107 protein-coding genes (2 of these 107 running past the window's edge) are annotated in these 115,343 nt (G+C 35.4%); 56 read left to right on the plus strand and 51 right to left on the minus strand.

The window, feature by feature from the left end; all coding sequences use genetic code 11:
- The 4 genes from SMAR_RS00570 to sufC all read right to left on the minus strand — a co-directional run.
- Positions 1-48: the 5' end (the start) of an ABC transporter ATP-binding protein gene (locus SMAR_RS00570; RefSeq protein ID WP_011838418.1), read on the minus strand. Its footprint begins 858 nt before the window's first position; only the first 48 of its 906 coding nucleotides appear in the window; it begins with the start codon at positions 46-48; the stop codon falls past the left edge of the window.
- Positions 49-297: 249 nt separating this feature from the next.
- Positions 298-1,407 carry a SufB/SufD family protein gene (locus tag SMAR_RS00575; RefSeq protein ID WP_011838419.1) on the minus strand — a complete coding sequence of 370 codons (1,110 nt, stop codon included), beginning with the start codon at positions 1,405-1,407 and terminating at the stop codon, positions 298-300.
- Position 1,408: 1 nt separating this feature from the next.
- Entirely contained in the window at positions 1,409-2,824 is a 1,416-nt protein-coding gene (gene sufB / locus SMAR_RS00580) for a Fe-S cluster assembly protein SufB (protein WP_011838420.1), read from the minus strand.
- A gap of 2 nt (positions 2,825-2,826) precedes the next feature.
- Positions 2,827-3,567: a Fe-S cluster assembly ATPase SufC gene (gene sufC / locus SMAR_RS00585; RefSeq protein ID WP_011838421.1), complete on the minus strand. Its 741-nt coding sequence runs from the start codon at positions 3,565-3,567 to the stop codon at positions 2,827-2,829.
- 205 nt (positions 3,568-3,772) lie between these two features.
- On the opposite strand from sufC, the gene leuS reads away from it, so the two are divergent.
- Positions 3,773-6,682, plus strand: coding sequence for a leucine--tRNA ligase (gene leuS / locus SMAR_RS00590; RefSeq protein ID WP_011838422.1), 2,910 nt, complete (start codon positions 3,773-3,775; stop codon positions 6,680-6,682).
- Between the two features lie 2 nt (positions 6,683-6,684).
- Here leuS and SMAR_RS00595 read toward each other — a convergent pair whose 3' ends face one another.
- The 3 genes from SMAR_RS00595 to SMAR_RS00605 are packed head-to-tail and all read right to left on the minus strand — an operon-like array spanning position 6,685 to position 9,513.
- Entirely contained in the window at positions 6,685-7,017 is a 333-nt protein-coding gene (locus SMAR_RS00595; protein ID WP_011838423.1) for a carboxymuconolactone decarboxylase family protein, read from the minus strand.
- Between the two features lie 51 nt (positions 7,018-7,068).
- Entirely contained in the window at positions 7,069-8,388 is a 1,320-nt protein-coding gene (locus SMAR_RS00600) for a phosphohexomutase domain-containing protein (RefSeq protein ID WP_011838424.1), read from the minus strand.
- Between the two features lie 6 nt (positions 8,389-8,394).
- Positions 8,395-9,513 carry a sugar phosphate nucleotidyltransferase gene (locus tag SMAR_RS00605; RefSeq protein WP_011838425.1) on the minus strand — a complete coding sequence of 373 codons (1,119 nt, stop codon included), beginning with the start codon at positions 9,511-9,513 and terminating at the stop codon, positions 8,395-8,397.
- A gap of 233 nt (positions 9,514-9,746) precedes the next feature.
- On the opposite strand from SMAR_RS00605, the gene SMAR_RS00610 reads away from it, so the two are divergent.
- Entirely contained in the window at positions 9,747-10,142 is a 396-nt protein-coding gene (locus tag SMAR_RS00610) for a DUF4064 domain-containing protein (RefSeq protein WP_011838426.1), read from the plus strand.
- A 256-nt stretch (positions 10,143-10,398) separates the two neighbouring features.
- On the opposite strand, the gene SMAR_RS00615 is transcribed toward SMAR_RS00610, so the two are convergent.
- Positions 10,399-10,788 (minus strand): YjbQ family protein, encoded by a 390-nt coding sequence (locus tag SMAR_RS00615; protein WP_244372544.1) that lies wholly within the window; start codon positions 10,786-10,788, stop codon positions 10,399-10,401.
- Positions 10,775-11,149, minus strand: coding sequence for a YjbQ family protein (locus SMAR_RS00620; RefSeq protein ID WP_011838428.1), 375 nt, complete (start codon positions 11,147-11,149; stop codon positions 10,775-10,777). The genes SMAR_RS00615 and SMAR_RS00620 overlap by 14 nt, the downstream gene beginning before the upstream one ends.
- 258 nt (positions 11,150-11,407) lie before the next feature.
- On the opposite strand from SMAR_RS00620, the gene SMAR_RS00625 reads away from it, so the two are divergent.
- The 3 genes from SMAR_RS00625 to SMAR_RS00640 all read left to right on the plus strand — a co-directional run bounded on the left by SMAR_RS00625 (position 11,408) and on the right by SMAR_RS00640 (position 14,373).
- Positions 11,408-11,812, plus strand: a complete 405-nt coding sequence (locus SMAR_RS00625; protein ID WP_052833769.1) for a hypothetical protein — start codon at positions 11,408-11,410, stop codon at positions 11,810-11,812.
- Positions 11,813-12,378: 566 nt separating this feature from the next.
- A complete protein-coding gene (locus SMAR_RS00635) occupies positions 12,379-13,722 on the plus strand; it encodes a dihydroorotase (protein WP_011838430.1) in 1,344 nt (447 codons plus the stop codon).
- Positions 13,723-13,770: 48 nt separating this feature from the next.
- Positions 13,771-14,373, plus strand: coding sequence for a MarC family protein (locus SMAR_RS00640; protein WP_011838431.1), 603 nt, complete (start codon positions 13,771-13,773; stop codon positions 14,371-14,373).
- Here the strand turns inward: SMAR_RS00640 and SMAR_RS00645 are convergent.
- Both SMAR_RS00645 and SMAR_RS00650 read right to left on the minus strand, forming a co-directional pair.
- Complete coding sequence (locus SMAR_RS00645) at positions 14,345-15,199, minus strand: cation diffusion facilitator family transporter (protein ID WP_011838432.1); 855 nt, start codon at positions 15,197-15,199, stop codon at positions 14,345-14,347. The genes SMAR_RS00640 and SMAR_RS00645 overlap by 29 nt on opposite strands.
- A 38-nt stretch (positions 15,200-15,237) precedes the next feature.
- The gene (locus tag SMAR_RS00650) at positions 15,238-15,867 is read right to left on the minus strand and encodes a hypothetical protein (RefSeq protein ID WP_011838433.1); all 630 of its coding nucleotides are present in this window, start codon (positions 15,865-15,867) and stop codon (positions 15,238-15,240) included.
- 203 nt (positions 15,868-16,070) lie between these two features.
- On the opposite strand from SMAR_RS00650, the gene SMAR_RS00655 reads away from it, so the two are divergent.
- From SMAR_RS00655 to SMAR_RS00685, 7 genes are all read left to right on the plus strand, one after another.
- Positions 16,071-16,709 carry a DUF1122 family protein gene (locus SMAR_RS00655; RefSeq protein ID WP_011838434.1) on the plus strand — a complete coding sequence of 213 codons (639 nt, stop codon included), beginning with the start codon at positions 16,071-16,073 and terminating at the stop codon, positions 16,707-16,709.
- Between the two features lie 214 nt (positions 16,710-16,923).
- A complete protein-coding gene (locus SMAR_RS00660; protein WP_011838435.1) occupies positions 16,924-18,402 on the plus strand; it encodes a BMP family ABC transporter substrate-binding protein in 1,479 nt (492 codons plus the stop codon).
- 55 nt (positions 18,403-18,457) lie between these two features.
- Entirely contained in the window at positions 18,458-20,005 is a 1,548-nt protein-coding gene (locus tag SMAR_RS00665; RefSeq protein WP_011838436.1) for an ABC transporter ATP-binding protein, read from the plus strand.
- 3 nt (positions 20,006-20,008) lie between these two features.
- A complete protein-coding gene (locus SMAR_RS00670; protein WP_244372436.1) occupies positions 20,009-21,103 on the plus strand; it encodes an ABC transporter permease in 1,095 nt (364 codons plus the stop codon).
- 5 nt (positions 21,104-21,108) lie between these two features.
- The gene (locus SMAR_RS00675; RefSeq protein ID WP_011838438.1) at positions 21,109-22,017 is read left to right on the plus strand and encodes an ABC transporter permease; all 909 of its coding nucleotides are present in this window, start codon (positions 21,109-21,111) and stop codon (positions 22,015-22,017) included.
- A 167-nt stretch (positions 22,018-22,184) separates the two neighbouring features.
- On the plus strand, positions 22,185-23,084 hold the full coding sequence (locus SMAR_RS00680) for a hypothetical protein (RefSeq protein ID WP_011838439.1): 900 nt from the start codon (positions 22,185-22,187) through the stop codon (positions 23,082-23,084).
- A 161-nt stretch (positions 23,085-23,245) separates the two neighbouring features.
- A complete protein-coding gene (locus SMAR_RS00685) occupies positions 23,246-23,491 on the plus strand; it encodes a ferredoxin (RefSeq protein ID WP_011838440.1) in 246 nt (81 codons plus the stop codon).
- Positions 23,492-23,530: 39 nt separating this feature from the next.
- Here SMAR_RS00685 and SMAR_RS00690 read toward each other — a convergent pair whose 3' ends face one another.
- Entirely contained in the window at positions 23,531-24,754 is a 1,224-nt protein-coding gene (locus tag SMAR_RS00690) for a hypothetical protein (RefSeq protein ID WP_011838441.1), read from the minus strand.
- 199 nt (positions 24,755-24,953) lie between these two features.
- On the opposite strand from SMAR_RS00690, the gene SMAR_RS00695 reads away from it, so the two are divergent.
- From SMAR_RS00695 to SMAR_RS00715, 5 genes are all read left to right on the plus strand, one after another.
- A complete protein-coding gene (locus SMAR_RS00695; RefSeq protein ID WP_011838442.1) occupies positions 24,954-26,192 on the plus strand; it encodes a M20 family metallopeptidase in 1,239 nt (412 codons plus the stop codon).
- A 34-nt stretch (positions 26,193-26,226) separates the two neighbouring features.
- Positions 26,227-26,922 carry a hypothetical protein gene (locus SMAR_RS00700; protein WP_011838443.1) on the plus strand — a complete coding sequence of 232 codons (696 nt, stop codon included), beginning with the start codon at positions 26,227-26,229 and terminating at the stop codon, positions 26,920-26,922.
- A gap of 158 nt (positions 26,923-27,080) precedes the next feature.
- Positions 27,081-28,625: an acetyl-CoA carboxylase biotin carboxylase subunit gene (locus SMAR_RS00705; protein ID WP_011838444.1), complete on the plus strand. Its 1,545-nt coding sequence runs from the start codon at positions 27,081-27,083 to the stop codon at positions 28,623-28,625.
- 236 nt (positions 28,626-28,861) lie between these two features.
- Positions 28,862-31,366 (plus strand): phosphoenolpyruvate synthase, encoded by a 2,505-nt coding sequence (gene ppsA / locus SMAR_RS00710; protein ID WP_011838445.1) that lies wholly within the window; start codon positions 28,862-28,864, stop codon positions 31,364-31,366.
- Positions 31,367-31,545: 179 nt separating this feature from the next.
- The gene (locus tag SMAR_RS00715) at positions 31,546-32,877 is read left to right on the plus strand and encodes a cyclic 2,3-diphosphoglycerate synthase (RefSeq protein WP_011838446.1); all 1,332 of its coding nucleotides are present in this window, start codon (positions 31,546-31,548) and stop codon (positions 32,875-32,877) included.
- 6 nt (positions 32,878-32,883) lie between these two features.
- Here SMAR_RS00715 and SMAR_RS00720 read toward each other — a convergent pair whose 3' ends face one another.
- Positions 32,884-34,323 carry a metallophosphoesterase family protein gene (locus tag SMAR_RS00720; RefSeq protein WP_011838447.1) on the minus strand — a complete coding sequence of 480 codons (1,440 nt, stop codon included), beginning with the start codon at positions 34,321-34,323 and terminating at the stop codon, positions 32,884-32,886.
- 198 nt (positions 34,324-34,521) lie between these two features.
- Between SMAR_RS00720 and SMAR_RS00725 the strand changes: the two genes are divergently transcribed.
- The 5 genes from SMAR_RS00725 to SMAR_RS00745 all read left to right on the plus strand — a co-directional run bounded on the left by SMAR_RS00725 (position 34,522) and on the right by SMAR_RS00745 (position 40,110).
- The gene (locus tag SMAR_RS00725; RefSeq protein WP_011838448.1) at positions 34,522-36,090 is read left to right on the plus strand and encodes a PINc/VapC family ATPase; all 1,569 of its coding nucleotides are present in this window, start codon (positions 34,522-34,524) and stop codon (positions 36,088-36,090) included.
- Positions 36,091-36,221: 131 nt separating this feature from the next.
- Positions 36,222-38,105: a carbon starvation CstA family protein gene (locus tag SMAR_RS00730; RefSeq protein ID WP_244372546.1), complete on the plus strand. Its 1,884-nt coding sequence runs from the start codon at positions 36,222-36,224 to the stop codon at positions 38,103-38,105.
- Positions 38,106-38,187: 82 nt separating this feature from the next.
- Positions 38,188-38,466, plus strand: coding sequence for a DUF7990 family protein (locus SMAR_RS00735; RefSeq protein ID WP_011838450.1), 279 nt, complete (start codon positions 38,188-38,190; stop codon positions 38,464-38,466).
- 10 nt (positions 38,467-38,476) lie between these two features.
- A complete protein-coding gene (locus SMAR_RS00740) occupies positions 38,477-39,466 on the plus strand; it encodes an ArsA family ATPase (protein WP_011838451.1) in 990 nt (329 codons plus the stop codon).
- Complete coding sequence (locus SMAR_RS00745) at positions 39,466-40,110, plus strand: hypothetical protein (RefSeq protein WP_011838452.1); 645 nt, start codon at positions 39,466-39,468, stop codon at positions 40,108-40,110. Before SMAR_RS00740 ends, SMAR_RS00745 begins: the two co-directional genes overlap by 1 nt.
- Here SMAR_RS00745 and hjc read toward each other — a convergent pair.
- The gene (gene hjc / locus SMAR_RS00750; protein WP_011838453.1) at positions 40,107-40,547 is read right to left on the minus strand and encodes a Holliday junction resolvase Hjc; all 441 of its coding nucleotides are present in this window, start codon (positions 40,545-40,547) and stop codon (positions 40,107-40,109) included. The two genes, SMAR_RS00745 and hjc, sit on opposite strands and share 4 nt — an antisense overlap.
- Before the next feature lie 89 nt (positions 40,548-40,636).
- On the opposite strand from hjc, the gene SMAR_RS00755 reads away from it, so the two are divergent.
- The gene (locus tag SMAR_RS00755) at positions 40,637-42,808 is read left to right on the plus strand and encodes a metallophosphoesterase family protein (RefSeq protein ID WP_011838454.1); all 2,172 of its coding nucleotides are present in this window, start codon (positions 40,637-40,639) and stop codon (positions 42,806-42,808) included.
- 83 nt (positions 42,809-42,891) lie between these two features.
- On the opposite strand, the gene SMAR_RS00760 is transcribed toward SMAR_RS00755, so the two are convergent.
- The gene (locus SMAR_RS00760; protein WP_011838455.1) at positions 42,892-45,702 is read right to left on the minus strand and encodes a glucodextranase DOMON-like domain-containing protein; all 2,811 of its coding nucleotides are present in this window, start codon (positions 45,700-45,702) and stop codon (positions 42,892-42,894) included.
- 185 nt (positions 45,703-45,887) lie between these two features.
- On the opposite strand from SMAR_RS00760, the gene SMAR_RS00765 reads away from it, so the two are divergent.
- The 6 genes from SMAR_RS00765 to SMAR_RS00790 all read left to right on the plus strand — a co-directional run bounded on the left by SMAR_RS00765 (position 45,888) and on the right by SMAR_RS00790 (position 54,075).
- On the plus strand, positions 45,888-47,666 hold the full coding sequence (locus SMAR_RS00765; RefSeq protein WP_011838456.1) for an ABC transporter substrate-binding protein: 1,779 nt from the start codon (positions 45,888-45,890) through the stop codon (positions 47,664-47,666).
- Between the two features lie 202 nt (positions 47,667-47,868).
- Positions 47,869-50,076, plus strand: coding sequence for an ABC transporter permease (locus tag SMAR_RS00770; protein ID WP_011838457.1), 2,208 nt, complete (start codon positions 47,869-47,871; stop codon positions 50,074-50,076).
- Positions 50,077-50,106: 30 nt separating this feature from the next.
- Positions 50,107-51,189: an ABC transporter ATP-binding protein gene (locus SMAR_RS00775; protein ID WP_011838458.1), complete on the plus strand. Its 1,083-nt coding sequence runs from the start codon at positions 50,107-50,109 to the stop codon at positions 51,187-51,189.
- A gap of 3 nt (positions 51,190-51,192) precedes the next feature.
- The gene (locus SMAR_RS00780; protein WP_011838459.1) at positions 51,193-51,816 is read left to right on the plus strand and encodes an HD domain-containing protein; all 624 of its coding nucleotides are present in this window, start codon (positions 51,193-51,195) and stop codon (positions 51,814-51,816) included.
- Between the two features lie 130 nt (positions 51,817-51,946).
- Entirely contained in the window at positions 51,947-52,735 is a 789-nt protein-coding gene (locus SMAR_RS00785) for a slipin family protein (RefSeq protein ID WP_052833905.1), read from the plus strand.
- Positions 52,732-54,075: an NfeD family protein gene (locus SMAR_RS00790; RefSeq protein ID WP_244372438.1), complete on the plus strand. Its 1,344-nt coding sequence runs from the start codon at positions 52,732-52,734 to the stop codon at positions 54,073-54,075. The genes SMAR_RS00785 and SMAR_RS00790 overlap by 4 nt, the downstream gene beginning before the upstream one ends.
- A gap of 5 nt (positions 54,076-54,080) precedes the next feature.
- Here SMAR_RS00790 and SMAR_RS00795 read toward each other — a convergent pair whose 3' ends face one another.
- The 4 genes from SMAR_RS00795 to SMAR_RS00810 all read right to left on the minus strand — a co-directional run bounded on the left by SMAR_RS00795 (position 54,081) and on the right by SMAR_RS00810 (position 56,591).
- Positions 54,081-54,662 (minus strand): YfcE family phosphodiesterase, encoded by a 582-nt coding sequence (locus tag SMAR_RS00795; protein ID WP_011838462.1) that lies wholly within the window; start codon positions 54,660-54,662, stop codon positions 54,081-54,083.
- Positions 54,653-55,342, minus strand: a complete 690-nt coding sequence (locus tag SMAR_RS00800) for a hypothetical protein (RefSeq protein WP_011838463.1) — start codon at positions 55,340-55,342, stop codon at positions 54,653-54,655. The genes SMAR_RS00795 and SMAR_RS00800 overlap by 10 nt, the downstream gene beginning before the upstream one ends.
- A 199-nt stretch (positions 55,343-55,541) precedes the next feature.
- A complete protein-coding gene (locus SMAR_RS00805; protein WP_011838464.1) occupies positions 55,542-56,282 on the minus strand; it encodes a BUD32 family EKC/KEOPS complex subunit in 741 nt (246 codons plus the stop codon).
- Between the two features lie 18 nt (positions 56,283-56,300).
- On the minus strand, positions 56,301-56,591 hold the full coding sequence (locus SMAR_RS00810) for a DUF211 domain-containing protein (protein ID WP_011838465.1): 291 nt from the start codon (positions 56,589-56,591) through the stop codon (positions 56,301-56,303).
- A gap of 126 nt (positions 56,592-56,717) precedes the next feature.
- Here SMAR_RS00810 and SMAR_RS00815 point away from each other — a divergent pair, with 126 nt between their 5' ends.
- Positions 56,718-56,978, plus strand: a complete 261-nt coding sequence (locus tag SMAR_RS00815) for a 50S ribosomal protein L13e (RefSeq protein WP_011838466.1) — start codon at positions 56,718-56,720, stop codon at positions 56,976-56,978.
- 305 nt (positions 56,979-57,283) lie between these two features.
- Entirely contained in the window at positions 57,284-57,613 is a 330-nt protein-coding gene (locus SMAR_RS00820; protein ID WP_011838467.1) for a ribbon-helix-helix domain-containing protein, read from the plus strand.
- Between the two features lie 82 nt (positions 57,614-57,695).
- On the opposite strand, the gene SMAR_RS00825 is transcribed toward SMAR_RS00820, so the two are convergent.
- Positions 57,696-58,073 (minus strand): helix-turn-helix domain-containing protein, encoded by a 378-nt coding sequence (locus SMAR_RS00825; protein ID WP_011838468.1) that lies wholly within the window; start codon positions 58,071-58,073, stop codon positions 57,696-57,698.
- Between the two features lie 319 nt (positions 58,074-58,392).
- Between SMAR_RS00825 and SMAR_RS00830 the strand changes: the two genes are divergently transcribed.
- Complete coding sequence (locus tag SMAR_RS00830) at positions 58,393-59,058, plus strand: DUF47 domain-containing protein (RefSeq protein WP_011838469.1); 666 nt, start codon at positions 58,393-58,395, stop codon at positions 59,056-59,058.
- Positions 59,059-59,094: 36 nt separating this feature from the next.
- Here the strand turns inward: SMAR_RS00830 and SMAR_RS00835 are convergent, their stop codons facing one another.
- A complete protein-coding gene (locus tag SMAR_RS00835) occupies positions 59,095-60,600 on the minus strand; it encodes a leucyl aminopeptidase (RefSeq protein ID WP_011838470.1) in 1,506 nt (501 codons plus the stop codon).
- A 185-nt stretch (positions 60,601-60,785) separates the two neighbouring features.
- Between SMAR_RS00835 and SMAR_RS00840 the strand changes: the two genes are divergently transcribed.
- The gene (locus SMAR_RS00840) at positions 60,786-61,274 is read left to right on the plus strand and encodes a hypothetical protein (RefSeq protein WP_244372440.1); all 489 of its coding nucleotides are present in this window, start codon (positions 60,786-60,788) and stop codon (positions 61,272-61,274) included.
- Positions 61,275-61,301: 27 nt separating this feature from the next.
- Here the strand turns inward: SMAR_RS00840 and SMAR_RS00845 are convergent, their stop codons facing one another.
- A complete protein-coding gene (locus tag SMAR_RS00845; protein ID WP_011838472.1) occupies positions 61,302-62,594 on the minus strand; it encodes an ABC transporter permease in 1,293 nt (430 codons plus the stop codon).
- A complete protein-coding gene (locus tag SMAR_RS00850; protein WP_011838473.1) occupies positions 62,594-63,340 on the minus strand; it encodes an ABC transporter ATP-binding protein in 747 nt (248 codons plus the stop codon). The genes SMAR_RS00845 and SMAR_RS00850 overlap by 1 nt, the downstream gene beginning before the upstream one ends.
- 186 nt (positions 63,341-63,526) lie before the next feature.
- On the opposite strand from SMAR_RS00850, the gene SMAR_RS00855 reads away from it, so the two are divergent.
- Positions 63,527-64,156 (plus strand): nucleotidyltransferase family protein, encoded by a 630-nt coding sequence (locus SMAR_RS00855; protein WP_244372442.1) that lies wholly within the window; start codon positions 63,527-63,529, stop codon positions 64,154-64,156.
- Between the two features lie 5 nt (positions 64,157-64,161).
- Positions 64,162-65,301, plus strand: a complete 1,140-nt coding sequence (gene hypD / locus SMAR_RS00860) for a hydrogenase formation protein HypD (RefSeq protein WP_011838475.1) — start codon at positions 64,162-64,164, stop codon at positions 65,299-65,301.
- 3 nt (positions 65,302-65,304) lie between these two features.
- Here hypD and SMAR_RS00865 read toward each other — a convergent pair whose 3' ends face one another.
- The gene (locus tag SMAR_RS00865) at positions 65,305-66,135 is read right to left on the minus strand and encodes a universal stress protein (RefSeq protein WP_011838476.1); all 831 of its coding nucleotides are present in this window, start codon (positions 66,133-66,135) and stop codon (positions 65,305-65,307) included.
- A 20-nt stretch (positions 66,136-66,155) separates the two neighbouring features.
- Positions 66,156-67,448 (minus strand): ArsB/NhaD family transporter, encoded by a 1,293-nt coding sequence (locus SMAR_RS00870; protein ID WP_052833772.1) that lies wholly within the window; start codon positions 67,446-67,448, stop codon positions 66,156-66,158.
- Positions 67,449-67,569: 121 nt separating this feature from the next.
- Between SMAR_RS00870 and upp the strand changes: the two genes are divergently transcribed.
- Positions 67,570-68,226 (plus strand): uracil phosphoribosyltransferase, encoded by a 657-nt coding sequence (gene upp, locus SMAR_RS00875; RefSeq protein WP_011838478.1) that lies wholly within the window; start codon positions 67,570-67,572, stop codon positions 68,224-68,226.
- A gap of 63 nt (positions 68,227-68,289) precedes the next feature.
- Here the strand turns inward: upp and SMAR_RS00880 are convergent, their stop codons facing one another.
- From SMAR_RS00880 to hypA, 3 genes are all read right to left on the minus strand, one after another.
- Positions 68,290-69,246 (minus strand): hypothetical protein, encoded by a 957-nt coding sequence (locus SMAR_RS00880; RefSeq protein WP_011838479.1) that lies wholly within the window; start codon positions 69,244-69,246, stop codon positions 68,290-68,292.
- A gap of 87 nt (positions 69,247-69,333) precedes the next feature.
- Positions 69,334-70,074 carry a P-loop NTPase gene (locus tag SMAR_RS00885; RefSeq protein WP_011838480.1) on the minus strand — a complete coding sequence of 247 codons (741 nt, stop codon included), beginning with the start codon at positions 70,072-70,074 and terminating at the stop codon, positions 69,334-69,336.
- Complete coding sequence (gene hypA, locus SMAR_RS00890; RefSeq protein ID WP_011838481.1) at positions 70,071-70,481, minus strand: hydrogenase nickel incorporation protein HypA; 411 nt, start codon at positions 70,479-70,481, stop codon at positions 70,071-70,073. Before hypA ends, SMAR_RS00885 begins: the two co-directional genes overlap by 4 nt.
- A 216-nt stretch (positions 70,482-70,697) precedes the next feature.
- Between hypA and SMAR_RS00895 the strand changes: the two genes are divergently transcribed.
- Positions 70,698-71,987, plus strand: coding sequence for a hydroxymethylglutaryl-CoA reductase, degradative (locus tag SMAR_RS00895; RefSeq protein WP_011838482.1), 1,290 nt, complete (start codon positions 70,698-70,700; stop codon positions 71,985-71,987).
- Positions 71,988-72,083: 96 nt separating this feature from the next.
- On the opposite strand, the gene SMAR_RS00900 is transcribed toward SMAR_RS00895, so the two are convergent.
- Positions 72,084-75,584, minus strand: a complete 3,501-nt coding sequence (locus tag SMAR_RS00900; RefSeq protein WP_011838483.1) for a hypothetical protein — start codon at positions 75,582-75,584, stop codon at positions 72,084-72,086.
- A gap of 125 nt (positions 75,585-75,709) precedes the next feature.
- On the opposite strand from SMAR_RS00900, the gene SMAR_RS00905 reads away from it, so the two are divergent.
- Positions 75,710-76,411: a flavoprotein involved in thiazole biosynthesis-like protein gene (locus SMAR_RS00905; protein WP_011838484.1), complete on the plus strand. Its 702-nt coding sequence runs from the start codon at positions 75,710-75,712 to the stop codon at positions 76,409-76,411.
- Here SMAR_RS00905 and SMAR_RS00910 read toward each other — a convergent pair.
- The 3 genes from SMAR_RS00910 to glnA all read right to left on the minus strand — a co-directional run bounded on the left by SMAR_RS00910 (position 76,404) and on the right by glnA (position 79,620).
- Positions 76,404-77,435: an MraY family glycosyltransferase gene (locus tag SMAR_RS00910; RefSeq protein WP_011838485.1), complete on the minus strand. Its 1,032-nt coding sequence runs from the start codon at positions 77,433-77,435 to the stop codon at positions 76,404-76,406. The two genes, SMAR_RS00905 and SMAR_RS00910, sit on opposite strands and share 8 nt — an antisense overlap.
- Positions 77,432-78,139, minus strand: coding sequence for an ERCC4 domain-containing protein (locus tag SMAR_RS00915; protein WP_011838486.1), 708 nt, complete (start codon positions 78,137-78,139; stop codon positions 77,432-77,434). The genes SMAR_RS00910 and SMAR_RS00915 overlap by 4 nt, the downstream gene beginning before the upstream one ends.
- 137 nt (positions 78,140-78,276) lie before the next feature.
- Positions 78,277-79,620, minus strand: a complete 1,344-nt coding sequence (gene glnA, locus SMAR_RS00920) for a type I glutamate--ammonia ligase (protein ID WP_011838487.1) — start codon at positions 79,618-79,620, stop codon at positions 78,277-78,279.
- Between the two features lie 113 nt (positions 79,621-79,733).
- On the opposite strand from glnA, the gene SMAR_RS00925 reads away from it, so the two are divergent.
- From SMAR_RS00925 to SMAR_RS00945, 5 genes are all read left to right on the plus strand, one after another.
- Positions 79,734-80,198 (plus strand): Lrp/AsnC family transcriptional regulator, encoded by a 465-nt coding sequence (locus SMAR_RS00925; protein ID WP_011838488.1) that lies wholly within the window; start codon positions 79,734-79,736, stop codon positions 80,196-80,198.
- Between the two features lie 15 nt (positions 80,199-80,213).
- On the plus strand, positions 80,214-81,524 hold the full coding sequence (locus tag SMAR_RS00930) for a pyridoxal-phosphate dependent enzyme (protein ID WP_011838489.1): 1,311 nt from the start codon (positions 80,214-80,216) through the stop codon (positions 81,522-81,524).
- A gap of 152 nt (positions 81,525-81,676) precedes the next feature.
- On the plus strand, positions 81,677-82,438 hold the full coding sequence (locus SMAR_RS00935; RefSeq protein ID WP_052833773.1) for an ECF transporter S component: 762 nt from the start codon (positions 81,677-81,679) through the stop codon (positions 82,436-82,438).
- Complete coding sequence (locus tag SMAR_RS00940) at positions 82,416-83,735, plus strand: ATP-binding cassette domain-containing protein (protein ID WP_011838491.1); 1,320 nt, start codon at positions 82,416-82,418, stop codon at positions 83,733-83,735. Before SMAR_RS00935 ends, SMAR_RS00940 begins: the two co-directional genes overlap by 23 nt.
- On the plus strand, positions 83,726-84,445 hold the full coding sequence (locus SMAR_RS00945; RefSeq protein ID WP_011838492.1) for a hypothetical protein: 720 nt from the start codon (positions 83,726-83,728) through the stop codon (positions 84,443-84,445). The genes SMAR_RS00940 and SMAR_RS00945 overlap by 10 nt, the downstream gene beginning before the upstream one ends.
- A 120-nt stretch (positions 84,446-84,565) precedes the next feature.
- Here SMAR_RS00945 and lipS1 read toward each other — a convergent pair whose 3' ends face one another.
- Both lipS1 and SMAR_RS00955 read right to left on the minus strand, forming a co-directional pair.
- Positions 84,566-85,429 (minus strand): LipS1 family lipoyl synthase, encoded by an 864-nt coding sequence (gene lipS1 / locus SMAR_RS00950; RefSeq protein WP_011838493.1) that lies wholly within the window; start codon positions 85,427-85,429, stop codon positions 84,566-84,568.
- Positions 85,430-85,437: 8 nt separating this feature from the next.
- The gene (locus tag SMAR_RS00955; protein WP_011838494.1) at positions 85,438-86,412 is read right to left on the minus strand and encodes a radical SAM protein; all 975 of its coding nucleotides are present in this window, start codon (positions 86,410-86,412) and stop codon (positions 85,438-85,440) included.
- A 133-nt stretch (positions 86,413-86,545) separates the two neighbouring features.
- Here SMAR_RS00955 and SMAR_RS00960 point away from each other — a divergent pair, with 133 nt between their 5' ends.
- Genes SMAR_RS00960 through SMAR_RS00970 form a run of 3 tightly spaced genes read left to right on the plus strand, consistent with a single transcriptional unit; the run spans position 86,546 to position 88,406 of the window.
- On the plus strand, positions 86,546-87,301 hold the full coding sequence (locus tag SMAR_RS00960) for a lipoate--protein ligase family protein (RefSeq protein WP_011838495.1): 756 nt from the start codon (positions 86,546-86,548) through the stop codon (positions 87,299-87,301).
- A 4-nt stretch (positions 87,302-87,305) separates the two neighbouring features.
- A complete protein-coding gene (locus tag SMAR_RS00965; RefSeq protein ID WP_011838496.1) occupies positions 87,306-87,593 on the plus strand; it encodes a lipoate protein ligase C-terminal domain-containing protein in 288 nt (95 codons plus the stop codon).
- The gene (locus SMAR_RS00970; protein ID WP_011838497.1) at positions 87,594-88,406 is read left to right on the plus strand and encodes a hypothetical protein; all 813 of its coding nucleotides are present in this window, start codon (positions 87,594-87,596) and stop codon (positions 88,404-88,406) included.
- A gap of 6 nt (positions 88,407-88,412) precedes the next feature.
- Here SMAR_RS00970 and SMAR_RS00975 read toward each other — a convergent pair whose 3' ends face one another.
- Complete coding sequence (locus SMAR_RS00975) at positions 88,413-88,802, minus strand: metal-dependent transcriptional regulator (protein ID WP_011838498.1); 390 nt, start codon at positions 88,800-88,802, stop codon at positions 88,413-88,415.
- 14 nt (positions 88,803-88,816) lie between these two features.
- A complete protein-coding gene (locus SMAR_RS00980; protein WP_011838499.1) occupies positions 88,817-89,614 on the minus strand; it encodes a thioredoxin family protein in 798 nt (265 codons plus the stop codon).
- A 197-nt stretch (positions 89,615-89,811) separates the two neighbouring features.
- Here SMAR_RS00980 and SMAR_RS00985 point away from each other — a divergent pair, with 197 nt between their 5' ends.
- Positions 89,812-90,654, plus strand: a complete 843-nt coding sequence (locus SMAR_RS00985) for a winged helix-turn-helix domain-containing protein (protein ID WP_011838500.1) — start codon at positions 89,812-89,814, stop codon at positions 90,652-90,654.
- On the opposite strand, the gene SMAR_RS00990 is transcribed toward SMAR_RS00985, so the two are convergent.
- Positions 90,647-91,426, minus strand: coding sequence for a ParB/Srx family N-terminal domain-containing protein (locus SMAR_RS00990; protein ID WP_148676704.1), 780 nt, complete (start codon positions 91,424-91,426; stop codon positions 90,647-90,649). The two genes, SMAR_RS00985 and SMAR_RS00990, sit on opposite strands and share 8 nt — an antisense overlap.
- An 81-nt stretch (positions 91,427-91,507) precedes the next feature.
- On the minus strand, positions 91,508-92,602 hold the full coding sequence (twy1, locus tag SMAR_RS00995; RefSeq protein WP_011838502.1) for a 4-demethylwyosine synthase TYW1: 1,095 nt from the start codon (positions 92,600-92,602) through the stop codon (positions 91,508-91,510).
- A gap of 118 nt (positions 92,603-92,720) precedes the next feature.
- Between twy1 and SMAR_RS01000 the strand changes: the two genes are divergently transcribed.
- Positions 92,721-93,458 carry an HAD family hydrolase gene (locus SMAR_RS01000; protein WP_244372444.1) on the plus strand — a complete coding sequence of 246 codons (738 nt, stop codon included), beginning with the start codon at positions 92,721-92,723 and terminating at the stop codon, positions 93,456-93,458.
- On the opposite strand, the gene SMAR_RS01005 is transcribed toward SMAR_RS01000, so the two are convergent.
- Positions 93,446-93,964 (minus strand): YbhB/YbcL family Raf kinase inhibitor-like protein, encoded by a 519-nt coding sequence (locus tag SMAR_RS01005; protein ID WP_011838504.1) that lies wholly within the window; start codon positions 93,962-93,964, stop codon positions 93,446-93,448. The two genes, SMAR_RS01000 and SMAR_RS01005, sit on opposite strands and share 13 nt — an antisense overlap.
- A gap of 220 nt (positions 93,965-94,184) precedes the next feature.
- On the opposite strand from SMAR_RS01005, the gene SMAR_RS01010 reads away from it, so the two are divergent.
- Positions 94,185-96,707 (plus strand): mannose-1-phosphate guanyltransferase, encoded by a 2,523-nt coding sequence (locus SMAR_RS01010; protein ID WP_244372445.1) that lies wholly within the window; start codon positions 94,185-94,187, stop codon positions 96,705-96,707.
- 87 nt (positions 96,708-96,794) lie between these two features.
- Positions 96,795-97,526 carry a flavodoxin family protein gene (locus SMAR_RS01015; RefSeq protein ID WP_011838506.1) on the plus strand — a complete coding sequence of 244 codons (732 nt, stop codon included), beginning with the start codon at positions 96,795-96,797 and terminating at the stop codon, positions 97,524-97,526.
- A gap of 30 nt (positions 97,527-97,556) precedes the next feature.
- On the opposite strand, the gene SMAR_RS01020 is transcribed toward SMAR_RS01015, so the two are convergent.
- Complete coding sequence (locus SMAR_RS01020) at positions 97,557-98,267, minus strand: DUF357 domain-containing protein (protein WP_011838507.1); 711 nt, start codon at positions 98,265-98,267, stop codon at positions 97,557-97,559.
- A 148-nt stretch (positions 98,268-98,415) separates the two neighbouring features.
- Between SMAR_RS01020 and SMAR_RS01025 the strand changes: the two genes are divergently transcribed.
- A complete protein-coding gene (locus tag SMAR_RS01025; protein ID WP_011838508.1) occupies positions 98,416-100,185 on the plus strand; it encodes an arginine decarboxylase in 1,770 nt (589 codons plus the stop codon).
- A gap of 14 nt (positions 100,186-100,199) precedes the next feature.
- Here the strand turns inward: SMAR_RS01025 and SMAR_RS01030 are convergent, their stop codons facing one another.
- From SMAR_RS01030 to SMAR_RS01040, 3 genes are all read right to left on the minus strand, one after another.
- On the minus strand, positions 100,200-100,439 hold the full coding sequence (locus tag SMAR_RS01030; RefSeq protein WP_011838509.1) for an Lrp/AsnC family transcriptional regulator: 240 nt from the start codon (positions 100,437-100,439) through the stop codon (positions 100,200-100,202).
- Positions 100,440-100,519: 80 nt separating this feature from the next.
- Positions 100,520-102,070, minus strand: coding sequence for a radical SAM protein (locus SMAR_RS01035; protein WP_011838510.1), 1,551 nt, complete (start codon positions 102,068-102,070; stop codon positions 100,520-100,522).
- 127 nt (positions 102,071-102,197) lie between these two features.
- Positions 102,198-103,583 (minus strand): mechanosensitive ion channel family protein, encoded by a 1,386-nt coding sequence (locus SMAR_RS01040; protein WP_011838511.1) that lies wholly within the window; start codon positions 103,581-103,583, stop codon positions 102,198-102,200.
- A gap of 879 nt (positions 103,584-104,462) precedes the next feature.
- Here SMAR_RS01040 and SMAR_RS08670 point away from each other — a divergent pair.
- Both SMAR_RS08670 and SMAR_RS01045 read left to right on the plus strand, forming a co-directional pair.
- Entirely contained in the window at positions 104,463-104,585 is a 123-nt protein-coding gene (locus tag SMAR_RS08670) for a hypothetical protein (protein ID WP_280097291.1), read from the plus strand.
- A 77-nt stretch (positions 104,586-104,662) separates the two neighbouring features.
- Positions 104,663-104,863: a hypothetical protein gene (locus SMAR_RS01045; RefSeq protein ID WP_011838512.1), complete on the plus strand. Its 201-nt coding sequence runs from the start codon at positions 104,663-104,665 to the stop codon at positions 104,861-104,863.
- A 4-nt stretch (positions 104,864-104,867) separates the two neighbouring features.
- On the opposite strand, the gene SMAR_RS01050 is transcribed toward SMAR_RS01045, so the two are convergent.
- Complete coding sequence (locus SMAR_RS01050) at positions 104,868-107,018, minus strand: DEAD/DEAH box helicase (RefSeq protein WP_011838513.1); 2,151 nt, start codon at positions 107,016-107,018, stop codon at positions 104,868-104,870.
- A 100-nt stretch (positions 107,019-107,118) separates the two neighbouring features.
- Here SMAR_RS01050 and SMAR_RS01055 point away from each other — a divergent pair, with 100 nt between their 5' ends.
- A complete protein-coding gene (locus tag SMAR_RS01055; protein ID WP_011838514.1) occupies positions 107,119-109,095 on the plus strand; it encodes a molybdopterin biosynthesis protein in 1,977 nt (658 codons plus the stop codon).
- Here the strand turns inward: SMAR_RS01055 and SMAR_RS01060 are convergent.
- On the minus strand, positions 109,082-109,870 hold the full coding sequence (locus SMAR_RS01060; RefSeq protein ID WP_011838515.1) for a hypothetical protein: 789 nt from the start codon (positions 109,868-109,870) through the stop codon (positions 109,082-109,084). The genes SMAR_RS01055 and SMAR_RS01060 overlap by 14 nt on opposite strands.
- 8 nt (positions 109,871-109,878) lie before the next feature.
- Positions 109,879-110,307 (minus strand): hypothetical protein, encoded by a 429-nt coding sequence (locus SMAR_RS01065; RefSeq protein WP_011838516.1) that lies wholly within the window; start codon positions 110,305-110,307, stop codon positions 109,879-109,881.
- Between the two features lie 96 nt (positions 110,308-110,403).
- Here SMAR_RS01065 and SMAR_RS01070 point away from each other — a divergent pair, with 96 nt between their 5' ends.
- Together SMAR_RS01070 and SMAR_RS01075 are read left to right on the plus strand one after the other, a co-directional pair.
- Positions 110,404-110,739 carry a DUF2258 domain-containing protein gene (locus SMAR_RS01070; protein WP_011838517.1) on the plus strand — a complete coding sequence of 112 codons (336 nt, stop codon included), beginning with the start codon at positions 110,404-110,406 and terminating at the stop codon, positions 110,737-110,739.
- 55 nt (positions 110,740-110,794) lie between these two features.
- Complete coding sequence (locus SMAR_RS01075) at positions 110,795-111,616, plus strand: carbon-nitrogen hydrolase family protein (RefSeq protein ID WP_011838518.1); 822 nt, start codon at positions 110,795-110,797, stop codon at positions 111,614-111,616.
- Positions 111,617-111,642: 26 nt separating this feature from the next.
- On the opposite strand, the gene SMAR_RS01080 is transcribed toward SMAR_RS01075, so the two are convergent.
- The 5 genes from SMAR_RS01080 to SMAR_RS01100 all read right to left on the minus strand — a co-directional run.
- Entirely contained in the window at positions 111,643-112,143 is a 501-nt protein-coding gene (locus SMAR_RS01080) for a hypothetical protein (RefSeq protein WP_011838519.1), read from the minus strand.
- Positions 112,127-113,425 carry an amidohydrolase family protein gene (locus SMAR_RS01085; protein WP_011838520.1) on the minus strand — a complete coding sequence of 433 codons (1,299 nt, stop codon included), beginning with the start codon at positions 113,423-113,425 and terminating at the stop codon, positions 112,127-112,129. The genes SMAR_RS01080 and SMAR_RS01085 overlap by 17 nt, the downstream gene beginning before the upstream one ends.
- Positions 113,426-113,456: 31 nt before the next feature.
- Positions 113,457-113,873 (minus strand): UBP family nucleoid-associated protein, encoded by a 417-nt coding sequence (gene ubp / locus SMAR_RS01090; RefSeq protein ID WP_011838521.1) that lies wholly within the window; start codon positions 113,871-113,873, stop codon positions 113,457-113,459.
- A gap of 57 nt (positions 113,874-113,930) precedes the next feature.
- The gene (gene mvk / locus SMAR_RS01095) at positions 113,931-114,905 is read right to left on the minus strand and encodes a mevalonate kinase (protein WP_011838522.1); all 975 of its coding nucleotides are present in this window, start codon (positions 114,903-114,905) and stop codon (positions 113,931-113,933) included.
- A gap of 86 nt (positions 114,906-114,991) precedes the next feature.
- Positions 114,992-115,343: the end of a magnesium transporter gene (locus tag SMAR_RS01100; protein ID WP_052833775.1), read on the minus strand. Its footprint extends 851 nt past the window's final position; the window shows 352 of its 1,203 coding nt (coding positions 852-1,203); its start codon lies beyond the right edge, outside the window; it ends in the stop codon at positions 114,992-114,994.

Consider the following 115,343-nt stretch of genomic DNA (forward strand, 5'->3'; position numbering starts at 1 on the left):
TGCTTGAAACTTGCCGAACCACTTACTAACCCCTTTAATTTCCAACAATCCAAAGCACCAAATAATCACTTGAGACTCCTTTTAATCTATTATTACGATAATAAATATAGTTTAGCTCGTCGATCTATTAATAGAGGATTAATAGGTATAAATTTGAGGAACCAATAAGTATTAGATTATCACGTATAATTGGGAATTATATTATGAATACTGATGAAATTAATTGTTTCTATTTATTAAAACGATCAAATCAACTATAAGAATTAAGCAATATGTTCTTGTATAAGAAATGATTTATTATATAATGTTATTGAGTGTTTTCTCTATAGAAGATACGATCTCAGGGGTATATGTTGTTGTAGGGATTTCTTTGAGAAGATATCCTTTAATGACTAGTTTTCTAGCGAGATTATAATCTATACCTCTAGTTTGTAAGTAGAATATTTGCTCAGGCAATACATGTATATTTCTAGCAGCATGCTTAGCTATTCTTACATCACCTGTATCTATTTCTAATCTTGGCTGGAGATAAGCTCTTGCTTCATCGCTTAACAATAACGCTTCACTATAGTATTCAATGCCTGATCCCCATGCATTATCCAGTATTTTCCCTAATCCTCTCTGTGCAACTACCCCGTTATCGCTGATGAGAGAAGTGAATAAGTATTTTGAATAGGTATCTCTATTCCTAGATATTATGTCTGCTATATTGTCTATTCTACTCTGCTTAGTTGAAAACACTATTCCTCTAATATTAGATTCAGAATCTTCTCCGTCAAGCAGATCTGTTATAATGAGCCTAGTCATTTTACCTACTGTAGCTAAATATATGAGGTTGAGTAATGTATATTTTTCCTGTTTTATCCCTATATCGATGTTTGATGGAGAATTAATTGAATCATTTAGATTAATTAATAAATCTAGTTTACTAGAATCATGCAAGTGTATTTCTATAAATGTACTTCTAAGTGATCCCGTATTATTATAGTCTAAATTTAGCTCTAGGCTTACTTTATCATATACATCGATAATTAGGTGTTGGGGAATAATTGCTTCATATAATGGTGCTGTAAATAATAATTTGTAATTGCCGTTTCTAAGTATTACTCTGTATGCATGGTTCTTAATGAGATAATAATGTATCTTTGATAATTTATCCTTTCTCGGACTTATTATTCCGAGAGGTCTGGTTTCATATATTTCTATCTTATTACTCTTAACACTTGTCCCATCATATACTACATCGTATTCTTCGCGAAATATCCCTGATGAGCCACCAACTGGGATTTGATTTCTAACAAGTTTTTCGATGTAATAATCATAGAGCTTCCACAGAGTATATTGTTTTATTGTTGGTGAGTCTCCATAGTACTGATATGGTTCTTTCAATAAACTTTGAGGAATCATTTTAACCAACCCCTCCTATTTTTTCAAATTCTAATTGTATAACACGACTAAGCATTGCTACATACTCCATTGGTAGACCTTTAAGAATATCCTTAATGAATCCAAGCACAATCATACTCTTAGCTTGTCCCTCGCTTAAGCCTCTGGATTGTAAATAGAATATTTGATCCTCGTTTATTCTACCGGTTGTTGCTTCGTGTCCTGTTTCGGAATCTTTTTCTTCAATATGAATTATTGGGTAAGTATATGCTTTGCTTTTCTCATCCAGTATTAGGCTATCACATTGTACATAGCTTGTCGAGTTCTTTGCGCCTCTATATATGTGGACTAGTCCTCTATAGATATTAACTCCTCCACTACTACTGATGCTTTTAGATATTATTTTGCTCCTAGTATTTGGTGCAACATGAACTACTTTTGAACCAGTATCTTTGATATAGGGGCCGTTAGCGATTCCAATAACAACACTTGAAGTCCTTGCTCCCTTACCTTGAAGAATAGTTGAAGGATATGTAACTGTGTATTTGCTTCCAATGCTTCCTTCTAACCACTCTACATATGAGTCTTCTTCAGCAATGGCTCTTTTATTGTTAAAGTTTATTATGTTTCTACTCCAGTTTTGGACAGTTACAAATGATATCTTAGCTTTCCTATGTGCGTATAGTTCTACTGCTCCATCATGGAAACTAAACTTTTTGAATCGGGGAGCACTACATCCTTCTATAAATGTGAGTTCAGAGCCTTCATCTGCAACTATTATTGAATGTTCAAATTGTCCCTCTAATTCTTTACCAACGAAGAAGAATGCTTCGATAGGATAGGGTACTTTTGTATTCTTTGGCACATATACGAATACTCCTCCGCTCCACAATGCATAGTGTAGTGCTGCGAACTTATGTTCTATTGGGCTAACTATTTTTCCAAAATATTTCTTTACGAGATCAGGGTATCGTCTGATTGCTTGTTCCATGGGGATCATGATTACGCCGATTTTTTCTAAATACTCCTTCATAGCAGAATATATTGTTTCACTATCGAGAACAGCGGTCAATCCAGCTAAGTATTTAGCATATGCTTCTGGCAGTCCAAGCCTGAAATATATTTCTCTGATTTCCGCTGGTAAGTCGTCCCAACTACTAACTGGTTGTTCCACTGGTTTCACATAATACGTTGTTATTTCATCTAGATCTATTGTTTCAATTCCATAGAGCCATTTAGGTACAGGTAGTTTTTCAAAATACTCTAAAGCTCTAAGTCTGAGTCTACGCATCCAATCTGGTTCTTTTTTCTGCTTAGAAATCTCTTCGACAAGGTCTCGACTGATTTTTCCTCTAATCTCTATTTCTCTCCTATATTCTATTGGCTCCATATACTCGGGATGCTCAAGTATTTTAGAAATCTCTATTGGCTTCGTCAATTTTAATCACCAAGCCATTTATATCCTTCTCTATCAATTTTCTCGACGAGCTCCTTTCCTCCTTTAGCAACTATTCTTCCCTTATAGAGGATAACGACTTTGTGTGGATCAATGTATTGAAGTACACGTGGATAATGTGTAATCAATATAATGCTTGCACCGGTGGATAACATTTCTCTAATAACATCAGCAACTATTCTAACACCATCAACATCCAGCCCACTATCAGGTTCATCCATTATAACATATTTAGGTCTCAAAATCTTAACTTGAAGAAGTTCGCTTCTTTTCTTTTCCCCACCGCTAAATCCGACATTTAAATCTCTTTCTAGAAGCTCCTCTTTTAAACCAATCATTCTAGCTTCTACGACAAGCTTCTTTCTAAGATCAAGAATTGGTTCTGTTAGGTCTGTTTTTCCCTTTTTCTTATTTAATACGGCGGTTAGAAGAGATAATAAGTTGATTCCAGGGATTTCTATAGGGTTTTGGAAAACTAGGAATAATCCTTTATTAGCTCTTTCATCAGGTGTTTTATTAGTGATATCTTCTCCTTCTAAGAATATTTTTCCCTTCACAACCTTATAGTTTGGATGACCCATTATGGTATAGGCTAGGCTAGTTTTACCGCTACCATTAGGTCCCATTATAACTGTTAATTTGCCCTTTTCAACTCTTAAATTAATGTCTCGCAGTACTGGTTTACTGTCTACGTTAACAGATAGATCGATTATTTCAAGCGTCAACTTGTCATCACCTTTTACTAAATCAAATTTTATAATAATCTATGTGGCTTATAAAGTTGTGGGATAGATTATTTTTGATTTCAAGTTTTAATATGAACCATTCCCACATGTGGCGGGATTAAGTTTTAAGCACTTAATCTCGTTAATAAATAATATTATATTTATGAATTATCTAGTATTTTACCATATATAGGGGTGGTACTCGTTGAAGAAAAGAGATTTCTTAGAATGGCTCAGAAGTGTTGAAGCTAAATGGCAAAGTAAATGGATGGAGAAAAAAATATTTGAACCCAGAATTGAACCTGATAAACCTAAATACTTTATCACAGTACCCTACCCGTATACTAATGCTCCCCTACACATAGGACATGGTAGAACATATACTATTGGAGACATTATTGCTCGTTATAAAAGACTGCGAGGCTATAACGTCTTATTCCCTATGGCATTTCATATAACGGGGACACCAATAATTGCTATATCCGAGAGAATATCACGGGGAGAAGAAGAAATAATTAATCGCTATAAAAGCTATATAGCTAAGTATGTTAAGGATCCTGTGGAGATCGAGAAAATTATTGAATCCTTCAAAGATCCTTTAAATCTTGCAGTATTCTTTGCTGAAAGAGTACATATGGATTTTGATGCTTTAGGATACAGTATTGATTGGCGTAGAAGATTTCACACTGGAGAACCAATATATAATGCTTTTGTTACTTGGCAATTCCTCAAGCTCCGGGAGAAAGGCCTCATAAAACGTGGAGACCACGTGGTAACTTATTGTTTACTGCATAAACAGCCTGAAGGAGAAGATGATATACAGGATGCCGATGTTAATCCTGTAGAGATTCTAGAGTTTACAGCGATAAAATTCAAGTTACTCGGCGAAGAAAATACGTATTTAGTAGCAGCCACTCTTAGGCCCGAAACATTATTTGGTGCCACTAATTTATGGGTAAAACCTGATGCTGACTATGTAGTTGTTGAATGGCGCGGAGAAAATATAATTGTTTCAAAAGAAGCTCTTGTTAAGCTTCAACACCAACATCCACTAGATGAATTCAAAGTAGTTGGGGAGATGAAGGGAAGAGAACTTGTTGGGAAAAAAGTAGTTAGTCCATTAGGTAATGAATTAATAGTTCTACCAGCAGATTTCGTTGATCCAGATAATGCTACGGGTATAGTTTATAGTGAGCCAAGCGATGCTCCATATGACTATGTTGCTTTAATGGAGCTTAAGAAGAATTCTGAAAAACTAGCTATGTACGGGGTTGATCCAGAGGTTGTTAAGAAGATAGAGCCTATCAAAATTATTGATGTACCGGGTATAAAGGGTCATCATGCAGGGATTGTTGTTGAAGAAATGGGTATATCTAGCCAGTTTGATCCAAGACTTGTTGAGGCAACAAAAATAGTATATAGGGAACAATACTATAAAGGAGTAATGATCGTAGATGATCCAGAATTTAAAGGACTAAGTGTTAGCGAAGCAAAGGAAAAAATAAAGAAGAAACTGCTTAGGGAAAACAAGGGATTCGTTTTCTACGAGTTAAACCGTAAAGCCTATTGTAGAGCGGGAGGAAAGATTATTGCTGCAAAAATAATTGGACAATGGTTTATAGACTATAGTGTTCCTTGGTGGAAAGAAGAAGCGAAAAAATATGTATCTGAAAAAATGCGGATTATTCCGGTGAAATACAAGAAGGCGATGCTTGATGCTATTGATTGGCTTGAGAGAAGACCATGTGCTAGAAAAAGAGGGCTTGGAACAAGGCTTCCATTTGATCCAGAATGGGTTATTGAAAGCTTAAGCGATTCAACCATATATATGGCATTCTATACTATAGCACATCTAATCAGAAAGCATAATATCAAACCTGAACAACTTAAACCTCAAGTATTCGACTATGTCTTCCTAGGAAAAGGCGATCCAGAGGAGATATCTGAAGATACAGGAATACCTTTGAAAGCATTAGAAGAGATGAGACAAGAATTTAATTATTGGTATCCAGTGGATCAGAGACATACAGGCATAGCCCACATAAGTAATCATTTATCATTCTTCATATATCACCACATAGCAATATTTCCTAGAAAACACTGGCCTAAAATGATCACCTTAAACGAAATGGTTATACGAGAAGGAACCAAAATGAGCAAGAGTAAGGGAAACGTTATACTATTAAGAGATATTGCTGAGAAATACTCGGCGGATCTGTTCAGACTATATATTGCTGGAGCAGCAAATCTAGATACTGTGCTTGATTGGCGTGAAAAGGAAGTAGAGCGTGTAATTGATTCTTTGAAAAAGTTTACTGCAATAGCTGAAAAAGCTATTAGAACAAAATGCGGAACATATAGTCATGATAAATACATCGATAAATGGTTCTTATCCAAGTTCAATCGATTACTTGCCGAAGCAACAAATGCTCTTGATAACATGGAGATAAGAGACTACGTACAGAAAATGTTCTATGATGTAATGGTATCAATAGATCATTATCGTGAGAGAACAAGTAATGAAGAAACAATATGTATGATTAAAAGAATACTTAGCAAATGGCTAAAATCTCTTAACCCCGTAATACCTCATCTAACCGAGGAAATATGGAGCTGGATGGGTAAAGAAGAGTTCTTATCCTTAGAGAAATGGCCGGAAATAGATTATAAAGCGATCAATGAAGAAGTAGAATACCTAGAGGAAGCGATTGAAGCATTAATTGAAGATATCAAGAACGTATTGAACATATTATCTCCTAAACCAAAACATGCCTACATAGTAGTAGCGTCTCCTTGGAAAAGAGAAGTCATAGAAATGATTGAGAAAGGCATGGATAGAAGAGAAATAATAAGAACTATACGAGACAAATATGGATTAAAGGGTAGAGAGAAAGAAATAGTTTATGTAATACAAGAATGTTCCAGAACACCTTGTAAAAGAGCTTTAAAGATAGATCCGATACATGAATATGAAGCATATAATGAAGCAAGACAATATATAGCTAAAAAGACAGGATTACACATAGAGGTTTACTGGGAAGAAGAAGCTAAGGCGAAAAACATTCCTAAAGCAGAAAAAACACTACCGCTTAAACCAAGCTTTTACCTATACTAACCCTACTTAGTAAACTCTTGTATAGCCTTCTCGACTAATTGCATATATGCTAAGTTAGGGCCACCACCCATTAATACAGCTACCCAAGCAGCTTCTCTTATCTCTTCAGGAGTAGCACCTGCTTCAATGGCTTCTTTAACATGTAGCGCAATACACCATTGACACCTAGCCGCTACACTTGAAGCCACAGCGATCAATTCTTTTGTCTTAGTGTCAAGAGCCCCGGGTTCACGAACTGTTTGTAGAAAGTCGAGGAATGCCTTGATCTGCTTGGGATTTGTTTTGAGCCATTTCTTAACTGATGTATAGAATTCATTAACGAGCTCTTCCATCATAGACTTTACACCTATTAAAAATATGTTAAGCCCCCTTTACAAGGTTAGCTCTTAAGAGCGCTCTAGTTCTTTCAAAATCTTATGTATATTTTTCAACAGTTCGGCAATATTACCAGTGGTAGGGTCTATGAGTATTTTAGACATATTATTTGAAGGATTAATTGTTAACATCATTCTCGTATCCATGTATCTTATCCTGTAGCCTGTTATGATTGGTAAACAATAAACGTTGTTTAAGCTACATATTTTCTTGCTTACATCAATTATTGACGATGATGTTTCCATAATATAGTATCTAGGATAAATCTTTTCCATAACTATCTTCGACAACGGCTTATCATAATAGGTTAGGGCTTCTAATAGTTTTAGAAATGCCATTGTGGCATCATAAGTAAGGCTGAATGATGGATTTATGTAATCTCCTGCATAACCCATTGATAGTGGTGGTCTTTCATCGACAGTCTTCTTGATCAATTCTTCTTCACTGGACATCCTATACACTTTGATATCTACATTACTTAAGATATCATCTATAAAACCAAATACTTCATTAGATACTAGAATACTGGATTGGGAGGGGAGACGCTTTAATAATACGAGGAGGGTTTCTTCAGGCAATAATATGTTTCCTTCATTATCTACTACAATCATTGCTGAAGCATCCGTATTGAAAATTACTCCTAAATCTGCATTAATAGATTTCACGATCCCATATACTTTATATAGATCATTTATTAATGGATACGTCCTTGAACCGATCTGAGGAGGTTTTGCCGCATTTACCAATACAAAATCAATATTTAAACTTGATAGAAGCTCTGGCAATATTTTATCCGCTGGTCCATGACATGTATCAATAACTACTCTAAATCTTCGATCAGCTATTCTATCGGACTTTACCTGAGCAGTAAGTGCTGAAATATATAGTTTGTGTATGTATTCGGCGTATGTAACCCATCCAGTATTTGAAGGCTCTGTTCTATTAATATCTGTCTTTTCAATTATCTCCTTTAATTCAGCTCCAATTATTTCAACTCCAGGATTAGTCATTATTCTGAATAATACGTTATTGCTTAGCCATGGATGAGAAAATATTATGAATCCACCACGAGCACCAAATCTTTTTATTGAAAAACCTATCTCGCCACTTACAGATTCATGGAAATCCATAACATCTACTCCTACACTCATCAAGCCAGATATAAATGCTCTCTTTAACATTCTAGAAGATGGATTATAGTCTCTGCCACTAACAACTAAGGAGCCTCTGCCATACCATGAACCAATAATTGCTCCAAGCTTTGAAGCATCTTCGGGTAATAAATCTTTATTTGGTTCTCCAACAAGCCTATTATTTATGAACTTATACATGAGGTTTCACACCTGAACTTTTGGCTCAAATATTTCTTTTTCAACTAAGACATTTTTCCGTACAAAATTATATGAACCAATTATGCTTGAGGAAATTTTTGAATCAACTATATGAACGGAATTCATTATGATCGAGTTATAAACCTTGCTATGCTCTATTTTTGTATTCTCCCATACAATAGTATATGAAATATTTGATTCTCCACTGATAATAGAGTTTTCCTCTATAGAGACATATGGTCCTATTATTGATTTCTCATCTATGAATACGTTTCTACCTATATATACTGGCGGAATTATTTTTCCTCTAACGTCTGCTCCCTCATCAATATAGACTTTATCTCTTACCTCCCTTCCTGCCGGTTTGAAGCCGGGTATCTTACCACTTAATAGATCACGTAGTGCTTTAACATAGTTGTTAATTCTACCCAAATCCTCCCAGTAGACATTATTGTCCATAATCCACCCATAGACTTTATAGCCTTGTTCAACGAGATATGGAAATACGTGTTTGCCCCAATCCATTAATGACGGATATTTCGAAATTATTTCGAGAACATACTTATTGATCATATAAAACCCTGTATTTACTAAATTGCTTCGAAAACTCCTATAACTTTTAAGAAAAGCTATACTTAGAACATATAGTTCCATAGACGCAGGTTTTTCAACGAAATGCCTGATTCTTTGGTGTTCATCAATAAATACAACTCCATATTGGAGTGGATTATCTACTTCTTTAAGAGCAATAGTTGCTATGCCGTCATTTTCTACATGGTATTTATAGAAAGAATAAAAATCAGCATTACATATTACATCGCCCATAGATATCAGAATATCATTAGATAAGATATCGTCTCTAACCAGCCTAACAGCATCAGCTGTATCCTTACTATCAACAATTCTCACAATAACATCTCTTCTACCACTAAAGTAATCCCTTATAACCTCTCCTAAATACTTACCTACAACGATAAACCTGCTGAAACCATGATGCTTCAACCAATAAATAATATGTTCTATCAAAGGCTTACCTGCCAAAGGAATCATTGGTTTAGGCTTTACAAGCGTTAAAGGTCTTAATCTAGAACCGATTCCTCCAGCCAAAATAACAGCTTCAAGCATCGAACGTTACTCCTCAACTTATAACTCTCACTAATATATAATATAGTTAGATTTGCTTATTTTTAATCTATATTAGTAATTTATAGTGTTTAGTAGACATGTTTACAATAGAACAATAAAAATGTTGATTAAACAAGAATCTTGAACAGATTAGGCTTTTAAAAACCTTTTAATATCATAACTAACAAATTAGTTCTTGCCGTAATGCATAAATGTATTATTGGGTGAATAATGTGTCTAACAAGCCGGTTGCAGCGTTTATTCTTGGATTAATTGCTGGGATCTTCGGTATATTATCGGGTATAGGAACGCTAATTGCGTCGGTATTCAGTGTTAAAGTCCCCGTCCCAATAGCGGGATTCCTTGGTACATTGCTTATAATTCTAGGATTGTGGTGGCTGATCGCTGGGATCATAATAATTGTTGGTTCAATATGGATAAATAGTGGCGTACCAAGCAGTGTTCGTAAGGGAGGAATTGTTGTATTAATATTTAGTATTCTCAGCCTACCTAATTGGTTAACATTTATTCTAGGATTGATTGGCGGCATATTAGCACTGGTATGGAAACCACCGATACAACAAACACAGCCACCTCCACCACCATCTGGAGGAGAACAAGTCATATAGTTTTTGATTTAATACATTTGTTTTTTACTTTGTTCTGCTTTATTTTTTCAAATTCAATATGATTTATGATGCTTATACACGTATTATCATCTCTTTAACCATGTCAGTTTAGAGTATTCAAGTCTAGAGAATCCATATATTTATATGAATAATCTATGAAACCAATATCAGGTCCTCCCCGTCCATAAAAACCAATATAATCAAAAATACTCAGAAATAATAAGAGCGGGGAAATACTCTGCTGTGTTCTTGTATGTTAAATACCACGAATGATAAGATGTATTGTTCTTCTATGATTATGTACTGGTCTTGTTTCGACAAAGTATACTTCATAGTTATCTGGCATGTATAGTTTTCCGTTTTCATAATATATTGTCTGAGTAGTTGACATGATCGTTGATCTTAGATGAGCATACGCGTTTCCATGTTTCCACCCCGTGATTGGAATAATGTTTTTGATTATTTGATCAAAATAATTTAGATCATCTATGCTCATAACTATAACCCCAGGAGTTGCTCCTTTAGCATGTATTGTTACAACTCCTCTCTTTGTATTTGTATCTTCTATCTCTTCTTCTATAATTCTTCTTAGAGGAAAATACTTCATTGGACCAAAAGTTCTAATTATCAGGTTAACTAGTTTCACCTTCAAAAACAACCACCACTTCTTTATTTCCGCTATTACGGCTAGTGTCGAGAAATATTATTCTCTTGAACACACCAATATCTAGTTCATGGTCTATAATGGGTAACACCACACTTTTACCCAGCAGTCCATCAACAATTACTCTTTTCCCTATGAGTTTCTCTAAGAAAAACTCTAGATCACTTAATAAGTTAGGTTCATACTCGGTTAAAATAATATAGGAGTATTGGCTAGGAGTATAAACTGTAACCATCCCATTCCTTATATTATGTTTAATGATATATGAAATAACATAATCTGTTAAATCCGTTACCAACCAGCCTGTTGATTCGACTTTGATTTTCTCTATAATAATTCTCATAATTTATTCCGCCACTCCTCATTATGTATTTATGTTAAAAGTATTTATGAGATAGCTTTCTTTAAAACATAGTTATTATCATACAGTAATGTTATATGACGAGTTATTTCCATTAAAGATCGGTTTATTAATACTTATACTATATAAGTGTTTAGTTGTTTTGGAAAGATAATGTTATCAATAATAGTTATTTTTTATGCAACTATTTACAGAATAAGACATGGGTCATCATAGTGAAATAATTTATAGGTGAACTATATGTATTGTGAATATATATCTGAAAAGCCTTCTTATGCTTTTATACTTGGATATATATCTGGGATCATCACAATAATGATGGGAACAATAATATTAATTGTAACAATATTATCCGGGCCCTACTCAGTGAAAATTACTGGTCCAATAGGAGAAATACGGTCAGAAAGTATTAGCTTATGGTATTTGTTAGACGGTAGTCTAATATTAATGTCTGCACTAAGAATAAATAGTGGAGTTCCTAGCAAGGTGCGTGAAGGAGGGATTTTAATTACAATATTCAGCGTTTTCAGCATGTTCTGGTTTACAATTCTTTTAGGAGTGATTAGTGGAATGCTGGCTCTAATATGGAAGCCTCTAAGAACACAATCACTTCCATCATCCTTCGAAGAAAAACAGACGATATAAACTTCAAAGATTAATTGTTTAATATTTAATAAAAAGTTCTTTTGAATAGAACTTTTTTCAACATGTTAAGCATCCCTATAAGGATCATATTTATCCTAGACAGTATTGCTAGGATATCAGCTATAATATGGAGTGGTTACCCATGCTTTATTGTTTGCAGGGGCTTCCCCCTCTTGGGTCGGGGTTTCACTCTCTTCATCGAGGGGGTTATCGGGGCTCCACACAGACCACTTTGAGCCCTTCATCCGCATTTCCCAAACCACACATGTTAATAGAGGTTTAAGGAGTGAACCAGACAATTAACCCTCAAAACAATCATAGTATCCACAATCTCCAAAATAACTCTAATATATAAACAAACGATGAGTTTTTCTCTTTCTAGATATGGAGAAGTTTAAAGCTTTATAGGATCATTTAGAGCTTTCATCTGTTGTTTACAAAATTTTCTTTTAGAATATAGTGATCCATAACAGAAAATCTTTATTGAGGCTTGTATTGTTTGGCATTCCTATTTAAATACTGTTATTAGTGAATTTATTATTGAGTAATGTTAAAGGTGTTCTTATTTGAGGATTGGGATTAGGGATGCAAAGGTTTGGATAGGAGATGGTTTTACAGAAGCATTCATACTTGTAGAAGATGGCAAGATTACTAGTATTTCTAAGAAACAGATAAGAGATGTTGATGAGCTTCTTGATGCTTATGGTCAGCCAATTATTCCTGGCGGTATAGATATTCATGCTCATGTGTATGATCCTGAATATACTATGAATGAAGACTGGGAGTCTGGGAGTCTGGCGGCTGCTTATGGAGGCATAACAAGTATTTATGACATGCCTCTACGTGTCTATGTAGATAATAAGGATATTGTTAAAAAGAAAATAGATGAGGCAAAGAAACATTCATATATAAATTATGGAATACATGCTGGCTTCATGAATGCAAGCAATAAAGATAAGATCCCCGAGTTAGCAGATATGGGGATCAAGGGGTATAAAGTATTTACTGCTAGACCTTTTAAAGCTGAAGAAACCGCTCTCGGAGATATATTTGAGCTTGTCAGAGATGTAAACGGAATTGTTATTGCTCATGCAGAGGATGATGGTTTAATAGAGTATGGATATAAGAGATATAAAGAGCGCGACGACATTGTAGCTTATCATATGCATAGATCCGGCTATTCTGAAGCTGCAGCTATTATGAGGCTAGGATACTATGCATTAGAGACAGAGGCTCCTCTACATATAGCGCATGTTAGTAGTTCGGAGGGAATAGAAGCAATTAAGTTTCTGAGAAGAAAAGGCACTAGAATCACAGCTGAGACATGTCCTCACTTCCTATATTTTACACGTGAAGATTCTAAAAAATATGGAGCTTACCTAAAACTAGCACCAACTCTAAAAACTGAGCATGACAGAGAAGCACTATGGAAAGCATTGGCTGAAGGACAAATTGAGACATATGTAAGCGATAATGCTCCAGCTCCTCGTGAGCTTAAGGAGACAAATGTGTGGAGTGCGTGGGGAGGAATACCTAATCTTGAGATTATGGGTCCCTTCCTATTTACCTTCGGCGTATTAAAGAGAATTATAACCTTTGACAGATTCATAGATGTATTTTCCCGTAATCCAGCAAAAATCATGGATATTTATCCTGAGAAAGGAGAGCTCGCAATCGGAAGTGATGCTGATCTAGTAGTTTTAGAGACCCGCCGTGCAAAAGTTATTTCCGCAAGTGATCACCACCATAAAGTTGATTGGACGCCGTGGGAAGGCATGGAATTGTTTGGTGCACCAATACATGTAATTGTTAATGGGGAAATCATTATAAAGGAGGGTCAATTAGTAGGAAAGCCTGGTAAAGGAAAATATTTATCTAAGAAAACTAGGAAGAGAGGCTGGTTTATCTAAAAATAATTTTTACATTACATTTTTGCTATGCTTAATGGTGATAATAATATGTTTGATCTTCTCTTCGCTTATTATATTCAGTTATTAGCAATAATGAATCCGTTCTCTGCTTTACCAACCTTTTTATCCCTTACAGATCATTTGGATGAAATTGAGCGAAAGGATATAGTAAGAAAAGCATTTATTACATCTATAATCTTAGTAATACTATTTTCATTAATCGGCAACTATATTCTCCTAGCTTTTGGAATATCAATTGCAAGTCTAAGAATAGGTGGTGGAATATTATTATTAGTAATAGCGTTAGACATGCTTGGCGGTATGCCTAGAACTAAGCAAATAGAATATTCCGATATAGCTGTAGTGCCATTGGCAACACCTATGGTTATTGGCCCAGGAACTATTACAACAATACTTTTATTAACATCTAGAGAGCCTGGTTTTCTCAATATATTCTTGGTATTAATAGCATCGATATTAGCTGCAACAACAACTTTTATAATGTTAAGATATTCAACCAAACTCGTCAGTATTTTGAGGGTATCAGTTATAAGAGCTATTGGGCGGTTCATGTCGTTAATTATTGCAAGTGTAGCTGTTGAAATGATTGCACTAGGAATAATTAGTTTTTATCATACTTATTTCTGTTAGCATTCGGGATAATCTCTATAATGGATTCTATTCCATACTTTTCTAGTAGTATTCTCCTTATATTTTGTATTTTCTTCCATATATCTTCATAATTTTTACTATCTAAGGATTGAACTTTAAAGCCCCCATGGTATTTTCCAGTATGAATTACTCGGATCTTCATCTCTTGTATAATGAAATTATTCTTTTCAAATAGTTCTCTAATTGATGTTAGGATTTCGTATGGAGGTGATTTATCGGATATGATTGATAAGATTTCTCGCGTTGAAACTATGATTTCATAGAATATATACAGTGTTAATATGATGGCACCAGTATAGTCGATAAGGTAAGAATACAACGCACCTCCTAGGCTAGCTAATATTACTATTATGCTCTCAATTAGTTCGCTAACTGTGAAAGCACCATATGTTCTGAATATACTACCGATTCTTATCGCCAAGAGTATAGTGATCAAGTATATAATAAACCCAGCAATTGCATAATAAACTGATTGGATTTGCACAGTATATACAGTGCTATAAACTAACTCTGTGTAAGAAACTCCAGCAACAAAGCTATAAGCGGCTATAGATGCAATAATTCCACCAATACCTAGCCTGTGATGACCATATGGATGATCAATATCAGGGGGAGAAATGCTTAACTTGTAGAAATAAACAATAAATATTAAAGCGACAATGTTTGCAAAGCTTGTCAACGCATCTACTAAGAGTGATCTAGAGTTATAGAATATAGCACCATAAATTTTGACTAATGCACCTATAAGTGCTAGAATTATAATAGCCAGTAGATCATTTAGAGTATTCGCTGACTCATCTTTCATTAATTAGCCCTCTATTGCACATCTATTATCACTAGTTTTTAGCCCATATAGTCCAATATGCTTCTTTGTTTCTTTTTTAATTCTTTATACATTTCTTCTTGCAATTTAATTTGTTCCAATATATGTCTAGGCGGTTCAACTCTTTTCTTAACTAATAAATCCTTTATGAAATTATCTCTAACAGGTTCGTATACATATTTATAGAATTTCCTAGGATCTTCTAGGATGGATCTCGGAAATTTTGATACATATTCTAATGTCTTCTTCCAAGCAATTTCTGGATCGATTATTAACCTTATTTTCTTATTAACTTGTTTATCAAAGTCTATGGGTAGTTGTTCTTGCTCGCCAATCATATAGTATCCTCTCGGACCTATAGCTACACATTCACCTAGAACTCTAATGAATCCCTGTGGGCATTCGGATATTTCTTCTCCTTTAATAGTCTTTTTCCTTAGTTCCTCCATGACACGCATTATTCTCATAGGCCACTTCGATGAACCATAATATTTCGCCCATGCATAAAATATGGCTCGGTTTAAACCGAAGCTCTTAGATTTATCTAGATCACCTTTTAACAAGTAGTGGCGTACTGCTTGTAGAAGTGCCATTACTTGGAATCTACCAATTCCCAGTGCTTTCAACTTTTTATCGATTTCATCGCTCACGTAATTTCTCCTCCATAACTAGTATGGATTTATTACAATTTTATTTATTTATGGATAATGTCGCGTAAATATGTGGTTTTAATAGAAATTCTTCTATATATTATATTTTATCATTAGTCATGTAAAAGTCCATGTCAAGGGGTTTGTGAAACTTAATCTATAAAAGACGTCTATTTTATTGAATATACTAGGTGTGTTAATATATGTCTAAAAGAACAAGAGATCTTATTGGATTTATCGATCTTTTCAAGCATGGTTTTTCTATAGATAGTTTTTCGTTGCGAGGAAGAGTTTGGAAAGGAAGATTCCCCGAGGAAACCAACATAGAAGTATTTATTGAGAAAGATAATTGTAGAAATTCTTTATTTCACATGAAAGTATTTAGGGGGCGTCTTCCTCTATATAGACCTTGGATCGAGATCCATACTATCTTATCGTCTGCTTGCGGAGTAACGTTTGATGGTTTAGTTGAGGATACAGTATTAGATCTATTATCAATTTATACCGGACCAGGTGGTAGAGTATTTATTGAGTATGAATGGGATCCGGTAACAATGCGAGAATTAGAAGTAGATATTCCCCCTGCTTTTACTAGGCTCGGATATAAGCTTCTAGTTAGAGGATTCACATGGTTTAAGGATTGGTATTATGCTGAAGGTTTTATGGAGGGAGGCCGAAAGCTTCAAGCCGAAAAACCTGTTTCACCTCAACGAGCAAAACAACACTTGCAAACCTTGGCATCGGATGCTAAAAACTTGTTGGAGAAAGGATTACCTTCTGGAATGGAAAAACTAGAATACAGAATTAAGGGTATTCTTATTCTTTTGGATTCTTTTAAATAAACAAATGTTAACCCATGGATTCTCATAATGTTTATATGGTTTTGCATAATTGGGCTGCTGATTTATAATAATATATGTTAACTATTCTTCTATATAAACAATAATATTGACAAAACATACAGATACATATATGTACGAGTTGTAGAGGTATTGTTTTTATATTTCTAGCTACTAATAATAATATAGTATCTAATCCTAGGTTAAGGGTGTAATCATGGATGTCAAAACATTAACCGGAATATTCGTTGTCCTCCTAATAGTGGTCGGAATATTAGCATACTATGCAGGAACAATGTATGCACCAGCAAAAAACGTTACAACAACTGTTGGAGCAGGCGGAACCGTTACAACAACCGTAACTAAGACCGAAACCCAAACAGCTGGCGGAGGAACATGGACTCCGCCCTCAACAATCAAGGCTGCATGGATATATGTAGGTCCAATCGGTGATTTTGGATGGAGCTATATGCACGACGTAGGTAGACGAGTTGTAGCCACAGTATATAAGGACTGGCTACAGACAACATATGTTGAGAGCGTCTCAGAGGATAAACTAGGAGAAGTAATTGATAACCTTGTAAGCCAAGGATACAACGTGATCTTCACGACTAGCTTCGAGTTCATGGATAAGACCATTGAGAAGGCTGCACAGTATCCAAACATACTATTCTTCCACTGCTCAGGATATAAGAGAAGAGCTAATGTAGGAACATACTTCGCAGACCTATACCAAGTATATTATTTAAATGGGTTAATGGCTGGAGCCCTAACAAAGACCGGTAACATCGGATACGTAGCAGCATTTACTACTCCAGAGGTTGTAAGACATATTAACGCTTTTGCAATAGGTGCTAAGGAAGTAGGGGAGCAATTAGGTAAGAACATAAAGGTTCATGTCATCGAGATTGGTGCTTGGTTTGCTCCAGATAAAGCAAGAAGTGCAGCCGAAACTTTATGGAAAGACTATAATGTAGACGTATTGGCTTATACAGAAGATTCAACTGCTATACTCGAATTAGCTGAGGAGAAAACTCAGGGATATCTACAAGGAAAATACGATCACCCATTATATGTGTTCAGCCACTACAGTCCCGGATATAGATATGGTCCAGACGCAGTTGTCAGCGGACAGATCGTTAGGTGGGAAGTCATTTATCTGGATATATTAGCGAAGATCAAGGCTGGAATTTATACGCCATATAATCTAGGAAACGTTGACTATTGGTACTTATTAAACAGTGGTGCCGTAGAACTTGGTGCGGAAGTCTACGAGAATGGTTCAGTAATGCATATCAATCCTAAGTTTGTTGATACCCTGAAGAGTATACAGGTAACAGATAAGGTTACAGGAAAGAAGATGAGCGTATATGATCTCGTAATGGAGAGATACGAGATGTTTAAGAATGCACCATTACTAACACCTCTACAATTAACAGCATTAACACACATATATGAGAACATCACGAAGATCAGAATACCACCAGTTAACCCACAGCAGCCAGACCCATATAGTCAAAAGGACATCTATATAGGTACAGTCTTCGACCCATTCACTGGTCCACTAAGTGGATATGTCAAGGATAATCCAAACCAGAAAGTCAATATACCCGCTGGGCAGAGACTGGGACATGACGACCTATGGAGTATGGATTGGTTTGTTGACTGGGTAATCTACCACGGTGGAGTATCTTAATAACCTCTTCCCAACAATATTTTTCATTAATAACGAGGTATAGGTGGAGCATGGTATGGCTGCTGAAGCTGAAAATCAAAAAGGTTTTTTCTCTTCTCCTCACCAAGAAGGCAAGGATACCATTCTTAAAGTAGTCGGTATTAGTAAGAGATTTCCAGGTGTTGTAGCACTAGACAACATAAGTTTGGAGATCGAGAAAGGAACAGTACATGCATTGCTCGGTGAAAACGGTGCTGGTAAATCAACATTTGTGAAAATACTATATGGAATATATACTCCTGACGAAGGCGAAATATATGTTGAGGGTCGAAGAGTTACCATTGCAAGCCCTATGGATGCAATAAGTCTTGGAATAGTAATGGTTTCACAATCACCTGTTATTATAGATAGATTAACTGTAGCAGAAAACATAGTTTTAGGAGTAAAAAGATACGGCTACTACACTCGTGTAAGCACAGCAAGAGAAAAAATTATTGAGGTATCGAAGAAGGTAGGCGTAAAAATAGACCCAGACATGGAAGTATGGAGACTTAGCTATACACAGAAACAATTAGTTGAAATTGTGCGTGCACTCCTCTTAGGAGCAAAGCTATTATTGTTAGATGAAGCAATAACATATTTACCATTAGAGGAGAAGAAGAAATTCTACAAATTTATTCGTGAATATGCTGACTCCGGAGGAACAGTTGTACTTATAACGCATAAAATACCTGAAGCAATGGATGTAGCTGATAAAATAACTGTTCTGAGAAGAGGAAAACTTGTAGGAACCGTATCGGTTAGAGAAGCAACAGTAGATCAGATAAGAACAATGATGTTTGGTGAAAGGAGCGGAGAAATTACATATGAAAGACTACTACCTGGCAACCCGACACAACCAATTCTAGAAATCAAGGATCTATGGGTTAGAGGAGACTTTGGAGGATTAGCTGTTCAAGGAGTATCTCTAACTGTGAGAAAGGGAGAGGTTGTTGGAATAGCTGGTGTGGCAGGTAATGGTCAAAAAGAGCTTCTACAAGCAATAGTGAGGCTTAGACCAATAGAAAAAGGTAAGATAATATATGATGGGGTAGATATCACTAATAAGACGACGCACTATATGAGAATGAACGGTGTAGGATACATTCCAGACCTACCTGCAAAATATGGTGTAAGCATAGAGAACAATATTTTGGAGAATCTAGGGGTCTTACCTAATTTTGTCTCAGAAACAATAAACTGGGGCAAACTTAAAGCATTAGCTTTCAAACTAATCAAGGAATTCGAAATAAAAACGCCAAGTCCTGAAACACCTGTTAAGTTCTTGAGCGGCGGTAATATAATGAAGGTGCTTGTAGCAAGGGAGCTTACCACAGCAAGTAAGCTGTTAATAGCATATAATCCTACGAGAGGTCTTGATGAAGCTACTGCGATCAAGGTTAGAAGAGTAATCAAGGATAAAGTAATAAATCAAGGAATCGGAGCATTAATTGCCAGTGAAGACTTAGACGAAGTTTTCCAAATAAGTGATACAATAGTAGTAATGAACTCAGGTAAAATAGTAGGTGTATTCCCAGCTGATAAAGCTAAGCGTGAAGAAGTAGAACACCTCATGGTGATGTAAACTATGGAGTTCCCCTTTAGCATGGTCATAGTTCGTAGAGTAAAACCTCTCCCATACTGGATAACCCCTATATTAGCATTGATAGTAGGATTATTAATATCGATAATAATACTCTATGGAATGAGTGGTGGACAAACAACACCATATGATGTATTAGCATCTATAAGCTATGGATTCGTAAATATTGGACTATTAGCTAAAACATTCTCTTTACTAACAATAGTTGGTATAGGATTACTGGTAAGCTTCAAGGGAGCTATCTGGAATATTGGTGGCGAAGGACAATTCTATATGGGTGTGCTTGTAGCAACGTGGATTGCATTATTTAGTGGATTAGCAATGGTTGGATTAGCGGCGAAGACAGCTATGATCATATTGGGATTATTGGCTGGAGCTTTTTGGGCACTTATAGCAGCATTGCCTCGAGCATATCTTGGCGTAGACGAAGTACCGATAACTTTGATGATGAATTATATAGCTTATTATATTGTAGATTATCTATCATCGGGTGCTTGGAAAGAAAGACATTACGGATACTATAGAACAGTGACTATACCTCAAACAACATGGTTTAATCCAATAAAAATAGGCAACATACCAGTAACTATATCCTACGAATTATTGACTATACTTGTAATAGTATTTGTGGGTGTATGGTTATTATTTAAGTATACAAGTTTGGGATTAAGAATTAAGATACTAAGTAGCAACCCTGATCTGTTGAGAAGTAGTGGAATAAGTGTTCCTATAACCATATTGTTGGCGCTAACGATTAGTGGATTAATTATAGGGATAGCTGGCGCTAGTTATCTAGCACAAGTATCTCATAATATTAGTTATCCAGTAGAAGAAAAAACACCGGTATATGGATATACAGGTATTCTAGTGGCTTGGCTGTCTATGCTTGAATTATTTGCTGTACCAATAGCAGCTTATATTATGAGCGCGCTCTACAATGCAGGCATACAAATGCAAGTAATAGGTGCCGGTGGAGCAGCTGTAGTAAACGTCTTCATAGGCAGTATTCTGTTAACATACGCAGTTTTAGTTACGACATCTGAGTATCAGATAAGAATAATTCGTAAGAAGAAGAGGTGATCATGATGGATGGAGTTCTCAGCCTACTCGCGGGGATGAGCTCATTATTCCTAGCATACTATCTAGCAGCATTAGGGCATGCAATAGTTGAGAAGAGCGGCGTACTAAATCTGGCAATAGACGGCGTATTCGTATTGTCCGTATCAACAGCTTTCGCAACGGCAGTTTACACACATAACAATATCGGCGCTGCATTAATTGTATCCATGATTATAGCTCTGATTTTCGGCGGACTCATGGCATTTCTAGTGACAAAGTTCCCGATCAGCCACGGTGCAACCGGTTTATCACTAATGTTCCTAGGATACGGCTTAGCAAGCCTAATAGGATTACCCGCCAGAAACTTACAAGGAAGAACCGGGATAGAAATAGGGTATACACTAGACATAACAAATCCCATGTGGATCGGAGTATATGTAATAACAATACTACTAGGAATAGCATTTCTCTACATAATCAATAAGACAAAGCTTGGAGCATCAATAAGAGCAGCAGGAGAAGACCCAGCTGCTGCTGAAGCACTAGGTGCAAACGTATTATCAGTAAGGCTAATAGCTGGCATCATAGGGTTTGCACTTATAGGATTAGGAGGAGCAATATTCGAAATAAGCTATACACAAGTATGGAGCGAAGGACAAGGACTGGGACATGGATGGCTTGCCTTCGCAATATCATTGAGTGCTGGAAGACACCCATTACTAATACTAATATCGGCAGGTGTGTTCGCTGGACTGGTCAATTATATGACTGCTATCCAAGCAGCATATAGTCTACCACCAGATCTAGCTAAGATGTTACCATTCGTAGCAGCTATATTAGCCATGGTAATCTTCATGGCAACACCTCTGAAGAGAAGATTAGCACCACCAAAGAGTCTAGGAAAGATATACTTCAGAGAGGAAAGAACAGTCTAAATTTAAAACTTTTTTCCTCTTTATTTTTATTATTTGATTCATGCTTATTCTCTATTATTACAATACCTTGAAAATGCTAAACTATATTTACGCTTGATACATGAGAATCTATAAATGAAATATATAACTAGGTGGATTAGCAAGAATACCGATCGAGGAATGAAATATTGAGCAAAGCTATGATCATATTTGCTTCGCTAATAGTAATTGGTACAATGCTGATATTTTACTCAATATTATTTCTACAGACAACAACGACAGCAAGTATTGAAAAATATGATAGAATAAGTCTTCCCTATAAAACCTATATCTCTATCCCAATATATCTAAATAATAATGATAAATTATTGTTTAATTATACTACGATGCCTAAGAGAATTAACATAACTGTTCTATTGTCAGATAGTTCTGCATTATACTATATTAGTAAGGCTTATAATTTGACAGATCATATTGGGAGAAACTACACCTATGAAGGTATGCCTGGAAAATATTATTTGTTATTAATTAATAATGCTGGAGACAATATTACAGTGGAATATTCTCTTCTCATATATAAACAGAGAACTACCGAGAAATATCATGGCCTTGTATCTATAACTGGTTCCTTCCTGGTATTGATCGGGATTTTATCGATCTTTTATTTAAAAATGAAAGAACTAACAAAGAAATACCCGGATCATCTTTATTCTGCAGGAATAGAATGTTGGTCAACTAAACTATATAAGCATAGATGTAATATTATTATTCCAATAATTGATTCTGAAACACTAAATATTGTTGATAGAGTTCTTAGAAGCTTAGGTTATGTTATGAAGAGAAAACTAAGTGAAACTATTATTGTTTATGAAAAGAAGACAGGATTACTAGAGAGGTTCCGCAAAAAACCTGTTGAATTACTTGTAACTATTGAGGAACCGTATCTCTCAATGTATTATGATGTTTGGCCTATAGTAGCCTCTGGGTCAAAAGATTTAGGTTGGATTATTAAGGAAGCAGAAACAATAAGAAACGCGTTATATAGTGAACAAATGGATAATAAAAATAAAATCAAAAAACAAGAATAATCTAGTATTGGCTGAGATGACGAGGAATCCCGGGTTATTAATGAGGAGGCCGTATAGGCCTACCAGTGATAGGGGCCCCGCATAGCTGATCATTTCTATTGCTACATCATGGAAAGTCTTTTTATCTTAGTTGTTATAGTAATATTTATTCGGTGAGAGCAATGGCTAAATTCAAAGTTACAATTGATCCCAGAGATAACTGTATATCAGATATGGTATGTGTATCGATATGTCCAGACGTCTTCGAGATGAATCCTGAGGATAACAAGAGCCAAATAGTTGAGAAATGGAGAGTTGAGGGCAACATTGCTGTAGGAATTGTGACAGAAGATCTTAAGAGCTGCGTCGAAGACGCTGCAAACGCGTGTCCAGTACAGATAATTCATGTAGAACCTGTAGCTGAGTAACGTGCTTAAAATAATCAATGAGCCTATAAAATAAATTTTTTACACATTCTCACTTATAGAGTAAAGTAGTAGTTTTCTAATCTTTTCCCGATCCAGTACCTTTTTATCCCATAGATCAATTATCATTTGCAGAATTGATGCTAGCTCATGATCTCTTACACGAATAATGTATTCATCTACTTGTTTAGCATATTCTAGAACATTTTTCGATAAATCACTTAGTTTATCTCTATCAAAACCAACATCGTCAATAACTATTATGTCATGGCTTTCAAGCATCTTCCTTATTTCCCCTGGAACAACATGTTTTGATACTAGAAACAATTTGTCAGGGTTATAAATGGACTTGTAAAGCTGGACAACTCTAACTTCATTTAAACGAACCCCTCTATGACTACTTATTTTCTCAGCTACTTCATGCCTAGTTACCCCCAATACATCTGCTAATCCATCCCATAATCCTTCAATCCACCTGTTTCTCCATTCCTCGGCACTTAGTGGTTTAGCTAGAGGTCCCCGAACATCTCTTACTCTCTTATACCAGTCTGGTAGCTCTTTAAACTCTATTATTAGATCCGGCCTCTTAACCGGAGGAGAATTTTCTGGATCAACTATGTCGTATATTCTTCCACCATATACCATAATGTCTGGTCTTAGAGCAGTATATAGTCCCCAGATCTTCTCTAGATCCCCTGTATCTCCCCAAGCGAGAGGTCTTGGGGCTTCTATAAAAAAGCTTATGCTTCCATGTCCTGGTATATCGAGGACTAGGTTTGGAGGGATCCATCTCAGCTTTTGCTTACCGCTTCTTTCCAGATTTAAAACATTGTGTTCAGGATATATGACAATTGTTCCTTCACGATAAATATTTATTAGAAGAGCTAGAAATCCCCAGTTTTGATATAATGTTCTAAGATTTGTTCTTAAACTGGTATTTACTGCCATCATGGATTTTTCAGCATACTCCTCGAGGCTCAGCTTACCTCTTTTATAATCATGAGTGTAAATAAATAGTTTCTTCTCTAAATGCCTAAGTGGTTCCTCGATAAAACTTCTAAATTCTCTACTATAAGTGATAGTGTAAAAACTATATAGTTTCTTAACCTGTTCAGAAATCTCTTTTAATCGATCAACCCATAAATATGCTTCCTTAACACTATTGCCCAGATAACAATTAACAAAACATTTTGCCTGTCTTGCCTTGTTATTACATCTTTTAACACATTCAATAGCCTTAGCGACTCCTCTAATCTTTTTTCTCACAGAAATTCACCCTGTATTAAACAATTATTTTTTACATGAAAAATAATTGTTTAAACGGTTTTATTAATTGAAAACTTGCATTATTGAGCTATTTTAAACAAAAATTCTTGTTTCCATGAATAATGGTGGAACAGATCATAATAAGAAGTTAACTTGTTTATATTGGAAAAACTAATATACAATGATTTTGGTGTGGATTATGCCTAAATTGCCTTACTGGATATATGATCTAGCGGAAGAAATACTTATGGAAAGTATTAAGTACACGACTGTTCTCGGCGAAGCTTACGAGGATCTAGTAAACTACTATGCCAGTGTACTTAAGTCCCATGGTATACATGTAACAATTCATCGAGTACCTGACGAATATGTTAAAGAAAAGCTCAGCCCTGAAATGAATCCTGATAAGCCAAGATATATATTACTATCGAGAATAGGTGACTCAGATAAAGTCCTACAATTTAATGGTCACTATGATGTAGTATTTCCCGGGGAAGGATGGAAAGTTACTGAGCCATTTAAACCCATTAAGAAAAATGGTAGAATCTATGGGCGTGGATCCACAGACATGAAGGGAGGCATAGCAGCCTTCCTGGCAGCGATGATTTATTTAGCCACCATCAGTGAGGAGCCGCCTATAAGTGTTGAAGCAGCAATTGTTCCCGATGAAGAAATAGGCGGAGCTACTGGAACCGGGTATTTAGTGAATGTATTGGGTAGTAAGCCTACATGGGCAGTCATAGCTGAGCCTAGCGGCTTAGATAATATATGGCATGGACATAAAGGACTTGTATGGGGAGAAGTAGTTGTAAAAGGTAAGCAAAGCCATGGCTCCACACCTTGGCTTGGAATAAATGCTTTCGAGAAAATGGTTTATATTGCAAAATACTTGATAGAAAACTATCTACCAAGATTAAAGGAAAAAACAAGTAAATACGAATACGACTTGCCCGAAGGCAAATACCCAACAGCGACATTCGGAGGAAAACTATCAGCTCCGGGAAGCATAAATATTGTGCCTGGACAGGTATCATTCAGTATTGATCGCAGATTAATAATAGAGGAAACCACAAACGAGGTAATCAAAGAACTCAACAAATACATTGCAGAAGCGGCTAAGACATTTAAGGCAGAGGTTGAACTCAGAATAGTTGAGAAAATGGAACCCGCCTTTACTGATCCCGGTTCTGAAATAGTTGAAGCACTCGCAAAAGCTATAAGAATGAATATAGGTGTAGAACCTAGAAGAACAATTTGTGTTGGAGGATTAGATCTGAGATATTATTCACATAAGGGGATACCAGTAGCAACTTATGGACCCGGAGAACCAAGTATGCCTCATAAAGTTGATGAATACATAGAAGTTGAAAACCTACATAAAGTAATAGATGTATACGTAGACTTAGTCAATATACTTGGAGGAGGCTCGTCGAAATAATGTAGTGAAAGTTAATTATTTTATTGGTGAAATAATGAAGAAATACCAGAGAATAATTGAAAACAAGAATACTAAATTAATAGCTTTTTATTCCAGGCTTATCAATTTTTTAGAGGACATACTAGAAGATGCAGAATGCGATAATGTCTATATATCTATTCCTCAACATTCCTTTTCAAGTACTATATTTGTTGACGGTTCTAACTGTAGATACGATCTATTAGATAGTATCAATGCTTTTGCAGAAAAATATGATATACAAGTAGATATTGGTAAAGGAAATATCGAGTTAACCTCACTCTATTACAAGGTTGTCGAGGAATATAAACAAAGTCTCCACTATATTATGAAAGAACTTGCAGTTAAATCGCTAGTTAATAATATAGAATACTATCTAGGAATACTGTTTAATGGTAAGGGTTTTCTTGTTGAGGGAGAAGAAGATCGCGTTGTTTTGCCTAACATTCCACAGTGTTTTTCTTCACATACTCATCCTTCAAGAATTCCTATTCCTAGCCGTGCCGATATAAAGTCAATAATTAAATTATTTTTAGATAGAGGAGTAGCACATGCTATAGAAACTGTTGGTTCTACTCTAGTAATTTATCGTACGGGTCCTTTAACTATTGACGACTTAGATATAATTAGGAATGTTGAGAAATCTAATAATATAATTAAAGCTTTGGAATTGCTTTCTAGGACGGGTAATATTAAAATCCTCTACCTATAGCATTCGTGTACAAACTACTATAGACTATTGTCTAATTATATGAGAAACAGAAAGTCTTTAATAACGTATTTTATTATTAATACGGATAAATTATATATTAGAAATAACTAGTTGATAAGTGATAAGTTAGCTGATTAGATAATATTATGGGGTAATTTATGACACTTAGAATACTGATAGCTAACAGAGGAGAAATTGCGGTAAGAATTGCTAGAAGTGTAAAGGAGCTTGGATTCATACCTCTAGGCATATATACTGTAGAGGATAAGAGATCTCTTCACAGAAAATATATGGCGGAAGATATAGAAGTTCCAAGTTATTTGGACATCGATGAAATAGTTAATGCAGCAATAGAATTAGGTGCAGACGCTGTTCATCCAGGATATGGGTTCCTTAGCGAAAATCCATTATTTAGTAAAAGAATAATTAAGAAAGGATTCATTTTCATAGGTCCTCCCCCAGAAATCATGGAACTCGCCGGTGATAAGGTTAGAGCAAAAGAAATGGCTGCAAAAGCAGGAGTACCAACTCTGCCTTGGATGATCGTGGATGATCCGAAAGAAGTATTAGAGTTTGGAAGAGAGCATGGTTTTCCAGTAATACTTAAAGCAGCTGGTGGAGGCGGGGGAATGGGGATAAGAATAGTGGAGAGAAAAGAAGATGTTGAAAGACTATTTGAACAAGCTAGGAAAGAAGCTGAGAATGCATTCAAGGATCCAAGATTATATGTTGAACCTTATATTGAAAATCCTAAGCATATAGAAGTGCAAATACTCGGAGATGGGGATAATTATGTTCATCTATATGAGAGAGACTGTAGCATACAGAGACGCCACCAGAAAATAGTGGAGGAAGCTCCTTCACCTGTATTAAATAATAATCTAAGAAAAACCATTACTGAAGACGCTGTCAAGCTTGCTTCACATATAAAATATATTAATGCTGGTACAGTTGAAATGCTTTTTGATATGAAAACCAAGAAGCACTACTTTATGGAGATAAATGCAAGATTACAAGTAGAACACCCAGTAACAGAAATGATTACAGGGATAGATATAGTTAAACAACAGATCATAATTGCAACTGAGGGAACATTATCTCTGAAACAACATAGAATAAGTAGGCGTGGCCACAGCATAGAAGCCAGAATTAATGCTGAAAACCCAATAACACTTATGCCCAGTCCTGGAACAATAGGAACATATCATGAACCTTCAGGTCCAGGTGTTAGAGTAGACTCAGGAGTAACTAGTAGAAGCTATGTGTCTACTGAATATAATCCATTGATTTCAAAATTAATTGTGTGGGGAACAAGTAGAATAGAGGCTATTAGAAGAATGAAGAGAGCATTAAACGAATATATTATTACGGGTATACAGACAAACATACCTCTCTTAAAAGCAATAATCAATCACTCAATATTTATAAAGGGAACTCATACAACAAAGTTTCTCGAAACATATTGGAAAGACATTAAAGAGTTTATCAGGAAAAAAGAATTATTACACATGATAATCTTGCTCGCATTAGTTGCTAAAGGAGATTCAAGAATAAGATCCCAGCTTGTTTCTGGAAGTAGATTTGCAGCATATATTAATGGAGTAGAACATACACGTGTAGAATCTATTAAGAGAAGAGCATGGCTATACTGGGCGATGTTGAAAGGAAGAGTTAGTAGGAAGCGTGGTAGGAGGAAAAAGTAACTATTCTTCAAAAAGACTCTTATATTTTGCTTATTTCGTTACGTATTATCCTGGAGATCTTAAATATTTTAGATTTTTATATTCACACATAGAATTTTTAAGATCTATATATATTATTATACGTTACATACATATAGATATACATACATTATCGCTAGGTTTAAATACGCATTAACTCATATAAAGACAAAGAATAAATAATATCTAAAAATCCCGAAGATACGGGGTGTAATTAAATGAGTAACGTACCCAAGGAGAAAAGATTCATTGTATGGTTAGATGAAGTTACCAAAGACGATGTAGTTCTTGTAGGAGGTAAAAACGCTAACCTCGGAGAAATGATTCGAGCAGGCATACCTGTTCCACCGGGATTCGCTGTGACAGCTTATGCATACAAGTACTTCATAGAAAAGACAGGCTTAAAAGACAAGATCTATCCGCTTCTAAACAGTATTGATGTAAATGATAAGAAAGTATTAGATGAAACAACAGCTAAGATTCGTCAATGGATAATGGATACACCAATGCCCCCCGAAGTAGAAGAGGAGATTAGGAAATACTATAGAGAACTAGCTAAGAAAATAGGGATGGAACCAGAAAAACTACGGGTAGCCGTTAGAAGTAGTGCTACAGCAGAAGACATGCCTGAAGCAAGCTTTGCTGGTCAGCAAGACACTTATCTCAACGTATATGGGGAAGACAATGTTGTATACTATGTTAAAAGATGCTGGGCAAGCTTATTCACGAGCCGTGCAGTATTCTACCGTGTAGCACAAGGCATTCCACACGAGAAATCCCTAATGAGTGTAACTGTCCAGAAAATGGTCAATAGTAGAACTGCAGGTGTAATGTTCACACTTCACCCAGTCACCGGCGACGAGAAAGTAGTAGTTATTGAGGCTAGCTGGGGACTCGGCGAATCCGTTGTAGGAGGAAAAGTTACACCTGATGAATGGGTTGTTGATAAACAAACTCTTCAAATAGTTGATCAGAAGATTCACCATAAAACTCTAGCCATAGTATTTGATCCTAAGAAAGGCAAAAACGTAGAGATTAGATGGGATGAAAACAAACAAGCATGGGTAAGCGAGGAAGGACCAGTAGATATTGAAATGGTTAAGCATTTCCATCCTGACAAGCCAGCATTAAAAGAAGAAGAAGTTAAGAGACTAGCCGAACTAGCATTGCTTATAGAGAAACACTATGGTAGACACATGGATATTGAGTGGGCAGTAGACTATGATATACCATTCCCAGACAATGTATTCATCGTTCAAGCAAGACTAGAAACTGTATGGAGCGTTAGAAAAGAGAAAGAAAAAGCTGAAAAGAAAGCAGAAATTAAAGGAAAGAACATTGTCAAGTTATCCGAAGCCAAAGTACTAGTTCGAGGATTACCTGCCAGTCCAGGTATAGGTGCTGGCGTAGCTAAAGTAATCTTTGATCCCCACAGTAAGGAGGCACAGGAGTTCAAGGAGGGAGAAGTACTAGTAACTAAAATGACTGATCCTGACTGGGTACCATTAATGAAGAAAGCAGTAGCAATTGTTACAGATGAGGGAGGAATGACAAGCCATGCTGCAATTGTTAGCCGTGAATTAGGAATACCAGCAATTGTAGGAACAGGTAATGCTACACAAGTAATAAAGTCTGGAATAGAAGTAACAGTTGATGGTAGTAGAGGAGTAGTATATGAAGGAATAGTGGAGGATCTAGTTAAACCTAAAGAAGAAGTAAAAGCAGAAGTAGCAGGAGTTGGTATAAGTCCAGAGCAATTACTACCCTTATACCCAGTAACTGCTACAAAGATCTATATGAACTTGGGCGAGCCAGACGCTATCGAGAAATATAAGGATCTACCATTTGATGGAATAGGATTAATGAGAATAGAATTCATAATTACTGATTGGGTACAATATCACCCGCTGTACCTGATCGAGCAAGGCAAAGAAAGCTTGTTCATCGATAAACTAGCAGAAGGAATAGCTAAAGTTGCACAAGCAATTTATCCAAGACCAGTAGTAGTAAGATTCAGCGACTTCAAGACAAACGAGTACCGTGGATTAAAAGGCGGAGAGAAATACGAACCCGAAGAAAGAAACCCAATGATTGGATGGAGAGGAGTTAGTAGATATATTCATCCAAAATATGAGCCAGCATTCAGATTAGAGGTTCGTGCAATTAAGAAAGTCCGCGAAGAAATGGGATTAACCAATGTATGGGTAATGTTCCCATTCGTCAGAACAACCTGGGAGCTAGAAAGAGCACTAAAGATCATGGAGGAAGAGGGACTTAAGAGAGGTAAAGACTTCAAAGTATGGGCAATGGCTGAGGTTCCAAGCATAGTGTTGTTAGCAGATAAGTTCGCGGAATACGTGGATGGATTCAGTATAGGAAGCAATGATTTAACACAATTAATATTAGGAGCAGACCGTGACAGCAACATATTAGCCGAAATGGGATACTTCGACGAGAGAGACCCAGCAGTTCTAGCAGGCATCAAGATGATAATCGAGAAAGCACACAGCAAAGGAGCAACTGTGAGCATTTGTGGACAAGCACCAAGTGTGTATCCAGAAATAGTTGAATTCCTCGTTGAAGCAGGAATAGATAGTATTAGCGTTAATCCAGACGCAGTGATCGCTACAAGGAGACTAGTTGCCAGTATTGAGAGAAAAATCATGTTAAAGAGACTAAACAAGATCATGGATAAACTAAATAAGCTAGAACTAGGGTTTTAAGACTAACTAATTTTTATACAATAATCTATATAATACCAGCTTATTTTTATATAATTTCTTTTCTTCTCTTTATTAATACAGTTATTTCTCAATATGGTAAATCGTATATTATTTATTTCCCTCCTTTCATAATCCATAATGTATACAATTCTAACTAATATCCGATCAAGGTGATGTGTGTGGTTAAGAAAATAGTCATCTTAGGTGCAGCTGGAAGAGACTTCCACAATTTCAATGTAGTATTCAGAAATAACCCTGAGTATAGAGTAGTAGCGTTTCTTCAAACTCAGATCCCTGGTATTGCTGGTCGACGATACCCCCCAGCTTTAGCCGGAGAATTATATCCAGACGGTATACCAATACTTAGCATGGAGTATTTAGAAGAAGTTGTCAAAGCATATAATGTGGATGAAGCGTTTCTAAGCTATAGTGATTTAACATATGAAGAATTGGGAAGAGTTCTGAGCAGAGTCGTAGGTCTCGGTCTCAACTTTAAAATCCTGGGACCGAAGGAGACAATGATAGAATCATCTAGACCTGTGATCGCTGTCACAGGCGTAAAAACTGGTGCAGGAAAAAGCAGTGTTTCACGAGAAATTGCAAGAATACTAGTGAATAAGGGGTTCCGCGTGGGCGTTGTAAGGCATCCAATGCCGTATGGTAATTTGGAAGAAATGGTTGTCCAGAAATTTAAGACCTTCGAAGATCTAGATAAGTATAAAGCTACAATTGAGGAGAGAGAAGAATATGAGCACTACATACGTATGGGATTACCTGTCTATGCTGGAGTAGATTATGGTAAATTATTAAGGATAGTGGAAAAAGAAAACAATATTATTTTATGGGATGGAGGCAATAATGACTGGCCATTCTATAGACCAGACTATATGGTAACAGTTGCAGACGCTTTAAGACCAGGTATAGAAGTTAAGAGTTTCCCAGGAGAGATCAATTTGAAACTAGCCAATGCAGTAATTATTAACAAGGTTGACCAAGCAAAACCAGGAGCAGTAGAGACAATTAAAAAGAATATAGTAGAAGTTAATCCTAAAGCAAAGATATCATTAGCTGAGAGCGAAGTAGTAGTTGACAAGCCCGAACTCGTGGAAGGAAAGAAAGTACTTGTTATAGAAGATTCTCCAACAGTTACACATGGAGGAGCACCATATGCTGCCGGCTATGTTGCAGCAAAGAAGTATGGTGGTGAACCCATTGATCCTAGGCCATATGCTACAGAGTTCTTTAAGAAAATATATCGTGAATACCCACATATGGGCCCAGTTCTCCCAAGCACAGGATATACAGAGGAACAATTGAAAGAGCTTGAGGAAACAATAAACCGTGTTCCAGCAGATACAGTAGTACTAGGAACTCCAAGCGACATAACAAGATTGATCAAGATAAATAAGCCTGTTGTAAGAGTTTCATTCAGGATAAAAATTGTTGAGGGACCCAGCATTGAGGAACTTGTAGATGAATTCTTAGAAAAAGCTAAAGCTAAAATAGAGTAAAAATATTTATCTTTTTATCAATAAATAACCTGTTACTCCTATAGCTATCACTACTATTGCCACCGTAATATATAGTAGATATTGCTCTTCGCCTTTTCCGCCGCCACCAAGTATTTGTGTACTGGTTGTTTCAGTGAGTTGATGTGTAGATGTACTAGTTGTAGTTGTACTCTTGGTTGTGGTTGTTATGGTAGTAGTGATAGTAGTGGTCGTCGTGGTTGATATGGTACTAGTTATGGTTGTTGTTGGGGTAACACACTTTAGTTCGATAATATTGTTTTGTGGTTTGTAGACAGGTGAATGATCAGGATCTGTCTCATTATATAGGTATGCATACCAGCTGGTCGCATTTGATTTAATAATGTATTTCTCCCCAGTATCTTCTAGGTTGACAATTGTATTACTATTTGGTGGCACAAATAATTGAATGTAGAGTGAGCCTATGGATAAATTATAATGTATTCTCACCGGTATACTAGCGGATGTATTGTAGATGGTTAATTTAGTGTTATGGATCAGATAAGCGGTATTATTGATTTTCTCAACTCTTAATTCACCGCTTCCAGCTCCCATCTTTACAGGTATATAGGTGAATGTCTGGTTAGGATATAGAATCAAGATCATATAATGATATTCATAATTAATAATTTCGAGATCTTGTTTCATAACATTGTTGGCATATGAGTATAGTGGGGCTCCTGCTCCACCAGTTATTATCCATGTAATATTGTTTTTAACCTGCATCCCCCAGCCATGATAGTGTCCCTGTAAAACAAGTTTTACATGATCTTTGTTCTTGACAATATTCATGAAAATGCTTGATCTCTCATTATCTAGATTATGGTTAACCTTGGGAAATATTGGTCTATGAAACACGAATACTAAAGATCTATTTTCTAAGTCGTTGTAAGCACCTAATATTTGGTTTTTCCAGTTCATGGATAATCTTGTCTCACTATTAATAATAGCAATTCTCCAGTTAGGGATATCATCTATATACATATATTCTGGGCCAAAATATGTTAGCCAATAATTCATTGATTCACTGTGAAGTTCTAGATCATGATTTCCTATTGCAAGCCATATATTTTGTATGCTGGAGTTTTTAAGTATCCAGTAAAATCTTTCGAATTGTTCCTTGGAACCAATACCTAAGTGATCCCCTGTTCCTATAAAGGCTACAGGATATATTTGTTTAGATACATTGACTATATCATAGAATATTTCTGGAGGATTTATATCATGTGTATTTTGTGGTCTATTATCTCCCACTACAACAATTGGATACCAAGGCAGGGTATCTGGAATAACCCATCTAGTCGCATTATATAATGGAGTTATTTCCTGGTTATCTGAGGTAAAAGTCGTATTTGATGTGAACGATGGCGTGAATAGGATTATTGATAATATTAACCCAAATACAAGAATAACTAGACGACTTCTCATAGAACACTATGCACCTCCAAGACGGATTTTTGGTTTTGTATAAATAGTTTTGCCAGTACCTTATAAAAATGGTTATTTATTTAATAATTGATAAACATTGAGGTTGTGAATTATTTACTCATAGTATATTAATAGGTATATTAGGGTATATTATAAGTTGTATTTGATATAGGGAAAAATATCGAGGTATCGAATACTTTGTCTCTAGGAATACCAAGTGAGGAAATATATGTGCCTGATACTAGTGCTTTGGTTGAGGGAGCTGTTAGTAGGCTTGTGCGTGAGGGAAGGATAAAGGGGATAATAATTATTCATAGAGCAAGTATTGCTGAGTTAGAGCACCAGGCAAATAAGGGTAGAGCCACAGGCTTCGCTGGTTTAGAGGAAATTAAGAGACTCAGAAAGCTTTCCAATGAAGGTATTATTAGAGTTGAAATAAGCGGTGATAAACCTAAAACAATCGATATTAAAAATCTCGGATCTGAAGCGATCGATGCAATGATTAGAGATTATGCTTATGAGCTTGGTGCAACACTTATAACAGGTGATAAGGTCCAAGCTGAAGTTGCTGAAACCATGGGTATACCAGTAATTTTTATTCAACCAACTATTGAGACCCGTTTAATTCTAGAAGAATTCTTCGACAGTATAACTATGAGCGTTCATTTAAAAGAAGGTGTTCCGCCTATCGCTAAGAAGGGGAGGCCTGGTGATTGGGTATATGAGACTATTCGTGATAAACCATTAACTCGTAGGGACTTAGAGGAGATTGCTAATAATATCATTGAACAGGCGAAGAGCAGACCTGACGGATTTATAGAGATTGATCGTTTTGGCTCAACTATAGTACAACTAGGAACATATAGGATTATTATTACGCGTCCACCACTAAGTGATGGATGGGAGATAACAGCTGTTCGTCCACTTAAAAAACTTAGCTTAGAAGACTATAATTTACCTGCAAAACTTATTCAGAGGCTAAATGAGAGAGCTGAAGGAATACTTATAGCTGGAGCCCCTGGAATGGGTAAGACAACGTTTGCACAAGCGCTCGCAGAATACTATATGAGGCAAGGAAAAGTCGTTAAAACAATAGAGTCACCTCGAGACATGAATCTTCCCCCAGAGATTACTCAGTATAGTAAAAACTATGCTGATCTAGGAGAACTACATGATATACTCCTCCTATCAAGACCGGATTATACAGTATTCGATGAGATGCGTAGTGATGAAGACTTCAAGCTATATGCAGATCTAAGACTTGCAGGTATAGGAATGATCGGAGTAGTACATGCGACAACACCTATAGATGCTATACAGAGGTTTATTGGAAGAGTAGAACTAGGAATGATTCCAAGCCTAATAGATACTGTTATATTCATTAAGAACGGCTACGTAGATAAAGTATACGAGGTAAGGATGACAGTAAAATTACCTACAGGATTAAAAGAAGCTGAACTAAGTAGACCGGTTGTTGAGGTAAGAGACTTCTTAACAGATGAGCTAGAATATGAAATATATACTTTTGGCGAACAAACAGTAGTTGTCCCGGTCAAGAGATTCTATGAAAGAGCAGGATTAGGGTTGCTTGATAGATTGGCTCGCAGAGTACAACAAATGCTTCCAGGAGCCGAGATTAGAGTGGAAAACAATAGCATCTTAGTAATTATTCCGAGAAACCTTATTAAAACCTATAATAAAAAGATAAGAAGACTTAGAAAAATCGAGGATCGATATAATGTGCCGATAAGAGTAAGAATAGCATAACATAAATAAGGCTCTATTCATACTAGGAAACTTATTACTTTCTCATATGTTCTGCTATTTTTCCTTAGATTATAGAATAAAAGTTATTTATATTAAAAACTTAAAGATTATATGTATCCTTACCCAAATTGGTGGTCCTGTATGTCTGGTGTAACCGGCGGGGTATTAATTATAATAGGTCTAATACTATATGTAATATTCTATTATACTCATGGAAAATATCTCGAGAAAAAAAAATAGTTCAAGCCGATCCCAATCGTGAAACTCCTGCTAAGAGATTATATGATGGAGTAGACTATGTTCCCGCCAATAAATATGTATTGTATGGCCACCACTTCGCATCAATAGCTGGTGCAGGACCAATAGTGGGGCCTGCCATAGCCCTTGGCTGGGGATGGTTGCCCTCAATATTATGGGTATGGTTTGGCAACGTCTTTGTAGGAGTGGTACATGACTACTTAGCGTTGATGTCTAGTGTTAGGTATGATGGAAGAACAATTGGATGGATTGCCGGCAGGCTTATGGGTAGGAAAGCTACGTATGTCTTTAATGCATATATATGGTTCTCACTACTACTCGTAGTTGCAGCATTCGGATATGTTATTTCAGTATTGTTTGCTGGCGTGCCTGGAGCCGGTGTTTCAGCATTACTGTTATTGTTCTTCGCAGTTATTATAGGGTTTTTAATGTATAAGACCAAACTAAGCTTTACTGGAGCAACTGTTATTGCCTGGATACTGATAATACTCGCTATATATCTCGGTGTAATCAGTCAATTAAATAATTGGATCGCCTTAGACATGTATTCTTGGCTAATTATTTTATTAATATACATAATTATAGCGGCCTCTCTGCCTGTATGGGTGTTGCTACAACCCCGAGACTATATGAATGCATATATTCTATGGGTTAGTTTAGCTATTGGAGGAGGCGCTTTAATATGGTTGCTCGTTAAGGGTCAGGGATTACTAGAATTCCCAGCATACACTAGCTTTTCAGCAACAGTTGTAGGTGGGCAGCCTTCTCCGTTTTGGCCAACTGTTCCACTAGTAATTGCTTGCGGGGCTTTATCCGGTTTTCACAGCCTAGTAGGGAGTGGTACAAGCAGTAAGCAGTTGGCTAATGAATTACATGGATTACTTGTAGCATATGGTGGTATGGAAACAGAAGGCTTCTTATCAACTATGGTAATAGGCTCTATGAGTGCATTTGGCGGAGCAGCATTTGTAGACGGTATTATTGGAAGTTGGAGCAAGGTCAGCAGTATGGTTAACAAAATAGCTACTCATTTAGGAATGTCTCCTATAAGTGAACCTACAAGGCAAAATCTACAATTGCTCGTGAATAACTTTATTCATAACCCCAGTGTCTTCGGAAAATTCTATGCAGGCTTAGCAAACGCTGTTAAATGGTCTGTTATCCCCCGTAGCTATGCATACGCTACCAATGCAGCCTTCGGATTAGACTTAACAGTTATGACGATCTTTGGAACACTTTGGATCACGGGCTTCGCTCTAACGAGTCTAGACACAGCTACAAGGCTTGGTAGATACGCATGGCAGGAATTAATGGAACCACTAAAAGAAGGGGCTCGTTCGCTCTACAAAGTATTAGCAAATAAGTGGGTTGCATCAGCAATCATTGCATTGCTCGGCATATTGTTAGCATGGGGTGGGTCATTCCTATTATTATGGCCTGCGTTCGCTGGCATGAACCAGTTGCTTAGCAGCCTAGCACTCATGACAGTGTCCGTATGGGTTGCTAAAATACAGAAATCAAGTATTACTGGGAAAGCATTGGTTGTAGCACCAGCTATATTTATGTGGATTACTGTGACAACAGCCCTTCTATGGTTTGAGGCCGCAGTAATACCTAGCTGGGTATCGCAAGGCGGGGTTAAGGCTACAACTGGCATAACTGTAGGAATTATTACTGCTATTGGTGTGGCACTAAATATCTACCTCTTCATACTATGGTTAAAAACTATGAAGAAAAAGACTATCGAAGAAGGCTAACTATATAAGTAAAACTTTAAAGAAACAAAACCTTTTTTCCTACCTAATCTATTCTATTTTATGAATTAGGTGAAGAACTAATATGAATAAGGAGAGAAGAACACTGAAAAAGTTTTCAGATATCATTAGAGGAGTATTTGCTGGTCGTTCAGTTGAATATGTTGCTACAGAACTAAGAGAGTTAGAGAATATTTTTGCATTATTAATACTTGGATCATTTATAGGATTACCAAGCCCTCCATCAACAATTTCTATTAGACTACTCCCCCATATGGGTAGGGAACTTCTTATTATGACGAGAATTAGTGAAAGACTCGATGATATGCTCGGAGAAATGGCTGGTTTATTTGATATAACTTGAGGTCTTTAAAATGAAGAAGAACTATATTATCAGATTCTTTATTGGTAAGGGAGGAGTTGGTAAAACAACCATTTCATCTCTCTATGCCTTAAAGATGTCAATGAAGGGACTAAAAACATACATAGTAAGTCTTGATCCCGCTCACAACTTAGGAGACGTATTAGATGTAAAGCTGGGAGACGAGCCTATAAAAATAAGTGAAAACCTATGGGCCATCGAAGTAGACTATGATGCTATGATTAATAAGCATCTAAAAGAGCTTAGTGACAGGATTAAAGACATATATGGTTATTTAAAAATATTCAATTTAGATAAATATGTTGATGTATTAAAACATAGTCCAGGTATTGAAGAACAAGCTTCTCTGGAAAAGATTATAGAGATAATTAGGAATTATGGAGAAAAAGGCAAGGCCGACGTAATAGTATTCGATACTCCACCCACTGGATTAATGTTGAGAATAATGGCTCTACCAACGATAAGCATTATATGGATTAAAAAACTATTAGAGCTTAGAATAGCAATCCTTGAGCGTAGAAAAGCGTTGACTAAGATAACTGGTGAAAAACTCGAAGTCACTCTAGCCGGTAGAAAAGTAAGCGTACCGGTTGAGGCAAAAGAGGATCCAATATATAATGAATTAATAAGACTACTGGATGAGTATTCATGGATTAATAATATCCTAACTGATCAATCTAAAACATACGTGGCGTTGATCATTAATCCAGAACTACTATCTGTTCTAGAGGCGTATAGAGCATATGAATTCCTAAATAAATTAGGAATAACTACTAAATATATCATTGCTAACAAAGTTTTAAGAATAAAGAAGATTCCCGAAGAGTTAGAACCAAAATTGAGGGATCAAGAAAAAGCACTAAGTTTAGCACAAAACAAGTTTCCCAGCGAAAAATTTGTTGAAATACCATATTTTCCAAGAGAACCCAGAGGTCTAGAGGAATTAAGAAATAAAATAAAATATGTGGAGTTGATAGAGTAATGGATATTTATCTCTTGCTGTTCTTACTACTTGTCTTCCTGGCTGGAGCAGCTGTTACACAGTTTTATAGGGGTAGAAGAAAGAATCTATTAATATTGGAAAGGAGTATTAAGATACTCGAAAAAGTATTTAAACCTATTGATAAAAACTATACAATCATTGGCTTATATGTAGGATATGATGCTACATATAAAGTAAGCATAAAAGATATTAGGAATATACAGATTGTCACTATACTTTTTCCCAGACATAGCCTGCTTTATTCACCTATTGCTAGACTAACAACTAGATACGATAAAATATTCATGGTTATCAATTATTCTAAAGACAAAAACTTTCCCGGGGAATCACACGTAGTGAGGAAAGGGTATTATCGTTTAGGAGTAAAACATAGTATTCATGGGATCGAGAAGATGAGAGTGGAAAACATAAAGATCGGGGGCAAAAATTACTATCTAATTTATACTCATCGTTCATTACTTGAGAAATTATTGAATTTTATTAAAGGCCTTGAAAATCCATTAATTATTGATCATGTTGCTATAGTTCCTAAAATGAAAAGACTATATCTGGCAGCCAGATTAGACCTCGCTAACTTAGAGGATTTATCTGGGAAGTTCTTAGAGCTCGCTAAAAGCTTCTAAATATATTCGTCGATTTTCTTATTCCCTTGGACAAATGATACTAAATCGCCTAGTTTAAATGATTTAACCAACATGTTCGGTGATACCTTAAAGTTTCCTGACGCTGTCTTCTCTAATTTATTTACTTCTATGAATCGCCAACCAGATTCTCCAATTATTTTTATAGCTATAAATCCGTAACCCCCAGCTCTTTTAACAAAAACTAATAGTTTTTTAACTTGATGCTTAGGTATATATATTGTTTTCTTTTTCTCGGCTGTTTTAACCTCAAATGCTAGAACAATATTATTTTTTATCGCTACAATATCTGGAACAGCAAATCTCCTAGCTTTAGCTCCACTAGCAGGTGCTCTTATTACAGCAAATCCTCTACGCCACAGTTTTAGTAACAGATCTCTTTCATGTGCAAATCCTCTACGCCTATTTAAGTTGGGCAATTATGTTCCCTCTTCTTATTTTTATTAGTTGGCGTAATAATTATTTGTCATTGCTAACTAATATTTTATCCAAGGAAGGTGGTGTAGATATGAAGTTTAATGCAGGGATCTTATTCGTATTAATAGTTCTATCGGTAACCTCGGCTATTACTATAGTTCCAACTAATACGTCCGGCATAATAGAGACACCAACACCTCTACCAGAGCTTGAATCACTAGCTCCAAGCGAGGGGTTCCCAACCGAGAATATTGGTCCAGGTAAACCAGCAATAGTGTTTCCTGGCGACAGCTTCACGGTCATTTTCAAACAAGACTATGCTCCACAGACAATTACTGGCGGCTACATATATACTGTGAAGCTTGAGGGAGCACAATTAGTCTTATATAATTATACAGTACAAGTTAGTGGTAGTGGCGTCAACTATACTGTACAAGTTCCAAGTAACGTTGCCGGAGGATTATATGATTTAGTATTATATGGTGACAAAGAATACTTTATCCCCAGAAGTGTATGGGTAATAACTAATTTAACAGATGTCTTAAAAGTTGTTCACATCTCCGACTTGCATTTTGGAACAGGTTATCCAGATGAGCTTCATGGAAGCTATAAGAGATTTACAGGAATGTTAATGGCGCAACTACTATCTCCAGACCTAGTAATTAATACTGGAGATGAAGCCGATACTGCATCGTATAAACAATATATTCAATCAGTATCTTATAGATACGCGTTCCTCTACCCATATCCTGTTCTATTAAATCCTGGAAACCATGATTGGCCTAATGACAACTATATAAAGTTCTATGGCTCAACTACTTGGTACAGAGTTATAGGCAATAAAATATTAGTAGTAGCACTAAATACCCGTGGTGATCAAGGATATCCTGATTGGAGCCAATTAAAATGGCTAACAAATATTCTAGAAGAATACAAGAATATTCCCATCAAAATTATCCAGTTCCATCACCCAGTATTCTACTGGCAGGGAGAATTATGGATAACATATAATTCATCAATAATAGCTGACCCACACAAATACAGTAGCTCGCCGGTAAGCTATTATTGGGGAGGCAACCTCACTGCTACAAGGTATTTCTTGAAGCTATGTGAGGACTATAACATATCACTTGTCTTAGCAGGCCATATACACCGTGACCAATTCGTAGTATTCCATAGTATTAGAACTAATACCACAACCTACTTTATAACAACAACAACCCTTGCTCACAGTACAGGGACCTATGATGGACTACAATACTTCAACATTAATCTTACCAAATTCAACCTTACATTCCCATATGCCCCACCATGGTTTGTAGGATTCAAAAACTATTCAAGAACTAAAGTCTATAATTCAATACCGAATTGGCCACCATACTATCAAGGCATGTTTGTAGAATCATCCAATGCATATGTGTTTGAGGTAAGCAATTACATACCAAACCTTAACCTGAATGGAAACGTAATATTTGCACTGCCGTGGTCCGGAAACTTAGTAGGAGTTAAGACTCTCGAAAGCGAGAATATGGCTAATGTTGAGCTATTAGATTATAAAATCATAAATGGTATTGCCTATGTAGCATTACATGTTGAACTACCAATCAATTCAACATTGGGATTCGCAATATACAACTATGAAGATACAACACCGCCGGAGATAACACTTAAACTATCTATTCCGGAAACACCCACTCTAAACGTGGTGAATACATTCTACTTCGAAATCAAGGATATTGGTTGGGGGGTTAAAGATATACATGCAACAATAATATATAACGGCGAAGAATTCCCACAAACACTAGAATACTATTCACAAGATACATACAGGTTAAAACTAAAGTTTACAGGTGAAGAACCATTAACAGTAACATTAATAATTAATGCAACAGACTATGCCGGCAATACCGCAGAAAAATCCTTCAATATAACGTTTTACCCACAAGGATATACACCAACAACCACAACAACCACAACACCGCCAACTATCACGACTACTACGACTACCACAACCACCACAACAACATCGCCAACTATAACAACACCGCCATCAACTACTACAACAACGACTACCACGACAACATTTCCAACAACGACCACAACCACTACAACAACCCCACCCGCAACAACAGGATCACCAACTACTACAACTCCACCGCCAACTACAGGACAGGCACAAGCAAATTATACTGGCGTCATTGTAGGAGTTATTGTTGCAATAATAGTAATTGCCATATTAATTGTATGGATGAGGAGAAAATGAATAATATTATAGAACAAAATAATGATTTTTAAGAAAAAAATAAAATATTTTTTTAAATAATTCATTTCTTATCTAGGTCTAGTTTATTTCTTTCTTGTGTAGTACCATGCTATTATTGCTATTATTATGATTATGATTATTGCTACTATTATTGCCCATGTTGTTGTGCTTACTCCACCTGCTGCTGGTGTTGTTGGTGTTGTTGTTGGCGGAGATGTTGTCGTAGTAGTTGTAGTCGTGGTTGCTGGGGGAGTAGTTGTTGTAGTTGTGGTCGTGGTAGTAGTAGTCGTGGTAGTAGTTGTTGTAGTGGTCGTAGTTGTTGTAGTAGTCGTGGTTGTCGTAGTCGTTGGTGGAGTTAATAGCTCTCCTGTTGATAGCTTTACTCCACCGATTACAGCCATTGACTTAGCTGCTGCGTTATAACTTGATAGCATATTGTACTGGTCTTGAGCTGTTGGTGCTAGAAGGTCTATTATCATCGGTTGTACTCCTGCATTAATGGCTTGAGGATCTCCTCCTCCAAAGTTCCACTCAGTAGCGTTTCCTGCTACTATGCTTCTCACCTTGTAAGGTGCGTATCCATCATATCCTGCTAGTGCTACTACAAAGACCCAGTCTTTAATATTAGCTACATCTGTGAGTAATGATTTGCTTACCTTGGCTACAATAGTATTGTTGTTTGATGGATCAACATAGACATCTATTGTGTTGTTGAGTGTTTCAACTGCTAATAGTTTTCCTGTTGCATCATATAGCGCTGATAATTGTCCCTGCGGAGCAGGGGCGGAATCCCAGCCTGGCACCATTAGTAATACATAGTTCCATCCATGCCATATCTCAACGTTTAATCCTATAGTTGATGTGTTCTTCGGTAGTGTATCATCTGTTGTTAACATATAGATCTGTACGTGTTGTAGACAGAATCCGTTGGGGCCACTCCATGGATTGTCTCCTAAGTTCTTAACTGTGACCTTGAAGTATACGTTATCGGAATCCTCGTATACTCCAAACTTTAACATGTCGAAGACGCCGGGCTGGAATACTTCGTTAGTTGGATATGTTAGGTTTCCGTATCCGTTATCGTCGCCTTCAGGGTCAGTTAGTTCTCCTATGAGTGTTAACTGTGGAGCTGCAGGTTTAATGTTTATGGCGAACCATGTTATCATATTTGCTATGAATTTTGGCCCGTCTAGTGATACGTTGTAGTATTCCCATGAATACATTGGTTCATAATCACCATAAGGTGACTCTCCACTAACCACTATGATATTGTTTGATTCATTCCAATACTCGGCAGCCACCATTACAAATGTATGGTTACCTGTGCCTTGTCCATAGAATAATGGGTTGTAAACGAGAGGTGTTGGCGGGTTGTTATCACCGATATAAGCTGTATTGTAGCTCCATACAATTCTTATTAGTCCTGGGAATGTTTCGTTTACTGGATCATGGTAGTTTCCAGATTCATCTACCCATATAACAGCGTCAGGACCATGCATCAAAATAGGCTTGGTGATACCCATGGATATGATGTCTGTCTTTAACTCTGTAACATTATCTGGTATTACCCGTGTTAGTACACGGTAGAATGCTTTAGCATTATGAATATCATCATAAACAGCAGCGAGTTCTAATCTCAACTTTGCACCTAGGAATTCTAATAAGTCATTACAAGCTTGCTGTGTAGATGGCCCTCCACCATAGTCGCTGTCACCAGCAACCCATAATGCTTTATTTCCGGTAGCTAACCAGTCTTTGATTGCTGTCATTTCATCTGGTGATAATGCAGATGTTGGCTGGCCAATAATCAATACATCAACGCCGTTTAACTCGTCGGGTGTGATCGCTGTATCTATTATTTTCCAGTTGACAAATGTTATGTTACCCATAATGTATGATAAGTACTTGTCGCTTTCACCATGGGCTAGGTCAACTGCAACAGTTATTCTTGGTATAGAGGGCAAAATGTTAACTAAGTAATCAAACCATGTAATCATGTTCTTAATGAATTTTGGCCCGTCTAGTGATACGTTGTAGTATTCCCATGAATACATTGGCTCATAATCACCATAAGGTGACTCTCCGCTTACAATAATCATGTTGTTTGTCTCGTTCCAGTATTCTCCCGCCACCATAACGAATGTATGGTTACCTGTGCCTTGTCCATAGAATAATGGATTATATACTAGTGGAGTCGGCGGGTTATTGTCGCCTATATATGCAGTGTTATAACTCCATATAATCCTCACCAATCCTGGGAATGTTTCGTTTACTGGATCATGGTAGTTTCCAGATTCATCTACCCATATAACAGCGTCAGGACCATGCATCAAAATAGGCTTGGATATGCCGGCAGAGATAAGATCTGTTCTTAACAATGTGTTATTATCTGGCATTACGCGTGTTAGTACACGGTAGAATGCTTTAGCATTATGAATATCATCATAAACAGCAGCAAGCTCCAGTCTTAGTTTTGCTCCAAGAAACTCCAATAGATCGTTGCATGCCTGCTGTGTAGATGGCCCTCCACCATAGTCGCTGTCACCAGCAACCCATAGAACCTTGTTGCCTTGTGCCAGCCAGTCTTTGATTGCTGTCATTTCATCTGGTGATAATGCAGATGTTGGCTGGCCAATAATCAATACGTCGACATCTGATAATGTATCAGGTGTTATTGCATTTGTGATTTCTCTCCATTCAACCCATGATATATTGCCTTCAATATATGATAGGTATTTATCGCTTTCACCATGAGCCAGATCTACTGCTACAACTAGTTTTTTCGCAGTATTCTGATTATTAGCGATCGCATTTCTTATTCCTAATGCTGAAGGGAATAGCATGGATAATACTAGCATAGCTAACAATATGAGCGATACGTATTTATAATTCATAATACTTACACCCTATGCCATAACTTTTATCAAATAAATAATATATTGCCCGGTTGTTTATTAATTGATTGGTTTGACTACATAGAGCAATTATTGGACTCTATAAGTTTGATTAAGGGATTGATTTAATTTTAACAAATACATATATATTAATTAATAGGAGTATATTCAAGAGGTGAATATATGTGTTCAATGTAAAGGCATTAGCTATTATAGGCTTAACTATTCTACTAATACTTGGCTCGACGGCTTCAGCGATTAATGTTAAATCTACAACGGGGGCATGGCCATGGGGTAATCAAAGCGAACCATTTCCTTGGCTAGAATACCTGAAAAGCCTGCCGCATCCCACAGGTGTAACTCTGACTATTATTACAAGACATGAGAATACAATTATTATGAAGGCTAAGGAAGCATTTCTAAATAGTCCTGTTGCCAAAGAACTAGGTATTACAAATATAGTAGCAGTCTTCGCCGGTCCGGAACAGTGGGAAACATATATTAAACAAGCACTCGATGCTGGCAGACCAATTGATATAGCATGGGGAGGTGGGCCAACACTATTCAACTATATTGATGAAAAAGGATATATTGAACCATTAGATAACACAACTCATCCAGAATACAATGCTGTCCTATACGAGATGCAGAAAATACCTGAGAGAATCGCTGGTGCTCCAACATATAAGGTTGGAGACGATGGTTATGTGCATTGGATAGGTGCTGCTATAAGTAGCTTTGGATTCACAGTTAATCATGACGTGATCAATAATTATAATGTACCTGTTCCAAAGAAATGGATAGACCTAACAGATCCCGTATATGCAAAGTACTTACCAGACACTCCATTAACCGGTATAGCTGATCCGACAAAGAGCACAAGCAATACTAGAATGTATGAGATAATTCTGCAAGCATATGGCTGGGATGAAGGATGGAAAGTACTAACCCTTATGGCGGCTAACGCTAAAATATACGATAGCAGTAGCGGTGTACGTGACGCAGTTATCCGTGGAGACATAGCAGTCGGTATAACTATTGACTTCTACGGATACACAGCTATGCATCAAAACCCTGCATGTGAGTACATTATTCCCGAGAATGAAAGTATAGTAAACGCTGATCCAATAGCGATACTTAAGAATACAAGATACCCTGTACAAGCCGCAGCCTTCGTAGCCTGGGTACTCAGCGAATATGGTGGACAGCAGGTCTGGTTAGATCCAGATATTAACAGACTACCTATTAACCCAAGAGTTTTCAACACAGATATTGGCCATCAAAGACAAGATTTAAAACAAGCATTCGAAACAGCTACAGCTAGCGGAGTCATAGAGTTCAACGAAACACTATCAGGTTTAACGGAGAGAGCAATGCAGTACTACTTCAAAGCAACACTTGTAAATGCACATGATGACTTGCAAAATGTTTGGTCAGCAATTGCTCGAGCATATCTAAACGGTCAAATAACTAAGGAGCAATTCGATTATCTCGTAAACCAATTAACAAAACCATTCGAATTCACCGACCCACTTACCGGCAAGAAAACAACGTTTACACTTGATTACGCCATAAAAATAAATGACCAATTATTACAGGGATCAATATATCAAGCATTAATGAGTGAATGGGAAGATGGAGCTAGAAACCGCTATCTAGAAACATATAATCTACTCCAACAAATACTAAGCGGCTCCCCAATCCCAACAACCACAACAACGACCACCACAACTACAACCACAACTCCCCCAGCAACTACAACGCCTCCTACAACAACTACTCCGCCAGCAACCACGACAACGACCACTACGACTACTACCACAACAACTACTACGACAACACCAACAACTCCACCACCAACCACACCTTCAGGAGCCGGAGGATTATCAACATCGCTAATAATAACTATAGTTATCATTGTCATAGCAGTAATAGTAGCAATATATTACTTAATGCGCAAGTAGTAGAGAAAAATCGTGGTTTTTATCAATAAAATATTTTTTTAAAATTATAAATTATCATTTTAATTCATGGATAAAAATTTTGGCGAACCAAACACTAAATTTTATTTAGGAAACCAATGTTTAATTATTTTTAAGAACATTAAATAATGTAAATAAATAGTAACCTCATTAATTAGATTTAATTATTGAGGGAGAAAAAGAATTGCAGAACTATGAGCCAAGGCTAAGTCTAAAACACATGTACTTAGCAGGGTTAATTCTTGCAATAATATATCTCGTTATTCAACCCTATATAGCTCCAGCAGATGAAGTTGGTTTATGGGTTTTCGGAGTTTTCTACTCGTTTATTTTGTTTCTTCGAGGCATAGATTATAGGAGAATAATGTTCAGCTTCTCTCTAAGCTTTTTGGTGATCATATCATATATCTATATTTTCTTTGTTTTAGTATTAAACATACCGGGTTATCCGCGCGCTCTAGCATTCTTTCTTTTACCCTTAATATCAATAGCAACAATGGGTTATATTAGAGATAAGATAATTTCTATAAAAGAGGCCCGTAAGCGAACTAGGATAAAAATTTCTTTTTCGACTAGGGTTAGATCTGCTGTTTATAAAATAGATCCTATAATGTGGGTCTTCATAATAGTAGGTTTTACTATTCTCATAGTATTTCTTCTAACACCTGTTTTACTTATGCTTTATCATGCTTTTGAGGTGCCACCTGGTCAATCAGTATTTTATAATTTTGTTAGAATATTTACTAATAGGAAATATGTGAAGCTAGAGATCTTTCCATGGGAGCAGTTCTATAATAAACAAACCATAGGCGGCAGACCTGTTTATGTTGTTACAGGTATAAACTATGGTATTCTATTAAACAGTTTGATAAATGCGGTTGTGGTGACATCAACTGCTACATTTCTCGGTATACTAGTTGCTTTTGTACTTGCAAGATATAGTTTTCCCGGCAGAAACGTCTTCAGAATATTGGCTATGATACCATTGTTTGTCACACCATTTGTTAACGCATATGTTATTAAGATACTTTTCAGCGATCAAGGTCCTATATCCCTGTTGACACAGGCACTTTTTGGTTGGGGGATTAGAATAGATAAATTAGCTGGTGTTGCATTAGCACAGATTATGGCGTTCTACCCAATAGTTTATCTAAATGCTTATTCAAGCTTTATAAACTTAGATCCGAGTATGGAGGAGCAAGCAGAGAATCTAGGTGCTAAAGGTTTAAGACTTTTCTTAACCGTGACGCTTCCATTAGCATTGCCTGGTATCGTAGCTGGTTCTGTACTAGTGTTTATATTTAGCTTAGAAGACCTTGGCGCACCCATTGTTTTCCAAGAAGACAGACTTATGAGTTATCAAATCTATAGTAGTTTCACTTCGGAGACGGGGATAGTATCACCTGAGATAGCAGCATTAGGTTTTGTAATGTTATTCTTAGCCGCTATGGGCTTCTTAGCTATTAGGAGCTATGTAGGTATGAGATCATATGCTATGATCAGCAGGGGTGGTAGATGGACTTTACGTGAGAGAAGGCTTGGATGGAAAGGACTACTATTTGTTTACTTATTCCTATTACCATTAATCCTATTTACTGCAATGCCACAAATAGGCGTAATTCTGCTTGCATTCAATATAATGCCTCCAAGAGGGTTCGCAATAAATCTTGATCAAGCCACACCTGAATACTTTATCTCTCTATTCAAGAATCCAGATATATTTATATATATTAGAAACACTCTATCATATGCTGCTGCAGCAGTAGTATTGGCTACTACAATAGCTATCATGATAGCATATAGTGTAAGTAGAACAAGGATTAAAGTAATAACTCCTACCATGGATACCTTAGCTACAATACCTCTCGCAATTCCTGGCCTAGTAATCGCGCTGGGATACTTCTACTTCTACTCGACATTCTTCCGTGGAACACCTCTAGATCCTACAAGTGGTCCTACAACGTTCCAAGCATGGATTGTCTTAATAATAGCTTATAGCATACGTAAATTGCCATTCGTGGTTAGATCTGTTTTTGCAGGCTTCCAGCAGGTTCATGAAGCACTTGAAGAAGCCGCATTGAATCTAGGTGCTTCTAGGTCTAAGGTTATATTTGGTGTTATACTACCATTCATACTAACATATATTATTAGTGGTGCAATCATTGGATTCATATATATTAGTACAGAGGTAAGCACAAGCATTACGATCGGAGGTTTAAGACCTGACCAAGCACCAATGACATTTGCGATGATGATGGCGTATAAGGGAACAACCGTTTATGGTGTTCAAATAGCTGCTTCGATGGGAGTATTACTTATATTGTTCCAATTACTAGCTGTATCTATAGTTGTGCTTGTGTTCAAGCAGAGATATGCATTCATAGGTGTGTAAAACTATGAATAATAATGGGGTTGAGAAGTTTTGACTCGTGTACGACTCGAAAACGTAACGAAAGTGTATGGGTCAGTAATAGCAGTTGATCATGTAAGCTTTGAGGTTGAATCAGGAGAACTTTTCACATTGCTTGGTCCAAGCGGTTGTGGAAAAACAACTACTCTTAGAATAATTGCTGGATTTGAAGTCCCAGAAGAGGGAAAAGTGTATTTTGACGATGAAGAAGTAACATTTCTTAAACCATATCTAAGAAATACAGCGATGGTTTTCCAAAACTATGCTTTATGGCCACATATGACAGTATATGATAATGTAGCTTATGGTTTAAGGATAAGGAGGAAACAACTTGGATTATCAGAGGAAGATATACGGAGAAAGGTTAAATGGGCTCTGGAACTAGTTAAGCTCGAAGGACTTGAAAACCGTTACCCGCTTCAATTGAGTGGTGGCCAACAACAAAGAGTTGCATTAGCTAGAGCATTAGTGGTGGAACCCCGTGTTTTATTATTAGATGAGCCTCTAAGCAACTTAGATGCGAAACTAAGGATCGAGATGAGAGAAGAAATTAAGAGGCTTCAGAAAAAACTAGGTATTACAACAGTATATGTCACACACGATCAATTAGAAGCTATGAGTATAAGTGATAGGATAGCAGTTATGAATAAAGGCAAACTATTACAATATGGTGCGCCGAGAGAAGTATATTTTAGGCCTATAAACCTGTTTGTAGCAGATTTCCTAGGTAGAGGCAATATATTATACGGTGAATTTCTGGGATGGGAGAATGAATATGCACTTGTAAGAATCCCTGATCTAGATGCTGATATTCTAGGTGTATCGCCCCATAAGGATCTACCTAGTAAAGTAGCTGTAGTAATAAGGCCTGAAATAATGAAGATAACAGAATCACGTGTTCCACGAGATAACTATATTGTGGGAAAAGTTGACCTAGTAATGTTCTTAGGTGATAGAGTAGAAGTTAGATTATCCACTAGTAAGACAAGCCTTGTAGTATACTTGCCAAACACTATGTATCCTACAGTCGGTCAAGAACTAAAACTTGTTGCTCCAAAAGATAATGTTATCGTAATACCTGCACGTTGGGAATAAAAATTGATCAATAAATATTCCACTATTCTGCCTATTCTCCAAAACTTATCAAAGCAAATAATGGGAGACGACTTTAGCCATGGATACCCACATATATTAAGAGTTAGGAAATGGGCTCAGAGAATTGTAGAGGAAGAGAAGCTAGGGAATAAAATTGATGGTTTTATTTTGGAGGCAAGTATTCTCCTTCATGATATAGGTAGAGTTATTGGAGAACCCCATGCATATTATTCAGCAATTTTTACTGAGGGAATACTTAGATGGTATGGTGTGGATCAATTAACAATTAATAAAATAAAAAACGTCATACTATATCATAGTTATAGTTATTCTAGAAAAAACAATATTAAACCAGAAATAGTTGAAGCATATATTTTAAGCGATGCAGATAAACTAGATGCTCTGGGTATAATAGGTTTTCTCCGAGTCTTTCATTATTCCTGGCAAAATAATAGATCTCTCAAGGATACACTAAATCATTTCTACGAGAAAATATTGAATTTAAAAAAGCTAATGTATTTTGAATATAGTAGGAAAAAAGCTGAAGAATTAACGAATAGAATATTACAACTACTTGATATGCTATCTAATGAATTAGATACAAAATATTTTATAAAACAAGTTTAATACAATCTTAACATTATATAGAAATAAACCTATATAGGTAGGCATATAAAATAATTCATGATAGACAAGAGGTGCAACATATTTGTTACCATACCCATATATTGGACTATATTTTCTCGGAATAGAGGAGATGTTGCCAGGCATAATATTTCTAGTAATTATTCTATTAATATTCTTAGCAATGAGTATTAAAATAGTGAGAGAATATGAGAGAGCAGTAATATTCAGGCTTGGAAGGCTTCTTGGTGCTAAGGGACCTGGACTCTTCTTCATAATACCATTCGTGGATAATTTTATAAAAGTAGATCTAAGAGTAACTACTGTTGATGTTCCCGAACAACAAATAATAACTAAGGATAATGTAACTGTTGGTGTTGATGCAGTAGTTTATTACAGGGTATTCGATCCCGTTCTAGCTGTTACCAGAGTTGAAAACTATCATTATGCTGTAATGATGATGGCTCAGACAACACTTAGAGACATTATTGGACAAGTAGAACTAGATGATCTCCTCAGTAGGAGGGAGGAAATTAATAAGAGGCTTCAAGCAATTCTAGACGAAGTAACTGATCCTTGGGGTATTAAAGTAACAGCTGTAACTCTTAAACAAGTAAGACTTCCAGAATCAATGCTTCGTGCAATGGCTAGACAAGCTGAAGCTGAGAGATGGAGACGTGCAAAAATAATTGAGGCCGAGGGAGAAAAACAAGCATCTATAATCTTGGGCGAAGCAGCTAAAATCTATGAACAACATCCTGCAGCACTACGTTTAAGAGAACTACAAACACTCCTAGAAATCGCTAAGGAGAAGAACCTAATAATAATATCTCCATCAACTCTCGGTGCAGAAACATCGTTATTAGGAACAGCTATTGCTCTATCTAGAAAAACTAGTGGCAGTGGTGGTAGTGGAGAGTGAGTAATATATTGAATAAACTATTCTATATATTTTTATTACTCACCATATTGACTATTAGTATTAAACCTGTATTTTCCCAAGAGACACATTATATTGTAACTGTTAATATAAATGGAGAAATAAATTATGGTACACAATATCTTTTAGAGGAAGCTTTAAGTGAGGCCGAAAAACTAGATGCACCACTAATAATGATCCTTGATACCCCTGGAGGTCTTCTCGACTCCGCGAATAACATGATAAAGCTGATTAGGAATAGTAATGTCCCTGTAATAGGATATGTTTATCCAGCTGGAGCACAGGCTTGGAGTGCTGGCACACTTATATTGCTTGCTACTCATATTGCAGCTATGGCTCCGGGAACTCTTATCGGTGCAGCACAACCAGTACTATATGATCCGACAACAGGTACTTTTAAACCAATAAATGAATCTAAAATTATTAATCCAATTGTAGGAATAATAACTACACTCGCAGAGGATCGGGGCAGAAATAAGACTGCCGCCGAATTATTTGTTAGAAAAAATCTTTATTTAACAGCTGAAAAAGCCCTTAAATATCATGTAATAGAAGTTATTGCATTAAATATGGATGATTTAATAAATAAGATTGATGGATGGACGGTTAAATTAGATAATGGGAGAGAATACGTCTTAAGAACAAAAGGAGCTGTTTTATATCATTATAGTGGTAGTATAAGGGTTTATGTTGTAAAAGCTCTTAGTGACCCAATAATAAACAGTTTAGTGGCAACACTAGGAGTATTAATGCTTATCTTCGGTTTGCTTAGTGGTCACTACTTAGTTGTGCCTCTAGCTATTGGTTTAATTATATTATCCCTTATTGGTACAGGATTCTCCATAAATGCTGTTAGTTTAGCATTGCTCGTAATAGGTGCAGTTGCTTTAGCAATTGAATTATTCACTCCTGGCTTTGGCGTCTTAGGATTTACCGGCATAATATTAATTGCCTTATCAATAGCTTTGCTCCCAATGCTCAATCCCGGATGGCTTATTTCTCCAAGTTATCAAGCAACACTTTTCTGGACAGGAATATCTCTAGGCATAGGTCTCGGAGCATTCACTGGTTTCATACTATATAAAATAATAAAAGTCAAAAAACAACCACCCAAATTAACCACAGTACCTGAAGGCTCGGTTGGCAAAGCAATAGATAATATAGGACCAAATAATCCTGGTTTTGTCATTGTTGAGGGAGAGTATTGGAAAGCAATTAGTGATGAGGAAATCCATAAGGGAGATAAAATAGTTGTTATCGGCAAGGAGGGGCCATTATTGAAGGTTAGAAAAATAAGCATTCATATGGAAAAAGAAAAATAAATTATTTATAGTATCCATTCCCCATTCTTTTTCTTCACTATTATCTGTCTCATTGATAACTTTGTATGATCTATTGATAACTCATAGTGTTCAATCCTTAAACTATTATCGAATAACTCAATTATCATCATACTTGGCTTCATCGACCCTCCTCCGCCGCCCCAAACGCCAGTTAAGGATCCTGGATTAATTAGCAATATATTCTTGGTTATACCATGTTTGATAAACGGTGAATGTGTATGGCCCGTAAATAACATGTCTGCTCCTAACCGATTTGCTATTCTAGTTAATCCTCGAATATCTCCTCTAGGATAAACGCCGTCACCGTGATGCACACCTATAGTGATATCATTAATTTTAAATATTTGTGTTTTAGGCAACGGTAAATAATCCATGTTTCCTCTCACAGGATAACTCTTTTTTCCAAGACCTAGAAACCATCTATAAATATTCTCTCCTACGAAATCCCCAGTGAAAACTACTATATCCCAAGGTCTACCATATTCAATTATATTCAGTAGCTTATCAGGTATTTTATCAGCTCTGTCAGGTATATGCGTGTCTCCAATAACCAGGATTACTGCCATATAATACCACCTCCTTGCTCTACTATTTTATTAAAATTAGAGATTATTTCGTGAATCTGTTCGTGTTCAATCGGCGTAGATAATTTTATTGCATTGCCTCTAATGTGAATATTCATTCCCCTAATTTCAGGATGAGGAAATACTGCATCTATAACGCCTATAATTAATCCTTTATTTCTCCATGTTCTCCTACCATATTGTTTAATAAACTTAATCTTTACGATGGATTTGCCTTGTACTATTTTGAAAAACATGGTCGGTTTTACAAATGTAATTAATAGTTTAGCATTAGCACTATAGTATATATACATGTATATTCCATTACTGAGTATTGCTGCAACCGGGATATTGTTGGAGGGAATACTCCATTTGGAAACATAATCTCTTATAGACTCCAGTAATCCTCTAATATATTTTTGATCAGATAAGTTAAGCATTTTTTTCCTAGTAGGAAGAAGGGATAATAGTCCTTGTCCGAAAATTATCAGTAACAATAATATCATACTTAAACCCTGGAGAATTAATCCGGACGATTCAGCGATGAAAACAAAAACTATTAAGATAGCAAGCAGAACATATAATAGACTAATTATTCTTTTTCTGCCATTTCTAGTTAATCCAACATATATGGGAGGCTTAAGCCCTTTTATGATATACCATTTATCTTCTACTTCACTCATTTCAAGCACCAACCAATCAGCTGGGTAACCGCTACATCACCAAATCGGTCTCCCCGAAAATTCATCACCAAGATACTTTATTATTAAAAAGGAGTTTAACAATTATTTGAATTAATTTAGTTATTCAGCTGGGTGTGTCTCTATCATCCCCTAGAGTAGTCGTTCCGGGAGTAATTCATCATCAATAATACATGAATGTTTAGTTATGGATTAATTGTTTTATCATATTATTAAATATTGTATAATATGGATAAGGTAATAGAACGAATATGATTGTTTTATAATTAAACTTATCTATATTACTCAAAATAGAGTAGTAATCATGTTCGATCGCCGAAATGTATCCGTTAAGAAAGCTACTTATTCTTTCACGAACAAGATCTTTACCTCTAAAAGGATTATCGGCCATTATTTTATAAATTATTGTTGTTATGAAGACAAATATATCCCAAAACATATAACTATACGAATTTGATCTAATAGCTTGTTCGGCATCGACTACATAGAATTTATTATTTGTTTTCAGAAAATTAGTATACTTTGTGTCACCCATAACATATCCTGAATTATGAATCAAAGCCATTTCTTTTCCTATTCTAAAATATTCTTTCTCGTCAAAATATGGATCGAAATGTATACCATTAATATACTCTCTAATAATGCTTACAGAGACCCAGTCCTTAACTATTATATGAGGAGTCTGTACAAGTTTAGATTCATCTTCCATAAAACTTGTCTCTCTAAGCATACGGCTTTGAGGCTCTAAGACGAAAGGATAAGCTTTAACAAATAAATTAGTTGCCTTAATAAAAAACCATTTTACAAGCCCGGGTTCTTTAGAGTATTGCTTGTATATGAATGGATTATTATCAATGTACAAGATCTTTGTCTGCTTAAAAAACTCCTCTACAACTTCAATAAATCCACGCTTAGCACTCAATAAGTTGCACCAATTAAATCATAGTTCCTCGTATATCTCACGCGGAACTTCAACTATTTTTTTACCTGCAACGACTTGATCAACACTATGAATAACTCCACCAAGCTCTTCAATCAAGACTCTGGTTTCGCCAAAATCTATGTTTTCTCCCTCTATGACCACTATAATGTTTTGTGTTTCAACATCTACTTCTTTCACAGTAATATTAACTGCGTTTACACCTTTAACTCTTGATAAGTTTTCTGCAATATCAACTATTGAAGGCCCTTTAATAGGTATTAATACATCCAATACCAGTCTCTTAATCAAGGCTTCCCCTATCACCTAATACTATAATATATTTAAAATAAGCTATTAAGGATTTAGATAAAAACATAAAAAAGCTAATACATAACGATAATTAAGTAATAGGCAATCTTCGACTAGGGTGAGAAAATGAGCAAAGAAATTCAACCTCCCGAGCCTATAGTAAGGAAACCCATGCTTAGAAAACATGGAGGTTTAAGCCCCGGTCTACGCGTAGGCAGAGGATTTAGTAAGAAAGAACTAGAAGCAGTTGGTTTAGATCTGAAAACCGCAAAGAAACTAGGTCTACGAATAGATAAACGCAGAAGAACCATACATGAATGGAATGTTCAAGCATTAAGAGATTATTTAACAAAGATCGGGTATATAGCTAAAAATGAGAATAAATGAAATGAAATGCCCAGGGGAGTCACCCCTGTTCATCCCATTCCCGCATCTACGGGAGAGTCACAGGGGCCGGTTCAAAAACTATTTTTATTTAATTTGTATATAAATTTATTTGTGGGACAACTTTCCCACACACCGCGTTTTTATTGACAAAAAAATCCTAGGAAAAATGGATTTTTTTGAAAAAAATTGTTTGTTCTTAATAAATATTCATGGGAAAGAAAGCCAATGTTCTAAGTAATTAGTTGAAATATATAAGTCAATATAATAGTAGTCAGTGAAGAGATCAACGGGGGGATAGAGCTCGAGTGGAACGCCTAGAATTTGATGAACGCCTACAAGAAAATGGCAAGGATAACTATATAGTACTAGATTTGAAGCCTCACAGCAGGGTTGTAAGTTTTAAAATTGAAGAGAATACTATTTCGAGATTTGATAAATATATTAGACAACTCGGTTTTAGGAGTAGAAGCCTTGCTATTAAACAATTAATATATGCTTTTATAGAAGCAATGGAGAAGCGCTTCAATAGAAATAGCAAGAATTTTACTATAGATGATAATAAAGATGCTTTATTAACGATTAATGGACTTATTCTCGGCATTGTTATAAAAGAAAATAAAAATAATAAAGAATAATGGGTTCCCTTTATTATAAAATCGGTGATCTTCTTCTAATTGATTACACTACTTAACCACTTATTGATCAGCTTCTTGTTCCTCATAACTTGCCTTCCTTGATCTTTTGGATAATGATTCGGGCGATATCGGCCGGCAAACTTATTTGATGAGCCAGTTGTTCAACAGGCATATCTGGGCCAAATTCTTGTAATGCTTCTTTGACTGCGGTTATGGGTTCAATATAGTATACTTTTCTACTAATCCTTTTACGAGCTACTATGCCGAGTCTATTTAGTTCTGCGAGATACCTTGATTCTATCGTTCTCGGTCTGCCGGTCTTTTTAGATAGATCTTCAGCCGTAGTCTTCTTTAATTCTAATACTGCTTTCAGTGTTCTCCACAAGGGTGGTGATAGAGTAATTCCTCTTTTCATCAAGAACCTTATATCGTATATGCTACAAAACTCCTCTTCAGACATGTTTTCCACCATACAACACTTTTCTATAATCTATGTAACGTTTATATCACGATATAAATATTTTGTTCTCCTTCTATAAACTTTATGATTTATTATACAAATCTCTACTATATGAGTAATTATTATTATAGTCAGAACTTATTTTAATATTTAAACAAATTTCTAATAAACAATTATTTTTTCCGTTTATGTCAATATTAGCATTTTTAATTAAATGAATTAAACATTTAAAACAAAAACAAAATGCTTTAAAATATATTGATAAATAATCCTAGGTATTTATATGGATTTAAGAAGATAAATTATCAAGGTGTAACAAATGACTGAGTGGGGCTGGTTAGGTGGAAGAAGGCTTCAAGATATTATTACGAAAAGCTTAGAACACATTAAAACAGTTCATTCAGCTGTTTTAAAGCTGAACGAACTCATAAATAGCTTGATAAACGATGATGTAGATCATGCTACTAAAATATATAGTGAAATAGTAACAGCAGAGCGAAACGCAGATTCGATTAAACGTGAGATTCTTTATAGTTTGAAAGGCGTCTTTATTCATCCGTTAGATAGGGAAGATCTACTAAGACTTATACTTACTGCAGATGATATTGCAGCATATGTTAAGGCGACCGGACGCAGATTAATAAGCTTATATAGTACAGGTTACAAAATACCCCGAGAAGTACTTGAGTTAATGAATGATATCATTAATAAAACAGTTCTAGCATCTAAGTCTTTACTTGATAGTGTATTGGCTCTAGGAACTGATCCTTCTAAGTCCATAGAATTAACACATAGTGTTGAAAATTACGAGGAGGAAATAGATGAGATTAGAATGAAAGCATTAGAGAAAATATATATGCAATGCAAGGAGAATTTAACGATGGAATGCATACTTCTTAAAGATGTTATAGAGGACCTAGAGGCAATAAGTGATAAATGTGAAGATACAAGTGATGTTGTAAGATTAATAGCGATATCAAGTTGATATGCTAGTTGATGACAAAATAAAAAACTTCTTTTTCTACAGTTGCTCTAGATTTTTGAGTAAATAATACGTTAAAAGTCTAACACCGAAGCCTGTGGCTGCTGGTTTATAATATGGTTTCTTAGGATAGCCTTTCTCAACCCATGATACTCCAGCAATATCTAAGTGAACCCATTTCTTCTTATCTGATATAAACTTACTTAGGAAAGCTGCGGCAGTAATGGCTCCTGCCGGTCTTCCCCCAATATTGTTGGTATCAGCTATATTGCTTTTCAGTTGTTCATAGTATTCTTTCCACAAAGGCATACGCCATACTCGTTCGCCAATCTTCCACCCTATCTCGTATAGTTTCTTTGCAACATCATCGTCTTCAGTAAATAATCCAGCAGCATAGTTTCCTAAAGCTATAACTATTGCTCCAGTAAGTGTTGCTAGATCAAATATTTGTTTAGGCGTATAATTCTTGTCTACATATGATAATGCATCAGCTAGAATAAGTCTGCCTTCAGCATCAGTATTTCCTACTTCAACTGTTAATCCATTATACATTTTAATAATATCTCTGGGTTTATACGCATTGGGCCCTGGCATGTTCTCAACAGCTGGTAGGGCAGCTACAATATTTACTGGTAGTTTTAATTCGGCTACTGCCTTCATTATTCCTAGAACAACTGCTCCACCACTCTTATCATACTTCATATTATCAATGTATCCTGTAGGCTTCAAATTTAATCCGCCAGCATCGAAAGTAACAGTTTTCCCCACGAAAGCATAATCCCATTCATTACTGTTTCTCCCTCTATATTCGAGTATTATCAGCCTAGGAGGAACTCCTCCACCACTACCTACAGCTAGAATTCCATTCATCCCCATCTTCTCGAGATCTTCTTTATGGAAAACCTTAATTTTTAATCCATACTGTTCAGCAAGCTTCCTAGCCTCCTCTTCAATTTTTGCTGGATTCATTATAGAGCTCGGTGACTCTGCTATTCTTCTAGCATAATTTACTGCATCACTTATAATAGCTGATCTTTTTAAAGCTTCCTCTATATCTTCAGTTATGTTATCGACAATTAAGACTACTTCTCTTAGATTGAGCTTTTTGCTTTCAGTCTTAAAGAGCTTACCTGGGTCAAATAGTGTAATTTCAATTGTTAAGACGGAATTATCTATTAAATCATCTACTTTGAATACATTTTTCAGGTCTCGAAGATATAATCCTGCACGAACACCTTGTTTTTCAACAATGGAATTAGTAGCTGAAGCAATAGCTTCTCTAAAAGTCTCGAGATCCGGTTCCTTACCTAATCCAGCCAATACTAATCTCTTAATTCTACCCTTACCATACACTATCGTTACTTCTTTCTCTTCACCCCTAAAGTCTCCACTATCAATAATTATATCTATTAGTTCTTGAAAAACATCTCTTATCTCCTTTGGAATCTTAGGCTTACCATTTTCACTAATGACAGGCACAATTAGAGTATCAATATCTATTTTTTCTAAAGGCTTATCAGATAAGCTATACTTTAATTTAGTCAATACTCAGCACCAATATAAGATGCTTATCTCATTTATTGTTGAATGTTTCTATGTTATTAAAATAAATTATGCTTAACAACGGATTGTTAATAAGTAAAGCTTCACTATTCTAATTTAATAAATAAATTTCATAGCAGAGATTATATTATGAAAAATGTTAAGGAGGATATGAATTGGTGGTAAAAGTGATCTCAAAGCTATGGGGAATATTGACTGGCTTAATAGTTATAGGCATAATTATTTATATAGGTCTACTATGGGCTACTGCTCAAAGTATATCTGCCGAGATGAAATCTATAGAAACATTAACGTTTAATCCCACTAAAAATAAGGTGATAGTTTGTTTTCGTGTCCAAGTCAACAATACGGGATTCCTAGATGTATCAATTGAGAAACTATACTATAAAGTATATATTGATAAAAACTATTTGGGCGAAGGATATAAAGAAAATATTTTGATAAAAAGGGGCATTAACAATATTGATTTTTGTTTAGAGATGGATCCAAGCGATGCTTTAAAAATAATATTAATGAGGGCATTAACAACTCATGAGAAAGTTAACGTTACGGTTCAGGGATATATTGATATTCCTATAAAGAGCTTTGGATACATAAAGCTTTGGACTCTTGAACTACCATATAAGGAAACATATTATGTAGAAATAAATAGATGAAAAAGCTTTTTCTAATTAATTACAAAATCATCTTCTCCTTCTAAAAAGTTTTATAGTAAAGATCTTTTCAGTATTGACTAGCCTAGAATCGATATACATGATTAAGAATGCATAAATAAAACTTGATATTATAGCTATATATATTGAAACCTGGTCATCTATGAATATGTATGACGGCATTAATCCAATATTTACTATTGGAATTAATGCTAGAAGCATTCTGCTCATGTGTGTATAGCTGGAAATATCCAAGAATAACCCGATAAACATTACGAAGAATAAGGGAAGAATAATATAACTAGAAGCTATTTGTGCACTCCTCACATCTTCCACAAATAATGCTAATAAAACACCTAATCCAAGAACAAATAATACAATAGATACTAAACCCAGAATCAATAATACAATATTTTCCGAACCGTAAATACTTGATAATACATTAATAATATTACCTAACTGACTAGTCCCCTGCGAACCTCCCCCAATAGATGCTAATGATGAAAAATACCATATCATGAGCCCACCATAAATAAAAGCACCTAATAAACCAGCAATGGTTGAAGCAGTTATTTTTGCAACAATAAATGATAATCTATTCATGGGTAATGATAAGAGTGTTTCAAGCATTTTCTCTTCTTTTTCAACTGCTATACTTGTAGCAGATAATTGAGCTACGATCCCTGCAAGGAACAATACTATTATTGGAATAAAAATATTCATCATAAGCAATGTCCCCATAATATCATTAATATCCGTTGTATGTACGGCTTTCCCTTTAATATAAACGTTCGTAACACTTATTATCGGCGACAACGCGTATGCAGGATTTATGTTTTTCTGAGCTAGAATGGTTGATGAAATATTTATAGAGTATTCTCTTATAATATTGAAGATTTTACTTGTAGTGCTAATACTTGTTATACTTATAGATTTTATCTTCAAAATAACCCCTAAATACGAGATCCTTCCTTGTGTTATATTCTGTGAGAAACCAGGAGGTATCACTACTATTCCAATAGGATTGAGGTTATCATATAATCTTAATGCATGCATTATTGAATCACCATATACTATGCTATATCTTCTCTGTGATAGGAAACTAGTAAAGTTTCTCGCCCAAAAACCCTTGTCTTCATCAACTATAATTACTAAGCCGCCGGGCTTCGCTGCTTCTTTTACGGCTTGCTGTGTAAAAGAGACAATAATATAGTACATTGTCCCAGTAATTATGAGAGGCACTATAAGCATGGCTATTAATAGTTTAGGATCTCTGATTAGACTCTTTAGTTCTTTAATAAGAACTAGCTTAAATCCGCTCATTACTCTTCACCAATAATTTTCATAAATACTTCTTCGAGATTTAATGCTTCGTATTTTGTTTTTAGCTCTACAGGTGATCCCTTAGCTATTATTCTGCCTTCATGAATAATTGCTACTCTATCACATAGAAATTCTACTTCTAACATATTATGGCTACTAAGTAGAACTGTAACACCGTATTCTCTAGAATAGTTCTTAATTATTTTACGGACACGCATGGCATTAATAACATCTAGTCCACTAGTAGGTTCATCTAGTATTGCCAGTTTAGGCTTAATCATAAGCGTCTTAGCTATTAATAATCTTCGAAGCATTCCTTTACTATAAGTTTTGATTTTATCATGGATTTTATTGCCTAAGCCACTAATCTTAACTGCTTCTTTAACCATGTTATCTCTTTCTTCTCTATTCTTAGCAAAGAAACCAGCTATAAATTCAAGAAACTCATAACCCTTCAAATACTTATATGCGCCAGCTTCTTCAGGTAAATATGATATTCTTTTTCGGACCTCGCCAGGATTCTTAGAAACACTATAACCATCAACTAATGCATCCCCTCTAGTAGGGGAGAGAATTGTTGCAATTATTCTAAGCGTTGTTGTCTTACCAGCACCGTTTGGCCCAATTAAACCAAATATTTCACCTGGATATATTTTGAAGCTAATACCTTTTAATGCGTGTGTTTTACCAGAATATATTTTCTCAAGATCCTCAACTACAACCAGTGGATCACTATGTCTTGTCACAGTTGTTTACACCTTCAATTTATAATATGGGATTACCTATAAAACATTATTCTATAGAAAAATGAAATGAGCAAATCTTGTTTTTAAGTTATCCATTCTATTTAAGTAGCAACAGTTCATTAATCTATATGTTGTTAACAATTTTATCTTTCTCTAAAAACATTAGTTATTTAATAGCAGAATTCTATGAGGCGTTATGAGTTGATCGTAGCATTAGTGCTAGCCGCAGGTCTTAGTAGAAGGTTTCCAGGTAATAAGCTTCTTTTCATGTGGGAAGATAAGCCGATTATTCGGTGGACGGTAGAGAATATTCTAAATAGCAAGAATGTGGATAAAACAGTGGTTGTTTTGGGACATGATGAAGAACGAATACGTAATGTTTTAAAGGATCTGGTTGGCGACATAGAGTTCGTCTACAATACCAATTATCTTGAGGGAATGAGTTCTAGTGTAAAAGCTGGTATAAGACATGTATATAATAAATATAAAGACAGTATTGAAGCAATAATAATTGCACCGGGCGATACTGCATGGGCTCCGCCGGAAGTATATGATTTAATCGTGGATGTATTCAGAGAGAAGAAGCCGAAAATAGTTGTTGCAGCATATAATAGTAGGAGGGGTCACCCAATTCTTTTCAATGCGGATCTAATAAATGAGCTTATGAGTATATCGGAAGAAACAAGAGGATTAAAAGCCATTACTAAAAAATATAAATACGAAACAATAGTAGTGGACACAATTTATCCCGGCGTAATATTGGATCTCGACACATACAATGATCTAAACCGAGTAAAATACGTGTTGAAGAAGTGAAAATGATGAGTATCGAAAAGAAAATTAAAGAACTATATGAGAAAAACTCTATATCAAAAGATATTATCACTAAAATAACTGGTAAAGCCCACGTTTTAAAGAAGAAGGGATACGATACTATTAAAATAATGAATTTCTGTGGAACACATGAATGGACTATTACACACTACGGTATAAGATCCCTTATGCCAGATAATATAGAGCTAATAGCTGGGCCAGGATGCCCTGTATGCATAACTCCCGGCCACTACGTAGATTTACTAATAGATCTATCTATGGAAGGATACACTATACTAAGCTATGGAGACTCCTATAAACTACCGGGCACTAGACTAAGAGGTATTAGAAGCTTATTTGATGCAAGAATACATGGGGGAGACACACGTATTGTTTATAGCTTCTTAGATGCTATTCTAATAGCTCGCAGAAATCCTTCAAGAAAACATGTTTTCTTCGCAGTAGGCTTCGAAACAACCATGCCTTCAACCGCTGTCCCACTATATAATAAGGTAGTGCCTGAGAACCTGCTTATATTATCTGCTTATAGATTGACACCTCCCATCATGAAGTATTTGCTTGAGGAGAAGCCGGAAGCAGTTATTCATGGAGTAATAGCTCCCGGGCATGTATCAGCAGTTATAGGATCTAATAGTTGGAAGTTTCTACCCGAGAAATACAACATACCAACAGTCGTTGCAGGTTTTGAACCTATAGACGTATTGCTTGCAATATACTATATACTAGATATGATGGATAAAAACGAGCCTAAACTAATAAATGAATACACAAGAGTCGTGAAGCCTGAAGGTAACGTCTTTGCTAAGAAAGTGATGAGCAAAGTATATGAGGTAAGAGATGCTTATTGGAGAGGTATTGGTGTTGTTCCTAAAAGCGGCGGATATCATTCAAGAGACTATTTAAAACATGATCTATACTATAATCTGGGAATAGAAGACAAACCAATAAAAGATATATTACCGGGTTGTAAATGTCCAGAGGTAACGCTTGGTATATCGAAACCCACAGATTGCCCATTGTTCATGAAAACATGTACACCAAGTAATCCATATGGGCCATGCATGGTTAGTAGTGAGGGAACTTGTAGAATATGGGCAGAAAATCTGCCTTTAAAAATAAAGACCTAGTTCTTATACGAGAAGTATGGGTATAGGTGACAATCCAATTAATAATCTTTCATATCTTGAAAGCCCTCCCATTAGAAAAGGTATCTTTGCAATTCTTCTCCAACCACGCATTGTAATCAATAAATACAAATCTTGAGCTTCCTTTAATGCTTTCTCAACAAAGATATCTAAATTATCGGATCTAATAAGTGTTAAGTCAACTTTTAAACCCATATTTGAAAGTCTCCGAAGTATTTCTTGATCCACTATGCGATCCTTAGTGTGTGGCAGAATTATTCTTAGTCTATGTTTAAAACCATGTTTTTTAATTATATAGTAAGCATACCCTAGCGCTTTATTGATCAGTGCAGGATCCCTACATAAAACACCAATACCATTCTTGTTTTTCTCTAATTTATCTCTATTAACATAGGAGTATGGAGTAATAATAAGGATGGGGATCTCTAAGGAACCTATAATTTTTGTTGCTGTAGATCCTATTAGTTTTGGGGGCGGGGTAGGAGTAGCCGATGATGTAATTATTACTAAATCTATTTTATATTGTTTAACGTATTTCCTGATTTCCTTGACGGGGTTACCTTTCAATATTGCTTTTTTAATAGCTGTACAATCATGTTTATTCAAAACTATCTCTATGTCTTGAAAAGCATCTTCAGCGATCTTTCTAAACGATCCCACGTAGAGACGAGTGTATAGTGATCTCCTCTTCATGCTTGGAATAACTGATACAAGATGATATACCGCATCGGGAAATAATGTTATACCGTATTCGGTAGCAAAGGATATTATTTCATTCTTAATGGCTGGTATAAGAATTTTTTTTATATTTAACATAAATGTTCCCTCTGATCATTTTATCCATAACGGAGTATTAAATATATTGATGAAACAATAATAGATAAGATCATAACGGTCATTCCATATTTAAGGAATCCACTAAATGATACCGGATACCCGTGCCTTTCCGAAATACCTGCTACTACAACATTAGCGCTTGCACCAATCAATGTACCGTTTCCACCTAAACAGCTTCCCAAGCTTAACGCCCAATACAATGGTGTTGCATTATAGTTTAAATGAACCAATATCTCGTCAAGGACTGGTAGCATGGTCATAACAAACGGGATATTATCTATAAAAGCCGATGTTATTGCTGAAATCCAGAGGATCATAAGCATTAAGACGATATAGCTTCCCGAAAATGAAAGTATACCGGTAGCTATTTCATGCATTAATCCAAGTTTTTCTATACCTTTTATAGTCATGAACATTGCAGCAAAAAACACCAGTGTAGTCCAATCAACTCTGTGAAGCACTTCTTCAATATTAATTCTTCTGCCGACGAGTATGAAGAGTAGAGCGACACCTATTAGAGCAGGTACGGCTGGAGGATAACCTAGAACGTCTTCTAGGGTAAATAAAGATATTACGGACAAGAACGGTAAAATAACTTTTTCAGCTTGTTTCTTATCTATATAAGCTATATATGATACTTCTCCGAGGCTAACACGTTTCACTTTCGAGTAGAAGTCATGGAACCAATCTCTAGACAAAAATCTTACCACAATAATAAATGCTAAAAACACCAATATTATTGCAGGTGCAACATTATATATAAAATCCATGAATCCTAGGTCAGCATGTGATCCTATGAGAATATTCGGAGGATCACCTATCAACGTAGCAGTACCACCTATATTCGATGCAAAGACTATCATTATAAGCAAAGGTCTAGGATCCACCCTTAATTTTTCAGTAATCTCTATAACTATAGGAGATATTATCAGAACAGTTGTTACATTATCGATAAAAGCCGATATTAATGCTGTAGCACCAGTTAGAACAACAACTAATGTATAGGGTTTACTAAAATATTTTCCAAGTATTTTTGAAGATAAATAATTAAAAAACCCTGTTTCACTCAGCACACTCACCATTATCATCATAGACATCAACAATAATATAGTATCTATGTCTATACTATCTATTAATTCTCGAAAACTAGTGAAGTGAAGGAAAATATTAAGAATCATTACAAGTCCAGCAACTATCAATGCAACAACAGTCCTATGAGCAATCTCCAGCGTTAATAACGTGTAAAGCAGTATTAATATAAGAGCTCCTATTAATGGGTAAACCGATATCACCACTTGTCATCGTATGTGCTTTTATTATTACCAGAATTCTTATGTTATATTGATTAACTCTAAAATATTTATCTACAAAAAATATTTAGGAATTGATCACTATATATGTTGGAGGGTATATATGAGAAACGATCTAATAATAATTGATAATCCATTAGCGAAATACTACCTAACTATTCTAAGAGATCATAGAACTACTCCCAAAGTTTTCCGAGACTATATTAGAAGACTTGGTTTCATACTAGGATATGAAGCTTCCAAGTATCTGAAATGGAAAAAAGTATTTGTAGAAACACCACTAGCAAAGTCTGAGGGGTTAGAAATAGGTAAGCCTGTCCTGATCGTAGGTGTTCTTGGAGCATCAATACCGATGATTGAAGGTATATGGGATGCATTACCATGGGCTGGACTAGGCCTTGTTGCAGCTAGAAGACATGAATATCCTGATAGAGTCGAGGTTGATGTATACTATGAGAGATTACCAGAGGATCTATCAATCTATACTATCCTACTCATCGATCCTATGCTAGCAACTGGTAAAACAATAGTTAAAGTGATTAAGAAGCTACGAGAGAAAAAAGCGAAAGATATTGTTATTCTAACTATCATATCGAGTAAGCCTGGAATTGAATATGTGAGAAGAGAATTAGGAAATATTCCAATAATTACCGTGGCCATAGATCCATTGCTTAACGATAAATTCTTTATAGTACCCGGTTTAGGAGATGCTGGCGATAGAGGATTGAGCCATGATTATGTTGAAGAGAAAAGAGTGTAAATTAATTATTTATTGATTAATTCACACCTAACTTTATATTTCGGGAATTATGCTGAATTATTTTTAATAAGTTCTATATTCTTTTCCAAATAACCCATACTTTATAGCTACATGAACTTCTTTGCCTATTATGCTAGATATTGTGGATTGAATACGTTTAACAACCTCCATGGGATCATGTTTCAGCTCTGAAGCATACTGTTTTAAGCCAAGTTTTAGAATAAATGCTTTCCCTGTATCTTGATAGTTTATTTTCCTCAGAATTAATCCATAGTCTTTCAACATGCGTGGTATTAGACCTAATGCTATGCATTTGATTCTGTCACCATTATAGCCTAGCGTTATATTATGTTTTTTCTTATGAATAATATTTACAACTATGTTTCCATGAATAGAGGCGTTTTCACATATAATTCCTCCAACAATAAATGCTACATCTAAAGATGATGGCAATTCACTTACCTCTGACAACTTAATGTTAGCAACAATATCCCTCTCAATCATAGTTAAATGCACAAGATCAACAATTAATCCTATCTTAGTGAGCTCGTTTAGTAATAAGTATTCAATATATGGAAAATCTATTGGTTTTTCCTCAACAACGACTTTTTTGGCAACTGGTTTAACTATAGCGGTAGATCCAGGTTTTTCTCCTTGAATCATGTCTTTGATTAAATCCAGGGGAAACACGTGCATATTTATTCTCTTCTCAGCTAGTGTATCTTTTAATAAGTTAGAAACTAGGTTTAAGCACTCACTCATTTCGATATCGGGATTATTATCTAGGAAACAATCAAGTACCTCATTTTTATAACCATATAAATGAGCTCTAATACTTGTACCCTCAACATTTGTAACTAGGGTAATATATAGGGGATTTTCTTTGCTTTCGCGTAGGAGATTATTTATTGATATTTCTGCATTACTCCTCACAGACCTAACTAGTTTTCCCTCGAGGAGGAGTCTGCTCCTAAACACTATATCTCTGAATATTTTAGGCCTCTCTTCTTTAGAGGGCACTATGTGGGATACACCCCTTTATATATAGGTAGATCGAAATAGATATTTTTAACGATATATAAAATTGATGCTTCGAATATTTAAATATTAACTGTTTTTGTCAAAAATGTTTTTAGAAATAGCCACCATTGTTTTCCAGAAGTCAGAATTCTTTATTTTTTCTATATTACCAATAATGTTATCTAAGTCGTGATAGTATGGTATATTACCTAAGTATCGGATATTATATTTTTTAGAAACACTTACTAGTTTCCTAGTATCCGACATGTTTTCGATTAAACCATTAATTCTATATTTTCCTTCAACTAGTAATTCAATTAGTCTCTCAACACTCTTTATCGATAATGGGCTAGGAGTAGCTACTAATAATGCTTCTATTCTATCGCCTAGGTATGTCAATAGTTCTAAGTGTTCATCGCTAATCCCAGGAGGTGTGTCAATAAATAAATAATCTAGATCACCCCATCTAGTTATAGCTAGTATTTCTCGAAAAGCTTCAGATACCGCTTCTCCTCTTAGAGGCAATGGATTATCTCCACTATACAGTGCTATACTCATGTATTTTACTCCGTATACTGTTGGAGGGATCACACCTTTTTCCTCAATGATCTCTAGCTTGTCAGGCTCTATTCCGAGAACAATATGTGTTGATGGATTTGTGAAGTCTAGATCAAGAAGTCCCGTTCTATAACCATTATCCGCTGATATGAGCGATAAAACTGTAGATATAAGTGTTTTACCGACTCCTCCCTTACTGCTCATTACTGGTATAATATGTTTAACACCCATAAGCCTTTTAGGAATAACTAGTAGTCTAGGATCACTCATTTTTCTTCACCAAGCTCTATAGAATCTATTTCAACACCCCTACCCTTAACTATTTCAAAATCTCTAGAACCACATCTAGGACATTTAAAGAATGAATACACTGTTTCAGGCACGAAATGAATAGCCTCTCTAATAGATTCATCTACATCATCCATTTTAGGGCTCCACTCATAGCCACATCTCCTACATTTTAAAACAACAGGTTCATCGATAAGATCAATCTTATCAATTACTATATCACGCAGAGAAAGTAACTGGTTCAGAGAAAAACTAAGAATTTCCTTATCAATACTTTGCAGAACACCTAGCTTTACCACTAATCTCTTAACATGATTAATACCTTTCTGTTTAGCATAGTTCTCAACATAATCTAATAATGCCTCAGCTAGAGCCCATTCATGAACCATTCTTCCACCGCCACATTATCAATATTTTTTGACGAGAATCAGTATAGAAAATAATGCCTTATATGAATATAAGCGATTATGATCAATTATGTTCTAACTATCAATTAATAATTATGCACACAAAATTAAGTAATTTATATTTTTAAAACAACATATCTAGTAATAGCTTAACCATGTCCTAATCATCCAAATACGTCATGTATAGAGGGATAGGGTTTGTCGCATGAAACAACAAGAAGTAGTCGAATTCCAGGATTCTATAAGAAAAGCCTTGATGAAAGACTTAGGATCGTTGCTGAATGGACAGGTTTAACGGAAGAAGAAATTAATTTGTTGAGAAACCTAGGTAATTTACCGGAGAAAATAGCTGATTCAATGATTGAAAACGTTATTGGTGGAATGACTTATCCATTCGCAGTAGCTGTAAACTTCAAAATCAATGGTAAAGATTATCTTGTCCCAATGGTTATTGAGGAGACAAGCGTTGTTGCAGCAGCTAGTAATGCCGCAAAAATGCTTAGAAGAGGTAAAGGGATAATTGCACGTGCTGGCCCCCAAGAAATGATTGGCCAGATCCACCTTGTAAACATTGAAGCCCCCTATTATAAATCAATGAAGATCCTGGAACATAAGGAGGAAATAATAGATCATGCTAAACAACAAGATTCAACACTACTAAAACTAGGCGGGGGTCCACGTGATTTAGAGGTCAGAGTCCTAAATACTCGTATAGGCCCCGTAATAGTTGTTCATTTAATAGTCGATGTACTAGATGCTATGGGAGCTAATGCTGTGAATACTATGGTTGAATCCATTGCTCCCTTACTCGAAAAAATTACTGGCGGAGAAGCAAGGCTCCGAATAATAAGCAATTATGCTACTCGTAGAATAGTGCGTGCATGGGTTCGAACAGATCCAGAGGATGTTGGCGGGAAAGATATTGCGAGAAAAATTGTTGAAGCAAGTATTTTAGCAGAAGCTGATCCCTACAGAGCTGTTACACATAATAAGGGCATAATGAATGGAATCATAGCCGTAGCACTAGCTACAGCCCAAGATCACAGAGCAATAGAGGCTGGAGCACACGCCTATGCTTCTAGATCAGGTGTATATAAGCCGTTAAGCACATGGGAACTAGATGAAGAAGAAATGCTTGTTGGAAGCCTTGAGCTCCCCTTACAAGTTGGAATAGTGGGTGGCGCTACAAAGGTTCATCCAATAGCTAAGATAGCATTGAAAATACTAGGTGTGAAAACAGCTAAGGAATTAGCAGAAGTAATGGCCGCTGTAGGCTTAGCTCAAAACCTAGCTGCTCTAAGAGCACTTGTTCATGAAGGAATACAGAAGGGACATATGAGACTGCATGCTAGAAACCTAGCTATAATGGCGGGTGCTACAGGGGAATTAATAGATAAAATAGCTGAGAGAATGATTAGTGAGGGAAGAATAAGATATGATTACGCTAAAAAATTATTGGAAGAATATTTGAAAGGCGAATATAAGTAAAAATATATCAATCATTTTTAACCAAAATAATATATGGCCCAGACACCCAAGCCCCGATGAGGGCTTGGATTAGGGATGAAAGGGCCTGGGACGTATTCACCGCCGCTTTTTTCTAAACCATATAACTAATATAAGCAATGTTGCTATGGCAACAATTATTGATATATAAAGATATATTGGCGGGGTCGGAATCCAATTATTGATACTATTATTGTTGCTTATTGTCTTGCTTGTAGTATTCATAGTTATTGATTGATTCGGTATTGATGTAGTTGATTCAGACGTGTTTGTCCCGGTAATTTCTACTATTTTCGAAACTACAGCTTTATTTCCGGATTTATCCATTGAAATAATTGTTAGATTATGTATTCCAGGCTCTAATTTTATCTTAGTTATCAAAGATTTATTTGTAGAAGACACATTTTTCAATACGCTTCCATCAACGATTATTTCAGCATATTTAATCGGCGAATACTTATCTGACACATTAATTTCTGCAAAGTATTCATTGTCCAGCTTATTTATAGTTATATTTATTGCGGGAGGTTTTCTATCTATTACTAATTTTAGTAATACTATTCTATAATTCATTCCTTCATCAATAAATATGAATGAGACATAGTATGTGCCGTCGGATCTAAACTCTATTGATTGATTAATAACTTTCCCAACGGTAAAACCTAGATAAGTAATGGGCATGTAGTCATCGAGACTTGGTGGTTTATATTTATCTTTCTGAATATTTACACCTGCAAATATCCTCTTACTAATATTATCAAACACTTGAAACCTAAACAGTATACTTCTATTATTTGTATATGTATCATTTATCGGAGATAGAATATTAACAATGGGCTTATGAAGATCAAGATAGAAACCTATAATGTAGTTCGAGGAATGCCCAGCAGAGTCTATTCCTTTAAGTTTTAATATATAGTATCCCTCTCCTGGAACCATTAATTTAAACAAGTATCCCCCGTCTTCATTAAACACTCCAAGCCTTGCATTATTGTCTATCACTATTCTTGCAATACTGTTGTTTATATATAGTGTAGCGTTTTCCAAGAATGCATCAGATATGTTTACATATAATGGTATTAGGTATGATCCATCGTATTCAGTAACATATGTTATGTCTCTCCTTATAGGATTAAATCTGGGCACAACACTATTGTTTCTCCACGAGCCACCTACTCCGATAACCGGTATTCTCATATATAGTTTTGGTGGATGATTATCTACAAACCATACATACTTATAAACAATGTTTTCCCCGTAATAACAAGAAGCATTTATCAATACTTCATGTATACCATCCAATAATTGCGAAGTATCAATAACTATATTAGCATTAATCCGGCCATTAATGCTTGGAATAGATAGAAACAATTTATCGTCAATATAAACATTTACTAGGAAAACTCTATTACCAGATATATTAAATCGAACTATTCCCTCAATAAACGTATTATTTAGTGGTTCTGGATTAATTGATAAAACGGGTTGCTCATAGGTATTATTAAATATGATCCTAAACATTACAACTCTTAAATTTCCAGCTAAATCTACTGCTTTAAATATTAAGTAGTGTTCTCCGTTAGGATATTCTATTGTGTTAAGCAATAAACCATGTTCTCCCGCGATGTCGGTTTCAAATAATATTTTTGAATCCAGTATAACAGATAAGTTTTTGAAATGTTCATCATTCACTATGATTGTTAAATTCAATATCCCATTTACAACCGTGTTATTTGTTAATCCACGAATAATGATTATTGGAGGATTTGAGTCTTTTACAAGGAACAACCTAATAGTATAGTTTAGATCCTGAACTCTTAGATCCAAATAATACGGTCCATCGGGTAGAATAGTTGTGTTGATCAAGATATAGTTTGTTCCTTGTGTTAAAGTATAGTTAGCTAGAATTGAATTGTTTATATATATTTCAACTTTATATGTTGAATCCGATAGTATTTCAAGTGTATATATAGCTCCAACTATGGATTGATTTATTGGATTAACAACTTTAACATGACTGCCTAATACTCTAAAAACTATATTGGTATATGAGCTAAAACCATATGTATTCCAAGACTTAATTTCTAGAGTATACGTTCCCTCGTCTAGATTTATTTCTTTAAAGAACTGATTATGTTTAGTATATGTGGAAAATACTATATCATTGCTTTGATTAAGTATTGATACCTCTGTAATATATACGGCTGATTCATTATCAATAAATGATGCATTTATAAATATAGGGTTAGAAACAATGCTTTCATTTCTTGGAGTAACCACATGTATAACTGGCGGTGAGTAATCAACAGTAGTGTTTTCATTAAACCTTAATAATTCGATTACGGATGAAGCTGTATTGTTTTTATATGCAAACATAAAGTATACTGTGTTATTCAGGTATACAGTATCATATTTTGAAGCTATATGCTGTAGTAAGTGATCCCAGTATATAATGTTGCTTTTATTGAGTTTAGTATAAGTTAATACATAGTATTCATTCCATTTTATAATAGGCTCTGGATATGTATCATTGTCATGATCTGTAAGAAATAGCGTTATACGGGGATTCGTTGAGTTTAAGAACAATCTATGAGTCGCATTGTTAATTACATTAAAATAATTTATTAATAATGATTTATTAGCTACTGCATAGTAAATAATTGATAAAAAGTTTCCTAAGGGATAAAAACCATATAGTGAAAATTCATTGATACTGATAGGGAAGGGAATAGTGTAGAATATATTCTTTGTATCGTCATATATAGCAAGTACTAATGTATTAGTGCTATTTAGTGGTATAATAAAAGTAGTGTTTACTACGATTAGTGGAGGAGTTATTATAGGTGTTCCATTAAATATTCGAGTTTCTCCATCAACATTAATTGTTGTTTCATTACTACTAATGCTTATTGTTACATTATGATCTATAAGAATTGTTGAAGGATAAATGTTTGATCTAGTGCCGTAAAATATGTTTCCACAATAAATCATTTTAGATATGAGAGCAGGCTGATTTTGAATAATAGTTTTACTTATTGGATCAATAATTATTTCTTCAAGATAAGTGTTCCCATTTAAACTCATCATAGTAGTATATATATGGATTTGATTAGTTAAATTGTCATAATAAATTCCATTAAATCCTGATACAACGAGGTTGCCTGTATCTATCATTTTATCGAGCACTTTCTCCACATTATCTAGATTATATAATACTATATGGATAACATCTGATCCATGCTCTAAAATTAACAAGTACTTATTAAAAACATAATACGCAGGCTTACCATAGGGTGTGCTAACTGTAAATGAGAAATTCCCATATATAATAGAAGTATTTATCCCGTACGAATAGAGCATTAGTAGCTGGTTATCATGTGTGAATAAAGCATAATTCTTAACGATTTGTTCAACCCCTGAACGAAAATGCTCGATCAGATAAGGATTCCCCATGGAGTCCGAGAGGCTAGATAAATCTTTATTTAAACTTGTAGCATAGAAGCTATATATTGGAATACTTGATATTATGAGGAGAAACAATAAAAACAACACATACAAAGTATTGTATTTTCCAAGCATTACATACACCTTACCTATTCTCACTACTTATATAGAGGATAAGGAGATAATAAACTAAATAAATATATGCAAAACATTAATTGGGGTGATGCATCTTTTCAACACGGAAATACGACGTAGCAATTATGGGAGCTGGATACACTGGACTCTACATTGCTTCAAAACTTCTAGAAAACAATCATAAAGTTTTAGTTATCGAGTCAGAGCCAGGTTTGACTCATGAGAAATATTATTCGGGAATTAACGGAAATAAGGTGAGGATTTCGAAGCGTTTCTGGCATTATGTTGATGATCTTGGCCTGAATATAATAGATGAGGATGAATATGGTTTCTGGGTTAGACCATTAGATGTAATCGTATTATTGGCTTCTAAAGTTATTAGCCTTGGCGGAGAAATAATTGTTGATTCTATTATTGAACCCACATATAAAATTATGGATGATAGAATCATAATTATAGGTGCAAGTGTTAGATCGGTTGAGGACGAGGGTGGGCTAGATAAATTTTATATTTTAACTCGAGGAATAATAGATACTTCTCCATCAGCAATCATAGTGAATAACCTTATTGATAGATTAAAACTAGGAATACCTATTCAGGGTGCAGGACCACAGATACCGGGCTCAGATGATGTTATAGGTAAAACCACATGGATTTTTCCGGGAATATTAGTAGCGGGGCTTGCAGCAATATATACTAATGCAGGATACATACCATTTCCAGATATTGGCCCATTATTTGGAAGCGGCTATAGAGCTGTAGAATTATTTGTTAAGGGTTATCCTAAAAACCCAGAGGATTTCTATAGTTTCCCAAGCATTATATGATATTGATAAGTATTAGGGATAGTATACCTATTAGGAATTGCATAATATTCAATGTTATGACTACTCCTTTCTCAGTAGCTTTTCCCCTAATAAGTAATTGGATCTTGATCGCTAAATGGGTCACGCTATAGATTTTATTATATGGTGGTTCAAGTGTTCCATCATTCCTTACTTTCGCATAATTCTCTTTATATACCCCGTTTATTAATCCCCTTATGAAAAGAATTAGCTCTATAAAGTATAGAGTGAAAAGCATTAATCCATATTTTTCAAAGTTTCCGAGAATAACTAGGCTTGCATAATATGCTCCTAAACCATATGTAAAAGAATTGCCTGGAAACACTTTGGCCGGATACCAGTTATATGTAAGGAACGCAATTATTGCTACTAACATTATTAGTGACGCTTCAAAGCTTGGATGAACATTGTTAGTATATGTATATATGAATGTGAAAAACATTAATTGCAAACCCATTGATGCTTCTAATCCATTGTATCCGGCAATCATGTTGAAAGCGTTTGCTGCGCCTAAAACGCCTATAGGTACTAATATCAAGGGATAAGCTAATCCAAAATCTACTACTCCAATAAATGGTATATTCATAGTTGAATAACCAGCTTTGATCACCATCATGGGAATAGCTAGTGGAGCCATTAATACTATTCTATATATTGCCCTTAACCCCTTCTTCCACCCAAAAATATCATCTAAAAACCCTAGAAAACTTGCAAGAAATAATAGAAGGGATAAAGCCATTAATTCAACAATGTATTTATGTAATCCACCAACATAGATCTCTAGGGCTATAAAGAATAAGATCCCAAAAGCTACACTTATTGAAACCCATACACCACCTGCTTCAGCTACTTGTATCATGTATGGTTTATTCATATCTCTGCCTGTGAAACCTATTTCTCGAGCCCGTTTAATCCATAATGGTAAAACAGTATATGTGATCAGAAAGGATATGATTGCTGATAGTAAAGCATAGAATAAAGTGTATTCTGTAAAACATACACTCATCGCTGATCATCGCTCCACTCAGTATTAAATATTAGATATATCTCATTAGCTCTCTTCACACCTATCCCCTCAACAACCATGAGCTCCTTAATGCTTGCATTAGCTATATTGCGGAGAGTCTTGAATTCTCGCAGTAGTTTACGTGCAAGCGTGGGTCCAACAATGCTTTCAGCAACATATAGTATTCTATCTTTCAAACTCATAGGTTTCTTCTCGACACGCATCCTATAGATTTTCTTCTCTTCAGTTTTACCTAGACTCTTAGCTTTTGCGATGAGCCATGCAATAGTTGCTTGTTTATTAGGAGTGTTGAGAACAGGGATTTCGAAATCCAACATTAAAGTATCTATAACACGTAGCACACTCTGTATCTTCCACCCCCTATATTTCTCTAATACTCCAAGCCATCCTTCAACAATAATAAATGGTTGATAACCTTCCTTCTCAGCAGCCTCCGCTAAAAGTTTTGCTTGCTCCCATATCCTGTTATCCCTAATACTATTACCAAGATCAATGACTGTTTTTCTCTCAACCAGAACAGGTTTTTTACCTGGAGCCGCTAATAATAGGAAATCACCAGCAGGTAATGGTTGAACAGCGGTTTTCAAACCATTACTTTGAAACTCTTTTCTAAACTCGGGATGCTTCGAGTTTTCGCGGGAATCAATGATTATGTCTACAGGCGATAACAAAATATGTGACACTTTGTAAACACCATTCCATTACTATGTGTATGCTTGTTTTTGTAATGAGTTATTCATATAATGAATTTAATAAATAACTATTAATTGTATTTCTACAGGGTATTTTCCTTAAACCTAATATAGAGGATAATATATGGTTAGATAAGGTTATAGTAGAGGAATTCTGCGGGAGAAGGTATTCCTGCTAATTCTCTGATCTCATTTCTTTTCAGCTCAATATATGTTTGAATAACTTCTTCGCTGAAAGCTGGTTTTAAATATTCATGATCTGATTCGAGCTCGTCTAATGCTTCATCTAGGTTTCTAGGTAGTTCTCTTATTCCTAGACTTCTTCTTTTTTCGATAGGCATTTTATATACATTCTCTTCTATGGGATCGCCTGGATCAATCTTTTTCTTTATTCCATCTAATCCGGCAAGTATTATGGCTGATGATGCAAGGTATGGATTAGCTGTTGGGTCAGGGGGTCTATACTCTATACGGGTCATATTACCGTTATCTATGTTTGCTAATGGTATTCTTACTGCAGCACTACGATTAGCATAGCCCCATACAAGATATACTGGTGCTTCATAGCCTGGTATTAATCTTCTATAACTATTCGTTGTAGGGGAAACTATTGCTGATAAGCTTCGTCCATGCTCTAGTAGTCCCCCTATAAAGTATCTTGCAAATTGGCTTAAACCATACTTCTCATCTGGGTCGTGGAATAAGTTTTTATCCCCGCTCCACAAGCTTACATGTATATGCATACCGTTCCCATTATCACCCATAATCGGCTTAGGCATAAAGACTGCTTCAAACCCGTTTATTCTCGCAATTTTTCTAGCAATCATTTTAAAGTATTGTATAAAATCACCTAAGGAAACAACATTTTCTTTATTACTGGTAATCTCTACTTGACCACTACTAGCCACTTCGTGGTGATGCTTAACAGTATTTAATCCTGCCTCGTGAAGAGCGGATATTATAGATCTTCTAATATGCGCAACTCTATCAATTGACTCAACTATGTGGTATCCCTTTTTCAAGGGTATACTTGCATTATCAGTCCATGGAGACTCTGCTGAATATATCTCTAATATTTGCCTACCAGGTTCAACAATGTATTTTAGTTTCTCGAAAAGGAAAAACTCCATTTCAACACCCATCACTGACCTATATCCTTCGCTTTGAATTATTTCCTCAGCTTTCTCAGCAATATACCTTGGATCCCTATCGAGCCTCTTCCACTCTGGAAGATATACTTGGGAAATATATCCATATACATTTTTATCCCAGGGAAGCACTATCTCTGTCTCTTTAACTGGCTTCAAGATTACATCGCTAAAAGATATATCGAGAAAACCATATACACTGCTACCATCAAATAAAGTTGTAACACTTGACGGATCTTTTTCATCGCTGAGCAAGAGAGATGTGTTGCGGAAAACACCGATTAAATCGGTAAAATATAGGTTAACGAATTTTATACGGGTCATCTTGTATCATCCTCCACAAATTATACAAGAATCAATTTTTAATTCCGAACAAAATATTAAGAATTATAGTGAAATATACAGATATTATACGGATAATTAGGAGGGATGATATATTGACTAGGAGTTCAACCATACTTGACGATATCGATCTTAAAATATTAGATCAACTAAGAAAATATTCTAGGACGAGTTTTAGAGAAATCGCTTCAAAACTAAACAAGCCTGTCTCAACAATATATGATAGAATTAAACGATTAGAGAAACATGGAATTATCCGTGGCTTTTCGATCGATATAGACTATAGAAAACTAGGATACCAGATAAAAGCTCTAATACTAGTAAATGCAGAGGGTAAAGATCTAATCAAGGTTGAACAAGATATAGCATCTAATCCCAATGTTCAAGCAGTATATGATATTACAGGCGAATACGATATAGCATTAATAGCTAGTTTCAAAACAATTGAGGAACTAGATGCTTTCGTAAAAAAGCTACTAAGCAAGCCAGGCATTAAACACACAAGGACAAGCATTGTGTTCAGAACAGTTAAGGAAACCCAACACTTACCCCTCAAATAAAAAGGTGTATATGTATTGGCAGTTAAGGTAAAATGTTTGAAATGTGGGTTTGAAAGTAATAATTATAGAGGCTATAAATGCCCTAACTGCGGCTCACTCCTAGAAGTAATCCATGATTTTGAATGGATTATAGAATGGGAAAATAATGGTATATGGATATTTTCAAAAATGCTTCCACAAACTAATCACAGAATATCACTGGGTGAGGGATGGACCCCATTAATTAGATCAGATAATCTCTTCAGAAATGAAAACATATATTTCAAAGATGAAAGTAGGAATCCAACTGGTAGTTTTAGAGATAGAGCAGCTGCATTAATAGTGAGCGATGCATTAGATCAGGGTGCTAAGAGGTTAGTTGTTGCAAGCGATGGAAACATGGGTGCGAGCATTGCTGCTTATTCAGCTAAAGCAGGATTACCTGTTACGATATATGTTCCTGTATGGACTGATCCAGAAAAAATATTATTAATGAAAGCTTATGGTGCAAAAGTAATTGTTAGTGAAGAGGATCTAGACACTCTACTACAATATGTTGAGAGAAGAGCTAGGAAGGAAAAACTCTACAATGCATCAAGCACTTATAACATATTAGCTATGGAGGGGTTGAAAACTATTGGTTACGAAATATATCTACAGTACGGAGGGGTTCCTAGTACAGTATATGTTCCACTAGGTAGTGGATTAACAATTCTAAGCCTCTATCATGGGTTCTCAGAAATGCATTCAAACAATATTATTGATCATATACCTAAACTTATAGGTGTTGAAACATGTGCTAATCCTGTATACTCCTCTATACACGGCAACCCTACTAAGTGTAACGAAGAACCAATGCCCGGCTTATATTATAGAAAGCCTGTGTTGAAAGAATATGTTTCGGAGATCATAGATAAACATGGAGAAACAATTGTTGTGAACAATAAGCAAGTATATATGGCAGCTAAGAAACTCGCAATGGAAGAGGGATTATTTGTAGAGCCTTCCTCCGCGGTTGCATTAGCTGGAGCACTCAAAATCGGGGGAACTGAGAACTCAATAATATTACTGACTGGACACGGACTAAAGAGTCCAACCCCCTATACTAGACCTAGTAGAGAAAGATACACTCCATTTCCAGGCTCTACCAAGTCGCTAATATTGAAAATTATATCTGAAAAACCAGGTTTGACTGGATATGAAATATGGAAAAGACTTGGGTTAAGAATATCTGTTCAAGCTGTTTATCAGCATCTGAAGGAATTAGAAAAAATTGGACTTATATATTCTAAGTTCTCGGAAAACAGAAAACTATATTTTCCAGTATATAAGAAGTCAAGTAGTTGATTAAACAATTTTTTGAGTTTTCAATGTTTTCCATTACACGATCACTTATTGGAACCTCTTATTGAATTAAAATGTAATCTTAAAGTTCTTCTTAAAGTATAAACTTTATATTAGATTCCAATAGTATCTGATTATAGAAAAAATAGGGGGACATGAAATTGAGCACCAAGGATAGAGTAGATGTTGTTACAATAGTTACTTATATTGTAGCGGTATATGTTGCAACTATAGCTATTCAAATATATCAGCCATACACTGGAGGATACTTTAACTTAGGGGAAGCCGTTATTTATATAGCAGCAATACTTCATGGCCCCATTGTTGCTGCTGTAGCTGGTGGAATAGGTGCTTCACTAGCTGATCTATCTACAGGTTATGGAATATTTGCTCCTGCCACAGCTGTGATAAAGTTTATAGAGGGTTATCTAGCTGGCTGGCTCATATGGAGGTTCCGCGATAAAGCAAGGAATATAAAAGCTATTGTAGGAGCACTTATCGGTGTATTATATACATTTCTACTGATCTTATTCGCAATATATTATTGGAGCGGCCCAACATATATTGGGCCCAGCCAGATCTTATCTCTAACAATTACTTCAGCATACTTAGATATACCAGTATATGTATGGATCATAATTGTTCTAGTAATAGGTGCATTGCTCTCATATGTTCTAGTGAAGAAACTAGTAACAGCTTGGGAACCATTAGCACTTATCTTAGCAGGACTAGAAATGGTTATAGGGTATTTCCTATATGAATACTTCGTAAGTAATCCATTAACTGGTAGGCAACCTATAGCCGCATTAGCGGAAATCCCTGTTAATATAGGGCAGGCAGTAATTGGTGCATCTATAGCAGTCCCGCTTGCAACATGGTTGGTGAGAGCTGGATATGGCGGTAGAAAAAGTGATTGAAGCGAATATTGTTGAAGCAGGCTATCATAAAGGTTTTTTTATTAAGAATATCTCTTTTGAGCTCAGTAAAGGAGAAATACTCGTTATAACAGGTAGGTCTGGATCTGGAAAAACAACACTATTAAAAACCCTGCTCAACATTCTACATTTGTCAAATGGTTATATTAAAGGAGTAGTACTGATTAAAAACAAGCCTATAACGCAGTATTCTAGTGAGGAACTCTACAATCTAATATCATATATTCCTCAAGACCCATGGTATGCAGTTATCGGGCACGTGGTCTATGTAGAGTATTGTCATGCATTATCTGTGGCAAACATTAAATGTGATCCTAAAAAACTAAAAATATATGGGCTAGACAAACTAGAAAACCACATAACCTATGGCTTGAGCGCTGGAGAGTATCAAAGACTTTTATGGGCATCAAGTATTGATAAAGGATCAGAAATTCTTTTCCTAGACGAACCACTCATATATATAGATAGCACTAGTAGATCAAGATTCATAGGATTTGTGAAAAAATTCATTGAAACAGGTGGCACTGCTATAATAGTTGATCACATGCCTGATAACTGGGTAGGATTTGATCCAAAAATACTGGTTCTAGATAAGGGTGTTCAAAAATATCTCGGACCATATAGGGAAGATCTTCTACCTAAACCGATCATAAAAATAATGAAACAAACCAATCAGTATAAGGGAAGAAAACCTTTACTAGTTTCTAAAAATATATGGTTCAAATATCCAGGCGAAAACTATGTTTTACGAAACATTAGTTTCAAAGCTTATAGTGGAGAAATAACCGGTATATCCGGAAAGAACGGTGCAGGCAAGACAACTTTACTGAAAATACTTGCTGGCATACTAAAGCCGAATAAAGGAAATATTGTAAGATATGGTAGAATAATCTATCTACCTGAAAACCCATTACTATACTACTCCTATCCTACGCCGAGAGAAGAACTATCCGCCTCGGCAAGGGATCCTAGAGAGTTTGAAAGAATCACGAAAAGATTTAGTCTAGAAGAACTTCTTGACAGACCACTATCTATGCTTAGTAGTGGTGAGCGGCGCCGTATAGCTCTTGCATCAGCTTTTCTTGCAGGTTACGATATTTATTTATTAGATGAACCCAGTGGTGGGCTTGATAACTATAGTTTGAAGGAATTATTAGATGAAATAATGTTTTTGAGTAAAAACAATAAGGCAGTCATTATTGCAAGCCATGATGAAAGACTATATCCCTACTTTGATAAAACATGTATTCTCAGAGAAGGTGCGCTTATATGCGAATAATCGGTATACTAGTAGATCTTGTTTATAAGTCATTATTCCTTAAGGGGGAGGAAGGATATAGAGCAACTAGTTCTCTATTAAAAATATTGTTATTAGCCTTAATGCTTACGTATTTCCTACTTGATCCCTCATTGTACTCGTCAATAAATATTGTATCATTAATATTAGTGCTGGGAATAACTGGTTTTAGCTTATCATGGTTCTTATCATCATTTACATTATCAAGCATCCCTGGATTATGGTATGCAGTTACAGCCCTCTTATTCTCATATACTGGATTATCAGAGCCTTTATCATATACGGATGCATTAATAATATATCTTCGCACCACAACATTTTCACTTATCCTCTTATTCTTCGGATCAATTATTAGCCCTGTCAGGCTTGCAAATATATTATTTAGACTAGGTTTTAGAAAGAATAGTGTTGCACCAATACTACTATGGAGATCAATGCCGTATGGATTAAAGTCTATGCAGGAGTCTTTAGCGATAGGAGAGTTGAAAAAGGAAAATGTTGGAAAAAGACTGGGTCCAGCAATGGCTTCACTACTAGAATATAGTGACATGGTTAGAGAATCGAACTATTATCGAATAAACACTTTAATGAAGCATGCGTTCCCAGTCAAGAGCTCGAGGAAACATAATTTACTTCTTATTATAGCCTGTGTTATAATAGGCATATTATTATTGCTTAAAACACTAACGTAGATTCAAATGTAGATATCAGTCAGCCACCGCTTCTTCATCCCCTTAAAATAAGAGTCTGCAGTGTTCGGGACCATCCTCATCTATTAGACAATAATTTTTATAATCAAATAATATAGGTTTTCACAGAAGCCCCTTTTCAACGAGAATTTTCCTCGGCACCGAACAACATGTTTCAATAATTTTGAGACCATATTTTTTAATCAGTAAAGGATGTGGATTAACAATTCTATTAACTAGTTTGTTCTCAATAAGGATCTCGTCTAATGAGTTTTTTACTGGAGAAGGACGCATACATCCCATACTTAATTCCGTGTTTAATTTTCTCCTAGCATATTTTAAAACATCAATAACCTGGTTAATTTTTGGTATAGAAACATTTACGAATAATGTTCCGCGTGCAGGTATTATTAGAAGAAAAACAACTAAGTATGGATTGTAATCTCTTAATAAATCAATAGCTGTGTATTCCCAATCAATACCTCCATATTTTGCACCTATCATAATATGTGGAGCAATATATGGGGGGCCTTCTCTGGCTAAAGTCTCGTATGTTCTAATGTAGTCTTCGATGGTCTTGTTGAGATGCTTAATATCTCTAATAATCCTATTATCCAATACTAGTTCGTAATCTACTATATCGACACCAGCGTTTCTCAGCTTTACTGCTAGTTCTTTATCGATTAATCCTGGATGAACGTTTATGATGAGGCCAAAATTTTTCTTTATCTCTCTTATAGTGTCAAGATATGGTTGGATCGGTAGATATCCCTCCCTAGTAAATCCGCCGCTGATCAATAATCCATGGGCTCCTTTTTTAGCGTAATATCTTGCTAGATCATATAATTGTTTAGGTGTATATACGTGATCCATGCCTTTCAAGAATCTTCCCATACAGTAGTTGCACATAAGCCAGCATTTATTGCCAGTAATGCTTATACTGGGAAATTTTTTACTGGGCATAAATACTAGGATCTCTCTACTCAATATAGTTTTCACCTATTTCTCAATTTTTCTAGTTCACTAATGATACTGTCTAAATACTTCATTACATGGTTTCTGGAATAGAAATTATAGAAGGGGCCGCGGGGACTCTCATTATAGTAGGGTCTATTACAATATGGACATCCGCTGGTTATAAATATTCCCATGTATTTCTCTATATGCCTAACTATTTCTTCGAGAATATCATTATTAACTCTAATGCTTTTATCTAGTATCTCATTGAGCCTATATCCTTTAAGCAAAAAATACCGGATGATTTGAGCTTCACGATAGCGTAATATGTTTATCTCAGGCCTCATTAATCCTTTATCTATTGGTGTATAAGCGAATAACGCTATATCGGCTCCTCTCATAATAAGATCTTCCATCAACTTATACAGTTCTAATGGTTTCTCACCCAATCCTACAATTAAGTGAACTATGACCCTCCTATATCCATATACTTTTATGGCTTCATTGATAAATTTCATATATATTCTCCACGAGTACGGTTTATTAACGATTCTAAAAATCCTAGGAGACGAAGCATCTAATCCTACTCCAAGATAATCTACTCCATATCCCTTGAATTCTTCGAGATATTTTGATGAAATAGGTGTTATGGCTAAACTAATAGGTAATTCAGGAACATTATCGTTTATTTCTCTAATAATCTTTAGTGCTTCATCTAGAAACCAAGGCTTAATTATTGTCTGCAAACATATCCTTTTAATTTCATCTCCATGTTGTTTAAGAGCATTTACTACCTTACTCAACCCAATAGGTGGCCAGGTAATTCTTGATAAGAATTTTTTCGATAAGGAACTCATTATGCTTTGAGCACAAAACTTGCAATGTGCTAAACATCCTTTATCCGAGTATTGTAGCAAGTATATTATATTCATTGGATAACTTATTTGCGGACCATCCATTAACCCTAATTTGACGAGAGACCATAAAGATGCTCTAATCATTATGTCATCCATTAAATCATCCTCACCCTTATTGAACACGTTACCTATTCTTCCAATAGATTTTTCATAGTTAGATATCTTGTTAAAATTAATTGTTAACTAATTATTAGAGTGAAATAATAAATATAGAGTGGCGTGATACGCATTGTCATCTTGGAGATTAATTATCGATGAAGCAAATGTTTACTATAATATGGCTATGGATGAAACACTACTTATTTTGAGAGAAAAAGGACTTATTCCAAACACTGTTAGAATCTATATAATGCGTCCCAGCGCGGTTACTATTGGTTATTTTCAGAGGATAAAGGATGTATTAAATCTAGACTACTTGGATAAATACGGAATAGATTATACTCGTAGAATAACTGGTGGTGGAGCAGTTTATCATGATCAAGATGGTGAAATAACATATTCTATAACAACAGATATAGATAGTATTTCCAAGAATATTCTCGAATCATATAGGAAGATATGTTCAGGAATAGTTGAAGCATTAAAAGAGCTTGGTGTTAAAGCTGAGTACAAACCTATAAATGACATAGTAGTAATGGGGAAAAAGATCTCTGGAAACGCTCAAACTCGTCGTAGAAAAGCTCTTATGCAGCATGGAACACTTATGTATGGAACCAACATTGATATACTGGCCAAAGTACTTAAACCCCCAAAAGAAAAACTTTCCTCACATAAAGCTAAAACTATACACGATAGAGTAACTACTCTAGAGAAAATCTTAGGTTACAAGCCTAGAAAAGAAGATGTTATTGATGCATTGATAAAAGGTTTCGAAAAAGCTCTAAGAATAAGATTGGTTAGGGATAATTATTGGAAGGAGGAGCTAGAGCTAGCCAATTCGCTTATTGATAAATACAGGTCTAAAGAATGGATCTTTAAGAGGTGAATACATGAACAATTCTATAAAAAAATCTATTACCCATAGAGTTCCGGGAGGAAAAACTCTAAAAATTGATGCTGAATTTAAAGACGACGTTATCGTTGACATAGTTATAAGCGGGGACTTTTTCGCTTATCCCGAAGAAGGTATAGAGATGCTTGAGAATGATTTGAAGGGTAAAACAATTAATGAAGCAATACGGATCATAGATGACTATAGAGACAAGATTGAATTACTTGGAATAAGCCTCGATAATATAAAGAATTTATTAATAGAAATATTTCGTGGTGAATCATAATTGATAATTGGTTTCAAAGGCTTCAATATAAAAGATATAATTTACTTATCGATCGGGGTATTCTCAGGAGGATGCGAGCCATCGGTATCTAACGAGTTGAGGCCTACACTGTTATTGGTGAAAGAAAATAATGGCATAGCTGTTATCAGGGAAAACAATGTATTATCAATTATATATGACGGATATAATGCTCCTACAGGAATAATACTGAATCAGAAACACGGAGAAATCTATATGCACACATTCAATGTCGGGAACGAAAGAGTAGAAGGATACTTGACCCGCTCAAAAATTGATCCAAGAATTTTCGCTGGTTTATATGCATGTATGATAGGTAAGGGCTCTGATCAAAGAAAAGCGTTTCTAGAAGTCATGGATACTCTAGCATTGGGAGAAGGCGATCCTCTTAAATATATGAAAACTATTATTTCTGAACATAAGGTTTTCCACAGACTTAACAATGCTTTGAATCGATTAATCAAGAATGAAGAGTTACTGAGAAAAATAATATATAATAAATTAATTATTGGAGGAAGAAGCTTAGGCAATACAGCGTATGTATCGGCAATAATTAAGACCAGTCATGGTTTTATTAAAGAATGTATTGAGCCCATAAGTATTAGTACCTATAAGGAATACAAATGGATCCAACCCAACAAATTCTTTATATGTGGTTTACCAAATGAAATAATGGAGTTTGCTTCGAAATATGGATCCGAAAAACATGTTGATCCATATATGGGTAATTGTATTGTGGGCGATGATGCTGTCAGGCTTGTTATTTTACTAGAAAAATACTTGTCAAGTACTTAATACTTTTTATATTTTTAGATTTTTCTTTAAGAACTCCACAATTTTATTAATTGTTTCATCGTGTAGGCCGTGCTCCATATAGCATGCATCTATTTCAGCTATATCTCTTGGAACACCTATAGCTACTAAGAACTCGGTTAACAATATATGTCTTCTATAAACTTTTTCCGCCAAAGACTTGCCTTTCTCCGTTAATTTAATGTATCCTCCTTTTCTATAAACTATATATCCTAATTCATTAAGCCTCTTCAAATATTCTACAACACTGCTAGGTTTAATCCCCAATCTTCTAGCTAATTCTCTAACTTTTGGTTTAAGACCTTGTTGTTTCATAGCATATATTGCTTCTAAGTAATCCTCAGCTCTCCAAGGTTTTGTTTTATCGTGTGATACCAATGAGGAGTAGCCTCCTAGCCTTGCTTCTTCATTTCTTTAAGTTTTTCGGCTGCATATTTTACAATGTTTATTGCTTCTTCTATAGGCATATAACCATTTATCCTCTCAACAGGTTCTACTCCGTACTCATCCATTTTGTCTGGATCAGTTATTATTACGTCTGGAACATATGCTACATTATACATATCTGCTTCTAGAGGTAATTCAATTGCTTCTATTGTTTCAACTAATATCTTATCGTTTATAAGTGCTAATTGATTGAAAGCATCTACTGTTAATGGGCAATAGGGGCATTCTGGTGTAACAAATATTTTGATATGAAGCGGTACATCTATTTTCTTAGCTTCCTCTATAACGTTTTCTGGAAGTTTTATATCATTATTAGCAATGTATAGATGAACATATATGAATGGAGCAAATTCTTGTCCACTTGGCAATCCATAATATCTAATATTCTTCTTTGGCGATCCATATATGAATGCTGGAACATATCTTGTATGAAGCTGTTTTGCTTCCTCACTATTCTTATCTATGATCTTAAATTCTAGTTTACCATCAGCAAGCTCCATAAGCGCTTTTGCTAAGATCTCTGCTTCTCCGCAAGTTGGGCATCCGTGGTGATGATGAACATGAGGATGGGGGTGAATATGAGTTGCTGTATGCTCGTGTTCATCATCAGGATCATTAGGATCAGGATTGCTCTCTGAACCCTTCTCTACCACTAAGTAATCAACAACTTTTCGCTGGAATTGCTGGAATATTTGTTTTAACGCCTGCTTAGTTTCCTCATCAAATAATTCATCAGCGCTCATAACAAAACACCACATCCAATTTATCTGATAGGCCTACCTAACAATAAACCCACTCACCCTTATATAATCTTCTACATACAAAAGTGGGACTGTATTTAACGTTTTTTAAGCTCTCTACAATTTATTTGGAGCAATTTTTTGAATGAGATATTAGTTATAAATAAGAAAATAAATATATATTGATCGGGAAGAAAAATATGAAGAAGACATTAACAGCAAAGATACTAGAGATTATATGGCAAAACCCAGGTTCAAGTATAAAAGATGTGGCTACGATGCTAAATATTAGTTTGCCCACCGCTAGAGCAATACTGTACAAACTAAAGAATAACGGATACATAGAGAAAACGGGAAAGGGATATGTACTAACAAGTAAGGGTGAATGGTTCATAAACAATGTTCTTCTCAAAGAAAAAACTGCTGGCAAAGAATCAGCAGAACAAAAACCCGTTGATACACCTAGAAAAAGTGAACAAGTAATTATGGAGAGTAAACAGGAAGTAGAAAAGGATAAAAAGGAAAAACAAGTGGTCATAGAGCAGAACCAATTAGCTGGGTTCAAAGAAAAAATAATGAATAAAATAATGCTTCTAGAATCCAGAATAAACGAATTAGAGGAGACAATACAGAGAATAACAACAGATCTCGAATCCATTAAGAATATTTTGAGAACTAAGGAAGAATATGCAAAGATAACTGAGAAAATGGAAAAACCCTCTAATAAGCCAGCAATGCTTTTAGGTGTAAAGAAACAAAGTAAAAGCAGCGAAAACAAGCTTCCAGCACCTATAATGTACATATATGAAGCAAAGAATGCTCTTGGACCACTACTTGACTCTCTGATTAGATCTGGAAAAGTAGAAATAATAGGATCGCTTGTTGTTGACTCAGAATTTTATAGTGAATTCAAGAAAAGATTCCCCATAACAATTTCGGAGGCAGAAAGACTGCCTCCAATGGAGAAGAAATTATTAGAGGAAATGAACCGTGAAGCTATAGTTATAATTCATGCTGGTAAATACTATAAATTGATCAAGTAGCATTGTTGAGGGGGCTGCATATTTCTCCTGAGAATTTTTGCTTACCCAATCTTATAGCAGTATCTACTAAGCCTATCTTCTTCTCTAAAGTAAAAACAACGCTTAAAATAGATTCCTCACCTCTCAATAGCTTTGTACAAGCCCTTGTATGACCATCTATAACATAGTATTCTTTATTATAGTTATATACAAGGATTGGCTCCTCAACTATTTTCCTAGATGGAGGAGGGACTATTTTCTGTGTTGTAATAAGTTCTCTTATGACGAGCTTATCTTTCCAAATATATGCTATTCCACCATGTTTCTTTTCAATAAAATGTATTATGTTAACCATGTGTCTCCAAGTATTGAGCCATGAACTAATTTTTTCTAATGGATTAAATAATTCTATTTCCCATATTGGAATAGATACTCTAGGCTTATAACCTGGAATATTAAGTATTAGAGACTTAACTCTTCTCCTCAGCCAAAGCATTACTCTGGCACGATGATGACCGTCTATTATATAGTATCTCGACATACTGCCTCTAATAACTATGATTGGAGAATCGTATCCGTGGAATAATACTTCTTTAAGAACTAAGCCCATTTTATCTGATTCAAGGTATTTCTGAGTAGAATATAATGTAATTGGATCCAGTGTTTTCTCGCCGATATACTGTATAGTTTTATACTTGTCTTTTAGGATCCAAATTATTTCTCTTAGTCTTCTCTCAACATCTCTTCTACTAGATAACCTTAATCTTTTAGGGAGAAAATCTTTTTCTTTCATGCTCCACATCATCATAAATACTGTATGTCAAAAGCATTCTTTATAATTAAATCTTCTAGGACTAGTTATTCCTTTTATATCTTAAGATTTCATTTCTTCGTATTCATGTGTTATTACCCATGCATATTTTTCTGGGTGTTTCACTCCGTCGGGACAACCTTTTCCATGCCTAATTGGTTCCTTGATCCTGCTAAGTAATACTATTCTACTGGGGATGCTCTCGCTTAGAACCATATACCCGGTGAGATCAGCGAGTTTTTTAGCTATTTCTCTTACATATTCGTGTGAAGGCATATTAGCTGGTGTTAGTCTTCCTCTACTATAACCAATGAACATATAGGCTTTAACTTCTACATATGTTGGATTACCTTTTTCAATTAGTTTTGCGAATCCCTTCAATGCCTCTTCGGAATCATTAAATCCTTTAATGAGGGTTATACGGTAGACTGTGGGTGATTTAAAGCTGGGGAATAAATCTATTGTTTCCATTACAAGTTCCCATGCTCGGGGAACTATTGGTCGATTGAACTCCATGAATTTCTGTTTGTTCCATGCTTCCAAGCTTAAATATAGCTGGGAAGGTTCTTCTTCTAGCCCAGCTAGGATATCTGGTCTCACACCATGAGTTACGAGGAATGTTGTCATGCCTCTTTTATGATATTCTTTGATCAGTTCGCCAAGCCTTGGATACAGTGTTGGTTCTCCTGTTAAACTAATTGCAACATGTTTTGGATTCATTGCCTCCTCAACCATTAAAGGATCAGCTTTTGGATTGCCCTTAAACCCAGCTACTATTTGTCTATGCACCCTTATGCTTTCCTCGGCAATAATTTCCGGATCATCTATTACTGGGATCCTCGTTTCATCCCAATGCATACCAATATCTTCAGGCTGTATTCTCCAGCAATGACGGCATCTAAGCCAACACCATGCTGCAACCGGGGACATTTGTATACATCTATGGCTCTCTATACCGTACCATAAACATTTATAGCAGAACCTCCTGTTTACTAATGCTTCACGTGTCCAATGGCAACGCTTAACAACACCAATAGTGCCTATAAAATGATATCCCTGTTTCTTCATATGTTCATATATCGCTTTATACACTGGGCTACTATTCCAGAACTCCTCTCTTTTCCTCCTAACCTCCTCCCAATCAATACTTCTCTGCATAAAATAAAATCACCTCTCCTATTAGAATTCATTTAAATAACTTAATATAGGAAGCGGTTTATTCTAATAGTAAAATAAAGATAGTATCCAAAAGGCATCTATACATAAGCAGTAAATATTGGAGGATTATTATAAAATGTTCATTGACCCTCGAAGAACTATTATAAGTTTCGATATGGCATGCACTCTTTTCTGGGAGCCCGGATGTAAGCCTGATTATCATAGCAGAGTAGAAATCTTTAAGAAAATCACGGAGATTACCAGGTCTAGAGGATACATGGTGAAATATGAGGATAATCTTTATGAGCTTTACGGGAGGTTGTGGAGAGAGACCCGGAGGAAAGGGCCGAGGAGAGAGCTTTGGCATAAATATGTATTAGCTAAAATGCTTTACAGACTCGGGGCGGAAATAGATCATGTGTTTTTAGAAGAAATATATAATTACTACATAGATGAATCAGCAAAGCTTTTCACTATACTTCCTCCGCATAAATATTTGCTTCAATACCTTAGAGGTAAGGGTTACAGGTTAATCTTAACAACTGCTACCGGCGCTCATGATTTACCATTAAAAATACTTAGAAACAATAATGTATCACATTATTTCTCCATGGTTTTCAGCACTCAACTCATAGGCATACCTAAATCAGATCACAGATTCTATGAGGAAATAGTTGATGTTTTAGGGGTTGATCCTGGAAAAATAATACATATAGGAGACTCTTTAGAACATGATGTATATGCGGCGAGGAAAGCAGGTTTAAAAACTATATATTATGGTTGGAGAACTCAGTGCAGAGCCAGCGATCCACAGCCTTGCATCACTGATCTACTAGATCTTCTTCACCTACTATAAGTCCCCATTAATACTCCATAACCTATAATCTTACCCTTAACAGCTTCTAATACATCAGAAGGTCTAGCACCAGCCGTAAGCCCTGTTTCCTCTCTAAGAGCTAATACGAGGAAATAGTATCGATGTCTTCCATGACCTCTCGGCGGACATGGACCTCCATAACCCACTCTGCCAAAATCATTTATTCCCTGAACACCATGCTCTGTCTCATCCTCCTTAGGAATATTCTCTGGTAACTCCTTAGTGTTAGGAGATATATCATATAGTAGCCAGTGATAAAATATTCCTACTGGAGCATCGGGATCATACATAATTAAAGCTAATTCAGCAGTATTATCCGGTGTGTTCTCAAATCTTAGAGGCGGTGAAACATCTTCTCCCTCACACGTGTATTTCCTAGGTATACGCTCACCATGCTTAAATACTGGACTAGAGACCTCAATAACTTGTTCTGCTTCATTCTTAGCTATCTCTAAGGGATTCTTTTTTCTTCTAAGAAAGATCATGGTATCACCACTCAATAATGTATACAATAATATATTTGTTCATAATTGAATTTTACATTTACTCTCAATAATATCGTTAGTAATTTAGTATTTAACCCATACAAAACATATATAATGGGAGAAATGATGAGCGAACCCGTGTCGGAGCCCGTCCTCACCATCCATTGGGCAGTGAAGATGGTCGGCGTTACTGATAAATAACCATTGAATAAATTATTGGGTGCGCAGTTTGGTTAAGGCAATAATTATGGCTGGCGGAGAAGGTACCCGTCTCAGACCACTAACTGTTAATAGGCCAAAGCCTCTGGTTCCACTAGTTAATAAGCCCTTAATGGAACACGTTGTTCACCTGTTAAAGAGCAAAGGTTTTAAGGATATTGGTGTCACTCTTCACTATTTACCAAATACTATAATGAGATATTTTGGAGACGGTTCAGAGTTTGGTGTTAGAATATATTATAGTATTGAGGAAAAACCTTTAGGTACTGCTGGAGGTGTAAGATTCCTAGCAGATAAATATGATTGGGATGAAACAATAATTGTTATCAGCGGAGACGTTTTCACAAACATTGATCTTGAAAAAATGCTTGAATACCATAGGAGGAAAGGATCAATTTTTACAATGGCCGTGAGGAAAACAGATGATCCTACTAAATATGGTATAGCATTATTAGATGAAGAAGGCAGAGTTAGGAGATTCCTTGAAAAACCTAGTTGGTCCGAGGTATTTAGTGATTTAATCAATATGGGTATTTATATTTTAGAGCCTGAAGCACTAGAAATGATACCTTCAAACGAAGAATATGATTTTGCTAAGAATTTGATTCCTAAACTGTTAAGATTTGATAAGCCAGTATATGGGTGGAGAGCTGATAATTATTATTGGAGCGATATTGGAAGCATAAACCAGTATAAGGAAACACATAACGATATATTATCTGGCAAAGTAGGAATTGATACGAGTATGTTAGGTTTAGAAGTTGCTAAAGGAGTGTATGTTGGCGAGAACACTAGTATAGATGATATTGATAATATTATTCCACCCGTTGTCATAGGGAAGGATACGAGAATAAAGAAAAACACTATTATAGGGCCTTTCACGGTTATAGGTTCAAACAATATTATAGAAAATGGGGTAAGAATAGAGAAATCAATTATATGGGATCATAGCTATGTTGGTCCCGCAACAACAATAATTGACTCAATAATATGTAATAATGTACATATAAGCGATCACGTCGCCGTCATGGAGGGAGCAGTAATAGGTGATGATACAAGGATAGGTAGAGGATCAATTATAAGGCCTAATATTAAGATCTGGCCTTCAAAAGTAATTGATCCATATACGATTGTATCAATAAATATTAAATGGGGAATTAGATGGTATGAAACACTAATAGAGCCGTGGGGAATAACCGGTTTATTAAACATAGAAATAACTCCTGAATTAGCAACCAGAATAGGTTCTGCTTTTGGATCATCTCTTCCTAGGAGCAGCTCGGTGGTTGTTGCAAGAGATACATATGCTAGTAGTAGAGTAGTAAAACACAGCATTATAGCAGGGCTAATGAGCTCTGGAATAAACATATACGATCTCGAAGTATCACCGCTTCCAGTATTAACATATTATATTAAGAAGAAAAAACTTAGAGGGGGAATACATGTTAGCTCACTAGTATATGATCCGTTGAGAATACGTATTAAAATATTTGATCATACAGGTAAGTTCATAAATAGATCACAGGCTAAGAAAATAGAAAATATATTCTTCAAGGAAGCATTTAGAAAGGTTCTCGGAGACCAAGTAGGAGATCTTTACCCAACAATAGATCATATAGACCAATATATTTCAGACATATCAAAACATGTATCGCTCGAAAACATACGCAGACAGAGACGGGTCCTAATAGACTGCAACTATGGCTCAGCAGGTAGTTTATGGCCGAAACTAGTGAGAGAGCTGGGACTAACTGTTTACCAAGTAAACTGTAATGAACAATCTCCAATAATGCCTCCTCGAGAACCATTTATACATGCAAGTGTTGATTCAGCAATAAAAATCATCCCTCTCCTAGGCTTATCTGCTGGGTTCATTTATGATAGTGATGCAGATAAGCTAATCGTAATTACTGATTCCGGAAAAGTTGTTTCAGGAGATCAGCTCATAGCCTTGGTAGCAAAAATATTATTGGAAACGCATGGAAAAGGAAAAATAGTTATTCCGCATAATTCTTCAAAAGTAGTCATAGATACTATTAGAGAATACGGTGGAGAAATTATATTTGCAGAACAAGGATTAATGGGTTTATCAGAAAATATCAATGAAAATATTTTAATGGCCGCAGATGAGCGTGGAGGAATAATTTATCCATGGCTACATTACGGCTCAGATGCAATATTTACATCGCTTCTAATACTAGAATACCTTGGATCAACAGGTTATAATCTAAGCACACTTCTCGAACAACTGCCAAGGACAGCCGTGATAAAGAAAACACTAGTTATCCCCTATGCTCAGAGAGGAAGATTCATGCGCATGATATATGAAGAATTAAGAGAAAAAGAAATAGATACACTAGATGGGATTAAGATTATCGAGGAAAATCTTGGATCAGGATATATCAGACCATTACCTAATGAGCCTTTAATAGAAATAACCGCGGAATCAGATAATCAGGAAAGAGCGGAAAAACTTGCAAAAATGCTTCTAGACCTAGCATATAAGATCAAGTCAAAGCTTTAATCTTTAATACCTCTTAGCTTAATTAGAACTAACTATATCACTCAAAAATATTGTTTATGGAATGAAAATTGAGAGGGCGATATCATATTGTCTGATGTAAATATATTGATCATAAATGCGTCTCCGAGAAAATATGGAGATTCCACAAAGCTGTCCGCAATAGCTGAGAAAGGAGTATTAGATGCTGGAGGAAAACCTGAGAAGATATTCTTGTACGATTACAATATAAAAGAATGTATGGGATGCGTATCAGATGATCAAAAAATATGTAGGTTTCCATGCATAATAAGAGATGACGACTTCAATATGCTTGGAGAAAAAGTTCTAGGAAGCGATGGTTTCATCGTAGTATCTCCAATCTACTGGTACAGTGTTCCAGGTAGACTGAAAAACTTCATAGATAGAATGACAAGCATGGAGAACATGATAGTACATATAGGGAGAAGCCTGCTTGAAGGAAAAGTAGCTGGATTCATTGTTACAGGAAGTGATAGTGGAAGTCTTTTAGAGATAGCCTATTTAATGGTTGTAATGAATAGCATGGGGATCCATATACCTGCTTGGGCACTAGCATATCACCATTCTATGGAAGAAGTATTAAACGATGAGCAAGCAGTCCGAGACTCATATAATGTAGGATTCATAGTTACAATAGCGGCTAAAATGTTAAAGGAAAGAAAACAATGGTATAAAAGCGATGTAGACATTGAAGAACTAAGAAAGATTGCTTCAAAGAGCATAGAGGGGTACATTGAGGATAAACGTTTAAGACTACAATTCTATAGACAAGCATTAAGCAGGGAGGATAATGAAGGGTAAAACAAGCTGTAATATTTATCGCAGCAAATCTTATTGACCACATTTATGAGTTTCAACAATTTTCCTTATAATTCTCGATACACTATATAAGTTCTCATCTATCCTTTTATCAAGTCTCTCCACTTTAACACTTGATAACCCCCTTGCTTCCAATTCTTTTTTCAACTTCTCTTCCTGGGGCCACTGATCAGGCCCTAAAAGTATGATGTCTGGCTTAATGTTCTCTACTGGTTTTAAATAATCGTGTTCATCGCCGAGAACAGCTTTATAAACATACTTAATATTTTCTACAACCTTGAGCCTTTGATTCTCAGGTATTACTGGTTCTCTTTTCTTGAATTTTTTAAAGTTTTTATCTCTTGCTACAACTACGTATACTCTTCCTTTTTCCCATGCTTTTTTGAAGAGGTATATGTGTCCGGGATGAATTATTTCGAATCCTCCAGCCACTAGTACTTTTGGCCTATTTAGAAGTTTTGATAATGGTTCCCAGAATATATTGATTTTACCGAGATACCGTAGACTATCAATTAATCCTTCAGCATAAGCTACACAGGCTAAGCTGGTCTCATAATCTTTTTTATCAAAATAATACTTAGCATCTGAGAGGTAAGCCTCAGCTATCTCGATAAGCTTTTTCTCTTTATCTCCGAGTTTTGACTTATCTATTTGGTTCAATGCTTTTTCAACATTTAATATATAAGCATCAACCCTATTTCTTAGCTGTATTTTCATAATCATTCATCTCCATCAACTATATATCTCTATAAAAATATTTGTTAAACACTCAGACCCCTATTCCGATTACTCCTAGCTAGGTAAAAGTTATTTTTGCCTTATGTTAACTCTATATGTTATGATAATAATTGCTTCCCAGGGATAAAGCCTAATGGTTTGGGGTAAGGGATTAGCCAGGAGATTATATGGTTTAACAGGGGTAGTGTGGTCCAAGTATTTAGATATAGATGAAAGGGGTAGGCTCATAGTTAAACTAAAGGGGTACAAGATAGACATAGCAAAACTAGTATCTGACAAGCAATTGCCAGGAGCCCATATACGAATACTGCCTATTATACGATACATGATGGATCAAGTCTATGAAGCATTCATGGAAGCATTTAGGAAATTTGGGTACAAGGGAGCATTTAAACCAGTATACCCATTGAAATCCAACTCTACTCCTATAGTAGTCGATACTATCTGGCGATATGGTATAAAATATAGTTGGGGATTCAATGCTGGAACATATCCAGAAGTAAAACTTATTTCTAAATATATAAATGAAAAACCAAGACTTCTAGTTGTTGATGGTATTAAAGATAATAAATTGCTTGATCTACTTTCAAAGATGTGTGATAGCTGGGAGATAATTGTAGATATCGAAAGCATGAGAGACGCTGACCTATTATCGAAATATCAAGATCTAAATATTGGTTTAAGAGTTAAAGTTACCTCCAAAAGTTCTGGTTTATGGAGCCATTCAAGCGGTTTAGACTCCAAATTTGGACTATTAATTAACACGTTAGACGAAATGGTTGAAAAACATCCGTGGGTACCTAATAGAACAGTTTTATTGCATGTACATGCAGGATCACAAATTACAGATAAGAACAGATTAGAGGATATTATTAGAGAAACAATAATCTTATATAATAACTTAGTAAAAACTGGTTTTAAGAATATTAGATACATTGATTTCGGCGGCGGTCTTGCATATCCCTATATTGAAGCATCTAATCATGTGTTCTCAGCTAATTATAGCTTAAACGAATATGCTGAGATACTAGTTAAAGAATTGGTTAAATCAGCAGAAAATACACCGGATATAGTTTTTGAGGGTGGAAGATATATAGTTGCTCCACATAGAATAACGGTTACAAAAATAATAGATACAAGGCCTTATTCTACCTCTGACCGTGGTGAAACAAGTTATCCTATTGTGGAGGAGATTAAGAATACAGAGAATATTAAGGAACTCGTATATGTATCTAGGAAGGCTAGAGAAGTAATTACTAGGCTAATGCTTAAATTCCCAATAAATATTGAGTCTAGGAGAATACTTGAAAAGCTGTTAACCTCGATAAACGAGGCAATAACTAGTAAGGCATATGAGATAATACATAGAGATAATGATAAGGCATTAGAGGAGTTGATTAAAACACCAAACTATGTACTTGAAGAACTAGTGAGTCCTACCCGTCGATTCTTTGCATCATTCTCATTATTTTCGCACTTACCAGACACAATAATTGCGGATCAATATTTCAAGATTATTCCGTTGCAGAGACTTAACGAAAAACCAGAAGTCCTAGGTGTAATAAGTGATCTTACATGCGACAGTATGGGCGAATACAGTTCATTCATAACGTTTTTACCAAACAATATTGAATATGAAACAGAAGATCTATTTACATCGCTGGATCACAAACTCATGTTTATCCCTGGAAAAACTTTAAGACTAAAAGGAGTACCCCTACATATTCCGCGGAAAAACGAAGATTATTATATAGCATTTCTAGACACTGGTGCCTATCAGGATATGCTCTCAATGAATCATAACTTATTAAACGGATATCCAGAAATCATTATAGATATAATTAATGATAATTTAAAAATAATCTATGAAAATCTAGAATCTGCAGAAAACTATCCATTATGATTTTTAGTAGACAATCATTTCTTTATCTTTTTCGAGATAACTACTAGTGTAGATGTTGATACTACATTAGTTATAGAGCGTATTTTCTCTATAATTTTCTTTAACTGCTCGAGACTTATATCTTGAGTAACAACTATTAGATCATAATCTCCGAAAACTCTATATATTCTACTAACATGTTCTATGCTGAAAATTTTATCCATAACTTCTTTTTCATATCCTGGTTTTATCCTAACAAATATTATTCCAGACAATTATTTCTCATCCTTGTAAATTATTTTATCCAACCTAAAATTTATGTATGTAACTAAGCTTTAAAAGTATGAATCATTCTCTATGTTGGAGTAGCTATTATGCTTTTTGCAGCAACTTTCTTGACTCTAACATCTATTATTTTCCTTAATGGGAGCTTACCAGGTATTTTCACTATTATAGGGTAGCTTGCTGGTTGTCTAGCAATAGTATATTCTCCCACTTGTTTCTCAGTATATAGATATCTTAGAATACTATTTATGGGTGCTATTTTCTGAAGCATTGCACGATCAATTTCGTTCATTATCTTTATTCGGTATATATTATATATTCTTTTGTGTTTTCTCAATAATTGTTCAACTGTTTTCTTATGCATCCATAGAGGCGTATTTTCCAGCACTGATACCTTCCGTATATTTATTCTTCTAATAAGTAATCCTTCTTCATATATTTTCTTTAAGTATTCATAGTTAATCCTGAATGTATTCTTGGTTTCTCCGGGCAAACCATATAGTAGATTTACACCTGGAAGCAGATGGGGTAAACCATTCCATCCCCTATGTCTTCCAATCTCATTTATAATTTTAATGACTACTAGTGCTTCTTCGGGATAAACTTTTAAATTATTCATTCTAACAACTTTTTCATCGAAAGACTCTATTCCGAGAGCAGCTACATCACCTGGTGTATGATATTTTACGATAGTCTTTAGTGCTTTAATCGATTTTTCAGGGTTATGTATAATTGTCCCAGGATTAACATTGTCAATATGTAGAACTCTCAGTCCCGGTGCTACGTTTCTTATCCCATGAAATAGTTTCTCTAAAGCTTCAATGTTTGGTTCAGGATACTCTTTCTCTCCAACACCTTTACCCATATATGCCAATATATCTGGTTGACGGCCTATTCTGAAATGCCGTGCTCCAAACCGGTATAGTTGTTCTATTTCCTTCACAATGTTTTCGGGATTCCTCATCAATGGCCTACCATATCTTGGTTCTGTGCAGAAACTACATCCACCAACTACCCATCTAGGGCATCCACGGAAAGTTTCTATTTCAACTATTAGGTTCCAGCCATAGTTCGGGTGTTGTTTAATTATTTTTGCTCCTAGAATAAATGCTTTATTAGCTAGTTCATAGTTTTCCCTGAGCTTCCATGGCTCAGCTTTTTCGGCACCATATTTGATTAGATTATAAAAGTATATTTCTGGATCACCATATACGAGCTCATCAAATATTCTATATAATATTTTTCTTTCAACAGCAACTGAGCCCCCGCCTATTCCAAAACCATATCTCGCAGCCGGACCGACAAGTATTTTGAAAGTATCTTTTAAGAGGAAAGCTAGTTTCTCAGCTTCTCTGTAACTTAGTGGTTTTCCACCAATATATTTTCCTGGAACTTCTGGCCCCGCAATAAATACGGCAAGATCAGATTTTCTTGCTTGATCTATGAATGATTCAATATTATTTCTAACCTCATCAATAGTCCAATAAATTATATTAACATCTTTTTTAGCCATCCAAACTGCTCCAGCAATAAGCCTGGGATAAACATCAATATATGGAGGAACACCTAAGCCTGCTGGTTCATCATTGTATCCATCAACGATTATTATTTTACTATACACATTACCCTCCCACTTTCATAATTAAAGAAACAATCTTTTATACTGTTATATTTATCTAGAATGTTCAGAAGAGGATTGTTTTAGATAAAAAACTTTATATTAATCAATACCATAACCATATAGTTTATTACGATTTTCCAGCCTCTTCTGTTGATTTTGAAGCCTCTCTCCATGCTAGCCTAGTATAATGAAATACCACGGGTATTAGTACTAGTGCGAATGCTATGCTTAGACCCCAAGCTATTGTGTTTATCACACTTGTTGCTCCAACAAACTGTGAGAATATACCGCTTGCACCGATCACTATAAATATTAATACTATCAATGATTCTATAAATGGTGCTAGCCTCTTATATGTTGGATAAGTCTCAGCCAGTACTGATCCAACTGTTCCAGCTACATATACTCCCACAACTATTACTATAATACCAAGTATTAATGGGTAAATAAGTGATCCTTGCAACAACATGATGTTTAATGATATAGTTAATATAACCGTTATTAAGCCGAGCAGTATAAGGTTCTCCGCTAAACTAGCCAGTCCAGAGTATTTCTCCTTAAACATTGCATGCAAGAACTTTCCAACATACCTCGCTAAAGCAACGCTAAGTATTAAGCCAAGTGTTAATAGTGTTATTCCCCCTATCAGCTTAGGCAGATATAATGCTATCTGGTATACTAGTTCGCCAGTCAATCCTCCAAGATTAATAATCTCCACTGCTGCAACAATTGATACCACAATTACAAAGGCTTTAGTCAAGCCACCTATTAGACCAGATAAATCAATATTCATAGACTTAATGCTTTGACCAATATCTGTTGCTTCAAGGGGTTTCTCCACAATTGCATCAATGATCTTATCAACAATTTTACCAATAGCATCTCCTAGGACATATCCTATAAACAATATTATAGAGGCTGTAATAAAGCCCGGTGCCGCCGACACTATGTAGTCGAGGAGTAAATTATACTGAAACATAACCTTAACCGCTAAAGCTATGACAAAGACAGACAATACTAGTGCTGTAATATCATAAATTAATGAAACAGCTAATTCATGTTTATCCTTGAAAGAGCCCCCGAAAAAGTTTGCAATATACTCAGCAAATATTATTGATACAGGGATACCTATGGCTAGTATTGTTATGCCTGCAGTTATGTTGAGTATAGCTATTGCTATAGCTCTCACCAATTCGCCTGTATAACCTGTCAATGATAATATATCGATGGCAGCTACGATAGAAATAATGATTACAAGAGCCATCACCAAGATCCCTATTAAATTACCGAGATCAACACCTGCCTCCTTAATAGATTTTCCAAATTTTGTCTTCTCTAATGGTTTTTCAAATAATTTATTTATGATAATACTTGTAGCATCCTTTACAAGAACACCAACAATATAACCAATCAATACTATAATAATTGCACCTATGATTTTCGGCAGATAATATATTATCTGCGAGATCGCTTCGTTAAACGAAGAAGATAAGTTCCCTAGTACGTCACTCAACAACGATCACCATAGATCACGTAAATTATACTATATATCTCTTTTTCAATACAAGAAATAAAAAGATTCCATCTAATTTATAAACATTAAATCAATAATTAATTTAGTAAATATTAAAATTAAAAATATCCATTAGAAATTAGAAAAAGATAATAATATAATGAATTTAATACAGAAAATTTTTCTAGCTAACAAATATTTCATTGTATTATTTCATATTCGAATTGCTGTTACAAGCTTAACATTCTCCTCAATAATACTTCATATTTATATGTAAACAAGATAGTTAAAGAGTTAATAAGTGACCTACTCTAATGCATAATAGTATTTTACAACGGTAACGATCATCTATGGATTATAGAAAAGATTATTTCTAACAAGTTAGATAGAGACTATTTGCTTATTTGGATATTATGGTTGTTTTGATGGATTGGCGGGGTTCGTTTTATAAATCCTCACTAATATAATGGTTAATGATTTGGGAAATGCGGATGAAGGGCTCAAAGTGGTCTATGTGGAGCCCCGATAGCCCCCACGATGAAGGGATGAAGCCCCAACCCAAGAGGGGGAAGCCCGTGCAGATATCCAAAATTTCCAAAACAACCAAAAAAATAAAGCACGGGCAACCACGAAATTAAACAGCATCCTAATGTTTTTGTTGAAAACTATTTGTTACCTAGCAGATTCAGTATAAATAATTTCAAGCATAATATTTCATCTCAACCAGTATTGATACACTTTCTAGGACTTACTGAGGAATACGGTTATAACAATGATTGTTGGAACAGGTTGGTCTAGCTGATAGAATTCACCATAAACCAACAGAGAGTTGCGATTGCTGTTGCAACTGTTGCTTTAGCAAATAGTCCCCTGGCACTATTGACGGATAAGCTCACAGCAGAGCTTGACATCGAGAATGCTTTAAAAATAACTAAATTATATGCAGACCTAAGCGTTAAGCATGAAAAAACAATTATTGTTTCACACGTGATCCAAGAATAGCTGTTAGGGCTTCTCATATATTTAGGCTTGAGGGTGAAAGAATAATTGAAGTATATAAGCCATCAGATCTAGGTGTAATGTATGGAAGTAGAGGGAAAGAGGAGGACTTAGCAGAAATAATTAAGAATAAGCTTACCTCAATCAAAAAAGTTGTGGAGGAGCTCGTGAAGAAGCTTAGGGATGGCGAGATAGGTATGGAAGAATTTGATCTTAGATATAATAAGTTAAAGCATCAAATGAAAGCTTTAAAGGAACTATTAAGGAGTCTTGAACACTGAGCAACTATATTAATCCCTTTTCTCTCAACTGCTCATATAATGATCTCACAAGTCTCGATCCAAACCCGGGCAATGATTCTATTTTGGATGGCGGAGTACTCGCTAGATCCTTAAGAGATTTAATGCCATGTTTAATTAGTGTTCTAGCTCTCACTCTACCTATACCTTGCAACTCTACTAGTTCTAATGCATCTTCTTTAACCCCATATTCTAGTCTAATACTTAGTTTCTCAAGATTATTAGCTCTAACAGTGTTGCCCAATACTTTTTCAACACGGCTAAGAGCACTAGCTATCCATGAAGCTGTATCTCTAGCAGAATAAATATCGCCGGGCCCAACACCGTATTTCTCAGCTATTTCATCTTCATCTATCTCATTTATCCAGTCATGAAGCATTTTTGCTTGAACAAAGCTTTGCAACCATACATAGTAATCATAGTATTCAAATGTTTTAGGAGGCTCTGGTATAATGTCTTCATCGCTAAGCTCTAATGCTTCTTCTTCGTATAGTTCAACTAGTTTATTGCTTATATAGGGTTTGCTCCTCAAATAATCGGGTGTCTGTGTTATAAGCATTAGATAGTATAAGTCACCTACATTATCTTTTATATTTTCTAAGTACCGGTTAACAGATAGTGGATCGAGATATGTTATCGAAGTTATTAATCCAAGCTTTGTGGCAATAAATTTATTGTTTCCAATAGACTCTATCATACCCCACTCTAATAGATCATCTAGTACTATGTCTATTGTAGACTTCAAATAGGCAAGATCTCTATATTCTGCTACAAATAATGTGTTCTTGAAAACATTAATGATTTCTTCTAGAGTATTAGCATCTTTCGAGGCTATTAACGCTAATACATGTATTCTCAAACTACGCTCATTGTTCAACTTACTAGTTATGGGTTCTAGTTTTCCATGAATAAACTTCAATCCCTCAGATAAACTAGAAGCATCATAGATTATGGCTTCACCATATGGGTCATATGTTGGTCTACCGGCTCTGCCAGCCATTTGTTTATATTCATAAACAGCAATATTCACAGTCTGCCTTCTCATAGGACTATATCTTTTAATAGAGACGAGAACTCTTCTAGCAGGAAGATTTACTCCAGCAGCTAATGTTGGAGTCGCGAATACTGCTCTAATTATTCTCTCCCTGAAACCTTTCTCTACAACTCTACGTGCAACACTACTCAGTCCTGCATGGTGGAAGGCTACTCCTCTACTAATTAGGTATTCTAGTTTTTCTCTCTCCAACCTGCTTGGTGACTCTTTTAATTCTTCAAGAATCTCTGATAACTTATTTTTATCTATAAGGTGCTTAAATAATCCCATATGTTCTGAAAGCTTAAAAGCCCATTCCTCAGCTTTTCTCCTATTATGTACAAATACTAGTACTTGTATACCACTGGAAATGCTTTGAAGAGAAATGTTTAAGGCTGCACCGCCTATTCTATGAATTATTTTCTCTCTCCTCCCATCCCTGAAAACTATTACGTGGTTTTTCTTATCGTATACTCCTTCAACTAATTCTACAGGTCTATATGGATCGTCTACTAGTTCAGCATTAATCCATCCAGCTAAAACATCTGGATTACCTATTGTTGCTGATAAACCAATTATTTGAGCTTGAGAACTCAGCATTTTTGCAATAATCATTTCTAGAATAGGTCCTCTTTCCGGATCACCTATCATATGGAATTCATCAATAACAACAACTCCTATTCTATTCAACCATTTAGGTTTAAGTCTTAATAAACTATCGAATCTCTCATAAGTAGCTATAACTATATTGTATCTACCCAAATACTCTGCTGGCGACTCATAATCTCCCGTTGTTATCCCAATTCTTAAACCTAGTTTTTCTAATTCCTTGAATTCATCATATTTCTCAGAAGCCAGTGCTCTTAGTGGAACAAGGTATAAACCAATCATGTCCTTATTAATTGTGTTATGGACAAGCGCCATTTCACCAATTAACGTCTTACCGCTTGCTGTCGGTGCTGATACTAAAAGATTCATACTATTGAACAATCCCTTCTTAACAGCACTTTTCTGAACAGGGTTGAGCCTTGTGATCCCTCTATTTTTCAATAATTCAATATAAGTTCTCGGAAAACCATATTCTAAAAGCTTCTCAACATCCAACTCTTTACCACACCCATCCATGTTCCAGATAATACTAAAATGGTTTAAAACCCGGATATATTATTTGTAATCAATTAGTTTATAATTGGGGGACTAAATAGTGGAACGTAAAATTTTTCACCAACTAATAGGGTTGAATGAAGTTTTCAAAGTTGTAGAAAAATATTATCCCTTGAAGCCTCTCGGCGAAGAATATGTTGACCTAATTAATTCTTCTGGCAGAGTATTAGCCGAAGATATTTATGCACCAATAGATCATCCTCCATTTGATAGAAGCGAAGTCGATGGTTATGCTGTTAGGAGCATGGATATTAGAGGAGCAGACGATCTACACCCTGTTAAGCTAAAAGTTATAGGGGGAATCGAGCCTGGGGAGAAACCATCTACAGAGATTAGAAAAGGAGAAGCTGTAGAAATCGCTACAGGAGCAATGATCCCTAGAGGAGCAGATACTGTAGTCATGGTCGAATACACTAGGCGGGAAAATAATGAAGTAGAAATATATCGTGCAGCCGCTCCAGGAGAAAATATTGCTTCTACGGGAAGCGATATATCTATGGGAGACCTTGTATTATTGAAGGGGACTATTATAACCCCAAATATAATTGGCTTACTCTCCGGTCTAGGGGTTAACAAGGTAAAAGTATATGTTAAACCAAAAGTAGCAGTATTCTCAACGGGCAACGAAGTAGTAGAGCCCGGAGAAAAACTTGTTGCAGGAAAAGTATTTGATGTTAATGGATATCTTGTTACTTCATCTCTAAACGAGATGGGTGTAGATGCTAAATTTATTGGTAGACTCCCAGATAACGAAGAAATTATTTACTCTGAGATCAAGAAAGCCCTTACATGGGCAGACATAGTTATTACAAGCGGAGGAACAAGTGCTGGATTAGGAGACACTATTTATAGAGTATTCGAAAAACTAGGCGAACCAGGAGTAATTGTTCACGGATTAAAAACGAAGCCTGGAAAACCAACAGTTATCGCCGTTGCAGATAAGAAACTATTATTTGGTTTACCTGGATTCCCACTATCATGCTACATGATATTCGACCAAATCGTAAAGCCTATAATGTATAAACTATTGGGAACAAGGCCTCCTAGAAGAAGAAAAATACGTGCTAGACTAGCTTATAGAATTAAGAAACCCCTAGGTAAAACATGGCTATTACCAGTATCCCTCATAGAAACCCCTCAAGGATACACAGCATATCCCGTCTCAATTAAGAGTGGTAGCATATCACCATTTATTTATAGTGATGGATACGTTATTCTCCCAGAAAATACTGATCTACTCCTCGAAGACTCAGTTGTGGAAACAGTATTGTTCAGAGACCTAGAAAGCCTACCTAGACTCGTGATTATAGGTAGCAATGATATCTTACTTTACCATATACTTGTACAGTATGGTTTAGCTGATCAAACAAGAATGATATCTACCGGGAGCATGGGGGGATGGAGAGCTATAAAGAGAGGAGAAGCAGATATAGCACCAACACATCTACTAGATGAAGAAACACTCGAATACAATGTTCCATTCTTAGAAAAATTCGGTCTAAAAAGAAAAGCCGTCTTATTACGAGGATATGAGCGAAGACTTGGAATACTTGTTGCAAAAGGTAATCCTAAGAAAATAACGGGGATCAGGGATTTCCTTAGAAACGACATAGTGATCGTGAATAGAACAAGAGGCTCTGGAACACGCGTATACCTAGACTATGTATTGAGAAAACTAGCTGAGAAAGAAAATATATCGTTTCAAGACATAGTTGAGAAAATCAATGGATACATGTATGAAGTGAAAACACATACAGCTGTTGCAGCAGCTATAGCTCAGGGTAGAGCAGATGCAGGAATAGCTGTTGAAATGGCTGCTAAAATGTATAATCTAGACTTTATACCCTTAACTTGGGAAAAATATGACTTCCTCATATTGAGGGAACGCATGGATAAAAAACTAGTCAGAGAATTCATCAATACACTTAAGTCGCTAGGAGAGAAGAAAAATGAAATCCAGAACCAGTTCCCAGGCTATAGATTACCAAATAATATTGGAGAGATCATTGCTGAGTAGAGTCTAGAAACTCTCTAGACTTCCTAATATAGTTTATCTTGAACAATCTATAATTTTTCCTATGCTTAACAATATGTTCATCTAAGTATGCATCCACCTTTGCATATAAAGCTATAAGATATGTTCCAAGAGAAATTATAGATAATAAAACATCTTTTAATCCAAGAATGAATGGTTCGTAATCATCATATTCATTATTATTGATTCTATTAAATAATTCACGAGTAATCTTATTCTCATATACAATATGTCTATTAAATAATTCTATCTGGAAAAATAAAAGGATCGAGAGAGAAGCATGGAAAAGAAGTATAAGCAGTATCGAAAAAAATGGGTTTTCCGCTATGAGAAGAGATAAATATGGAACAATTAATAGGACAGGCATATATTTTAAAGGAGACTTCTCAATAGCTAGAAACTTTATAAGATAATTATATGATTCCCCTCTTAACCCTAAGTTTATTATTTTCAACATATCCTCTATATGTGAGTGTAGATATTTGGAAACCTCTATGTGATTATTTAGCTTTCTAAGAATAAGTATATGAAGTACGAATATAATTGTTGATCCAAGCAGTCCTACCAGTAACTCGGCAACATAAATGAATTGATTCCATTTAATAAAATATGATAAAATAAGGAATAAAGCGTAAACAGTGATTAAGGAAGAAGAATATATTAGTGAACTAGGTATTCTCCTAAAACTATGCAATCTCTTAGAAATAATATCACATGCCCTCAGTAGATCACTAATTTTCGTCTCGAAACTTGACATTATATGTTCTAGCCCTCCATAACTAGTTTATGCACCTTGTATAAGTACCGGCTTGTTTTAACTGCTTTAACGGATACTTCATATAGTTTCCCATGATAAATAACAAAGTGTCTTCGTTTAATACTGTTCCCCCGAAGGATCTTAATTACTTCTTCAACCATCCAATGAAGCTGTGTACAATGAAGACTTCCATCAACTGTTAAAACTGATACTTCATCATATTTTCCACGAGCAAGTATTCCTGCAAGCTTAAACCCAACCATATTTACGTGTTCCGCTTCTAGACAAACAGATAATAAGGCATACTCATTTTTAAACTTCTCCAATGTTTCAGGATGCTCTAGCTCAACGCATCTCCCAATAATTAATAACTTCTTCTTATCTCTAAAAATCCTCGATTTAGCATTAATATCTATGAGTCTAGGTATTCTATACATACTTTTCACAACTCTTCTATCTCTTTTAACAGAGTTCTTAATGATAAAGAATATATTTTACAATTGGATCAATATATAATATGGGTGTTATAAGAATTGCCCGAGGTAAGAACTGGGCCAGTTAGAGTAAGTGGTTACGCGTTAAAACTCAGAAGAGTCGTTAATGCTGCTCTCCGCGATTATTATAAGCAAAAAACACTGGATGCTAAAGAAATAAATAATATTATTAGCGACTTGAACGCTAAAATCTTTAATGTTCTAGTAGAAAGATTTGAAATTCCTAAAGATGCTATTGTAAATATTATACTTAACTACGAAGTAGAAAACAATAAATTCGTCATAAAAGATATCAAGGTTGAAGTCTACGATCTCAACGAGATCCTTACAAGAAACGCCACAACCGAAATCAAGAAAATCATTGGATTACAGTAATCAGTTATTTATGCGAATCTATAGAGAGATTATTTGAAAAGGTGTCATATGGGTATTGAATGAGATATTTGTAGGTATATTACAAGATGAATTCACAGTTGATCCTATGGAGAATTATAAGAGAATCAGAGAATTGCTAGAAGAAAAACACCAAGTCGCAGATATTGTTGTCGTCCCAGAATACTCAATGATAAACATTCTTGCCGGATTGAAGCCTAGTGATGTATATGAGCGTGCTGAGAGGATAAATGATAGTATATATATTTCTAAGATAAGCGATCTCGCGGCGAAACTTGACACATATATGCTTATACATTTCATTGAAAAAACAGATACTCCGCCAAAAACAATGAGTTCAAGCATACTTGTTCATCCAAGTGGTAGGATTGATAAAGTATATAGTAAAATGCACTTATTTGACGCATATGGTTATCGGGAATCAGATTATTTTCTGCCTGGTAGAACTCTTTCTCGACCATTAGTATTTAACCATGTTAGATTCTATGTAGCTATATGTTATGATCTACGCTTCCCAGAGCTTTTTAGAAGCTATGCGCGAAAAGATGCTTATGGAGTATTTATTCATGCAGGATGGGTTAGAGGCCCATTGAAGGAGGAAATACTCGACTTACTAGCTAGAGCTAGAAGCCATGAAAACACTATGTATATTATATTATCTGACCAAACAGGAAAACAATACGTTGGCAGAAGCGGTGTATTTAGCCCACATGGTTTTAGAGAAATAGATATGGGTTATAGAAGAGGATACGTTGAATGGCCAATTAACCCAGACGATGTTTTAGAAGCGAGAAAAGTTGTGCCCGTAGTTGAACAATCAAGAACTCGATGGGATATTGTTTTGAAAACCGCTAAATAACATAGCATAATTTATAGATTAAAGAACTATTTCTCCTCAATTGAAACATTACTTTTACATTCATTTCTAATCATGCATTCATGAAGCATTCTTATAGTTTCCGATGCTAAATCTTCGTTTCCTGGATTATTCATATAGTTTATAAATGATTCATGAGTTTCTGCTCCGCAACAATTATATATTATATCAGATAATAGATCAACCTTACTTAATAAACTATCAAGCCTCCAAGCAACACCATATTCATCTCTACGGTTACTCAAATAATTAATAATTGCTACTAGCTCAGCTGATTCCCTGAGAGCACCGCATTCTTTTCTCTCACACAAATTCCTCAACCCCTGTTTTGGAGGGCTCCGCCATACTATATAGTCTATAATGGCTATTAAACCCCACACTACAGCATATAAGAGATAAGCTTCAATCTCGTATATTAAGAATACCAAGAGAGAACCTATAGATGCACAAGTAGTTGATATTATTGCAGATAATCCTAGATAATAATATATCCTACCAAGCTTGCTCAATAAGTTCACCAGTCTCATAATTGATCCTCTGAGAAATATGCTCTAAATAAACTATACTATCCTCTAGCCTCTTAACTAGTTCATCGTGTTTAGAACTATCATATATAATATGGCCATCCACTACTATATAATGTGGAATAAAACCATTGCCTAAAATAAACCTACTTAAAAGATTCCCGGAGTGTAATGGCGTATTCTTCAAAGCATCTATATCATAAACTACTAGGTTAGCTGGATAACCCTCTTTAATGTATCCACCCTTAATACCCATTACTCTATATCCATTCAAAACAACATAGGAATAAGTCGCTCCAAGTCTAAGCCTAGTATCCTTATAATAATGCCTATATAGAAGTAATAGTTCTCTAATCTCGGACAAAATATTTATTTTATCACCTGTAAAATCACCGGTACCAACAGTTAATGGAATATTCTTCCTAATAGCCTCATATACTGGTGCAAAACCTCCAATAGCGAGCCTCATAGATCTATGGGGACATAATATTATAGAAGCTCTCTCTTCAGAAATATACTCGAGTTCAGTACTTGAAACCCAATTAGGATTTACTAAGTAAACATTCTCACCTAATAATTTATTCTTATATAGATATTCTATTGGCCAATGCTCTGTATATTTCTTGAATAAGAAAACTTCTCGCCTAGTTTCCGAAACATGTAATTGTATTTTTAAACCATATTTTTTAGCTAAACTAAAAATATTATCGAGCTCCTCTAGCCTTGAATAATTCATATTAGGGATATTAATGATCGGAAATACCCTATCAACATTTTTGAACTTGGATAGAAAAAGCTTTAGCTCCTCTTCCACCGGCATAATCGGGCCCGTTGAAACATACAGTCCTAGATCAATGCATGCTTTAATTGTTTCTTCAGGGTAATGATACATATCTATGAAACCTATAATGCCGTTCAATAACATTTCAGCACAGGATAATCTACTCGAATGAAAAACTAGTTCTGGAGTTAACAGTTTTTCTTCAATAACTTTTTGGGTTTTAATTAAATCCCAATACTCGTGATCAGGAATAGAGCCTCTTAGAAATGATGTTCCTGCATGAGTATGTGCATTTATATATGCTGGAGTAACAACTTGTTTTGATGCATCGATAACTAGTGATCCTCTAGGCTTCGAACAATGATCACCTATACAAGTTATTACTCCATTCTCAACAATGATGTCCTTCCTTTCATAGATAATAGTGTTGTTAAGATCATTAGGAGTTATAATGAACCTAGCATTTCTAATACGTAGGTTTTCCAATTATATTCACCGAACCAATAATAAGTAATAATTACTCTAATTGAAAAGCCCTCGATAATATGGATAATGCTTCTTTTGAACCAGATATTTCTATTGTTCCATTTCTAATTTTTATGACTGTGCCCTCAAATGGATTGTTCGGGGGGTCTGGTAGTTTTTTATCAGGTTTTTCCTTGCCGACATAGATCCACTTGAGCCTTTTCTTTTTTCCTTTAACATATTCTATTCTATACCAGTATCTTCCGTAGTAATAGTATTTTACAGTCTCATTTCCAGACTTCTTAACAACTATATGTACAGGTTTCAGGTAGTAGCCATAGTTTTTAACAATATTATTGTATTCATAAATTGGGCGGAGACCATCAGATATAATTAGGCTTATTCTGTTGAAAACATCATCTCTATACTTGATTCTCTTATGATCTCCGCTTCTAACGTTATCAGACATGTTTCAATCACCTGTATCGAGTGCTCCATTATATAGTATCCTAGGCGGGTTCGAAGATTAATAATGTATATTCATTAGTGAATCTTGAAGTTCTATAACGCCTTTCTCAACGGGCTTCACAATAATGGGTTTGTAACCTATATTTTTTAATTTATGAATTGCTTTGTTAAGGTTGTTTTCCATAAATAATCCGTAAACTATTCCTCCTCTACCAGCACCACTAATTTTAGCTCCTAATGCACCATTCTCAATCATAGCATAAATGATCTTGTCTGTCTCATATATAGAAACTCCTATGGATTCTAGTAATCCTTGGTTTATACTTATTAGCTCGCCTAAATCATAAAAACGACCAGATAAGATCAAATTCCTAGCTTTATTAACAAGTTGTTCGGCTGCATCGTATATGTGCTTCATTATTTCTTTGTGTCTCTCATATCTCTCCAAGACATCCATTACAACTTTTCCCGTATTTCTCTTGATACCCGAATCAACAACTACTAATGACAGGTTTTGAGGCCATTTAACATTTAGTTTCTCCATATATCCTCTCTTATAATATATTATTCCACCATATGTTGAAACAGTATTATCTATACCGCTAGGTTTTCCGTGAACTAGTTTTTCTGCTTCATAAGCTATATTATTTATATCCTCTAGTTCGAATTCTACCCCTAAGAATCTCAGTAATGAATATGTAAAGGAAACTGCAGTTGCTGCCGACGATCCCATGCCGGAAGATACGGGTATATCGGAATCAATAAACGCTTTAAAACCCCTTGTAATCCCATATTTGTCATTAATGATTTCATATATATGTTTGAATTGTGCCAGTTGTTCAGGAACACGATCTTTATCAATGTCAGTTTCTAGTCGGAGCTGCTTAGAGATAAGCAGATGTTTTTCACTCTCCAATTCCGTAATACATGTTTTAGCATATAGATTCACAGCTGTAACTATTGCTGGCTTATCCTTTACAACGAAGTGTTCCCCGAACAAAATAACTTTTGCAGGTGCTGCGCTACATATCAAATTGTTACACCACGACTTTACTATTTATGTATTTATGTAGTATTATGTATAAGTATTCATTAATGAATTTCTAGTTTATATTAATACTAAGCCATTAATATGGAAATAATCAAGTTAGCGGTTAAAATGTATATGATTGTGCCTATAATGTCTATCATGCTGGTTAGAATAGGTGACATAACATTATCGGGATCAAAACCTATTTTAAAGCTTAAATAAGCAAATATTTGTATCAAAAGCCATAGAATAGGTGTTATAACTATAGATGATACTAGCGATATAAGTATTGCGATACCTATCGACAATACTGAGCCGCCAGTTATAATATATGCTAGAGCATAACCAATCATTAATATTAAAAACGATGTATAAATTGACAAAACATACATGTAAGGGAGATAGCTTAGCTTTTTCTTATCCGGCTTAAGACTTGTTAAG

Source organism: Staphylothermus marinus F1, from assembly GCF_000015945.1.
GTDB classification, from domain to species: Archaea; Thermoproteota; Thermoprotei_A; order Sulfolobales; family Desulfurococcaceae; genus Staphylothermus; species Staphylothermus marinus.

Bases quoted from the DNA above. Each gene is read 5' to 3' on its own strand.
- SMAR_RS00740 (WP_011838451.1), top strand. From the start codon at position 38,477: ATGAAGAAGAACTATATTATCAGATTCTTTATTGGTAAGGGAGGAGTT.
- hypA (WP_011838481.1), bottom strand. From the start codon at position 70,481: ATGGTTCATGAATGGGCTCTAGCTGAGGCATTATTAGATTATGTTGAG.
- SMAR_RS01005 (WP_011838504.1), bottom strand. From the start codon at position 93,964: ATGATCTTTCTTAGAAGAAAAAAGAATCCCTTAGAGATAGCTAAGAAT.
- SMAR_RS00945 (WP_011838492.1), top strand. From the start codon at position 83,726: ATGCGAATAATCGGTATACTAGTAGATCTTGTTTATAAGTCATTATTC.
- SMAR_RS00605 (WP_011838425.1), bottom strand. From the start codon at position 9,513: ATGCTTGAAGCTGTTATTTTGGCTGGAGGAATCGGTTCTAGATTAAGA.
- SMAR_RS00625 (WP_052833769.1), top strand. From the start codon at position 11,408: ATGTATTGTGAATATATATCTGAAAAGCCTTCTTATGCTTTTATACTT.
- SMAR_RS01020 (WP_011838507.1), bottom strand. From the start codon at position 98,267: ATGATTATGAAAATACAGCTAAGAAATAGGGTTGATGCTTATATATTA.
- SMAR_RS00670 (WP_244372436.1), top strand. From the start codon at position 20,009: ATGGAGTTCCCCTTTAGCATGGTCATAGTTCGTAGAGTAAAACCTCTC.
- glnA (WP_011838487.1), bottom strand. From the start codon at position 79,620: ATGACCCGTATAAAATTCGTTAACCTATATTTTACCGATTTAATCGGT.
- SMAR_RS00990 (WP_148676704.1), bottom strand. From the start codon at position 91,426: ATGAAAGAAAAAGATTTTCTCCCTAAAAGATTAAGGTTATCTAGTAGA.
- SMAR_RS00640 (WP_011838431.1), top strand. From the start codon at position 13,771: ATGTTTGATCTTCTCTTCGCTTATTATATTCAGTTATTAGCAATAATG.
- SMAR_RS00785 (WP_052833905.1), top strand. From the start codon at position 51,947: ATGTTGCCAGGCATAATATTTCTAGTAATTATTCTATTAATATTCTTA.
- upp (WP_011838478.1), top strand. From the start codon at position 67,570: ATGAGAAACGATCTAATAATAATTGATAATCCATTAGCGAAATACTAC.
- SMAR_RS00675 (WP_011838438.1), top strand. From the start codon at position 21,109: ATGGATGGAGTTCTCAGCCTACTCGCGGGGATGAGCTCATTATTCCTA.
- SMAR_RS00865 (WP_011838476.1), bottom strand. From the start codon at position 66,135: ATGTTAAATATAAAAAAAATTCTTATACCAGCCATTAAGAATGAAATA.
- SMAR_RS00905 (WP_011838484.1), top strand. From the start codon at position 75,710: ATGGGAGCTGGATACACTGGACTCTACATTGCTTCAAAACTTCTAGAA.
- SMAR_RS01045 (WP_011838512.1), top strand. From the start codon at position 104,663: ATGTATGGAAGTAGAGGGAAAGAGGAGGACTTAGCAGAAATAATTAAG.
- ubp (WP_011838521.1), bottom strand. From the start codon at position 113,873: ATGTCTGATAACGTTAGAAGCGGAGATCATAAGAGAATCAAGTATAGA.
- SMAR_RS00815 (WP_011838466.1), top strand. From the start codon at position 56,718: ATGAGCAAAGAAATTCAACCTCCCGAGCCTATAGTAAGGAAACCCATG.
- SMAR_RS00825 (WP_011838468.1), bottom strand. From the start codon at position 58,073: ATGTCTGAAGAGGAGTTTTGTAGCATATACGATATAAGGTTCTTGATG.
- hypD (WP_011838475.1), top strand. From the start codon at position 64,162: ATGAGTATCGAAAAGAAAATTAAAGAACTATATGAGAAAAACTCTATA.
- SMAR_RS00935 (WP_052833773.1), top strand. From the start codon at position 81,677: ATGAAATTGAGCACCAAGGATAGAGTAGATGTTGTTACAATAGTTACT.
- SMAR_RS00985 (WP_011838500.1), top strand. From the start codon at position 89,812: ATGAAGAAGACATTAACAGCAAAGATACTAGAGATTATATGGCAAAAC.
- SMAR_RS00665 (WP_011838436.1), top strand. From the start codon at position 18,458: ATGGCTGCTGAAGCTGAAAATCAAAAAGGTTTTTTCTCTTCTCCTCAC.
- SMAR_RS00965 (WP_011838496.1), top strand. From the start codon at position 87,306: ATGAACAATTCTATAAAAAAATCTATTACCCATAGAGTTCCGGGAGGA.
- SMAR_RS00940 (WP_011838491.1), top strand. From the start codon at position 82,416: ATGGCGGTAGAAAAAGTGATTGAAGCGAATATTGTTGAAGCAGGCTAT.
- SMAR_RS00575 (WP_011838419.1), bottom strand. From the start codon at position 1,407: ATGATTCCTCAAAGTTTATTGAAAGAACCATATCAGTACTATGGAGAC.
- SMAR_RS00685 (WP_011838440.1), top strand. From the start codon at position 23,246: ATGGCTAAATTCAAAGTTACAATTGATCCCAGAGATAACTGTATATCA.
- SMAR_RS00660 (WP_011838435.1), top strand. From the start codon at position 16,924: ATGGATGTCAAAACATTAACCGGAATATTCGTTGTCCTCCTAATAGTG.
- SMAR_RS00645 (WP_011838432.1), bottom strand. From the start codon at position 15,199: ATGAAAGATGAGTCAGCGAATACTCTAAATGATCTACTGGCTATTATA.
- SMAR_RS00885 (WP_011838480.1), bottom strand. From the start codon at position 70,074: ATGAGTGATCCTAGACTACTAGTTATTCCTAAAAGGCTTATGGGTGTT.
- SMAR_RS00700 (WP_011838443.1), top strand. From the start codon at position 26,227: ATGAAGAAATACCAGAGAATAATTGAAAACAAGAATACTAAATTAATA.
- SMAR_RS00620 (WP_011838428.1), bottom strand. From the start codon at position 11,149: ATGAGAATTATTATAGAGAAAATCAAAGTCGAATCAACAGGCTGGTTG.
- SMAR_RS00655 (WP_011838434.1), top strand. From the start codon at position 16,071: ATGTCTAAAAGAACAAGAGATCTTATTGGATTTATCGATCTTTTCAAG.
- ppsA (WP_011838445.1), top strand. From the start codon at position 28,862: ATGAGTAACGTACCCAAGGAGAAAAGATTCATTGTATGGTTAGATGAA.
- SMAR_RS00845 (WP_011838472.1), bottom strand. From the start codon at position 62,594: ATGAGCGGATTTAAGCTAGTTCTTATTAAAGAACTAAAGAGTCTAATC.
- SMAR_RS00800 (WP_011838463.1), bottom strand. From the start codon at position 55,342: ATGAGTGAAGTAGAAGATAAATGGTATATCATAAAAGGGCTTAAGCCT.
- SMAR_RS01065 (WP_011838516.1), bottom strand. From the start codon at position 110,307: ATGTATAGAATACCTAGACTCATAGATATTAATGCTAAATCGAGGATT.
- SMAR_RS01025 (WP_011838508.1), top strand. From the start codon at position 98,416: ATGGTTTGGGGTAAGGGATTAGCCAGGAGATTATATGGTTTAACAGGG.
- SMAR_RS01060 (WP_011838515.1), bottom strand. From the start codon at position 109,870: ATGTCAAGTTTCGAGACGAAAATTAGTGATCTACTGAGGGCATGTGAT.
- SMAR_RS00980 (WP_011838499.1), bottom strand. From the start codon at position 89,614: ATGAGCGCTGATGAATTATTTGATGAGGAAACTAAGCAGGCGTTAAAA.
- SMAR_RS00900 (WP_011838483.1), bottom strand. From the start codon at position 75,584: ATGCTTGGAAAATACAATACTTTGTATGTGTTGTTTTTATTGTTTCTC.
- SMAR_RS00910 (WP_011838485.1), bottom strand. From the start codon at position 77,435: ATGAGTGTATGTTTTACAGAATACACTTTATTCTATGCTTTACTATCA.
- SMAR_RS00795 (WP_011838462.1), bottom strand. From the start codon at position 54,662: ATGGCAGTAATCCTGGTTATTGGAGACACGCATATACCTGACAGAGCT.
- SMAR_RS00755 (WP_011838454.1), top strand. From the start codon at position 40,637: ATGAAGTTTAATGCAGGGATCTTATTCGTATTAATAGTTCTATCGGTA.
- SMAR_RS00955 (WP_011838494.1), bottom strand. From the start codon at position 86,412: ATGGATGACATAATGATTAGAGCATCTTTATGGTCTCTCGTCAAATTA.
- SMAR_RS00600 (WP_011838424.1), bottom strand. From the start codon at position 8,388: ATGTATAAGTTCATAAATAATAGGCTTGTTGGAGAACCAAATAAAGAT.
- SMAR_RS00760 (WP_011838455.1), bottom strand. From the start codon at position 45,702: ATGAATTATAAATACGTATCGCTCATATTGTTAGCTATGCTAGTATTA.
- SMAR_RS00745 (WP_011838452.1), top strand. From the start codon at position 39,466: ATGGATATTTATCTCTTGCTGTTCTTACTACTTGTCTTCCTGGCTGGA.
- twy1 (WP_011838502.1), bottom strand. From the start codon at position 92,602: ATGCAGAGAAGTATTGATTGGGAGGAGGTTAGGAGGAAAAGAGAGGAG.
- SMAR_RS00595 (WP_011838423.1), bottom strand. From the start codon at position 7,017: ATGATGGAAGAGCTCGTTAATGAATTCTATACATCAGTTAAGAAATGG.
- SMAR_RS00855 (WP_244372442.1), top strand. From the start codon at position 63,527: ATGAGGCGTTATGAGTTGATCGTAGCATTAGTGCTAGCCGCAGGTCTT.
- SMAR_RS00720 (WP_011838447.1), bottom strand. From the start codon at position 34,323: ATGAGAAGTCGTCTAGTTATTCTTGTATTTGGGTTAATATTATCAATA.
- SMAR_RS00695 (WP_011838442.1), top strand. From the start codon at position 24,954: ATGCCTAAATTGCCTTACTGGATATATGATCTAGCGGAAGAAATACTT.
- SMAR_RS00705 (WP_011838444.1), top strand. From the start codon at position 27,081: ATGACACTTAGAATACTGATAGCTAACAGAGGAGAAATTGCGGTAAGA.
- SMAR_RS00735 (WP_011838450.1), top strand. From the start codon at position 38,188: ATGAATAAGGAGAGAAGAACACTGAAAAAGTTTTCAGATATCATTAGA.
- SMAR_RS00830 (WP_011838469.1), top strand. From the start codon at position 58,393: ATGACTGAGTGGGGCTGGTTAGGTGGAAGAAGGCTTCAAGATATTATT.